We start from the raw sequence: 114,787 nt of genomic DNA on the forward strand, positions 1-114,787 counted from the left end.
CCAGCCCCATGAGCGACAGGAACGCCGCCAGGAACCAGCGATCGACGGTCCACCACCAGGTGGCGACAGGACTTTTGTCGAGACGGCTTTGCATCAACGTGGCCCTCCGATGGGTTTCACACCGTCAATAGCATTCGCAGCTTGCCTGAAGGCTTCGCCGCGAACTTCGAAATTCTTGAACTGGTCGAAACTGGCGCAGGCCGGCGAAAGCAGCACCACGGCTTCGCCGCCGGTGTCTTTTGCCGCGTCATGGGCGGCATGTTCCACCGCCGCCGCAAGCGTTCCCGATATCTCATAGGGCACGGCCTCGCCGAGCGTCGCCGCAAAGGCCGGCGCCGCCTCGCCGATCAGATAGGCCTTGGCGATGCGCGGGAAGAAACCGCGCAGCGGCTCGATGCCGCCTTCCTTCGGCAGGCCGCCGGCGATCCAGTAGATACGGTTGGCGAAGCTCGACAGCGCGGGCGCCGCCGCATCGGCATTGGTCGCCTTGGAATCGTTGACGAACAGCACATGATCCTTGCGGCCGACCTGCTCCATACGGTGCGCGAGCCCCGGGAAGCTTTCCAGCCCGGCCTGGATCTCGCCGAGCTCGAGCCCGACTTTCAGGCAGGCGACGACGGCGGCCAGCGCGTTCTGAGCGTTGTGCTGGCCGCGCAGCGAGCCGATGCCCTCGAGGAAGGCGACGCGGCTGTAGCGGCCATGCACCGCTTCCATCAGATTGGTGCCGTCGGCGAAATAGCCGTCGGTCAAAGGCAGGCGCTTGGAAATACGAACGACCGGCCTGCCGGCCCGCTCCAGCCGGTCGGCGATCTGGGCGCACCAGGAATCGTCGACGCCGATGATCGCGGTGTCGCTGCCGGCAACCAGCCGCTCCTTGATCGAGGCGTAATGCGCCATCGTGCCGTGCCGGTCGAGATGGTCGGGCGTGAGATTAAGCAGGATGCCGGCGGTCGGGTTGATCGAGGGTGCGAGGTCGATCTGGTAGGACGAGCACTCGACCACATAGTGCCGCCGGGGCTCGGGTGGATCGAGCGTCATGATGGCACGGCCGATATTGCCGCCCATCTGCGTGTCGCGTCCCGCCGATTTCAGGATATGCGCCGTCAGTGCCGTCGTCGTCGACTTGCCGTTGGTGCCGGTGATTGCAATGAAGGGCGCTGCCGGCGCGCGGCTGTTGCGCTCGCGGCAGAACAGCTCGATATCGCCGATCACCTCGACGCCGGCGCCGCGCGCGAGCTCCACCGTCCAATGCGGCTTCGGATGCGTTAATGGCACGCCGGGCGACAGCACGAAGGCGGCGAAGCGCGGCCAGTCGGCTCCGCGCAGGTCGCCGGTCGCAATGCCCGCAGCGGCCGCCTTGGCGACGCTGTCTGGATTGTCGTCCCAGGCCAGCACCTCGCCGCCCCCAGCGATCAGCGCATGCGCGGTGGCGATCCCCGAGCCGCCGAGCCCGAAGAGCGAAACGCGTTTGCCGGAAAAGGAAGCGGCGGGGATCAAGCGGGCGTCCTATCTGAGCTTGAGGGTGGAGAGGCCGACCAGCGCCAGGATGACGGCGATGATCCAGAAGCGGATCACCACCTGGCTTTCGGTCCAGCCGAGCTTTTCGAAATGGTGATGGATCGGCGCCATCAGGAAGACGCGCTTGCCGGTCATCTTGAAGTAGCCGACCTGGACGATGACCGACAGGATCTCGACCACGAACAGGCCGCCGACGATGACCAGAACGATCTCGTGCTTGGTAGCGACCGCGATGGTGCCGATCAGCCCGCCCATCGCCAGCGAGCCGGTATCGCCCATGAAGATCGCGGCCGGCGGCGCGTTGAACCACAGGAAGCCCAGCCCCGCGCCGATCACCGCGCCGAGCACGACGGCGAGCTCACCTGTGCCGGGCACGAAATGGATCTGCAGATATTCGGCGAACACCGCGTTGCCCGACAGATAGGCGATGACGCCGAAGGACGCCGCCGCGATCATGATCGGCACGATCGCCAGCCCGTCGAGGCCGTCCGTCAGGTTCACCGCATTGCCCGCGCCGACGATGACGAAGCAGGAGAACGGCACGAAGAACCAGCCGAGATTGATCAGGAATTCCTTGGCGAAGGGGAAAGTCAGCGACGACGAGAACGGCGCCTGGCCATTGTGCATGATCACCCACGCGGCGATCGCCGCGATGATGAACTCGATCGCCAGCCTCGCCTTGCCGGAGAAGCCCAGATGCGACTGCTTGGTGACCTTGAGATAGTCGTCGTAAAAGCCGATCGAGCCGAAGCCGACGGTGACCAGAAGCACCACCCAGACATAGATCGAGGAAAGGTTCGCCCATAGGAGCGACGAACCGATGATGCCGGACAGGATCATCAGCCCGCCCATGGTCGGCGTTCCCGCTTTCTTGAAATGCGTCTGCGGGCCGTCGGCGCGGATCGGCTGACCCTTGCCCTGCCGCAGGCGCAGCGAATTGATGATCGTCGGCCCGAAGATGAAGACGATGAGCGCAGAGGTGATCAGCGCGCCGCCGGTGCGGAAAGTGATGTAGCGGAAGACGTTGAACAGCGAGATCTTGTCCGCGAAGTCGACGAGCAGTGTGAACATGGTCCTTCCGTCCCCCGGGAACCCGACCTCAAGTCGGCTTAATGTTTGTGGCTTCCGCCGGAAATTTGCCGAGCAACGCCTCGACCAGCTTTGAAAACCCGATGCCCTTCGACGATTTGACCATCACCACGTCGCCGGGTCTGAGCGCGGAGATCACAATCGGCTTCAGCTCCTCGGCTCCCGCCCTATACTCCGTCTGGATGTCGGCGGGCAAAACTTCGGCCAGCGCTTGCATTTCCGGCCCGCCGAGAAAGACGTTGCGCGTGCCCGTGCCGACGATCAGCTCGGCAAGCGCCGCGTGGAGCTTGGCCGAATGGCTGCCGAGCTCCAGCATGTCGCCGAGCACCGCGATGCGCCGCCCCTCGCCCGAGACGGGCGTGGCGTTGAGCAGCGCCATGGCCGCCGCCATCGATGCCGGATTGGCGTTGTAGCTCTCGTCGATCAGCGTGATCGGCCCGTTGGGATGATGCAGGACGTGGCGCCGGCCGCGACCGCGTTCGGCCGAAAGGTCCGCAAGCGCGGCCGCGACCTTGTCGATATCGGCGCCAACCAATTGCGCGGCGCCAAGCACCGCCAGCACGTTCTGCACGATATGGCGGCCGGGCGCCCCGACACGGGCCGTCACGTCCTTGTTGCCGATCTTGACGGCGATGTCGGAATGGTCGGCATGAAGGTCGCAGCCGACAAGGCGGAAGGCCGAGCGGACATTTTCGCCGAAACCGAAAACATGCTCGACGCCTGCGTCTTTCGCCATTTTCCCGAGCAGTTTCCAGCGCGGATCGTCACGGTTGAGCAACGCCGCGCCGCCGGGCTCGATTCCCTCGAAAATCTCGGCCTTGGCCATAGCGATCTCGTCGAGATTCTTGAAGAAGCCGAGATGGGCGGCGGCAATGATCGTCACGATGGCGACATGCGGCCTGACCATCTTGACCAGCGGCCTGATCTCGCCCGGATGGTTCATGCCGATCTCGAAAACCGCGTAGTCGCAGTCCTGCGGCATGCGCGCCAGCGTCAGCGGCACGCCCCAATGGTTGTTGAACGACTGCGCCGAGGCATGCACCTTGCCGACCGCCGACAGCACATGGCGCAGCGCTTCCTTGGTGGTCGTCTTGCCGGCAGAGCCGGTGACGGCGATGATCCTGGCCTTCGAGCGGGCGCGGGCCGCGACGCCGAGCTTCTCGAGCGCCGCAAGCACGTCCTGCACGACGATCATCGGCGCCGTCAGCCGACCGAGCGAAGGCAGCTTGCCCTCGGCAACGACCAGCACGGCCGCTCCGGCCTTGACCGCCGCTGTCGCGAAATCATGGCCGTCCATCGCCTCGCCCTTGATGGCGAAGAAGGCGTCTCCAGGCTCCAGGCTGCGGCTGTCGATCGAAACGCCGGTGATGCCCTCCGGCAGCGAGCCGATCGGCCTGCCGCCCATCGCTTCGACCAGCGCTTCCGACGTCCACAGCAGGTTCATGCGGCGCGCTCCTTCAGCGCATCGCGCACTTCCTCATGGTCGGAGAAATGGAAGGTCTCGGCGCCGATGGTCTGGCCCTCCTCATGTCCCTTGCCGGCGACGATGAGCGTATCCCCGGCGCGCAGCATCGCCACCGCCTCGTGGATCGCCTTGCGGCGATCGCCGATCTCGATGGCGCCGGGCGCGGCGGCGAGGATCGCCGCGCGGATGGTTTCGGGCACCTCGGTGCGCGGATTGTCGTCGGTGACGATGACGATGTCGGCGAGCCGCGTCGCGATCTCGCCCATGATCGGCCTTTTCCCCCGGTCGCGGTCGCCGCCGCAGCCGAACACCACGACGACACGGCCGGTTGTGAAAGGCCGGACCGAGGTCAGCACATTCTCAAGCGCATCGGGCTTGTGGGCGTAGTCGACATAGACGGGAGCGCCGGCGGCGGTGGTGCCGACGAGGTCGAGCCGGCCCGGCGCGCCCTTCAATTTCTCCAACGCCGCCAAGGCGTTGGCCGCGGAGGTTCCTGTCGCGATGGCAAGGCCGGCTGAGACCAGCGCGTTGGCGATCTGGAAATCGCCGGCCAAAGGCAGGTCGACCTCATGCAGCACGCCGTCCGCCACGATTTCGGCGCGCTGGCGATGGCGCTCATGCTCGACGCGCTTGAGCGTCAGGAAATCGCCATGGCGGCCGACGGTCAGCACTTTCAGGCCCGCTGCCTTCGCGGCTTTGATGGTCGGCTCCGACCAAGCGTCGTCGGCAAAGACGATCGCTGGCGCGCCCTTCGGCAGCAGCGTGTCGAACAGGCGTAATTTGGCGCGGTGATAATCCTCCACCGTCGGATGGTAATCCATATGGTCGCGGCCGAGATTGGTGAAGGCGCCGGCCGCCAGCTTCACGCCGTCGAGGCGGCGCTGGTCGAGGCCGTGGCTCGATGCTTCCATCGAGGCGTGGGTGACGCCCGCATCCGCCAGTTCCTGGAGCAATCGGTGCAGCGCCACCGGATCGGGCGTTGTCAGTGAGCCATATTCGTTGCGGCCGGGCGCCACGACACCGGTCGTGCCGATCGAGGCGGCCACAAAACCCGCCTGCTCCCAGATCTGACGGGTGAAGGCGGCGACGGATGTCTTGCCGGCTGTGCCGGTGACGGCGACCATGGTCTCCGGCTGGCGGCCGAAGAAGCGCGCCGCGCTGAGCGCGAGCGCCAGGCGCGGATCGTCGACGGCGAGAACCGGGATCGACAGGCCGGAGACGCTCGTGCCCCTGCCGGTGATGATCGCCGCCGCGCCGCGGCTTGCGGCGTCGGCCGCATAGGCCGAGCCGTCGGCCTTGCTGCCGGCAAGCGCGAAGAAGACGACGCCGGTCTTGACCGCGCGGGAATTGGAGGAAAGTCCGGTCACCTCCAGATCGGGGGAAGCTATTCCCTCGACAGGCAGGATACCGGCTAGATCTTTTAGATGCATTGAGTCCCGTTCACCGCAACAAAATAGCGCGCAGTTGCCGGCGCGCCCGAAGAATCACTGATAGGAAACCAGCGTTGCACCATTTTCATGGCTGAAATCTGGCTTCACGCCAAGCATGGCCGCAGAACGCCTGATGATATTGCCGGCCATAACCCCCGCATTGTTGGCGGCAACGTCCGTCATCCCGGGCTTTTCCGGATGCGGAGCGTCAGCGATCGTGAACACCAGAAATTGCGGATCGTCCATCGGGAAGGCGGCGACGAAGGTGTTGAAATTCAGATCCTTGGAGTAGCGGCCATTGATGACCTTCTCGGCCGTTCCGGTCTTGCCGCCAACGCGGTAGCCGGGAACCCTGGCGTTCCTGGCCGAACCCTTCTCGGCATTCAGCGTGTAGAGATAGCGCATGCCTTCGACGGTCTTGTCGCTGACCACTCTCTTGGCCACCGCCATCGCCTCCTGCTCGCTGCGGACCAGGAAGGTCGGCTCGATCAGATAGCCCTGCATCAGCGCCGCGCAGCCGACAGCCGCCTGCAGCGGTGTCGTCGACACGCCATGGCCGAAGGCGATTGTGAACGAATTGACCTGTTTCCAGACCTTCGGTTCCGTCGGGCGCGCAACCTCGGGCAATTCGGTCTGCATCCTGTCCAGGATGCCAAGGCGGTGCAGGAACTCGCGGTGACCCTCGATGCCGACCAACTCGGCCTCCCTGGCCGACCCGATGTTGGACGAATAGAGGAACACTTCCGGCAGCGACAGCACGCGGTTCTTGCCGTGGAAATCGTGGATGGCCTGATGACCGACCCGGATCGGATGGGAAGCGTCGAAGCGGCTGTTCATCGTCGCCTTGCCGGAATCGAGCGCCATGGCCGAGGTGAAGCTCTTGAAGGTCGAGCCCATCTCGTAGAGGCCCGCCGACATGCGGTTCAGCCGGTCCTTTTCCTGCGCGTTATACGGATTGTTCGGATCGAAGTCCGGCACCGAGGCCATTGCCATCACTTCGCCCGTCTTGATGTTCAGCACGACGGCGCCGGCGCCCAACGCGCGATAGCGCTCCAGGCCGGCCGCGATTTCGTCGCGCACCACATGCTGGACGCGCAGATCGATCGAAAGCCTGACCGGCTTTAGGTCCTTGGCCACGGCGAGGCCCGACGCCTGCAGGTCGCTCAGCCCCTGCTCGTCGATATATTTCTCCATGCCGGAGATGCCCTGGTTGTCGATATTGGTCAGGCCGACGATATAGGACGAGGTCTCGCCGCTCGGATAGAAGCGACGCTTTTCGGTGCGAAAGCCGAGGCCGGGGATGCCCAACGCCAGGATGTCGGCCTGCTGCTTCGGCGTCAGCTGGCGCTGCAGCCAGACGAAGCCGGCGCCGCTCTTGAGCTTGCGATAGGTCTGCTCGTAATCGATCTCCGGCAGCACGGTCGACAATTTCTCGATCGCTTCGTCGGCGTCGACGATACGGCGCGGCTCGGCGAACAGGGACGCCGTCTTGATGTCGGTCGCCAGCACCTCGCCGTTACGGTCGACGATATCCGGACGCGATGCCGTAACCCGGCTCTCCGGGCCGCCCGAAAGATCCGGATTCTGCAGCCCGAGATAGACGAGCCGGCCGGCAATGGTCGAATAGATGGTGAAGAACACCGCCATGGTCATGACGATGCGCGTCCTTGCTTTGCCGCCCGTAGCCTTTCGGGCGGCATCGACGACGATCGAGCCGTCCTCAGCCTGCCTCTTTCGGCGCTTCAGCAGGTCACGGATCCTTGGAAGCCTGCTGATCATTGAACGGTGCTCCCGGTGACCACTGGATCCTTGCCGTCCGCCGGCTCCTTGCCCGAATTGTCGGCCATGCCGCCAAGGCGCTGCGAGGAGAGGTCCTCGATGGTCACGGGTTTCACGGGAATGTCGTCGAGGTTGCCGATCTGGTGCGCGTTTATCGGTTCGAGCCCGAGCTGGCTCTTATAGACATCGGCAAGCTTCTGCAGCCGCGAAGGCTGCGTGAGCAGGCTCCAGTCCGCCTTGAGGAGATCGATCGTTTCTTCCTCGTAGTGGATCTGCGCCTGGATCTTCTGTACCGTAGCCAGTTGCTCTTCGGCTTCCCGCTTCGTCTTGTAGGTCAGGGCCGCGGCCGAGACCATGACGGCGATCAGGACTATGTCGCTGGTACGAAACACGCTCACCTCTCCCCCGGCCGCTCGATGGCGGGAAGCTTTGGAAGGCCGAAAATCGAAAAATCGCCGGCGCGCGCCGGCGCATCGGTGCGTGTCGCGGCGCGCAGCCTTGCCGAGCGCGCGCGCGGATTGGCGCCCAGCTCGGCCTCTCCCGGCGTTACGCCGCCGCCGGCCTTGCGGAAGGTCGCGACGCGCGCCGGCGCATCGGGCATGTGCCGAGAGCCGCCGGCGGCTTCGGAGCGGTCGGCGATGAAGCGCTTGACGATGCGGTCCTCCAGGGAATGGAACGTCACCACCGCAAGTCGCCCACCGGGCTTCAGCACACGCTCGGCGGCGAGCAGCGCCCTGGCGAGCTCGCCAAGCTCGTCATTGACGAAGATGCGCAGCGCCTGGAACACACGCGTGGCCGGATGGATCTTGTCCTTCGGCCCGCGTCCGATATGCGTTTGGATGGCGTCGGCGAGATCGAGCGTGCGCTCGAAAGGCTTCTTCTCGCGCCGGCTCTCGATCATCCGCGCGATGCGGCCGGCATGGCGCTCCTCGCCGAGAAAGCCGAAGATGCGGGCAAGGTCGCCGGCCTTGAAGCTGTTGACGACATCGGCCGCGGAGAGGCCCGCCTGCGCCATCCGCATGTCGAGCGGCCCGTCGGCGCGAAAGGAAAAGCCGCGCTCGGCCTGGTCGAGCTGCATGGACGAGACGCCGATGTCGAGCACCACGCCATCGGCCCTTTCGACGTGCTCGTCCAATGTCGAGAACGGCGCCTGGACCAGTCTCAGCCGGCCGCCGGCCCGTTCCTCAAGCGCCCTGCCCGCCGCGATCGCGTCCGGGTCGCGGTCGATGGCGACGACCGAAGCGCCGCGATCGAGGACAGCGCTGGTGTAGCCACCGGCGCCGAATGTCCCGTCGATGATGGTATCGCCGGCTTTCGGCGCGAGCGCGTCGAGCACCTCGGCAAGGAGGACCGGAATGTGACGGGCCAGTCCGCCAACGGCGTGAGGGTCATCGCCGTGGCCAGCCATCATTCCGATCGCTCCCCGGGCTTCGTCCCCTGCCGAAGCTGCAAAAGCCTGGCCCGCGCCTGCGCCCCATAGGCGGCAAGCCGTCCCGGCTCCCAAACTTGAAAAAAATTGCCGCGGCCGACAAACGCCACCTCGTTCGAGATGCCCGTATGCTCGCGGATGAAATCGGTCATGGTGATACGGCCGTCCTGGTCGAGCTTGAGGAATGTCCCGTCGCCATGGCAGAAGAACGACATGTCGTCCGCCGTCTGCAGAAAGGGATCCTCCAGCGCAATCCGTTGCTCGTAACGGTCCAGCAGATCGAGCCCGCCCACATCCATGGCCGGCAGGTCCAGGCAGCGAAGCGCGTAGAGTTCCGAATAGCCGCGTTTCTGCACCACGGCGCGGAAATGCGCCGGAACGGATACCCGCCCCTTCGCATCGATCCTGTTCACCGCATTTGACAGAAATCGGTCCAATGAACGCTACAGCCGCTTCCGCCGCCGTACCCCTTCCCATGTTGTTCTCCGCGCCGCCGCGCTCGCGACAAATCGCTTCGTTCACCTGGGCGAAAACCGGCAAACGCGCAGCCGCCGCGGCTGCCCGATTGGCGTACGCTTCACCCTGACGCGGAACGAAAGCTTGATCGAGATGGGATATCATGGGGTACTATGGGCGTCAACGGGAACAGGCATCACAAACACACGCGCCACAACCAGAAAGCGCAGGCTGACGGCACGTCTCGTCTTTATCGTCCATTAAGCCTAACGAAGCGTTTAGAGCCCTCTGGCCCAAAAAGACGCAGCTTGCTGCGGACGGCGGGCGCGCATAGCGTCGGTCGAAGTTTTCTCCCTGACCGAGGATCGAGTTGATGTCCGAAACTGCGAAGTCACGCGCCGCGACACTTGCCCATCTGCGCAGCGCCGGTTTCGCCAAGGGCGATCCCATCCCCTTGCCGCTGACCATGGCCTCGATCTTCCACGCGCCCGGCGACGCGACTGGCTTCGATCAATATGGCCGCTTCAGCAACCCGACCTGGCATGCCGTCGAGCATGCGCTCGGCCATCTGGAAGACGCGCACTGTGTTGCCTTCCCGTCCGGAATGGCGGCGATTTCCGCGGCTTTCTTTGCGCTTGTCAAATCAGGCGACCGCATTCTTCTGCCGTCGGACGGCTATCACACGACGCGGGCTCTGGCCGAGCGTTTCTTGAAACCGCTCGGCGTAGCCTATGACGTGAGGCCGACGGCAAGCATGCTCGATGGCGGCTTCACCGGTTACCGGCTGGTTTTTGTCGAAAGTCCGTCAAACCCTCGGCTGGACATCTGCGACATCGCCGCCGTCGCCAAGGCCGTCCATGCGCAAGGGGGGATTCTGATCGTCGACAACACGACGATGACGCCCTTCGGCCAGCGTCCGCTCGATCTCGGCGCCGACATTGTGGTTTCGGCCGACACCAAGGCGATCAACGGCCATTCGGACGTTCTCTTCGGCCACGTCGCCAGCCGCGATACCGACATCGTCGCCAGAGTGAAGGATTGGCGCGAGACGGCCGGCGGCATCCCCGGTCCATTCGAGGCTTGGCTCGTGCATCGCGGCCTCGAGACGCTGGAAGTGCGCTTCGATCGCATGTGCTCGTCGGCCGAAACGATCGCGCGGCGGCTGAAAGACCACCGCGCGGTAAGCGGCCTGCGCTTTCCAGGGCTAGAAGGCGATGCCTCGCACAATCTGGCGCGTGCGCAGATGGAGCGCTTCGGCTTCCTGATTTCTTTCGAACTCGCCTCCGAAGAACAGGCCGAGGCGTTCATCGATGGTTGCGCACTGATTGAATCGGCAACGTCCTTCGGCGGCGTGCACACATCGGCCGAGCGGCGCTTGAAACGCGGCGACGCCGTGCCGCCGGGCTTCGTCCGCCTGGCGATCGGCTGCGAGCCGGTCGAGGAACTTTGGAAGGCGATCGAGGCGTCGCTGGACAAGATCGCCGGCTAGTCCCGCTATATCAGATCGTCAGCCTCGATTTTGCGCCGACCGTGCAGCACGCGCAGGATTTCGACCGCCTTTTCGTCAATCCGATAAAACGTAAGATACTCCCCGACAACGAGGTGGCGAACGCCTGGCAAGATGTCATCGCGCGGTGCACCCGATCGGGGATGAAGGGTCAGCAAATCCCATCGCCTCTGAAGAGTTTCCACAAAACGGACAGCGGCGTTCGGGTTGCGGGCGGCGATGTAGTCGCCGATAGTTTCGAGGTCGACCAATGCCTGTGGAAGCAGGCGGTACTTCACTCGTCAGCGCCTTTGGCTTCCGCCATCTTCGCATATTTAGCGCGCAATCGCTCCATTAAGGGGGGACCGTCCAGCGCCGGTCCGCTGTCGATGCCTTCCTGAACCAGTTCCCGCAATTCCTCGACAGTATAGCCGAGTAGGTCGCGCCGCTCCTTCCATTGCCTGAGCGCATCGCGGATCACTTCGCTGGCCGAGGCGTATTCGCCGGCGGCGACGACATCGTCGACCGCGGCTGCCAGTTCCGGGGAAAGCGTGATGCTGCGTTTGTCGACATGGCCCATGATGCACTCCTGCTCTTCCTCAAAGGTACGATTTAATCGCACCGGCTTCAAGCAACAGTCATCGCGTCCAGGGCGACTGCGCCCTGACGTGGAATCAAAAGGCACGCCTTCTGGCGTAACCTCCCGATCCCGTTCAGCTATCGCTACGAGAAAATGCCAGCTGGCCTGTAAGCCGGGTTCTGTATGGCCCTCGCCTTGTGACGAGAACGTGGCGGCCATTCATCTTGGGCGCATGTTGCCACGCACCTCACGCAACCTACCCGGACGGTGGGCCGGAAACAGCCCTCGAAGGTTTCCCCTCGCACCGCCCCTATTCGGTTTTGCTCCCGGTGGGGTTTGCCGTGCCGCTCCTGTTGCCAGTCGCGCGGTGGGCTCTTACCCCACCCTTTCACCCTTGCCGCGACAATGCCGCGGCGGTTTGCTTTCTGTGGCACTTTCCCTGGGGTCGCCCCCGCCGGCCGTTAGCCGGCACCGTGTCTCCATGGAGCCCGGACTTTCCTCGCCCGCAGCCTTTCGGCTCTCGCGAGCGCGGCCGCCCGGCCAGCTGGCAAGCGCGTATAAAGGGATTCTCACTTGAAAACGCAAACGAAAAAGCTCGCCCGAAGCGCCGTGGATCTGGACAACGACATGCATCAAACAGACACGCGTTGCCCAAATCCGCTTCGACGGGGGCTCAGGCCGGCGAACCCAGCGCGGCCATCTGCACCTTGACCTTGCTGCAATAGGCGGCCGAAATCGGATTCATCCGTGTCGCGCCATGACCGGCATTGTATTTCAGGATCGTGCCGCAGGTGGTGCCGCCACCGAGATCTCTCGCCATGGCGAGATACTTCATGCCGTATTTGATGTTGGTGTCGGGATCGAACAGCCCCTTGGCCGAACCGGTGTAGCCCATCATGCGCGCCGTGGCCGGCTTGATCTGCATCAGGCCGATCTCGCCGGCGCTGCCGACCATGTTCGGCCTGTAGTTGCTTTCGATCTTGATGACGGCACTGGCCAGCGACACCGGCACGCCATAGCTCGCGGCGTAGCGGGCAATGATCGCCGAATACTGGCCGCCCCCCGTGGCTGGCGACGACAAAGCCGGCTTCTCAGGGCGGATGGAAGCTGTCGCGGTCAAGTCGATCGTCTGCCTATTGCGCTTCGAATTGCGCCTTGCCGTTTTTTTCGCCGCTTTGGCCACAGCGACCTTCTCCACCTTGGTCGGGGCGGTTCTGTTGATCTTTGAACCCGTGGCGGTCGGGCTTGCCTTCGGTGCCGCGGGGGCGCCAGCAAAGCCATTGTCCGCCCGCGGGCTCAGAGGGGCGCTGTTCGCTTGATTGAAGGCAAGAGTCATCACTCCGGCAGCAACGGCTGCCGCTACAACGGTCAATCTTTGCATCTAGTCCTGTTCTGTTAGAGCCGCGCGAAGAACTTCGCGCAGTTAGGTGAACTCAACATCGGACATCTTTTGGGGGATAGACGCCCGACAACTTGCGGGAGAGGCATTTGGAGGCGGAATTGGCGGCAATGAAGGCAGCGCAATTCACTTTAAATGACAGATTGTAATTTACGGAACTTATCGCGACTTTTTGGCGGTGGCTGCTTCTACGGAAGCCAGGAGCCGTTCCAGCGTGCGAACCGTCGAATTGTCCGCCACACCATCGACCAGCCGCCGCCGAAAATGTCGCTGGAACGCCGCCACCACGATTTCCGTCTGCTTGTCGTATTCGCCCGATATCTCCACGCCATAGCCGTAGAGCGCCAGCATCGACTGAAGCGCTTCAACGTCGGAGCCGGTATCGCCGGCCTTCAGTTTAGCGCCGGGCTTTATCGCCGCCGCCGGCACAAGATGTCCGATACCGGCGGCGAACAGCGCCTTCCAGGGAAATTTTTCGCCAGGATCGACCTTGCGGCCTGGGGCCACGTCCGAATGCGCGAGCACCCTTGCCGCGGGGATCGAGTAACGGCCCACAATACCCGTGCACAAGGTGATCACGGCTTCGATCTGTCGCCTCGGGAAAGCCTTGTAGCCCAGCGAATGCCCGGGATTGACGATCTCGATGCCGACCGAACAGGAGTTGATGTCGGTACGCCCGAGCCAGGAACTCTTGCCGGCGTGCCAGGCGCGGTCGCTCTCGCGCACCATCTGCACGATGCGGCCGTCCTCGTGGACAAGATAATGCGAGGACACCTCGCTTGCCGGATCGCACAGCCAGGCCTCGGCGCCGGCGCCGCTTGCCATGCCGGTATAATGCAGCACGATCATATCGGGCCGGAGCGTCTCGCGGCGCGGGCCGAAATTGGGCGAAACCCGGACCTCGGCACCTGGCTGGTCGGGCAAAAAGCCGCTCATACGTGCCTGAGGCCCCGCTCGATCATTTCATAGGCGGCATTGATTGCCGCGACCCTGGTCGTGGCGATCTTGATGAATTCCTGCGGCAGACCCCGCGCGATCAACCTGTCCGGGTGATTGTCGGAGATCAGCTTGCGATAACGTTTCCTGACCTCCTCGAACGGCTTGCCGCGTTCGATGCCCAGAACGACGTAAGGATCGGCGGCGCCGAGATTGACGTGCCTGGACAGGATCGCCTCGTAATGCACCTCGTCGATCCGAAAGATCTCGGCAATCCGGTGCAGGAACTGCCCTTCCCGCTCATGGATGAGCCCGTCCGCCTTGGCGATATGGAACAGGCCGTCGAGTATGTCCTCCAGCATCATGCAGTTGGCATGGCCGGAACCGCAGAGTTGCGCCATGCGCTGGGCATAGGTCTCGAAGCCGGCAATGTCCCGCTTGGCGATATCGTAAAGCCGCGCCACGTTGCGTGTCTCGCTCGGCGGTACCTCGAAGATCTCCTGGAACGCGCGCACCTCGTCCTGCGTGACGATGCCGTCGGCCTTGGCCATCTTGGCTGAAAGCGCGATCATCGCCACCGAGAAGGCCACGCGCCGCCGCAGATCCGGATCGCCGGAAAAAACGGTGCGCACGGCCTCCACGACATCCGCGACACCCGAGGACGCCGAGGACGAAACACGAGCGATGAAGTCGCCAAGGCGGTCCCAAATCGACATGCCGGCTTCATAGTGCGAACCGGGCGGTTCTATCAAGCCGGGACGATGCCGCAGGCGGCCCGGCGCTGCGGATCGAGGGCGAAAAAGAAGGCCGGCAATGCCGGCCTTCTTCGATGCTGTCGGTCAGGCTCTTACTGCGCGGGCGCGGCAGGAGCCGGATTTGTTGCCGGAGCCGGTTCAGCAGGCTTCGAAGCGTCGGGCGAAGCCGGCTTCATGGGCTGCTCGTTGGCCGGGGGAGTGGTGCTCTGGGTTGTGGTCTTGTCGGTACCATTGTCGCTGCAAGCCGCGACCCCCAGCAGGGCGAGCGCCGAAACCGACGCCAGAATGAGCTTCTTCATGGTATCTCTCCTTCAGCAGACGCTCACATTTCGGTGAGCGGTCGCAGGGGAAATGCATCAGCAGACGCCCGGTTTCGTAACGTTGGATTTCCATATGTAACATCAACTTGCGATTGCTGGCGCCGAAATCCCAAACTAACAGAACATACGCTTCGAAGACATGAATGGGTAAGCAGGATGCCGGCAGCCGCGAGAACTGGGAAATGGGATTTCTGGATCGACCGCGGCGGCACCTTTACCGACATTATCGGCCGTGATCCGCAGGGCCGCCTGCACCCCCGAAAGCTCCTGTCCGAAAATCCCGAGGCCTATACGGACGCCGCTGTCCAGGGCATCCGCGACCTGTTGGGTATGAAAGCGGGCGCCGCCATTTCCAGCGACGCGATCGGCGATGTCAAAATGGGCACGACCGTTGCCACCAATGCGCTGCTCGAGCGCAAGGGCGACCGCGTGCTGCTGCTGATCACCAAGGGTTTTCGCGATGCATTGCGCATCGCCTATCAGGCGAGGCCGGACATCTTCGCCAAGGAGATCATCTTGCCGGAGCAGCTCTACGAGCGCGTCATCGAGGTTGACGAGCGCGTGCGCGCCGACGGCTGCGTCGAACGCCTGCTCGATATCGCGGCCTGCCGCCCGGCAATCGAACAGGCCAAGGCCGACGGCATCGACGCCGCGGTCGCCATCGTCTTCATGCATGCCTGGAAATATCCCGATCACGAGCTGGCCGTGGCCAAGGTCTGCCGCAAGATCGGCTTCAGCCAGATCTCGGTGTCCCACGAGGTCTCGCCGCTCATCAAGCTGGTTGGCCGCGGCGACACCACCGTGGTGGACGCCTATCTCTCGCCTATCCTGTCGCGCTACGTGCAGCGGGTGGCCGGCGAACTGGGTTCCGGCCCGCGCCTGATGTTCATGATGTCGTCGGGCGGACTGACCGCCGCCGACATGTTCCAGGGTAAGGACGCACTGCTTTCGGGGCCGGCAGGCGGGGTCGTCGGGATGGTCGAGACGGCGAAGCTCGCCGGCTTCGAAAAAGTCATCGGCTTCGATATGGGCGGCACCTCGACCGACGTCGCCCACTGCGACGGCGAATATGAGCGCGCCTTCGACACCGAGGTCGCCGGCGTGCGCATCCGCGCGCCGATGATGCGTATCCACACGGTCGCGGCCGGCGGCGGCTCAATCCTGCATTACGAGGCTGGCCGCTTCCGCGTCGGCCCGGATTCCGCCGGCGCCAATCCCGGCCCCGCCGCGTACCGGCGCGGCGGTCCGCTCGCCGTCACCGACGCCAACGTCATGCTGGGCAAATTGCAGCCCGATTTCTTTCCGGCGATTTTCGGCGCGGGCCAGGACCAGCCGCTCGACATCGGCACGGTTCGCGAAAAATTCACGGCACTTGCCGCTCAAATCGGTGACGGCCGGACGCCCGAGGCGGTGGCCGAGGGCTTTGTCACCATCGCCGTCGAGAACATGGCCAACGCCATCAAGAAGATCTCGGTGCAGCGCGGCTACGATGTCACGGAATATCTCCTGAACTGCTTCGGCGGCGCCGGCGGCCAGCACGCCTGTCTGGTCGCCGACGCGCTCGGCATGGAGGCCGTGCTCATCCACCCCTTTTCAGGGCTGCTTTCGGCTTACGGCATCGGCCTCTCGTCGGTTTTCGCCTCGCGCCAACAGGGGCTGCTGCAGCCGCTTGCCGAGGAATCCCGCGCGGCGATCGAGGCACTCATCGCAGCCTTGCGCGGCGACGTCATTGCCGAGCTTGGCAAGCAGGGCATTGCCGAGGACGCGGTTTCGACGAGACCTGTCCTGCACATCCGCTATGACGGCACCGACACGGCGCTGCCGGTGAATTTCGAGCATGGCTCGATCTTCCGCGCCAGGAATGACTTCGAGGCCGCGCACAAGGCGCAGTTCGGTTTCGTCTATGACGACAAGCCGATCGTCGTCGAGACCGTCGCCGTCGAAGGCATGGAAGCCGCTCGACAGGACAAAGCCGAAGCCTATGCCCCTGCCGGACCGGCAGGAGTTGAGATCAAACCTTCGGAAAGCCGGCCCATCTACACCGAGGGCCGCTGGCACGAGGCCGGCGTCTACCGCCGTGAAAACCTGCGCCCAGGCAACACGATCGAAGGACCTGCGCTGATCATCGAGCCGAACCAGACCATCGTCGTCGAGCCGGGCTGGCGCGCCGAAATCACCAGGCTCAATCATGTCGTGATCCGCCGCACGGAACGGAAGGCGCGCGCCGCGGCACTCGGCACCGAAGCCGATCCGGTGATGCTGGAAGTTTTCAACAATCTCTTCATGTCGATCGCCGAACAGATGGGCGTGACGCTGCAGAACACCGCCTATTCGGTCAACATCAAGGAACGGCTCGATTTTTCCTGCGCCGTGTTCGACCGCCATGGCGCGCTGGTCGCCAACGCGCCGCACATGCCGGTGCATCTGGGCTCCATGGACCGTTCCGTGGAGACCATCATCCGCCTGAATTCCGGCGACATCCATCCCGGCGACGTGTTTGCGCTTAACGCCCCTTACAATGGCGGCACGCATCTGCCCGACATCACCGTGGTGACGCCTGTCTTCGACGATACGCGGAACGAAATCCTGTTCTGGGCGGCCTCGCGCGGCCATCATGCCGACGTCGGCGGCACCGCGCCCGGCTCGATGACGCCTTTGGCCACAACGGTCGATGAGGAAGGCGTGCTGTTCGACAATTTCCGCATCGTCGATCGCGGCCGCTTCCGCGAGAAGGAGCTGGAGACGCTGCTTACCGACCATCCCTACCCCGCACGCAATCCCGCCCAGAACATCGCCGACCTCAAGGCGCAGATCGCCGCCAATGAAAAGGGCGTGGCGGAACTGCGCAAGATGGTCGCGCATTTCGGCCTCGATGTTGTCGAAGCCTATATGGGCCATGTCCAGGACAATGCCGCCGAGAGTGTGCGCCGCGTGATCGAGCGGCTTCCCGACAGCGCGGCTTACGAATACCCGACCGACACCGGCCAGGTGATCAAGGTGAAGATCACCGTCGACCGGCAAAAGCGCGAGGCGACCGTCGATTTCACCGGCACCTCGCCTGTCATGAAGAACAATTTCAACGCACCGGAGCCCGTCGCCCGCGCTGCCGTGCTCTATGCTTTCCGCGTCATGGTCGAGGACATGATCCCGATGAATGCCGGGTGCCTCAGGCCGATCAACATCATCATCCCCGACGGCTCGATGCTGAAGCCCGCCTACCCTGCCGCCGTCGTCGCCGGCAATGTCGAGACCTCGCAGCATGTCACCAACGCGCTGTTCGGCGCCATGGGCGCGATCGCCAACGCGCAGGGCACGATGAACAATCTCACCTTCGGCAACAGGAAATATCAGTATTACGAGACGATCTGCTCCGGCTCGCCGGCCGGCCGGATGAATTCGGGGCGCGGCTTCGCCGGCACGTCCGGCGTTCATACCCATATGACCAACTCGCGCCTCACCGATCCGGAGGTGCTGGAACTGCGCTTCCCCGTCGTGCTGGAAGACTTTCACATCCGCGAAGGCTCCGGCGGCAAGGGCAAGTGGAACGCCGGCGACGGCACCAGGCGCACCATCCGCTTCCTCGAAAAGATGGAATGCGCGATCCTCTCCTCCCACCGCAATCGCCCACCTCAGGGTCTCGAAGGCGGCGGCGACGGCGAGGCCGGCTCGACCAAGGTCAGGCGCAATGACGGATCGGTAGACGTCCTGAAGGCCTGCGACCAGACCACGCTCGACGCCGGCGAGGCCGTCATCGTCACCACGCCGACGCCTGGAGCATTCGGAAAATCGTAAGAATTCGTGACGGCCTGCCGTCAACAGGCTGTCACCTGCCTGTCATGACGCTGCGCTACCCGCTTGCGCCAACGCAAACGGGGAATCACCTTTCCATGTCGGACGTATCCGGAGAACTCGTTTACCGTCGAGGCAAGGAAGTAGGAAAGGCGGTCTACCAGAATCGCGCATTGTCGAAGGACGGCATTTCCGAGCGGCTCTTCGCCTTCCTGTTCTCCGGCCTCGTCTACCCGCAAATCTGGGAAGACCCCGATGTCGACATGGACGCCATGCAGCTTGGCACCGGTCATCGGGTGGTCACGATCGCCTCGGGCGGCTGCAACATCCTGGCCTACCTGACCCGCTCGCCGGCCAGGATCGACGCCGTCGATCTCAACGCCGCGCACATCGCGCTGAACCGCATGAAGCTGGAGGCGGTGCGCCACCTGCCGTCGCAGGGCGACCTGTTCCGCTTCTTCGGCGCCGCCGGCACCAGCCACAATTCGGATGCCTATGATCGCTTCATCGCGCCGTACCTCGATCCGGTCAGCCGCCATTATTGGGAGCGCCGCAACTGGCGCGGCCGCCGCCGCATCTCGGTCTTCGACCGCAACTTCTACCAGACCGGACTGCTCGGTCTCTTCATCGCCATGGGCCATCGCGTCGCCAAACTGTTCGGCGTCGATCCGGCCGGCATTATGAAGGCCGAGAACATCGGCGAGCAGCGCCGCTTCTTCAACGAGGAGCTGGCGCCGATCTTCGACAAGAAGCTCTTGCGCTGGGCGACCTCGCGCAAGGCTTCGCTGTTCGGCCTCGGCATACCCCCGGCGCAGTACGATTCGCTGATCACCTCCGGCGACGGCTCGATGGCGAGCGTCTTGAAGGCACGGTTGGAAAAGCTCGCCTGCGATTTCCCACTGAAGAACAATTACTTCGCCTGGCAGGCCTTTGCCCGCCGCTATCCGCAACCCGGCGAGGCGGCGCTGCCTGCCTACCTGGAACAGCGCAACTATAAGACGATCCGCGACAACATCGATCGCGTCGCCATCCACCACGCCAACCTGATCAAGTTCCTGGCCGCCAAGGATGCGGGCAGCGTCGACCGCTTCGTCCTGCTCGACGCGCAGGACTGGATGACGGACGACTTGCTCAACGCGCTGTGGACCGAGATCACCCGCACGGCTTCGTCGGGCGCCCGCGTCATCTTCCGCACCGCTGCCGAACCAAGCCTCCTGCCCGGCCGTGTCTCCAGTTCGCTGCTCGACCAATGGACCTACGAGGCCGACGCCTCGCGCGAATTCTCGGCAAAAGACCGCTCGGCGATCTATGGCGGCTTCCACCTCTATGTGAAGCGCGCCGCATGAGCACGACCGAGCTGCCGGCCAATCATGCCGAACTGATGGACGGCGTCTATCGCTGGCAGCGCCATATCTACGACCTGACCCGCAAATACTACCTGCTCGGCCGCGACCGGCTGATCGACGGGCTGGACGTGCCGCAAGGCGGCACCGTGCTCGAGCTCGGCTGCGGCACCGGCCGCAACATCGTGCTTGCCGCCCGCCGCTATCCGGAGGCCCGTTTCTTCGGGCTCGACATCTCGGCCGAGATGCTGGAGACGGCGAGCGCCGCCATCGCCCGCGAAGGTCTGTCCGGCAAGGTCAGCCTGGCGCGTGGCGACGCCACCGATTTCGACGCCAGGGCTCTCTTCGGCATCGAACGCTTCGACCGCGTCTTCGTCTCCTATTCGCTGTCGATGATACCCGGCTGGGGAAGGACCGTGTCGGCCGCCCTTGCCGCGCTCGCCCCTGGCGGTTCGCTGCATGTCGTCGATTTCGGCCAGCAGGAAGGCCTGCCGCGCTGGTTCCGCGCCCTGTTGCGCGGCTGGCTGCGGAAATTCCACGTCACACCGCGCGCCACGCTGCGTGACGTCCTTGAATCGGAATCGCAGCGCGCCGGCGCAACCTTCCGTTTCAGAACGCTTTATCGCGGCTATGCATATCTCGGCGTGATCGGATCTTCCAAATAGCAAGCGCTACTGGTGCAGCGCCTTCACCAGCGCGCCAACCATCCTCTGTGGCCGATAGCCGAACTTGCCCGGCGTCAGCCCAAGCCGCACCACCACCAACTGCTCCGACGGAATGATCGCCACCGTCTGGCCGTCATGGCCCTCCATCCAGTAGGTGTCCTTGGGCAGGCCTGCAGCGGCGCCCGCGCCGGGATTTTCCTCATCGCCCGGCCCTTCGATCCAGACCTGTCCCTTGCCGTAGACCTTCGAGGCCGGCGCCGGCTCGCGCATCCAGTCGACGAAACCGGCAGGCAGGATCTGGTTGCCGTTCCAGGTCCCGCCCTGCAGCAGGAACTGGCCGAAGCGCGCCCAGTCATGCGCCGTGGCGTAGAGATAGGACGAGCCGACGAAGGTGCCCCGCTCGTCGGTTTCGAGCACCGCGCTGTGCATGCCGAGCGGCTCGAACAGCGCCGTGCGCGGCCATGCCAGCGCCTTCGCCTTGTCGCCGATGGCGTCCTGCCACAGCCGCGACAGCATCACCGCCGTGCCGCTCGAATAGGAAAACACTTTTCCCACTTCGCCGGTCAGCGGTTGGCCCTCGGCAAACCTCGCCATGTCCGGCTCGAGATAGAGCATGCGCGTCACGTCGGCGACGTCGCCATAATCTTCGTTGAACGCCAGTCCGCTCGACATCGCCATCATGTCGGCAAGGCTGATGGCGGCGCGACCGTCGACCTTCCACGGCGCAAAAAGGCCCTTATTGTCGAGCGCCAGCTTGCCGTTCTTGACCAGCGTGCCGACGATCGCGGCATTCACCGTCTTGGTCATCGACCAGCCGAGCAGCGGCGTCCTGGCTGAAAAGCCCTCGCCATAGCGCTCCGCGACGACGCGGCCGTTCTTCACCACCACGATGGCGCGCATGCCAATGCCGGCCATGGCGGCATCGTCGACTATCTTTGCGACCTCGGGGTTCTGCGAAGCATCCACCCGCTCGCCTTCGGGCCAGAGCGCATCGGGCTGCGTCGCGGCCGACGGCGCGGCGTGCAGCGACGTCTGCCGCGCTTTGCCGGTGTCGCCATCCGGAACCGAGGCGCAACCGACGCCGTCGCGCTCCACCGCAACGCTCTTGCCGAAAACCCAGAGCAGGCCTGCCGAAACCAGTCCCCTCTCCTTGTCGACGGAAACCTTCATCAGCTTGAGCAACGGATGGCCGGGCGCCTGCACGTCGACGGCCAGGACTTCTTTGGCATCGCGGCCGGCGATGAAGACATTCGAGCAGACGATCTTGGCCGAATAACCGGAGCCGACGCGGATCAGCTCGGGCGGGGCGAAATAGAGCCAGGTGAAGAGTGCCGCCACCGCCAGCACCACAAGACCAAGCAGCCACTTGATGAACTTCACGACAGCCCGCATCTTTCCCCGCCTTTTGGATTCGCCGGCACGATCTATGTCATCGATTTGCCGCCATTGCTTCCGCAAAATCATCGGCGTTGTCGAGCGCCGTCAATGGATTATCAACCATGTTCGGCGATCTACTGAGCAGTTGGGGCGGTCCTGTGGGGCGGCCGTCCGGGGGGCCTGCGCAAGCAACGGCCATCTGCAACGACCCATCAGCGGCCGGCTGAACCCGGCTCGGGGAGTATCATGCGCCGTCTTGCGGCCATCCTGATGCTGACGCTACTGGGCGCCTGCTCGACTGTGGACGATATTTCACCGCTGTCGCCGTCCGCGCAGGCGGTCGTGCGCGCGCCCAAATTCGAGGACTCCAAGCCGCATGAATGGGACAGCGGCGCGCCATGGACCTACGCCATCCACGGCACGGATGTTTCGAAATATCAGACCTCGGTCGACTGGCCGACCGCCAGGGCCAGCGGCATCTCCTTCGCCTTTATCAAGGCGACGGAAGGCGGCGATCGTTTCGACGACTATTTCAACGAGCACTGGGCGCGCACCAAGGCTGCCGGAATTCCACGCGCCGCCTATCATTTCTTCTATTTCTGCACGCCTGCGGAAACTCAGGCGCGCTGGTTCATCGCCAATGTCCCGAACGACCCGTCGGCGATGCCGCCGGTGCTCGACATGGAATGGAATCCGAAGTCGCCGACCTGCAGGCTGCGCCCCGATCCGGCCACCGTGCGCAGCGAAATGAGCGTTTTCCTGCAAATGGTTGAGCGCCATTACGGCAAGAAGCCGATCATCTACACATCGGTCGACTTCTTCGACGACAACCAGCTGGCGAGCTTTCGCGGCTATCCCTATTGGCTGCGCTCGGTCGCCGGTCATCCGCGTGAAAAATACGGCAGCCATCCTTTCACCTTCTGGCAGTACACCGGAACCGGCATCGTGCCCGGCATGACCGGCAAGTCCGACATCAACGTCTTCAACGGCTCGGAAGCCGCCTGGAAGAAGTGGCTACGGCAGAACACCCGTTGACAACCGATCCCCCGCCTGCTTTTCGACACGGCGGGCGGCGGAACATGCAACCGCTGGTAATCCGGAGCGGCGCGCTCGTATAAGTGCCTGGCGCGGCTCCCGAACTTTGAAATCCTCGCATGCGCCTGTCCGATCCCGGTCCGGATCATGATGGGGTCATGCGCCGGTCTCGAAAGGAAAGCGATGCGATTGCGCGTTGAAATCCTGGCGGCGCTCTTCGTCGCATTGGCGCTACCCGCCGCGGCACAGGAATGCGGCGGCGATTTCGAGGCCTGGAAACAGGGCGTCGCGGCCGAAGCCAAGGCGGCCGGCGTCGGCGCTGTCGGACTTGATGCGCTGGAGGACGCCACCATCGACGGGCGGGCACTGGCGCGCGACCGCGCCCAGGGCGTCTTCACCCAGACCTTCACCGAATTCGCCAACCGCATGATCTCGGCCTATCGCCTGAAGCAGGGCGCGGCCAATCTGAAGAAATATGCCGATGTCTTCGCCCGGGCCGACAAGGAGTTCGGCGTCCAGCCGGCCATCATCGCCGCCTTCTGGGGGCTGGAGACCGATTTCGGCGCCGTGCAGGGCGATTTCCACACGCTGAATGCGCTGGTGACGCTTTCACATGATTGCCGCCGCCCCCAACTCTTCCGGCAGCAATTGATACCACTGCTCACCTTGATCGACCGTGGCGTGCTGCCGGCCGACGTCAAAGGCGCCTGGGCCGGCGAGATCGGCCAGACGCAAATCCTGCCGACCGACTATCTCGCCAAGGGCGTCGATGGGGATGGCGACGGCAAAGTGGATCTCAGGAACAGCGTGCCGGACGTCATCATGACGACGGCCAACAAGATCATGTCGCGCGGCTGGAAGCGCGACCAGCCCTGGGTCCAGGAAGTGCGCGTCCCCGACGAGATGCCATGGGACCAGACCGGCCGCACCAACAAGTTACCGCTGTCGCAATGGGCGCAATGGGGCGTTACCGAACCGAACGGCAATCCGCTTATCGACAATGGGTTGAAAGCCGGCCTGGCGCTGCCGATGGGCCGCAAGGGTCCGGCCTTCCTGACATACGACAATTTCGACGTCTATCTGGAATGGAACCAGTCCTTCACCTACGCGCTGACGGCGGCCGTGCTTGCCACGCGCCTTGCCGGCGCGCCGCAATTCGATCCGCGTACGCCCGAGCCCGGCCTCAACGGCGACCAAATGAAAGCCCTGCAGACCAAGCTCGAAGCCAAGGGCTACGACGTCGGCACGGTCGACGGCATCCTCGGCACCAACACGCGCGAGGCGGTCCGCAAGGAGCAAACGCGGCTCGGGTTGCCGGTGGATGGTTGGCCTACGCCGGAGTTGTTGGCGAAATTGTAGGCAGTAGGCAGTAGGCAGTAGGCAGTAGAGAAGATCGAGTTCGAACTACAGGCTGTAAATGCCCTTATGGCTAATGCCTAATCCCTACTGCCTAGTCCGCCATCGTCTCCAAACTCGCGAACCCCTGGGGCGCGTCGCCTTCGTCGAACGGCGTCGTCACCTCGACGAATGTGTCGGGGAAGAAGCCGTTGAAGCGGGTCCTGAGCGACAGCGAGTAGGCGCCGATATGGCCAATCTCGATCCAGTCGCCGGTGTCGACCGTTTCCGGCAGCCAGAACGGCCGGGACAGGATGTCGACGGAATCGCATGTCGCGCCGCAGACCTTGAACGGCACGATGGTCTTCTCGTCGCCGTTGCGCGTGCGGATCGCGGGATCGGGGATGAAGCGGGCCGGCAGCGTGATCTTGCCCGTCCATGAATCTGACAGCGAGGCCCAGATGCCGTCATTGATGTAGAGCCGCTTACCCTTGCGCAGCAGGACGCGAACGATCAGGGAAAGGCAGCGCGCCACGATCACGCGGCCGGGCTCGGCCACCAGCGGCATCTGGTCGAACTGGTATTCTTTCAGGTCGCCGGCAAGCCGCGACATAAGCTGGCCGAGTGACGGCATCTCGACCTGCTTGCGGTTGGGATCGTGGCCGTATTCGGCCGGAAAACCGCCGCCGACATCGAGCCCGGCAATATCGAAGGTCAGACGGTTGCGCACCCAGTCGGCCGAGGCCAGCGCCCGCTCGTAAGTGTCCGGATCCTCGATCTGGCTGCCTACATGAAAGCAGAGGCCGACTTTGTAGCCGGTGCGGTTCAGGCGCTCGGCAAGCTCGACCGCATTGGCCGGCCCGGCGCCGAATTTCTTCGACAATTCGTAAGCCGCATGGCCCTTGGTCTGGATGCGCACGAAGACGGTGACGGCACCCGGGTCGATATCGAGTGCACGCACCACCCGCGTCAGCTTGGTGATCTCGTCCTCGTGGTCGAGCGAGATCACCCGGATGCCGTATTTCTCAAGCGCCAGCTTGATATCGGACTGCGCCTTGACCGGGTGCATATAAAGCATCTCGGCATCCGCCGAGACCGCGCGTACGGCGGCGAACTCGCCGGGCGACGCGACGTCGAAGGTGCTGACGCCGGCTTCCACCAGCGTCTTCAGAACGATCTGCTCGCCATTGGTCTTCACAGCGTAGGCCGTCTTGCCGGGAAACATGCCCATGAACTGCAGGGCATCCGCCTTCAGCACCTGCGGGCGGAAACAATAGACCGGATCGTCGGGACGAAGCGCCAGTGCCGCATCACGGGCATTTTCGAATCGCTGCATGGACGAATCCTCGGGGCTGGAGCGCGCACAATTAATCCTAGCTAGCCGCCAAAGAAAACAGTTCTGTGTCTGGCGCCCCGGAGCGGTCGGCGGCACATTTTTCCGACGCTAAACCAGCAGTCAGGTTTCGGGTGGCCCTTGCCTGCGAACACGGTACCGGTTGGTGTGACGGCTAGGATTGCGATCGCCCCGGGGAGGAACAGGACATGTCCACCATAGCCGGCGCCGCGCCGACGCGCGGACCGATGACGCTCAAGGATTGGGCGCAGCTTCTCTTGCTCGGCGCGATCTGGGGCGGCTCGTTCTTCTTTGCGCGCATCGCCGTGTCGGAAATCCATCCGCTGGCGCTGGTGCTGTTTCGCGTCGCCATCGCCGCGATCGCACTCCAGCTCTATCTGGCGGTCCGCGGCCCCTCATTCCGGCTCGCCTTCCCGCATGCCGGCCTGTTCTTCCTGCTGGCGCTCACCAACAACGTCGTGCCCTTCTCGCTGATCTTCGCCGGCCAGACGCAACTCGGCGCGGGCGTCGCCTCGGTGCTCAACGCCACGACGCCGTTCTGGACACTGGTCCTGGCCAACGCGCTTACGACCGACGAGAAGCTATCCTGGAACAAGCTGGCCGGCATCGCGCTCGGCGTTGCCGGCACCGCCGTCATGATCGGCCCGGGCCTTATTGCCGGCCTCGGCGGCCCGGTCTGGGCCAAGTTCGCGCTGATCGGCGCCTCGGTGTCCTATGCGATCGCCTTGATGATCGCGCGCCGCTTCAAGGGCGTGCCCTCGCCGGTCGTCGCCACCGGGCAACTGACCGCTTCGACCATCATCATGATCCCCATCGTGCTCGTTGCCTATGGGCCGACGGGCCTGTTCTCGGCCTCGCCGCCGGTCTGGGCCGCGGTGCTGGGACTGGCGCTGCTTTCCACCGCCTTCGCCTACATCCTTTATTTCAACCTCGTCGCCTCGGCTGGCGCCACCAATGCCTCGCTGGTCACCTTGATCGTGCCGGTCAGCGCGGTGCTGCTCGGCTTTCTCTTCCTTGGCGAACGGCTGGCGCTGTTCGAGATCGGCGGCATGACGCTGATCGGACTCGGCCTGATCACCATCGACGGGCGATTGTTCGGCAAATGGTAGCGGTGTCATGCCACGCCGCCGCCACAATTTATTCACAACCGCGAAGCCGGCTTTTGCCGAAGAGTTTCAACGGCTAACGGCAGATTCCAGGTCGCAGATTTGACAATCGTGTCGCATTGCAGCACGTTTTCCGCTTGCCTGTGGCACAAATGACCCTAGACTCCGGCCATAGCTCTGAAGAGGAGGCTATGACATGGGACTGACGAGGCCGATCAACGCTTTGATGATTTGTGCCGCATTCGCATTCATCGGTGCCCTTATCATGGGTGTTCTTCCCTGACCCGCCAAAGCCGGGAAGACTAAGCACCGAGACTAGTCCAAAACAGTTCGAAAAGGCCGGGTTTCACCCGGCCTTTTCCTTTGCAGATTCTGACTTCCGTTAGCTTTAGCTCACGCGTTACAGTTTCGGCTCAAGCCGCGGCAGAGCCGGCCGCCTCCGCCTCGTGCGAGCGGATGCCGATCATGTGGCAGACCGCAAAGACGAGGTCGGCACGGTTCATCGTGTAGAAATGGAAATCGCCGACGCCGCGCTCGACAAGATCGAGCACCTGCTCGGCCGCTACGGCCGAGGCCACCAGCGCATGCGTCTGCGGATCGTTCTCCAGCCCCTCGAAGCGCTCGGCGAGCCATGCCGGCACCAGCGCGCCGCAGCGCGACGAGAAATTGGCGACCTGGGTGAAATTATGCACCGGCAGGATGCCCGGCACGATCGGGATATAGATGCCGGCGCGGCGCGCCCGCTCGACATAGCGCTCATAGAGATCGTTGTCGAAGAAGAACTGGGTGATCGCGCGCGTCGCGCCATTGTCGACCTTGCGCTTCAGCATGTCGATGTCGGTGGCGAAATCCGGGCTTTCCGGATGCTTTTCCGGATAGGCCGAGACCGAGATGTCGAAATCGCCGACGCTTTTCAGCGCCCCGACCAGTTCGGCGCCGTTGGCATAGCCGTCCGGATGCGGACGGTAGCTGGTGCCCACACCGGCAGCCGGATCGCCGCGCAAGGCGACGAAACGTTCGACGCCCATGTCGGCGAATTCGCGGATAACTGCGTCGACCTGATCCCTCGCGGCGTCGACGCAGGTCATATGCGCCGCCGGCGTCAGCGAGGTCTCGTTGAGGATGCGCTTGACCGTGCGCGCGGTGCGCTCGCGGGTCGAGCCGCCGGCACCGTAGGTCACCGAGACGAATTTCGGCTTGAGCGGCTCCAGCCTTGTCACCGTGTCCCAGAGCCTTGCTTCCATCTCGTCGGTCTTGGGCGGGAAGAATTCGAACGAGACCCGGACCTTGTCGCCGATGTCGGGGCGGCGGGAAAAGCGGAACTGGTTCATCAGGCTGTTTCCCTTGCTGGAAGTGCGTCGTTGGACGGATCGGCGATCAGCAGGCGGCGGTCGCGGCCGAGCCAAAGCTTGACGGTGAGCCTTGCCTCGTTGCCGCCGCGCGGCTCGAACTCCTGGCTGTCCTCGAGGTCGAGGCCTGCCTCCGCGAACCAGTCGGAAATCTGCCGGTCGGAAAAGCCCAGCCGCATATGGGCGTGCTGGTCGCGCAGGAATTCGAGATTATGCGGCGCGAAGTCGACGACGATCAGCCTGCCCGATGGCCTGAGCAGCCGCGCCGCTTCGGCGATGGCGCGGGCAGGATCGTCGAGATAGTGCAGCACCTGATGGATGGTGACGAGATCGAAGGCATTGCGCTCGACCGGCGGCGAGAAGATGTCGCCTTGGCGCACCTGCGCATTGGCGATGCCGGCCTTGTCGAGATTGGCGCGCGCCACGGTCAGCATCTCGCGCGACATGTCGATGCCGACGCCCCGGCGGTAGAGCGGCGCGAAGATTTCGAGCAGCCTGCCGGTGCCGGTGCCGAGATCGAGCATCGACTGGAACGGCCGCTTGCCGACGAGCCTGATGAGTGCCGCTTCCACCGCGCGATCCGGCACATGCAGGGAGCGGATACGATCCCAGCTCGCGGCGTTCTCGGAGAAATATTCGGCGGCCCGGTCCTGCCTTCTGCGCTTCACCGCCGCCAGCCGCTCGAGGTCGCGCACCACCTGCGGATCGGCCTCGCTTATGCCGGAGACCAGACGCTGCACGAAGTCGCGCGAATTATCCGTATCGGTCAGCCGGAAGAAGGCCCAGGACCCTTCCTGGTAGCGGCCGATCAGCCCGGCATCGAGCAGCAGCTTCAGATGCCGCGACACGCGCGGCTGCGACTGTCCAAGGATCTCGGTAAGGTCGGAGACGGTCAGATCGCCCCGCGAAAGCAGCACCAGGATGCGCAGCCGGCTGGATTCGGCCGCCGCCTTCAATGTATCTACCATTGTGTCGAGCGAGACATGCATGAGCGAGCTCTCGTTGAAAGATATAAAGATATGTTTATGTCGATTTTGAATCCCTGGCAAGCGCTATGTCGCTTCCGGACAAGAAAATGGCGCAGCCGTGATCCGCGCCTGGCAGACGGTTCTTGAGCGGGATGAACAAGATGTTCGAGACGCGCGAAGGTGAAACGCTTCTTGCAGCCGATCCGGCAAAGTTGCGGCCGGACGGCCATGTCGTCTTCATCGGCCGCATCGTTTCGCCGTGGGCCAGTCGCGAGGATTGCCCCAAGAACATGCGCGCCGCGCGGGAAGCCGGGAAAGGTGCGACGGTCCTGATCGACGAGCCCTATCGCCCGGGACTGCAAAGCCTGGAACGCGCCAGTCATGTCGTCATCTTGTCCTGGCTCCATCATGCGCCGCGGAATCTGATTGTACAGAAACCGCGCCATGCGGCTGAACCGAAAGGCGTTTTCTCGCTACGCTCCCCTGCCCGGCCGAACCCTGTCGGCCTGCATGCGGCGAAGCTCGTCGCCCTCGATATCGAGGCCGGCCGGATCGGGATCGACGCCATCGATGTGCTGGACGGCACACCGGTCATCGACATCAAGCCTTATTATGCTTCCACGGATGCCTTCCCCGGAGCGACGATTGCCGGGCGCGACGAGAAATGAGCGCCCCCACTGGCCGACGCCGCGCCATCGCCAAGGCGCTGACCGCCCTGTTGCCGCTCGCACCTTACGCTGACATGGAAAAGATCCGCGCCGACGCCGGCTCCGTGCACATGAAGACCCTGCCGCCGACCATCGCGGTGTGGCTGGCAACCATTGCCCATGTCCGCCACGCTCACACCGATTACGAAAAGCTCCTTGCCGAGGGCTATGACCGGGATTCGGCGCGCTTCTTCGTCATCGAGCAGACCAATGCGGTGCTGACCCGCTGGCGCGCTACACGCCTCCTTCAGGAGGACGACGAGGACGAGTGAGCGTCAGGCCCGATAGATCCACTGCTCGGGCACCCGCACGGAAATCTCTTCGCCGGCGCGAATGACGCCCGGCTTCTCGACCCAGGCGACAAGCCCGCGCAGCCGTTTCGCCTCCTTGGGAAAGAGCAGCGCGGTGGCGTCGAGATCCGCGGCGCCGACATGCTCGGCGATCGACTGTCCCGCAAAGCGGCACGGCTTGTTCTGGCCGTCGACCTTGAGCGTCACGCCACCCTTGAAAAACATCAGCGAGCCGGCCGGCAGCATTGACAGACGCGGCACGCCTTCGATTACAAGATTGGCGCCGATCCATTCCGGCTTGATTTCTTCGAGCCCCATGTGTTGAGCGACGATGGCGAGCTCGTCCGTCGCGACAAGCGATAATTGCCGCTCGTTGCGCATCTCGGTGCCGCGCGGATACCAGGGCTCGCGTCCGCCGGAACGCCGCGTTGTTCCGCCATGGAAGTCGCCGGCGATCCCGTCGAAGCCGAGCCGCAGTTCCTCGACCGCCCGCGTCTCGAAATGATCGTGTGGAGCGGCATAGAGCGCCGCTGCCTTTGCCGTCAGCTTGCGGCCCGGCACGATGTCGACCGTCGGTTCCGCTACGGGAAAAAGAGTCAGGTTCGTTTCCTGCATGCCGCTGGTCTAAAGGTGCGGAAGAATGCGGTCCAGTCGAAAGCGCTGATGATCCGATCACACCGTTTGATGGCGATCACGATCTTCTTACCGGAAATCCCTTTCGTCGGCCGCCGCAAGCCGCATTGCCGCCGTGCCGCCGACATAAACGGTGGCGCGCGAAATCGGGAGGAGGCTCGATCATGCAGGTTGGACACGCCGTCGCGGCGCTCTGGCTGTTTTGGGTGGTATCCTGGATGCTTGCCGCTGCCTGGGCCGACCCCGCGCAAAAGCGCGCCGATCTCAAATCGGAGGCGCGCTATCGCGTCCTCTGGCTGGCTGGCACGGTGTTGATGTTCGTGCCTGTGCACGGCTATGTCGGCCGGTTGCGTCTCTGGATGCCAACGCTTACCGAAGCGTGGATCTGCGTTGCCCTGATCGCCATCGGCATCGCCTTCGCCTGGTGGGCGCGCCTCCATCTTGGCCGGCTGTGGTCCGCCAACGTCACCGCCAAGGCCGATCATCGCGTGGTCGATACCGGCCCCTATGGCCTCGTCCGTCACCCGATCTACACCGGACTGCTGCTTTCCGTGCTCGCGACCATGGCGGTCAAGGGTACGGTCTGGGGCATCGCCGGCGCCGCCCTGCTTCTCGTCGGAGTGGTCGTCAAGGCGAGGCTGGAAGAGAGTTTCCTGCGCGGCGAGCTCGGCGCAGCGTATGACGACTACGCCAGATCCGTGCCGATGCTGGTGCCTTTCGCCCCAGTGTGATCGCCGACTACAGCATTCTCAGCAACGCGCCGCCGATCGAATAGCCGGCGCCGAAGGCGCAGATCAGGCCGAAATCGCCGGCCTTCATGTCGGCATGGTTCTCCGACAGCGCCACGATCGCGCCGGCGCCGGCGGTGTTGCCCAGCCGCTCGAGCACCATAGGGGCGCGGTCATGGTCGACGTCGTGGCCGAAGGACAGTTTCAGGATCATCGCATTCATACGCGCATTGGCCTGGTGCAGCCAGAAGCGGCGGATACCTTCCGGCGTCAGCCCGTGTTCGGCCAGGAATTCGACGATGAATTTCTGCCCGGCGACGGTGACTTCCTTGAACACCTTGTTGCCGACCTGCTTGATGAGATTGCCTTCCAGGTTGATCATATAGGGATCGTCCTGGGCCGTGCGCGTATGGTAGCCGAGATTGGTGCGGATGTTGTTCGACATCTGCGTCCAGATGCGCGTGTCGAGCACCTCGAAACGCCCCGGCCGCTTTTCCCCTTGCGCCAGTCCCTCGACGACCATCGCGACCGAGGCGTCGCCGAAGATGAAATGCGTCTGCCTGTCGCGGAAATTGAGGTGGCCGGTGATGATCTCCGGCGTCGACACCAGGATGCGCTTATGCGCCCCTGCCCTCACCAGGTTGACCGCAACATGCAGCGCCGCGGCGGCGGAAGAGCAGCCAAGCCCCATGTCGAAGCCGGCGCCCTTGGTGCCCAGCGCCTGCTGAATCTCGATGGCGATGGCCGGATAGGGCCGCTGGTGGTGCGAGGCCGAGCAGATCACCAGGTCGATGTCCGCCCCATCGACGCCGGCATGGGCAAGCGCCTTCCTGGCCGAGGCGATGCCGAACTCCGCCTCCAATGACAGCGCGTCGTCCGGCCGCGCCGGAATGCGTGGCGACATGCGGGTCGGGTCGAGGATGCCTTCGCGCTCGATGACATGGCGGCTCTTCACGCCCGAGGCGTGCACGATGAAGTCGCTGTCCGATTTCTGCAGCAGCGGCTCGCCGGTGTCGGCGCGGCGCGCATTCTCGGTGTCGACCCAGCTGTTGAAGCTTCCGACGAGCTCCTCATTGGTGATGACGGGTTCAGGGATTTCGGCGCCGATGCCGCTGATGATGACGCGATGCATGTCCAATCCGTCCGAGGGGCGGCAAGTTGTGCCGGGGCGAGGCGCTACACTTGTCGCATTTACCCGGTTTATTCCAGCTTAATTCGACAACCGCCGCTGCCATCCAGGTGGTGGGTGCTCAAGCGCGCTTGGCGACGATGAAGATGCGCGGAAAGCGCAGCAGCACCTTGCCGTTCGCCGTCTTCGGATAGGCCTTGGCGATCTTTGCCGTGTAATTGTCGAGGAACACCTTCTTCTCACCCGCGTCGAGCGGATCGAGGAAAGGCTTCAACCCCGTGGACTTGACCCATTCGACGATCGCTTCGGCATCGGCGAGCGGATGATTGTAGATGGTGTGCCAGATGTCGAGCCGGTCGGCGAGCGGCGACAACAGATCGTAGTAGAAGGACACCGGCGGCAGCGGCCCGCGCGCCGCACCCTTGAGCTTGGCCGCAAACGACACTTCCGCCGCGGTTTCGCGCATCAGCTGGTGCGAGGGCTCGCCGAGATTGTCGGGCATCTGCACGGCCAGGGCACCGCCCGGCGCTAAAAGCCCCATCAGCCGCTGGAAGACCGCCGGATGCTCCGGCAGCCACTGAAAGACCGCATTGGCGAAGATGACATCGACCTGTTTCTCCGGCTGCCATCTGGCGGCGTCCGCCAATTCGAAATTGACATTGGGCAGCCGCGCCCTCGCCTTCTCGATCATGTCGGGCGACGTGTCGAAGCCGCTGACCTCAGCATCCGGCCAGCGCTCCACCAGAAGCTCGGTCGAGTTGCCCGGACCGCAGCCGATATCGACGACGCGGCGCGGAAAATCGACCGGCACCTGCGCGACGAGATCGCGCGCGGGACGCGTGCGCTCGTCCTCGAACTTCAGATATTGGGCGGCGGACCAGTCAGCCATGTGAGAACCTCTCCCTGTTCGCCGCCCTTTCCGGACCGATGCTACCGCGTCAGCCGCTTATGCGTCATGCGGTGCGGGGTCGCCGCTTCGGCGCCCAGGCGCCGCAGCTTGTCCTTCTCATATTCCTCGAAATTGCCCTCGAACCATTCGACATGCGCGTCGCCTTCGAAGGCGAGCATGTGGGTGGCCATGCGATCGAGGAACATGCGGTCGTGGCTGATGATGACGGCGCAGCCGGCATAGGCTTCGAGCGCATCTTCCAGCGCGCCCAGCGTTTCGGTGTCGAGATCATTGGTCGGCTCGTCGAGCAGCAGCACATTGCCGCCGCCCTTCAGCATCTTGGCCAGGTGGACGCGGTTGCGCTGGCCGCCCGAAAGGTTGCCGACCTTCTGCTGCTGGTCGCCGCCGCGGAAGTTGAAGGACGAGCAATAGGCGCGGCTGTTGACCTCGTGCTTGCCGAGCTTGATGACCTCGGCGCCGCCGGAGATCTCTTCCCACACCGTCTTGTTCGGGTCGAGCGCGTCGCGGCTCTGGTCGACATAACCGAGCCGCACCGTCTCGCCCTTGCGGATCGAGCCGGCATCCGGCGTTTCCTGGCCTGTGATCATCTTGAACAGCGTCGTCTTGCCGGCGCCGTTCGGACCGATGACGCCGACGATGCCGCCTGGCGGCAGCTTGAACGACAGGTTCTCGATCAGAAGCTCATCGCCAAAGCCCTTGTTGAGGCCTTCGACCTCGATGACGACATTGCCGAGGCGCTCGCTCGACGGGATGACGATCTGCGTGTCGGTCGGCTTGCGGTTCTGTGACTGCTCGACCAGTTCCTCATAGGCCTTGATACGCGCCTTTGACTTGGTCTGGCGCGCCTTGGGCGAGGACTGGATCCACTCGCGCTCCCGCCAGATCGCCTTCTGGCGGGCGTCGTCCTCGCGCCCTTCCTGGATCAGGCGCTTGGCCTTGGCGTCGAGATATTTGGTGTAGTTGCCCTCGTAAGGAATGCCGCGGCCGCGATCGAGCTCGAGGATCCAGCCGGTGACATTGTCGAGGAAGTAGCGGTCGTGAGTGATGATCAGCACTGAGCCCGGATAGTCGCGCAGGTGCTTTTCCAACCACTGCGTGGTCTCGGCGTCGAGATGGTTGGTCGGTTCGTCGAGCAGCAAGAGGTCGGGCTGTTCGAGCAGGAGCCGGCACAGCGCCACGCGGCGGCGCTCGCCGCCCGACAGGTTGGTCACTTCGGAGTCGGGCGGCGGGCACTGCAGCGCGTCCATCGCCATCTCGACCTGCTGTTCGAGATCCCAAAGGTTGAGGCGGTCCATCTCGTCCTGGAGCTTGGCCGACTCGTCGGCCGTCTCGTCGGAATAATTCATCATCAGCTCGTTATAGCGTTCGATGATGGCCGTCTTCCTGGCGACGCCGTCCATGACGTTTTCGCGCACGGTCTTGCTCGCGTCGAGCTGCGGCTCCTGCGCCAGGTAACCGACGGTCGCGCCCTCCGCCAGCCACGCCTCGCCCTGGAACTCCTTGTCGAGCCCGGCCATGATGCGCAGGATGGTCGACTTGCCCGAGCCGTTGGGGCCGAGAATGCCGATCTTGGCATCCGGATAGAAGGACAGGTGAATGTTATCGAGCACCTTCTTGGTGCCGTAGGCCTTCGAAAGGCCGGACATGTGATAGATGAACTGGCGAGCCACGCGCGCTTTCCCTGGAAACTGAAGTGTCAAGGTTGATGGGGGTTTGCGCGCTATGTAGGCGATGAAGCGCCGAACGGCAATCGCTTTCGGCATGGGGCGATCATGTCCCGAAGCTTTCGCCGGGCCCGAGCAAGGTTGCCGGCCGCGATCTTTTCGCCACGCTGCCCTGACCGAGGAAAGCAGCGCTTAACCATTCGCCGTCAAAACGATGACAGGTAATGGCAAATCGCGTGAGGCGCGATTTCGGGAAAGATCGGATCGACGTGGTGCTGAACGCTGCCCTGCTCCTTGCCGAAGCAATTCTCTATTTCGGCGCTATGGCCGCGCTCTTCCGCTTCCGGCGCCGCATAGGGCTCGGCGTGTTTGTCTGCGCCGTCGGCGTCATGCACTTCCTCGAAACCTATCTCGCCAGCGTCTTCTACGTAGCGCTGCCGTTCGGCATGGTTTCCCCCGGCTCAGCTGTGCTGTTCTCCGGCAAATTGGTGTTGCTGCTCCTGCTTTACATGAAGGAGGACGCAGCGACCGTCCGCCAGCCGATCTACGGCCTGCTGCTTGGCAACGCCGTGATGATCGGGCTGGTGCTGGTCCTGCGCCTGCACGCGATCGCTCCGCTGCCAAGCGGCAAGGTTCCCGATATCGCCTTCATCGACGAGATGGGCTGGCTGATGGTCTGGGGCACCACCCTGCTCTTCGTGGACGCAATCCTGATCATCCTCCTCTACGAGAAGCTCGGCGCCTATCTGCGCGCGAGGCCGTTCATGCGCATCCTCATATCGGTCGCCTGCGTGCTCACCTTCGATCAAGCCGGCTTCTTCACCGCGCTGCATTTCGTTGCCGGCGCGCCGATCGAGGTTTTCTTCGGCGGCTGGTTCGCCAAGATGGGCGCCGCATTTGCCTACAGCGGAATGCTCGTCGCCTATCTGAAATGGGTCGAGGACAACGATGTCGCCGTGCCGCGCGGCCTCTCCGACATTTTCGAAACCCTCACCTATCGCGAGCGCTATGAAGCGCTGATCAAGCATGTCGGCCGCGATGGCCTCACCGGCCTGCTGCATCGCGGCAGTTTCGATGCCGATGGCGAGTCCTGGGTCTCAGCCGCCATCAGGAATGGCAAGCCGCTCAGCCTGCTCATCGTCGATGTCGACCATTTCAAGTCGATCAACGACCGCTTCGGCCATGCCGAGGGCGACAAGGTGTTGAAGTCGATGGCTGTCCTGCTGGCCGAGACGGTCGGCGGCGGCGATCAGGTGTTCCGGATCGGCGGAGAGGAATTCGCCGTATTGACGCAACAGCCTCACGCGCCAGCTAGGCTGCTCGGAGAGACCATCAGGAACGCTACCAAGACCTCGGCGCACACCAATCGCTTCAACATCACCGTCAGCGCCGGTGTCTCCACCGTCAGCGAGACGACGCGCTGCCTCGCCGACATTTTCGCGCTGGCCGACCAGCGCCTCTACAAAGCCAAGTTGAGCGGCCGCGATCGCGTGGTCGGCGAGCCCGGCAGCGAGGCCATCATCCTGCAGGCCCCCGGCCAGCCTGACAAAAGATCAGCCTGACAAAAGAGCGCCGGACCGAAGAACTCCCGCTTACTGGAAGCCGATCGCGTCCACCGTGCCCTTCGGGCAACCGGCCTTGGCTGTCGGCGCGGACGCCATCAGGAGATCGGCGAGCTTGCTGTCAGGGCCGATCGGGCCGGACAGGCCGAGCGTCAATTCGCCGATCATACGCCTGCCGCTCGACGGGTCGACCAGACAGGAAACGCGCACTCGGTCGCCCGCGCCGGCGCCGAAGGCCTGGTCGAAAGCGCTGCGGATCTGGTCCGAGGTCAATTGCTTGCCGATGTTCTTGTTGAAAAGATCGCGCACCGCCGAGCCGTTCACCGCGCGCATCAGGTTGAGCGCGTCTGAAAAATACTCCTGCTGGCTCTTGCCGTAGCAGGTACCGTGCTTGATCCATTCGTGACGATCGAGCTTGGAGGCCGTGCCCGGCATCACCTGGTCGAGCTCGGCGCGCGTGCTGGCATCGAGATCGACCGGCGGCAGGTCTCCCCAATGCGCCGGATTGTCATTGGCCTTGTCGCTCGCCGACACCTGGCAATAGAAATTGCCGTTCGGCTGCGGCCACAGTCCATGCAGCGTAAAATGCGAAGCGTCGAACTCGCTGGGGCTCTGCGCCTTGCATTCGGGCTTGCTTGCCTTGGTCTCGCAGAAAGCCGGCTGCCAGCTCAGCGCGAAGACATATTCGGGTTTTCCGGAGGCTGACGACGGCTTTGTCTGGCCGGAAAGCGCTGGGGCGGTAGCCGCGCTGCCGCCGCTGACATGGCCGCAGCTGATCTTCACCCAGCGCCGCTCCGGATCGGCTCCGGGCACCTGGATGAGATAATGGGTGGGCTCGTCCTTGTTGCCTGCAAGAAGGACGTAGCTCTTCCCGGCTTCGGTGGAGATGTTGCAGGGGTTCTTGCCGCTCTTGATGGCCTGCGTCGCCGGACAGGCACTGTCGGCCACAAAGGTTCCGCTCATCTTCACGTCGGCATGCGCCACCCCGGCACCGGCGAGAGCCAGCACCATCGAACCCCACAACGCCCAAACCCGCATCCCGCTCTCCCGGCGATCATTGAACCGTATTGGATTCGTCACACTAGAACAGCCGACGTGTCAGAATTGCGATCTCTTTCGCCGCGCGAAAAAAACAATCCCCAGCTGAACAGCCCATCGGCGTGTTCGCAAGCTGCCGATCGCCGTGCAGAGGCGACGGACTGTCGGCATGGCATATCGGCAAGCGCGCTCCTCCACTTGACGCCGGCAGAACCCTCGCCCAACAGTCGCCGAGGGAGCGAGACATGCCATTCGACAGAAAGATCAGCCTGGCTTCACCGACCGGAGCCGAGCTCAACCTCTATGTGAAACAAGCCGCCGGAAATCCCCGCGCCGTGGTCCAGATCAATCATGGCCTGGCCGAGCATGCGGCGCGCTATGCCCGCTTTGCCGATTTCCTCAGCCAAAGAGATTTCCACGTTTACGCCCACGATCATCGCGGCCACGGTGCAACGAAGGCGCCCGGCGCGCCGCTCGGCAAATTCGCCGACAGCGACGGCATCGCCAAGGTGATCGCCGATGTCGATGCGGTCCTCGACCTGATCGCGATGGAGCATCCGGGACTGCCGGTCATCGCTTTTGGACATTCGCTCGGCGCCTCGGTAGCGCTCAACTTCGTGCTGCGACATTCCGAACGCGTTCATGCCGCCGCGATCTGGAACGGCAATTTCTCGCAAGGCCTGCTCGGCCAGTTGGCGCTGCTCATCCTCGGCTGGGAGAGGATGCGGCTGGGCTCCGACGTGCCGTCGCGCCTTCTGCCCAGGCTCACTTTCCAGGCCTGGGGCAAGGCGGTGCCCAATCACCGCACCCTGTTCGACTGGCTGTCGCGCGACCCCGTCGAGGTCGATAAATATGTCGCGGATCCGCTTTGTGGCTGGGATGCCTCCATCTCGATGTGGCGCGATGTCGTCAATATGGCGCAGCACGCCGGCAAGGATTCCAGTTTCGCCGGCGTCAGGCGCGATCTCCCCCTCAACCTTGTCGGCGGCGAGAAGGATCCCGCGTCGGACTACGGCAAGGCCGTCCATCACCTCGCCAAACGCATGCGGGCGATGGGCTTTTCGAATCTGGTTTCAAAGGTTTACGCCGACACGCGCCACGAAAGCCTGAACGAGATCAACCGCGACACCGTCATGAACGATTTTGCCGCATGGGCTGACGGCGTGCTCAAATCTGACCCTGGCGTGGCCCACTGCAAGGGCCGTGACAGGGGCGGCTGCTGTTGATAGAGGCTGCGCTTCCGACCCCATTACGGTGATCCATGGCCGAACCTCCGCTGAAAGGCATCCGCGTTATCGAACTCGCCCGCATCCTGGCCGGCCCCTGGGCCGGGCAGTTGCTCGCCGATCTCGGCGCCGATGTCATCAAGGTCGAGAGCCCTGACGGCGGCGACGATACCCGCAAATGGGGTCCGCCCTTCGTCATGAGCCATGACGGCGAGAACCTCTCGGCCGCCTATTACCATTCCTGCAATCGCGGCAAACGCTCGATCGCCGTCGACTTTTCCAAGCCCGAGGGTGCCGAGACGCTGCGCAAGCTGGTCGCCACCGCCGACGTGCTGATCGAGAACTTCAAGCTCGGCGGCCTGAAGAAATACGGCCTCGACTACGAAAGCCTGAAGGCGATCAATCCGCGCCTCGTCTATTGCTCGATCACCGGCTTCGGCCAGGACGGTCCCTATGCGCCGCGCGCGGGTTATGATTTCATCATCCAGGCCATGGCCGGCATGATGTCGATCACCGGCGAGCCGGGCCGCGAGCCGCAGAAGGCCGGCGTCGCCATCTCCGATCTCTTCACCGGTCTCTATTCGGTGATCGCCATCCAGGCCGCACTTCGCTATGCCGAAAAAACCGGCGAAGGCCAGCACATCGACATGGCGCTGTTCGACAGCCAGATCGCCGCGCTCGGCAACCAGAACCTCAACTATCTGGTTTCCGGCAAGTCGCCGGTGCAGATGGGCAATGCGCATATGAACATCGCCCCTTACGAGGTGCTGCCGGTGCGGGACGGCCATATCATCCTGGCGGTCGGCAATGACGGGCAGTTCGGCAAGTTCTGCGCGGTGGTCGGCCTCACCGATCTTCCCGCCAATCCGGATTTCGCCACCAACCCGGCGCGTGTCGCGAACCGTGTGAAGCTGCGCGAGACGATCGTCGAAATCCTCGCCACTTGGGATCGCGATCTGCTTTTGGCGAAACTCGAGGCAGCGGGCGTTCCGGCGAGCCCGATCAACACGATCGGCCAGATGTTCGCCGACCCGCAGACCATCGCGCGCGGCATGCGGCTCGACCTCGACGATGGCCATGGCAATCGCCTGCCTTCGGTGCGCGCCCCGATGGTGATGTCGGGCACGCCGCTCGTCTACGAGCGCCCCTCGCCGCGTCTCGGCGAGCACACGCAAGAAATCCTTGCCGAACTGGAGAGATCAAAATGAAGACCGGCGGACAACTGATCGTCGAGGCGCTCGAAGCGAACGGCACCGACCGCATCTTCTGCGTGCCGGGCGAATCCTATCTCGCGGTGCTCGACGCGCTGCATGACTCTCCGATCCGCACCATCGTCTGCCGCCAGGAAGGCGGTGCCGCGATGATGGCCGACTGCCAGGGGAGGCTCACCGGCAAGCCCGGCATCTGCTTCGTCACGCGCGGCCCCGGCGCCACCAACGCTTCGGCCGGCATCCACATCGCCATGCAGGATTCGGTGCCGATGATCCTGTTCATCGGCCAGGTCGCCAGCCACGCCAAGGAGCGTGAGGCCTTCCAGGAGGTCGACTACAAGCGCTTCTTCGGCGACATCGCCAAATGGGTGGTCGAGATCGACGATGCCGCGCGCATCCCCGAATTCGTCACCCGCGCCTTCGCTGTGGCAACCTCCGGCCGCCCGGGCCCGGTGGTCATCTCGTTGCCGGAGGACATGCTGACCAGCGAGGTCGAGGCTCCGGAAGCGTTGCCGCACACGCCGGTCGAGACGCGGCCGGGCGAGGCCGAACTCGATGCGCTAGAGATGTTGCTGAGCAACGCCAAGCGTCCTTTCGTCATCCTCGGCGGCACGCGGTGGAACGAGGAAGCGGTAGCGTATATGCGCACGATCGCCGAGGGCTGGTCACTGCCGGTCGGCTGCTCCTTCCGCCGCCAGATGCTGTTCGATCATCTTCATCCGAATTATGCCGGCGATGTCGGCATCGGCATCAATCCGAAGCTGGCGGAGCGGATCAAGCAGGCCGACGTCGTGCTTTTGATCGGCGGCCGCCTGGGCGAGATGCCGTCTTCGGACTACACGCTGCTGAAAAGCCCCTATCCCGACCAGGCGCTGGTGCATGTCCATGCCGATGCCGGCGAGCTCGGCCGCGTGTACCGGCCGACGATAGCCATCAACGCCTCGCCCGCCGCCTTTGTCGAGGCTTTCGCCAGGCGCAAGCCTGCGGCCCAGCCTTCCTGGGCGGCCGAGACGGAAAAGGCGCATGCCGCCTATCTCGAATGGTCGACGCCGCCGCAGACCGGCCCGGGGGCCGTCCAGATGGGCCCGATCATCGAACATCTGGGGAAGGTCCTGCCAGAGGACGCCATCCTGACCAATGGCGCCGGCAACTACGCCACCTGGGTGCATCGCTTCTACCGCAACCGCCGCTACGGCACGCAGGCGGCGCCCACCTCCGGTTCGATGGGCTACGGCACGCCGGCCGCGGTCGCCGCCAAATCATTGTTCCCGGACCGCACCGTGGTTGCCTTCGCCGGCGACGGCTGCTTCCTGATGAACGGCCAGGAATTCGCGACGGCTGTCCAGTATGACCTGCCAATCATCGTGATCGTCGTCAACAACGGCATTTACGGCACGATCCGCATGCATCAGGAGCGGGAATATCCGAGCCGCGTCGTCGCCACCGACCTCAAGAACCCTGACTTTGCAGCACTTGCCCGCGCCTATGGCGGCCATGGCGAGACGGTGGAAAAAACCGCCGATTTCGCGCCGGCCTTCGAACGCGCGCGCGCCAGCGGCAAGCCGGCGATCGTCGAGATCAAGCTCGATCCCGAAGCGATCACGCCGACCCGCACGCTGACGCAGATCCGCAACAAGGCCTAAGGCGGTTTTCCGCCAGCTGCACGACAAAAGGGGCGGTGAAGCGCCCTTTTTATCGAGAGAAAAGGGCGGCTTGACGCCCCTCGTTTACATCGCCTTCTCGATCTGGCCGCGGATCTCGCCGTCCTTGTTCTTGGCGGTGTGGACGTTGACGTAGTATTTGCCGGCTTCCAGATCGGCCGCCTGCGCGTCGGTCAGCGTCGCCGATCCCTTGATCGGGCTCTTCAGCTTCTTGAACGGGATGACCGGGTCCGCGTTCGCGCCCATATCCGCCGGCCCATGGATGTGGGCGGCGACGGCCGGCCCGCTGAGACCGGAATATTTGACGTTCCAGCTGAGCTTCTTGCTGGTGGTGTCGAAGGTGAATGTGGCGGTTCCCTTGCCCTTGGTGGTGACGGGTGGGCTCTGCTGGCTGCCGTCGAGCGTCGCCTTGAACTTCATCGTCTCGGCCATGGCCGGCGGTGCGAGAAGGAAGGCGGTCGAAACGGCCAAAGCCGAAAGCATCGGTACGGATAGGATGCGCATGAAGACCTCCGTTGATTGCAGCATCCCTGGCGGCTCCCCGGCGCACGGATGCGCCAATTAACGGCCGGGTCGCAGGAAGTATCCCGGCACACGCACATTTTACCGCAGGTCACGAAAAAGGGGGCGTCGCCCGCCCCCCTTCCGCTTTCCGCATCGAGAGCGGAGCTTACTTGATCGCCTTGTCGGTGATGGCGGTCGTGTAGGCGCCGCTCGCCTCCTTGCTGATGATCTTCTGATCGAGCAGCGCTTTGGCGGTGCGCTCGTAAGCGGCCGGGATCAGCTTGCCGTCGGCATTGTCGATCAGCTTGGCCACTTCCTTCATCATGAACTTCTGGTGGTTCTCGTCCTGGCCGCCGGCGTCCACGACGATCTCGGCTGCCTCATCGGTGTTCTCCGTGGCGTATTTCCAGCCCTTCATCGAGGCGCGCACGAAGCGCACCATCTTGTCCTCGAAAGCCGGATCCTTGAGCTTGTCCTCAAGCGTGTAGAGCCCGTCCTCCAACAGGTCGTTGCCCATGGCGGAGTAGTTGAAGACGATCAGGTCCTCCGGCTTGTAACCGGCGTCCAGCACCTGACCGTATTCGTTATAGGTCATCACCGAGATGCAGTCTGCCTGCTTCTGGATCAGCGGCTGCACGTCAAAGCTCTGCTTGAGCACGGTCACGCCGTCCGGGCCGCCATCGGTCTTGAGGCCGATCTTGTTCATCCAGGCGTAGAACGGATATTCGTTGCCGAAGAACCAGACGCCGAGCGTGTGGCCCTTGAAGTCGGCTTCCGTCTTGATCGGGCCGTTCTTGGGGCAAACCAGTTCCATGCCGGCCTTCTTGAACGGCTGGGCGATGTTGACGAGCATCACGCCCTTGTCGCGGGCCGCGAGCGCGCCACCCATCCAGTCGACGATGACGTCGGCGCCGCCGCCGGCGATCACCTGCTCGGGCGCGATGTCCGGGCCGCCCGGCTTGATCTCGACATCGAGGCCTTCGGCATCATAGAAGCCCTTGGCCTTGGCGACATAATAGCCGGCGAACTGGGCCTGCGTGACCCATTTCAATTGCAGTGTCACCTTGTCGGCGGCCATCGCCTGGAAGGCGGCCAGCGACATCGCCCCGGCTAATGCGGAAATCAGCAGTCTTTTCATGTTTTTACCCTCTGAAGTTAGCATCCAAACCCACCGCCCCTATCCACCACGGACAGAGGGATGCCAAAACGTGACGGCTCTCTCGATGAGAGCGACCACGCCATAAAAGACCGAACCCGCAAGTGCTGCAACTGCGATTTCGGCCCACACCATGTCGATGTTCATCCGCCCGACTTCCGTCGATATGCGGAATCCCATGCCGACCACAGGCGTGCCGAAGAACTCCGCGACGATGGCGCCGATCAGCGCCAGCGTCGAGTTGATCTTCAGCGCATTGAAGATGAAAGGCATTGCCGCCGGCAGCCTGAGCTTCAGCAAGGTCGGCCAATAGCCGGACGCATAAGTGCGCATCAGGTCGCGTTCCATATGCCCGGAGGCGGCGAGGCCTGCCACCGTGTTCACCAGCATCGGGAAGAAGGTCATGATGATGACGACCGCGGCCTTGGACGGCCAATCAAAGCCGAACCACATGACCATGATCGGTGCCACGCCGATGATCGGCAGCGCCGAAACCATGTTACCGATCGGCAGCAGCCCGCGCCTCAGGAACGGCACGCGGTCGGCAAGAATGGCGACGGCGAAGCCGGCGAGATTGCCGACGACATAGCCGACCAGCACCGCCTTGAAGATCGTCTGCCGCACATCTGAACCCAGGATCGGCAGGGAGTTGGCGATGCGCGCGCCGATGGCGCTCGGCGGCGGCAAAAGGATGAAGGGGATGCCGGCGCCGCGCGTCACAGCTTCCCAGAGGATCAGGATCCAGGCGCCGAAGATCGCCGGGATGATCAGACGCAAGGCGTTCCTTGAGACATTTTCGCTCGGACGCAACGACGAAAGCAAGGCAACGCAGCGCCAGGCAAGCAGCCAGGCGGCGGCAAGCAGCAGGAAATATGACGCCAGCGCCGTGCCTTCGAAACCGGCTATGCCCTTTATCAGAAGCCAGGCGGCGGCATGGGCGCCGACGAACAGCACGATGGCCTCGACAATCGGGGCGAGCTTCACCGTTGAGACCAGTGCCGCGATCAGCAGCAACCCGATGATCAAGCCTTTTGCGCCCATGTAGGGATAGGCAATTGCCGCCGTCGGCTGCGCCAAAGCCGCGGCTTCCGGTTTCGACATCGCGCCGAGTGCGAGCGCGACCAGGCAAAGAAGGATGGCAAGCGCTGCCTGCCATGACGGCTTCAGCCAATTCATGCCGGCCTCCCGCCCATGGCGCGGTCGACCAGGCGTCCGGCGATGCCCACCACCATCACCAGCAGCGCCGCGACGACGGACCCCGCGACCAGCGCCGACCAGATGTCGATGGTCTGGCTGTAATAGGCTCCCGCAAGCAGCTTCGCGCCGATGCCGGCGACGGCGCCTGTCGGCAATTCGCCGACGATCGCGCCAACCAGACTTGCCGCCACCGCCACCTTCATAGAGGTGAACAGGAACGGCACCGAGGCGGGCACCCTGAGTTTCCAGAAGGTCTGCGAGGCGCTGGCGTTATAGGTGTGCATCAGGTCGAGATGCATGAGCTCGGGCGAGCGCAGGCCCTTCACCATGCCGACCGCGACCGGAAAGAACGACAGATAGGTCGAGATCAGCGCCTTGGGGATCAGGCCTGTGATGCCGATCGCCGCCAGCACCACGATGATCATCGGCGCCACGGCGAGGATCGGAATGGTCTGCGAAGCAATGATCCACGGCATCAGGCTGCGGTCGAGCGTCGTCACATGCACGATGCCGACCGCAATGATGATGCCGAGCGCGGTGCCGAAGGCAAAGCCGAGCAGCGTCGAGGACAGCGTCACCCAGGCGTTGTAGACGAGGCTGCGGCTCGAGGTGACGGACCGCAGGAAAGTGTTTTGGAAGAAGTTCACCGCCACCTGATGCGGCGCCGGCAGCGTCGGCTTCGGCTGCGACAGCGTCTTGCCGATGAACTCGACCGTGCCAGGGGTCTCGTTGCCTCGTTGATCGAGATCGCGCTGGAACGGCGCGTTCAGGATGACGGCGAAGACGTACCAGAGCACCACCACGCCGGCTAGGATGGTGGTGACGGGGATGATTTTGGAGCGGAAGGAGTCCATCTAGCGCGGCTCCCCTCCTCTCCCCATCGGGGAGAGGGTGGCCGGAGCGAAGCGAAGGCCGGGTGAGGGTGAGTGTATCCGCCCCTCGAGTACGGTCAGGATCGTATCCAGCACCGCCCTCCGCTCGGCCAGAACCTCCTGGTTCCAGAATCGAAGAACGGAGTACCCGTGGCGATTCAGCCAAGCGGTTCTCGTTGTGTCGGTCGGAGAATCTGCGTGCTGGCTACCGTCGATTTCGACGATCAACACTTTCTCACGGCAGACAAAGTCCGCGAAGAATGGACCAAGCGGCACTTGCCTCACAAATTTGTAGCCATCGAGGCGCCGCGCCCGTAACTCGCCCCAAAGCCTGTATTCGGCTTCAGTCTCCTCAGTCCGGAGTTCCCGGGCTCGGGCGGTCGCCCCGGCTTTTCTTTTGGTCGGGTCCGTTGACGTCCCCTCGCCCGGCCGCTGTGCGGCCACCCTCTCCCCGGTGGGGAGAGGAGGGAGCACATCTCCCGCACGCTCAATCATCATAGCTGTGCCCTGCCCTCAAGCCGTCCCGGACCCGCGCGGCGATCGCCAGGAATTCCGGCGTCTCGCGGATGTCGAGCGGCCGCTTCCTCGGCAGCGTCGATTCGATGATGTCGGTGACACGGCCCGGCCGCGGCGACATCACCACGATGCGGGTCGAGAGATACACAGCCTCTGGGATCGAATGGGTGACGAAGCAGATCGTCTTGTTGGTCCGGTCCCAGAGATCGAGAAGCTGCTCGTTCAGATGGTCGCGCACGATCTCGTCCAGCGCGCCGAACGGCTCGTCCATAAGCAGCAGATCCGCATCGAAGGCGAGAGCGCGTGCGATCGAGGCGCGCTGCTGCATGCCGCCGGAAAGCTGCCAGGGATATTTCTTCTCGAAGCCCGACAGGTTGACGAGTTCCAGCGTGCGCTTGATGCGCTCCGCCTGTTCGGCCTGGCTCAAGCCCATGACCTCAAGCGGCAGCGCCACGTTGCGCTCGATGGTGCGCCACGGGAACAGGGCGGCGGCCTGGAAAACATAGCCGTAGGCGCGTTTCTCGCGCGCCTGCTCCGGCGTCATCCCGTTGACGGAGATCGTCCCGGACGTCGCTTTCTCGAGATCGGCGATGACGCGCAGCAAGGTCGTCTTGCCGCAGCCGGACGGACCGATGAAGGAAACGAATTCGCCCTTGCCGATGGTCAGATCGACATTGGAGAGCGCCTGCACCGGACCGTCATTGGTCTGGAAGGTGAGGCCGAGCTTGCTTGCCGAAACGACGGCTGGCGGCTGTTCGGTCATTGGCTGCAGCCTGCCTTTCGCGGCCGCTGCTGCACTGTCCGCAATCCGGTTGATTTTATGATAGCGTTGCTTTCCACTCGTCCTGTCCTACCCGATCGATGCCGCCCGGAGCCTTGCCGATGTCGCCTAGACCCACCTGTCATCTCGTTCGCCCCGAAAGCACCTATCAAGGCAAGCAGGGGCTGAGCTATTTCGCCGGCATCGCCGCCGAGACCGTCGGTTCGTCCGGCATCTGCATGCATCTTCTCACCATGCCGCCCGGCGCGCGCGCCAAGGCGCATATGCATGAAAGCCATGAGACGGCCATCTACGTGTTGTCCGGCGAAGTCCACACCTGGTACGGCGACCGGCTCGAGCACCACATCGTCGTCAAGGCGGGCGACCTGTTCTACATTCCGGCCGGCGTGCCGCATCTGCCCGCCAATCTGAGCGACGCACCCTCCTCGGCGGTGATTGCCCGCACCGATCCCAATGAACAGGAAAGCGTCGTCCTGCTGCCGGAACTGGATGGCCTTGTCGCTTAGAGTAATTCCAGGAAAAGTGCGTAGCGGCTTTCCGTCCGGAATTGCGTAGAAACAAAGACTTAGAGCGGTTCGGCGATTCTGTGAAACGCTGACCCGCTCTAGGGCATTTTGCAGCCAAGCGGCATCGCTTGGCGTCGCATAAATGCGGCCGGAATGAATACGTCTCTCAGGAACCGACGGGATCGCCGTCATTTGCATCGCGCGACTTCGCCCATGACATTGCCGCCTTCGTCGGCAACCACCAGTTTCTTCGCATTCTTCGCGCTGCGCTTGATGGTGAACTTGGCCGGCGCCTGTCCCTCTTCGCCCTCTGCCTCGCACTTTGCCGTCACCACCAGCGACCCATCGGCCTGCACCTGCTTGTAGCCGAAGGTGCAGGCGCTGGCGGCCGTGATCAGTTCCTTGTCGGTCAGAAGCAGCATCTTATCGGCGGCCACTTGCTGGCCGTTCCGGTTGATGCAGCCATATTTGTCGCCATAGGGCTTGCTGAGGTCGATGCCGGCGGCTAGCGCCTGGCTGGCAGCCAGCATCGCGGCCGCCGCGATCGCAAGATGAAGAGCCCGCATGGTCAGACCCCGGTGGCCGGGATGCCGGTGCGTTCCACCTTGCGCGGCGCGGAAATCTCCTTCCACGTCGACAGCGCCCGGTTGACCGCGCCGTTCGGCTCGCGGGCGACGAACTCGCCATGGCCGGCCTTGGCCTTGACGTCCGCCTCCTCGATCGAGAGCTCGCCGCGCGAAAACACGAAGCGCGGCAGGCCGGTCACCTCGAAGCCTTCGAAGACGTTGTAGTCGATCACCGACTGCTGGTTCTTGGCCGAGATCGTCTTCTTGCGCTTCGGATCCCAGACGACAATGTCGGCATCCGCACCTTCGACGATCGCGCCCTTCTTCGGATACATGTTGAGGATCTTGGCGATGTTGGTCGAGGTCACCGCGACGAACTCGTTCATCGTCAGCCGGCCGGTGTTGACGCCGGTCGTCCACAGGACCGGCAGGCGGTCCTCGAGCCCGCCCGTGCCGTTCGGGATCTTTGTGAAGTCGCCGATGCCGTTGCGCTTCTGCTTGGTGGTGAAGGAGCAATGGTCGGTCGCCACCACCTGCAGCGAGCCGGCCTGCAGGCCGGCCCACAGCGAATCCTGGTGCCATTTGCTGCGGAAGGGCGGGCTCATGACGCGGCGCGCCGCGTGGTCCCAGTCCTTGTTGAAATATTCGCTCTCGTCGAGCGTCAGGTGCTGGATCAGCGGCTCGCCATAAACGCGCATGCCTTTCTGGCGGGCGCGGCGGATGGCTTCATGGCTCTGCTCGCAGGAGACATGCACGACATAGAGCGGCACGCCGGCCATGTCGGCGATCATGATGGCGCGATTTGTCGCCTCGCCCTCCACCTCGGGCGGGCGTGAATAAGCATGGCCTTCCGGGCCGTTGTTGCCGGCGGCTAAAAGTTTTTGCGACAGGGCCGCGACGACGTCGCCGTTCTCGGCATGGACGAGCGGCAGCGCGCCGAGATCGGCGCAGCGCTGGAACGACGAATACATCTCGTCGTCGTCGACCATCAGCGCGCCCTTATAGGCCATGAAGTGCTTGAACGAGGTGATACCCCGGTCGACGACTTGAGCCATCTCGTCGAACACCTGCTTACCCCACCAGGTGATCGCCATGTGGAAGGAATAGTCGCAGGACGCCTTCGACGTCTTGTTGTCCCACATCTGCAGCGCTTCCAAGAGCGACTGCTGCGGCGCCGGCAGGCAGAAATCGACCACCATAGTGGTGCCGCCGGAGAGTGCCGCGCGCGTGCCGGATTCGAAATCGTCTGCGGAATAGGTGCCCATGAAAGGCATTTCGAGATGGGTGTGCGGATCGATGCCGCCCGGCATGACATAGCAGCCGGTCGCGTCAAACTCATGGTCGCCGTGCAGATTCGAGCCGATGGTGACGATCTTGCCGTGCTGCATCAGCACGTCCGCCTTCCACGTGCGATCGGCGGTGACGATAGTGCCGTTCCGGATGACTTTGGTCATATCTGTTCCCCTGTTCTTTCGCGCTTCTTTGCGAGCGGCGTTGCGAGGTGATTTGGTTTAGTCGGTCATTCGACGATTCCCGCCGTCTCGACGACCGCGTGGAACAGCACGTCGGCACCGGCCGCCGCCCATTCCTTGGAGATGTCCTCGGCCTCGTTGTGGCTGAGGCCGCCGACGCAGGGGCACATGACCATGGTCGCCGGTGCCACCTTGGCCGCCCAGCAGGCGTCGTGGCCGGCGCCGGAGATGATGTTCATGTGGCTGTAGCCGAGCTTCTCTGCAGCCGTGCGCACGCGGCCGACCAGTGTCGGATCGAAGGTCACCGGATCGAAATGGCCGACCGCCTCGACCGAGCATTTCACGCCGAGCGCCTCGCAGATCTTCGGCGCTTCCTTTTCGATGCGGGCGCGCATGCCGTCGAGCTTGGCCTGGTCCGGCGAGCGGATGTCGACGGTGAAGACCACCGTGCCCGGCAGCACGTTGCGGGAATTGGGCGAGAACTTCACCTGGCCTACCCCGCCGACGGCGCCCGGCTGGTTCTCCATGGCGACCGTCTGCACCATCTCCAGGATGCGCGCCATGGCAAGGCCCGCATTGACGCGCATGTTCATCGGCGTCGAGCCGGTATGCGCTTCCCTGCCGGTCAGCGTGAACTCCAGCCACCACAGGCCCTGGCAGTGGGTCACCACGCCGATCTGCTTGTTCTCGGCTTCAAGGATCGGCCCCTGCTCGATATGGTATTCGAAATAGGCGTGCATCTTGCGCGCCCCGACCTTCTCGTCGCCCACCCAGCCGATCCGCTTCAGCTCGTCGCCGAAGGTAAGGCCGTCGAGGTCCTTGCGGGCATAGGCGTATTCCTGGGTGTGCACGCCTGCGAACACGCCCGAGGCGAGCATCGCCGGCGCGAAACGAGCGCCCTCCTCGTTGGTCCAGTTGGTGACGACGATCGGATGCCTGGTCTTGATGCCGAGATCGTTGAGCGAGCGCACCACCTCCAGGCCCGAAAGCACGCCCAGCACGCCGTCATATTTGCCGCCGGTCGGCTGGGTGTCGAGATGGGAGCCGACATAGACCGGCAGGGCGTCCGGATCGGTGCCGGCGCGCGTCATGAACATGGTGCCCATCTGGTCCACACCCATGGTGAGCCCAGCCTCGTCGCACCAGGACTTGAACAGCTCGCGGCCCTGCTTGTCGGAATCGGTCAGTGTCTGGCGATTGTTGCCGCCGGCGATACCGGGGCCGATCTTCGCCATCTCCATGATGGAATCCCACAAACGGTCTGAATTGATTCGCAGATTCTCGCCGGGTGCGGCCATTTGCGGTTCCCATTTTCACCAGGGGTCTTGTCGCCCCTTGAGTGGTTTGCATCCTGACCGTATGGTCAGCTTTCAGACTACACAAGCTGACCAAGCGGTCAACGAGAATCTTGGGGGAGACATGACCGAACCCACCCGTCCCATGCGGCGACAGGACATAAGGCGGGAGAATGAGAAAGCCATTCTGCTCGCTGCCGAAAAAGTGTTCGCGGAAGCCGGGTTCGGCGGTGCCACGATGCAGTTGATCGCCGATCTGGCGGGACTGCCCAAGGCTAATCTCCACTATTATTTCGCCACCAAGGAAGAGCTCTACCGGTCCGTCGTCCAGAACATTTTCGAGATCTGGCTGCAGGCGGCCAATTGCTTCGATGCGGCGCGCGGCCCGGTGGACGGCATCAGCGCCTATATCGACGCCAAGATGGAAATATCGCGCCGCCACCCGGACGGGTCGAAGGTCTGGGCCTCGGAAGTGATGCACGGCGCGCCGGTGCTTCAGGACTATATGGAATCGACTTTGCGCGAATGGACCGACGGCCGCGTCGAGATCATCAGGCGCTGGATCGAGGAGGGCAAGATGGACCCGGTGGACCCGCGGCATCTGCTCTATATGCTGTGGGCCACGACCCAGCATTACGCCGATTTCGGGCACCAGATCGAGACGCTGAACGGCGGCAAGTCGCTCTCCGACCAGCAATGGCGGGAGGCCAAGGAAAACATCAAGCGGGTGATCCTGACAGGCATCGGCGCGCAGCCCGCCTGAATCGCCCTCCCTCGAGATCGACGCGTCGAGCCGACCTCGCCTGGCCGCTTCGCGGACACCCTCCCCTCAACGGGAAGGGTGTCCGCGGCGGCTTGTCAGTCGATCGACCTCAGCACATCGCGAACATGGTCGATCAGTTCGTTGATCTGGCCCTTGGTGATGATCAGCGGCGGCGACAGCGCAATGATGTCGCCGGTGGTGCGGATCAGCGCGCCGCGCTCGAACGCCTTCACGAAAGCCGAGAACGCCCGCTTGGTCGGGCTGCCGGCGATCGGCGCCAGCTCGATCGCGCCGATCAGGCCGATATTGCGGATGTCGATGACATGCGGCTCGCCCTTGAGCGAATGCAGCGCGTCTTCCCAGTAAGGCGCCAGCTCCTCGCCGCGCGTCAAAAGGCCCTCTTCCTTGTAGGTGTCCAGCGTGCCGAGCGCCGCGGCGCAGGCGATCGGATTGCCCGAATAGGTGTAGCCGTGGAAGAACTCGATCATGTGTTCCGGACCGGTCATGAAGGCGTCGTGGATCTCCTTCTTGACGAACACCGCGCCCATCGGGATGACACCGTTGGAGACGCCCTTGGCGGTGGTCATGATATCAGGCGTGACGCCGAAATAATCCGCCGCGAACGGCGTGCCGAGGCGGCCGAAGCCGGTGATCACTTCATCGAAAATCAACAATATGCCGTGCTTCGTGCAGATTTCCCGAAGCTTCTGCAGATAGCCCTTCGGCGGCAGGATGACGCCCGTGGAGCCGGCGACCGGCTCGACGATGACGGCCGCGATGGTCGAGGCATCATGTAACGTGACGAGGCGCTCGAGCTCGTTCGCGAGCTCCGCGCCATGCTCCGGCACGCCCTTCGAGAAGGCGTTCTTCTCCGGCAGATGCGTGTGCGGCAGATGGTCGACGCCGCCGAGCAGCGTGCCGAACATCTTGCGGTTGGCGACGATGCCGCCGACGGAGATGCCGCCGAAATTGACGCCGTGATAGCCGCGTTCGCGGCCGATCAGGCGGGTGCGCGAGCCCTCGCCGCGAACGCGGTGATAGGCGATCGCCATCTTGAGCGCGGTCTCGACCGATTCCGATCCGGAATTGGTGAAGAAGACATGGTCCATGCCCTTGGGCGCGATATCGACCAGGCGGTTCGCCAGCTCGAACACGACCGGGTGGCCCATCTGGAAAGCGGGCGCATAGTCGAGCTCGGCGGCCTGTTGCTGGATCGCTTCGGTGATCTTCGGCCGGCAGTGGCCGGCGTTCACGCACCACAGGCCCGCGGTGCCGTCGAGCACCTTACGGCCGTCGCTGGTGGTGTAATGCATGTCCTTCGCGGACACGAACATGCGTGGCGCCTGCTTGAACTGGCGGTTTGCCGTGAACGGCATCCAGAATGCGCTGAGATCGTTCGGCGTGACTTTCAGCCGGTTGGACATGACCAAGACTTCCCCTTGTAACCTGTTTCGGTGCCGCCAACGGTTGGTCTTTGCTGCCTTTTCGTGCTACGCAAAATTTTTGACCGGTTGGACAAACGTTAGCGCCGCCCGTCGGCGGTCAAAGGATTACTAGCGGAAATGCGGCATAAAAAGCGCGCTCCACAGTCCAGGGAAAAACTGGTCCAGACAATTGGTCCAGAGAACCTGCGTTCTGACGGCCGGCAAGGATGACGGCGGCAATGGATGGCTCCGCTCCCCGCCGCACCCGCATCCAGCAGGAAAAGCGCGAGCTCATCCTCGAAGCCGCGCTCGAAGTCTTCTCCGCCAACGGGTTTCGCGGTTCGACCATCGACCAGATCGCCGAAGCCGCCGGCATGTCGAAGCCCAACCTCCTTTATTATTTCCGCCGCAAGGAAGACATTCACGAGACGTTGATGCAGCGCCTGCTCGACACCTGGCTGGCGCCATTGCGCGAGCTTGACGACATCGGCGACCCGCTGACCGAGCTCAGAAGCTATATCCGCAGGAAGCTGGAGATGGCGCGCGATTTTCCGCGCGAAAGCCGGCTCTTCGCCAACGAGATCCTGCAGGGCGCGCCGCGCATCAAGCCGATGCTGGAGGGCGAGCTGAAGACCCTGGTCGACGAGAAAGCCGCCGTCATCAAGGGCTGGATGCGCGCCGGCAAGATCGCCCGCACCGATCCCTGGCACCTGATCTTCTCGATCTGGGCGACGACGCAGCATTATGCCGATTTCGACGTCCAGGTGCGCGCCGTGCTCGGCGCCGACCGCGGCGGCGACGGCCGCTTCGAGGACGCGGCAAGGTTTCTGGAGCAGTTGTTTCTCGATGGGCTAAAGCCGAAGGGTTGACCTTACTCTGGTCGTTCAGGCGCTGCGCCGTTCGGATGGAAGCCCCTCGAGCAGCTTCTTCAGCTTGGCGACTGAGTTATGCTCGGCAAGCGGCGTGTAGACGATCAGCCGCATATCCGAGCCGTCGTCGATCGACAGGCTCATATGCTCGAACGTCATCGCGCCGGCGATCGGATGCCGCAGATGCTTCAGGCCGGAGAGCCGGTGGACGACATCGCGCTGCGGCCACCATTCGCGAAACTCCGGACTCGAGCGCATCATCAGCGCGATCAGCCGTTCGAAGTCTGGATCGCCGGTGTATTTCGCGCTCTCGGCGCGGAAGGCGGCCAGGGTCGCGCGCGCCAGTTGCTCCCAGTCCACCAGTAGATGCCGCCGGTGCGGGTCGGTGAAGACGCCGTGGATGATGTTGCGGGCATCGCCCTCTAATTGGCCGTAGTCGCCGAAAATGGCCACCGCCGCGTCATTCCATGCCAGCACGTCCCAGCGCGGGCCGACGACATACGCCGGCTGCAGCACCAGGCTCTGCAACATGTGCAGCAAAGGCCCTTCGACCTTCGCCGGCACGATGCGCCGCCGCTCGGGCTGCTGGCGGCCAGCGAGCGTGAACAGATGGCGCTGCTCGGCGGCGTCGAGCCGCAGCGCCTGGCAGAGCGCCGACAGCACCTCGACCGAAGGCCGCACATCCCTGCCCTGCTCCAGCCAGGTGTACCAGGTCGTGCCGACGCCGGCGATCATCGCCACCTCCTCGCGCCGCAGCCCGGGCGTGCGCCGCCGCGCGCCGCAAGCGATGCCGGCGGCATCTGGCGAAAGCCTCTCGCGGCGGGAACGCAAGAAGGCGCCCAGCTCGCGCCGGCGATGATCTTCGGGGGAATGGGCGATGGCATCCATCCAGTTAATATAGCAGTACCGATACCAGGATAAAGTTTGAACTGTTTGGCTTGAGCGCCGTGCCCCATCTTTCCGTTCAGAGCAGCGCAAGGAGGCTCTGAACATGGAAGTCAAGGACAAAACAATTCTCGTCACCGGCTCGACTGACGGTGTCGGCCGCGTGGTGGCGGAAAGGCTCGGCGCCGCCGGCGCCCGTGTGCTGGTGCATGGCCGCGACGAAAGCCGCGGCAAGGCGACCGTGGCCGCCATCGAGGCAAAGGGCGGCAGGGCGGAATTCCTCGCCGCCGATCTCGCTACGCTGGCCGAAGTACGCCGCCTTGCCGAAGCGGTGCGCACCCGAACCGATCGGCTCGACATCCTGATTAACAATGCCGGCGTCGGCACCGCCGGCCAGGGCGCGAAAAGGCAGGTCAGTGCGGACGGTTATGAGCTGCGTTTCGCCGTCAACTATCTTGCCGGTTTCCTGCTGACCTCAGAGCTTCTGCCTTTGCTCAAGGCGAGCGCGCCGGCACGCATCGTCAATGTCGCCTCGGCCGGGCAGCAGGCGATCGACTTCGACGACGTCATGCTGACGCATGGCTATAGCGGCGTGCGGGCCTACTGCCAGAGCAAGCTGGCGCAGATCCTGTTCACCGTCGATCTGGCTGAACAGCTCGAGAGTACCGGTGTAACCGTTAATGCGCTCCATCCGGCAAGCTATATGGACACCACCATGGTCCGGCAGGCGGGCATCACGCCGTGGAGCTCGGTCGAGACCGGCGCCGACGCCATCCTCAACCTGGCAACCTCGCCGGCGCTCGAACGCCGCAGCGGGCTGTATTTCGACGGCCAGCGGGAATCGCGCGCCGACGCCCAGGCTTATGACGAAAAGGCCCGCCGCCAATTGCGGGCACTGAGCCTCGAATTTACCAGAGAAGCTTCTACGACATCCAAGGAATAACATTCATGAACGAGACCATCGAACATTGCGTCATCATCGGCGGCTCATCCGGCATCGGTCTCGCGACGGCCAAAAAGCTGGTCAGCCCCGCAATGAAAGTGACGATCACCGGACGCAACGAGGAGAAGCTGAAGAGCGCCTGGAAGAGCCTGGGCGGCACCGTCGGCAAGGCCGCTTTCGACGCCACCAAGCCGGACGAGGTCCGGAATTTCTTCGAGCGCCTTGGGCCGTTCGATCACCTGGTTCTCGCCGCAAGCGGCGGCAAAGGTCTGGGACCATTCGCGACGCTTGATCTTGCCGATATCGGCAGCGGCGTCGACGAGAAGATCCGGCCGCAACTGTCCTGCTTGCAGGCGGCCCTGCCGACCTTGAACAAGGCCGGATCGGTCACTTTCATCTCGGCCGTCTCGGCGCAGATTGCAGCGCCCGGCGTCGCCGGCATCGGCGCCATCAACGGCATGCTTTTGACCGTCGCGCCGATCCTGGCTGTCGAGCTGAAGCCGCTGCGCGTCAACGTCGTGGCGCCCGGCGTCATCGACACACCCTGGTGGGATTTTCTCCCCGAGGATCAGCGGCAGGCGGTGTTTGCCGAATATGCCGGCAAGACGCCGGTCGGCCGCATCGGCCGCGCCGAGGACGTCGCCGAAGCGATCGCCTTCCTGGTCTCCAACGGTTTCATGACCGGTCAGGTGCTGACCTGTGACGGCGGCCTCCGCTTCGCGGCATAGAGGAGGCGCGCGGATTTCCATCCGCGCGCCCCGACGAATCAGGCGGCCTTGGCGGCCGGCATCGGATGGATGGCGTGGAAGGATACGCAGAGCCGGTTCCAGGTGTTGATCATGCCGATCACCACCGTCAGCTTGACCAGTTCCTCCTCGGAGAACTGCTCCAGCGTGCTGGCGTAGAGATCGTCTGGGACGCCGTTCTCCGAAATGTTCGTCACCTTCTCGGTCCAGGCGAGCGCGGCGCGCTCGCGTTCGGAAAACAGCGGCGATTCCTTCCAGGCGGCGACCAGATAAAGGCGGGTCTCCGTCTCGCCGTCTCGCCTTGCCTCGCGGCTGTGCATCTCCACGCAGTAAGAGCAGCCATTGATCTGCGAAGCCCTGAGCTTGACGAGATGCATCAGGCTTGCCTCCAGCCCACACTCCTCGACGGCCTTGTTGAGAGCCGTAACCGCCTTCATGATTTCCGGCGCTTTGGCGAAGAACTGCAGCCTCTGTTTCATCATTTTACCTTTCACGCTTTGCCTGGTTGATTTGAGCTTGGTTGAACTTTCTGAGACCGCTGGTGGCGCTCGACGAAAGCGCAGCTTGCAGCGACCGTGCGGGGATCGGCGTCGTTCATAAAATCGGCGACGATGTCGGACAGCTTCACTTCGGCGAGCGCTGCCCGATAGGCGCGCTCCGCCTTGAGCATCGCGACATTGATGCCGCAGGGTTTGACGTAGGCCGACGCGTCGATCTTGACCGGACCACGCTGGCGAATTTCGCCGCAACGAAAAGCAGGCTCACGCCCCTCGACCGCCAGCACGATATCGAGCAGCGTGATTTGTTCCGCCGCACGCGCCAGGCGGTAGCCGCCCGCTGGCCCGGGCACCGATTCCAGGATGCGCGCTGCCGTGAGCTGATTGAGATGTTTCAGCAGATAGCTCGGCGACAGTCCAAAACACTCCGCAAGGGCCGCGCCTGGCATGGTACTGTTGCCGTCTACGCTGGCCAGCGTCGCCGCGCAGTGGATGGCCGCTTCGACGCCATCGCCCAGTTTCATGGTGTTACCTCCAATTCATGGATATCTTTTATCTTGGATAAAGATTATCTGCAATAGAGAAATGAAAATTGCCCCGTCAATTCGCAATGGCAGGATGAGAGAGAACGGCACTTTGCAGGGCTTGGGTTTCTCGCACCCCGCAAAGCGGGGGAGAGGTGGCCCGGCGAAGCCGGGACAGACAGGGGACACCCTCTGCGAAGTCAGAACCGTGCCAAGGACGAGGCGCAAGAAAAGTAAAAGGAAATCAGGGCCTCGGCGGCGCCCAGCCACCCCGAAGGCCCCTCTCCGTCCCGGCTTCGCCGGGCCACCTCTCCCCACTTCGTGGGGCGAGGAACCCTACTCCGCGGCCACCTTGGCCATCGGATTGTTGGGATGCGTCGTCCAGTTGGCGTAGATCGGCGACACCGGCAAGCCGGTGCGCTGGTCGAGTACGCCGGCGGCCAGCGGCTGCATCGTGATGCAGCCCTCCACCGGGCAGACATTGACGCAGAGATTGCAGCCGACGCATTCAGCCTCGATCACCTCGAAATGCCTGACACCGTCGACCATGCTGGTGATCGCCTGGTGCGAAGTGTCCTCGCAGGCGATGTGGCAGCGGCCGCATTTGATACAGGCATCCTGATCGATATGCGCCTTGGCGACATAGTTAAGATTGAGATACTGCCAGTCGGTGACATTGGGCGTGGCGCGGCCGATGATGTCGGAGAGCGAGGCATGGCCCTTCTCGTCCATCCAGTTCTCCAGCCCCGCGATCATCTCCTGCACGATCTTGAAGCCATAGGTCATCGCCGCCGTGCAGACCTGCACATTGCCGGCGCCGAGCGCCATGAATTCGGCAGCGTCGCGCCAGGTGGTGATGCCGCCGATGCCGGAAATCGGCAGGCCGTGCGTCTCCGGATCGCGCGCGATCTCGGCCACCATGTTCATGGCGATCGGCTTCACCGCCGGACCGCAATAGCCGCCATGCGAGCCCTTGCCGTCGATGGTCGGCATCGGCGCGAAATTGTCGAGATCGACGCCGGTGATCGAGTTGATCGTGTTGATCAGCGACACCGCGTCGGTGCCACCGGCCTTGGCCGCCCGCGCCGGCTTGCGGATGTCGGTGATGTTGGGCGTGAGCTTGGTGATGACGGGCATGCGCGTATACTGCTTGCACCAGCGCACGACCATCTCGATATATTCCGGCACCTGGCCGACGGCCGACCCCATGCCGCGTTCGCTCATGCCGTGCGGGCAGCCGAAATTGAGCTCGATGCCGTCTGCTCCGGTCTCCTCGACCAGCGGCAGGATCGCCTTCCAGCTTTCCTCGACGCAAGGCACCATGATCGAGGCGACCAGCGCCCGATCCGGCCAGTTCATCTTCACCTGCTTCATCTCGCGCAGGTTGGTCTGCAGGTCGCGGTCGGTGATCAGCTCGATATTGTTGAGGCCGAGCAGGCGGCGGTCGGCGCCCCAGATCGCACCGTAGCGCGGACCGTTGACGTTGACGACCGGCGGGCCTTCTTCGCCCAGCGTCTTCCAGACCACGCCGCCCCAGCCCGCCTTGAAGGCGCGCTCGACATTATAGGCCTTGTCGGTCGGCGGCGCCGAGGCCAGCCAGAATGGATTGGGCGACTTGATGCCGATGAAGGTGTTGCGGATGTCTGCCATGCTCATGCCCTCCCATTAGAGGTCAGTGCCCGGTGGATAGACTCGGCCGCGTCGCGCCCTTGCGCCACAGCCGAAACTGTCAGATCGTCGCCGCCGAAGATGCAGTCGCCGCCGGCCCAGACCTTGGCCAGCGAGGTGCGCCCTTCCGCATCGACCTTGATGCGGCCGCCTTCGAGCTCGATCTGTTCCGCGCTGCCGTTGAGATGCGCCGGCACGAAGCTCTGGCCGATCGCCTTGAACACCTGGTCGGCATTGAGCCGCAGCGTTTCCCCGGTGCCGATAAGCTTGTCGCCGCTCATCGCGGTGTATTCGAGCTCGATCGCCGACACCTTGCCGTTCTCGGCAATGACACGCTTCGGCTGCAGCCAGTGGCGGATGGTGACGCCGTTGGCGGCGGCCAGATCCTGCTCGAAGCCGGAAGCATTCATGTGCTCCTGGCCACGGCGATAGCAGATCGTCACTTCCTCGGCGCCGAGCAGCTTCGACTGCACAGCGGCATCGATCGCCGTCATGCCGCCGCCGATGACGACGACGCGCCGGCCGACCGGCAGGCTGGAGAGGTCGCTTGCCTGGCGCAATTCGGAGATGAATTCTACCGCATTGGCGACGCCGTCCGCGTGCTCGCCTTCGGCACGCAGCGCATTGACGCCGCCGAGCCCGAGTCCGAGAAAGACCGCGTCGTAGTTGCGGATCAGGTCGGCAAGCTGGAAGTCGCGGCCAAGCGCCTTGCCGTTCTGGATGTCGATGCCGCCGATCGAAGTCACATAGTCGACCTCGGCCTGGGCGAAATCGTCGACGCTCTTATAGGCGGCGATGCCATACTCGTTGAGGCCGCCGGCCTTCGGCCGCGCCTCCAGGATCGTCACGTCATGGCCGTGGCGGGCAAGGCGATGCGCCGCCGCCAGCCCGGCCGGTCCGGCGCCGACCACGGCAATGCTCTTGCCAGTCGCTTCGGCGCGTTTGTAGAACTGCTTGCCCTCGCCCATCGCCACATCGGTGGCGTAGCGTTGCAGCCGGCCGATCTGCACCGGCTTGCCTTCGGCCACCTCGCGCACGCAGGCCTCTTCGCAAAGCGTCTCGGTCGGGCAGACGCGGGCGCACATGCCGCCAAGGATGTTCTGGTCGAAGATCGTCTTGGCCGAACCCAGCGGGTTACCGGTCGCGATCTGACGGATGAACAGCGGGATGTCGATCGAGGTCGGGCATGCGTTCATGCACGGCGCGTCGTAGCAGAAATAGCAGCGATCGGATTCGACCAGCGCCTCATGGTGATCGAGCGGCGGATGCAGGTCGGAAAAATTGTCGGCATATTGCTCGGAAGACAGCCGGCCGCCGGCAATGCCCTCGATGAAATGACCAGTCGCCATTCCAGTTCCCCTTGTTGTCGTTTTGGGGGGAGGCTAGCACGTTTTATTTTTTTATCAATTGGTCAATTTTCGGCCAAGTGCCTGTATTGCTTGAACAAAAACATGATAATTACAGTCATATTATAGCCATTGCCTGCCCATCAGACGGCTCCGCATTTTCCAACCTCGCGGAATGAATCGACCGGATCTCATCCGCCACCAGTTTCTGCAGCCGCCACAGATTGCGATCGTGGATGCCGAAGGTCTCGAGATGGCTGACGGTGTTGTAGAGATATTCGGCGCCGGAGCCGACATGGCCGCAGGCGCGTGCCAGCACCCATGCCACCTTCTCCAGCGGCTGTCCGAGAGACGTCCCCCTGCCGGTCACGCCAACCCAAAAGCCCAGCGCCCGCACCCTGCCTTGCGCCGTGCGCACCGGAACCCACCTGACGGAGGCAACGGCTTCGTGGTCGTCGATCTCGCGTCGCAACAGCCTTTCGATCTGGGTGGCCTTGTCACCCTCCGGCAGGCGGTAGTCACGCCGTCGCAGCGTCCGCCGCGTTCAAGCGCCATCATCAATCCGGGCTGCTCGGCGCTGCCTCTCCAGCGCACAAGATCCAGGCAGAAGGAACGATGCCAGCCATGGGCCGAAGCGCGCCGCTGCTCGACGGACTCGAAGGCCGGCTTCCAGATAAGCGAGCCATAGGCGAACACCCAAAGCGGTCCCGCGTCGGCTTCGACGGCGAGACGCGTGGCGAGCGCGCGGAAATCGTCGACGCTGAGTTGCGTCCATTCCCCGCTCGGACCGGGATCGGTCTCGTCGCGATGGCAAAGAGCGACAAGCTCGGGCGTGAGCGACATCTGGCGCATGGAAAAACGCGAACCCCTCTTTGACGGCAGCAAAGTCGAAACGCGCGGGCTATGCAAGATCGGGGCGGAGCGCCTTGCCGTCCGGGATTTTCGGCCCATGTCGGATTTCTGCCGCCAGGATCGTCCTGGGATGGATCGAACCGCGATCGCGGCCTGAACCGGTGAGGAGACCGACCATGCCGAAATCCCCGCAACCTTTCTTCTGGTACGAACTGATGACCACCGACCTCGACGCGGCCGAGGCTTTCTATACCGCCGTTGTCGGCTGGAAGGCCGAGCCCTTCGACAAGGCGCCCGGCATGCCCCGCTACATCGTCGTGAACTCCGCCATGCGCGGCGTCGGCGGGCTGATGACGATGCCGGAAGAGCCCGCCAAGAGGGGCATGCCGCCGGCCTGGCTGGGCTATATCTACACCAAGGATGTCGACGCCTCGACGCAAGCGCTCAAGGATGCCGGCGGCGCGGTCCATCGCGCGCCCGACGACATTCCGGGTGTCGGCCGCTTCGCCGTTGTTGCCGACCCCCAAGGGGCGGCCTTCATGTTCCTTCAGCCCAACCAGCCTGACCAGCCGCCGGTGCCGGCGACCACGCCCGGCCATGTCGGCTGGCACGAGCTCTACACCTCGGACTGGAAAGCCGCCTTCGACTTCTATTCCAGCCAGTTCGGCTGGGAGAGTGCCGGCGAGTTCGACATGGGCGAGATGGGTATCTATAAAACCTTCGGTGCCGGCCCCGAATCCGGCGGGGGCATGATGAACAAGCCGCCGCAGATCCCGGTTCCCGTCTGGCAGTTTTATTTCAACGTCGACGCCATCGACGCCGCGGCCAAACGCGTCACCGACAATGGCGGCAAGGTCATCATGGGGCCGATGGAGGTGCCGAGCGGCCAGTGGATCATCCAGTGCCAGGACCCGCAAGGCGCGCATTTCGCGCTGCTGGCGCCTGTGCGGTAGAGCGCCTACTCGCCGGCTGGCGCCGGTCACTCCGGCGTCAGCACCGCCAGCTTCAGATCGGCCTTTTTCGCACCGCTGAGCTGAATGATCGCCGCGCCGCCCGCAAGCTTGAAGCGCACGCTCTTGCGGATCCCAGGGCAGGTCTTCACGCCGCTGAAGGCCGCCGATTTGACGGTGCGGCCGTCCTGTACAACATCGATCCAGGCCTCGTCGGACATGCTGAGCTGCAGCTCGCCCATCAGGCGGCACGGTCACGCTGGCCGTCGCGCCGAACGTGCCGGCTTTCGGCGCGCGCTCCGGCGGCACTTCAAAGCTGACAGTGTCGACAGCCGCGAGCGAGAAATGCACCGCTTGCCCGACCGTCAAGGCGGCGCCGGACTGCGCCGCGGGCGCCGCCGGAAACAGGGCTTGCTCGCGTGCGACCGGCCATTTGAAGGCGTCACAGCCGTTGCCGGCAGCCATGGCGAAGCCGGTGCATGCAAGCAAAGCAGACAAGGTGAGGATGACTTTTCTCATGGCATCGGCCTCTCGTGGTGTTGATACGCATCCACTAGGAGATACAACTATAAGGATAAATATGCAACCATAACGAGAAGAAATAAGGGAGCCATTTCCACTCACCGATTGTTGATCCCAGGCCATGGGAAGTGAGTGGTCCGTTGGCGGGCGATAATTTATGGCCGAACGGGGGGTAAATGGAGTTTTAGATGAAGCTTTTCGAGGGCCTTGCCCAGTACCGTCCGCAAGCGCTGGGCGTGTTGCGCATCATGACCGCCTTGCAGTTCATCGAACATGGCTCGCAGAAGCTGTTCAACTTCCCGGCCGGCGCCCAGCCACACGCCCTCACCGGGCTGACGGCGACCGCCGGCATCCTCGAATTCGCCGGCGGCATCCTGCTTGCGCTCGGGCTATTCACCCGTCCGGTCGCCTTCCTTCTCGCCGGCGAAATGGCGGTCGCCTATTTCATGGCGCACTTCCCGCGCGGCTTCTTCCCCGTCGACAATGGCGGCGACTTGGCGATCTCCTTCTGCTTCATCTTCCTCTATCTGATCTTCGCCGGCTCCGGCGCCTTCGCAGTGGACAACCGTCGCAGCGCCTGAAGCGTCGAAGGCTGCGCGCCTGGAGGCTTTTTGCTTTGAGGCAATTCAGGACGGAAAACCGCTTCGCACTTTTCTTGGAATCGCTCTAGCCGCGCATCCGCTCGAAATTGGCATCGAACAGCGGCGCCGCCTGGACGCGCGCCGCTTGGCGCTTGCCGAGGATCTCGATCTCGAAACCATCCGATCTGTCGGCGATCTCCTTCGGCACATAGCCCATGGCGACCGACTTCTTGGAATGGTGCGCATAGCCGCCGGAGGTGACCCAGCCGCGCACGGCGCCGTCATGCCAGATCGCCTCGTCGCCGATCACGTCGGCATCGGCGGCCTCGACGATGAAGGCACGCAGCCTGAGCTTGCCGCCCTCTCTGCGCTCAGCCAGCGCTGCCTCCTTGCCGATGAAATCGGCGTCCTTGCCATAAGCGACGAACCGGTCGAGCCCGGCCTCGAGCGGACCATAGATCGGCCGGTATTCGCGCGCCCATGAGCCGTAATTCTTTTCCAGCCTCAGCGCGTTGAGCGCCCGTGAGCCGAACAGCCCGATGCCGAATTCCTCTCCCGCAGCCAGCAGCGCCTGGTAAGCTGCACGCTGGTATTCCGGCGCCACCCAGATCTCGTAGCCGAGATCGCCGGTGTAGCTGACGCGGCCGACCAGGCACGGCGCCATGCCAACATCCATCCGCGCAACCGCCATGAAGGGGAAGGCGGTGTTGGAGACATCGGCGTGGGTGGCCTTGGCGAGCACTTCCCTCGCCTTCGGCCCCGCAATCGCAAGGCCGGTGAGCTTCTGGCCCAGCGCCTCGATCCGCACCGAGCCGTCCTTGGGCAGATGCGCCTCGAACCAGCGCATATGATACTGCTCGGCAACGCCGGATCCGGCGATGAACCACTCGCTGTCGTCGATGTTGGCCAAAGTGAAATCGCCGATCAGCTTGCCGTCGTCCTTCAGCATCGGCGCCAGAGTCATGCGGCCGCGCCTGGGCAGCTTGCAGGCGAATATGCGGTCGAGCCAGGCGGAAGCACCCTTTCCCGTCACCTTGTATTTGGCGAAGTTCGAAATCTCCGACAGGCCAACGCCGTTGCGCACCGCCGCGACCTCCTTGGCGACATGCTCGAAGTCGGTGGAACGCCGCCAGGAAAACTCGTCGGTAACGCCTTCGGGCGCATACCAGAGCGGCACTTCGAGCCCATAGGACACGCCCCATTGCGCGCCCTTAGCGGCAAGCGTGTCGTAGAGAGGCGTCGTCTTCAGCGGACGCCCGGCCGGCAGTTCCTCGTTGGGAAAGCGGATCGAGAAGCGGCGCGAATAATTCTCGCGCACCTTGGCGTTGGTGTAGGCCATCGTCGCCCAGTCGCCATAGCGCGCCACGTCCATCGCCCAGATGTCGGCGCCCGGGTCGCCCTCGATCATCCAGTTGGAGAGTGCGAGCCCAACCCCGCCGCCTTGGCTGAAGCCGGCCATCACGCCGCAGGCGACCCAGAAGCCCGGCAGGCCGCGCACCGGACCGACCAGCGGATTGCCGTCCGGCGCGAAGGTGAAGGGGCCGTTGATGATCTGCTTGATGCCGGTCTTCTGGAAAGCGGGGAAGTGACGGAAACCGACTTCCAGCGACGGCGCGATGCGGTCGATGTCCGGCTCCAGCAGCTCGTGGCCGAAATTCCACGGCGTCTGGAATTCCGACCAGACCTTGTTGGCCTTCTCATAAGTGCCCATCAGCATGCCGCCGCGCTCCTGGCGCAGATATAGCTCGCCGTCGAAATCGACCGCGTGGATGATCTCGGTGCCGGTCCTCTTGTTCCAGTCGGCGACCTCCGGCATGTCCTCGGTGATCAGGTACATGTGCTCCATGGCCAGCACCGGCAGTTCGAGCCCGACCATGCGGCCGACCTCGCGCGCCCACAGCCCGCCGGCATTGACGACATGCTCGGCGATGATATCGCCCTTGTTGGTGATGACGCGCCATAGGCCGTCGGGGCGGCGTACGATGTCCTCGACCTTGGTGAAGCGCTCGACCTCGGCCCCCAGTTTCCGCGCCGCCTTGGCATAGGCGTGCGTCACACCGGACGGGTCGAGATGGCCGTCTTCCTTGTTGCGGACCGCGCCGACAAATTGGCTGGGCTCGATGAGCGGCATCAGCTCCGCGGCTTCCTTCGCCGAGATCACCTCAAGGTCGATGCCGAGATAGCGGCCTTTCGACACCACGCCGCGCAGCCAGTCGAGTCGCGCCTCGGTCGCCGCCAGAAGCACGCCGCCTGTGAGGTGCACGCCGGTGGCCTGTCCCGAAAGCTCCTCGATCTCCTTGTAGAGCGAGATCGTGTATTTCTGCAGCTTGGCGACGTTGGGATCGCCATTGATGGTGTGCATGCCGCCGGCCGCATGCCAGGTCGAACCGGAAGTCAGCTCGTCGCGCTCCAGCAGCACGACATCGGTCCAGCCATAGCGGGCAAGATGGAACAGCACCGAACATCCAACGACACCGCCGCCGATGACCACGACCTTTGCATGCGACTTCATGGTTTTTTCTCGTTGGTTCAGTGATTTGAGAGATTGAAATGAATCAGGATGGGAAGCTGTTCCTTTAGGGCTCACCCTGCCCGATCGCTTCCTTTCGGCGCGCCACATAGGCCTCGAGCGCTTCGCGGACGGCAGGGTCCATGGCCGGCTGGACATATTCCTCCAGCGCTTTCTTCCAAAGCCTGGTCGCGCGCGCTGTCGTGTCGAGCGCCCCCGCCTCCTGCCAGGCCTCGTAATTCTGCCAGTTGGAAAGCATCGGCTGGTAGAAGGCGGTGGCGTAGCGCTCCAGCGTGTGCGGCTCGCCGAAGAAATGGCCGCCGGTCGGCACCGCGCCCAGCGCCTCGACTGCGAGTTCCGCCTCGTCGACCACGATCGGCCGCAGGAATTCCATCATGTGCTGGATCATCTCGACATCGATGATGAGTTTTTCGAACGACGCCGTCAGCCCGCCCTCCTGCCAGCCGGCGGCATGATAGACGAGATTGCCGTGGCCCAGCACCGCGCCCCACAGCGCCATCATCGTCTCATAGGCGCCTTGCGCATCGGCGGCGTTGGAGGCCGAGCCCGGCGTCGTGCGGTAAGGTAGTTTGTAGCGCCGTGCCAATTGTCCCGAAGCGATGTTGGCCTTGGTGTTTTCCGGCGTGCCGAAGGCCGGCGCGCCCGACTTCATGTCGACATTGGAGGTGAAGGCGCCATACATCACCGGCGCGCCGGGGCGAACCAACTGCGTCAGCACGATGCCGAACAGCGCCTCGGCGTTCTGCTGGGCCAGCGCGCCGGCCAGCGTTACCGGGCTCATCGCGGCCATCAGCGTGAACGGCGTCACCGCCACCGACTGGCCGTATTCGGCCATGGTCATCAGCCCTTCCGCCATCATCTCGTCGAAGCGGCGCGGCGAGTTGACCGAAATGATGGTGGTGATGCCGGGGTCCTCAGCCATCTGCTCGAGCGTCAGCCCGCGCGCAATCGCCATCATCTCGATGCCGTCAAGCGCCCTGCCCCGACCGATCGCCGAGACATGGAAGCATTTGTCGGTCAGCGTCAGATTGGCGAAATAGGTGTCCATGTGCCGTGTGTTCGCCGGCAGCTCGATCGGGGCGCAGACCTGGTTGCCGAGCATGTGGATGCAGTTGAAATGCTGCGCCAGCCGGATGAGATCCGAGTAGTCGGCAAGGTTGCCGGCGCGGCGGCCGCGTTCCATGTCGTGCACATTGGGCGGGCCGGCGACGAGGGTGAAATTGATGGTGCTGCCGCCGAGATGGATCGCGTGCGCGGGATTGCGCGGAGTAAGCGTGTAGCTGCTGCGCGTCGACCTCAGCGCCTCCTCGACCATGCCTCGATCGACGCGCACATTCATCGAGCCTCGGTCAACCTTGGCGCCGGCGCGCTCGAACAGCGACAGCGCCCGCGGGCTCATCACCTCGATGCCGAAATTCTCCAAAATATGCATCGATGCCTGGTGGATGGCCTCGATCTGGTCGGCCGATAGCAGCGCCATTGGGGGATACGGGTTCTCCACCCGCCGCGGCGGCAGTTGCGGGATGGCGGCAGGTCCCCGGTTGCTGGTGCGCTCGGCGCCGCGCTTGCGTCTTGGTTCGCTCATGCGCGCATCAGAGCGCCGGCATCACATGCGAGCTGTCAGGAATTCGCCATTTGCCGGCGTGATTTTAGCCAAGGCGGCATTTTTCAAAATCGAGGAAAAGAATAGCGACACAAACAGTCGTAATATCGGCACTCGGCTTTTTCGCACCTCCCGCGTCCGCGTTAAGGAAGCGAGCAAGACTCCTTTTATGATTTCGGCCTATTCGTCTTCCAATGCGTAGGTCGAGTTTTAGTAAAATTGTCGCTGTCTCCGTGCTGCTGGCGCTTTCGGCCTGCGCGACGGCGCCCAGCCACATCAACAATGTCTGCGCCGTCTTCGACCAGAATGACGGCTGGTTCGACAACTGGCAGTCCGCCGCCGAGCGAACCGAACAGAAATACGGGGTTCCCGTTCCCGTGCTGATGGCGACTGTGCGCAAGGAATCCGGCTTCAAGAGCAATGCCCGCCCGCCGCGCACCAAGCTGCTCGGCTTCATCCCGTGGAAGCATGTCTCGAGCGCCACCGGCTACTCGCAGGCGCTCGACGGCACATGGTCGCAATATCAAAGCGAGACCGGCAACTGGGCCGCGCGCCGGACACGCTTTGCCGACGCCATCGATTTCGTCGGCTGGTATCACTCCAAGACCGCCGACACTTTCGGTGTCGCCCGCAACGACACCTACAGCCTCTACCTGGCCTATTATCTCGGCTGGACCGCCTATGGCCGTGGCAACCGCGGCGACGCCGGCGTTCAAAGCTACGCGCGCGCCACCGACCAGATGGCGCGCGACTATGCAGCGCAGCTACGGCAATGCGGCAGTTGACACCCGTCCCGGGTTAGTGCCGCCTTGTCGTGTCCTTCGGCCTTGAGACACCGGTTTCCGAATCCTCGTCGCGCACTTCGTGGCGACGGGCCTTGAGCACGGCGTCGTTCTCCTCGGCACCCTCTTTGATCGCGTCGGCTTCCGCACTGGCGTTTTTGCCGTCCGGACGCTGCGGCGGCGTACCGGCAAAGCCCGGCCCCTCGCCGTGCGGCGCATCATCCGGCACGCCCTCACGCGCGGCATGTTCCTTGTCGAACTTGATGACCGGCTCCATCTTGGCCAGCACGTCGTCCGAAAGCCAGCACAGGCTCGTATGGCCGCCGCCGAGATTCCTCACCGGCGGCACCTGCGTCTCGCACAGATTGTCCGGCACCAGCTTCTTGTAGCCGCATCGCGTCTGGAACGGGCAGCCGGTCGGCGGGTTCATGGCCGAGGGAATGTCGCCTTCGAGCACGATGTGCTTCTTGACCACGCTTGTGTCGGCGATGGGGATCGCCGACAGCAGCGCCTCGGTATAGGGATGGTAGGGCGGCGAGAAGATCTGGTCGGTCGTGCCCTGCTCGACGATGTAGCCGAGATACATGACGACGACGCGGTCGGCGATGTAGCGCACCACCGACAGATCGTGGCTGATGAACAGCATCGTCGTTTTGTTCTTGCGCTGGATGTCCATCAGCAGTTCGGTCACCGCCGCCTGCACCGAGACGTCGAGCGCCGAGACCGGCTCGTCGGCCACCACCACCTTGGCATCGCCGGCGAAGGCGCGCGCAACGCCGATACGCTGCTTCTGGCCGCCCGAAAGCTGGCGCGGCTTGCGGGTCTCGAAGGCCCTGGGCAGCTTCACCAGGTCGAGCAGCTCCAGCATGCGCTGGCGCCGCTCGGCGACCGTCTTGCCGACATTGAACTTCTCCAGCGTGCGGATGATCTGCGAGCCGACGCTGTGGCTGGGGTTCAGCGTGTCGAACGGATTCTGGAACACCATCTGGATCGACGAGACGGTATCGACGCCGCGGCGCTCGATGCCCGTCGACTGGATCTCCTTATTGGCCAAAGTCACCGTGCCGGAGCTCGCGGTCTCGAGGCCGAGCAGCACCTTGGCGAGCGTCGACTTTCCGCAGCCGGACTCGCCAACGATCGCGACCGTCTCGGATTCGCGCGCGGTGAACGAGATCGTCTCGTTGGCCTTGACGACGCGGCCTTCGCTTGATCCGAACACCTCGCTGCCGCCGACCTTGTAGTATTTCTTGAGGTCCTGGATCTTCAGCACGGGCGCGCCGGGCTCGACCTTCTCGTTGACCTTCTTGGCGCCGGGCGGCAGCGCCTCCCAGTCGATCTCGTTGAACCGCACGCAGCGGGAGAAATGCCCCTCATGGCCCTCCACCGGGATCATCGGGATTTCCGCCGCGTTGCAGACACCCTCGACGAAATGGTGGCAGCGCGGCCCGAAATTGCAGCCCTTCGGCCGCTCATGCGGCAGCGGCAACTGTCCGGGAATGGAGATCAGCGGCCGCGAATTCTTGTCGGCGCCAGGCAGCGGGATCGAACGGAACAGCCCTTGCGTATAGGGATGGCGCATCCGATCGAAGACGTCCTCGATCTTGCCGGTCTCGACCGCCTCGCCGGAATACATCACCGTGATCTTGTCGCAGGTCTCGAGGATGAGGCCGAGATTGTGCGACACGAAAATCATCGAGGTGCCGAACTTCTCGCCGAGCCCTTTGACCAGCTCGACGATGCCGGCCTCGACCGTGACGTCGAGCGCGGTGGTCGGCTCGTCGAGCAGGAGCAGCGCCGGCTTGGACAGCAGCGCCATGGCGATGACGATGCGCTGTTGCTGGCCGCCGGAAAGCTGGTGCGGATAGGAGCGCATCATGCGCTCCGGGTCGGGCAGCTTCACCGCCCGCACCATCTCCAGGGCGCGGTTATACGCCTCTTCCTTCGACACCTTGTCGTGGATCAGCGGCACTTCCATCAATTGCTGGCCGATCTTCATCGCCGGATTGAGGCTCGCCATCGGCTCCTGGTAGATCATGGCGATCTTGTTGCCGCGGATGGCGCGCAGCTCCTCCTCGGACATCTCGCCCATGTCACGGCCCTGGAACTTGATGCGGCCGCCGACGATCTTCCCGATGTTGGAAAGATCGCGCATGATGCCGAGCGACACGGTCGACTTGCCGCAGCCGGACTCGCCGACGATGCCCATCGCCTCGCCGGGCATGACCGTGCAGGAAAAATCCATTACGGCCGGAATCTCGCCCTTGCGGGTAAAGAAGGAGATCGAGAGGTTCTCGATCTCGATGATTGGTTGAGCCGGATTTCGAACTGCCTCGTTCATGGGTCGCTCCAATCCTAAATTGTTCCAGCAGGTAGGGCCTAGGCCCCCGCCATCAATCCTTCATCGACTGTTCGCGCAGCGAATCCGCCAAAAGGTTCAGCCCCAGCACGAACGACATCAGGGCGATCGTCGGCGGCAGCGCGGGGTGGATGAAGGAACGCAACAGCCGACTGGCGTCCTTGATCGCGGTGCCCCAGTCGGGACTTTCCGGCGCGAGGCCCAGGCCGAAATAGCCGAGCGTTCCGAGCAGGATCGTCGTATAGCCGATGCGCAAACAGGCATCGACGATCAGCGGACCGCGCGCATTGGGCAGGATCTCCCACAGCATGATGTACCACGGCGATTCACCGCGTGTCTGCGCCGCCGCCACATAGTCGCGCGTCTTGATGTCCATGGTCAGCCCGCGCACGATGCGGAACACGCCGGGGCTGGAGGCGAACACCACCGCCACGAAGATGTTGAGCTGGTTGGGATCGATGTGGACGATATGCAGCGGATCCTTGTCGAAGACCAGGCCCGCATAGATCCAGCCGCCGACAACCAGCGTGATGCCAAGCATGATATAGAGCCGGTCCGGCCGGTTCTTGTAGCGGGTCCAGAACAGGACGCAGAAGAAGATGATGGGGAACAGGAAGAACAGTCCCGCCATCGCATAGGGGATCGGCGTGTCCATGATGCCCGGCGTCACCAGCAGATAGAACAACAGGATCACCGGAAAGGCCAGCACCAGATTGGCGAGGAACGACAGCAGCGTGTCGATCTTGCCGCCATAATAGCCGGCCGGCAGGCCGAGCGTGATTCCCACCATCAGCGCGAAGCCGGTGGCGGCCGGCGCGATGATCAGAACGATCTGGCTGCCATAGACCATGCGCGAGAACACGTCGCGCGCAAGCTTGTCGCCGCCGAAATAGTAGATGAGCTTCGACGCCGGTTCGATCGCGCCGGGCAGCGTGTCCTTCATCACCGAGACCTGCGCCAGCGGGTCGAAGGGCGAGATGGTGGAGGCGAAGATCGCCGTGAACAGCCAGAACAGGCAGATGAAGACACCGGCAATGCCGACGCCGCTGTCGAAGAGCTGGCCGTAGAGCCCGAGCTTCCTCCGGTAGCTAAAGCTCCCGCCCATCACCAGGATGAGCGCGACCCAGACCGGCCAGAAGCGCCAGAGCACGCCGATAACCACATCGAAGGCGCTGATATATTCCGTTTGCATCGGCCCTGCCCCTACTGAACCCTGATACGCGGATTGAGAAACGCGTAGCCGACATCCGAGATGAGCTGTGTGATCAGCACGATGAACACCGAGACCAGCGAGCAGCCGAGCAGCAGGTCGATATCGTTGTTGCCGGCGGCTTCGACCAGCGTGTATCCGAAGCCCTGGTAGCGGAACATCACCTCGACGATGACGACGCCGGTGAGCAGCCACGGGAACTGCAGCATGATGACGGTGAACGGCGCGATCAGCGCGTTGCGCAACGCGTGCTTGATGACCACGCTGCTGAAGGACAGGCCCTTCAGCCGGGCGGTGCGGATGTATTGCTGCGTCATCACTTCGACCATCGAGGCGCGCGTCATGCGCGCGATGTAGCCTGTGCCGTAGATCGCCAGCGTGATCACCGGCAGGGTGAAATTGTAGAAGGTGATGCCCTGGCTGGCGGACGCCGCCGAGCCGTTCAGCCAGCCGAGCCACGAGGCGAAGATGACGGTGAAGATGACGCCCGACACATATTCAGGCGTCGCCGTCGAGGCGATCGATGCGACCGACAGCACGCGGTCGGTGCGCGAGCCTTCGCGCATGCCGGCGAGAATCCCGATCAGCAGCGAGATCGGCACCATCACCGCCAGCACCCAGAACATCAGCAATCCGGTGGCGCCAAGCGCCGGGAAAAGCTTGGCGGCGACCGTCGTCTTGAACTTGGTCGAGCAGCCGAAATCGCCCTGCAGCACGCCGGAGAATTGCGGCTCCGTGGGGTCGTTGCAGAAGGAGAAGCGCTGCGTGGTCTTGCCGGTCGCCGGATCGGTGATTGGATGCTTCGGCAGGACGCCCAGCCACTGGCCGTAACGCAGGAAGAAATTCTGCCGATAGCCGTGATTGACCAGCCAGCTTTCAAGCTGGTCGGCGGGCGTGTGCATCTCGGTCTGGCTGATCGCCAGCTTCTTCAGATTGGGCTCGAGATTGACGAGGAAGAAGACGACCAGCGTCAGGCACAGCATCGTGAGCAGGATCGTGCCGATGCGTCTGGCGATGAATGAGAACATGTGTGCCCCCCTGCCGGCCGGGTTGGGGTCAGATGCGTTCAACCCTGTTTCGTAATGCGGATGGCGCCCCGCCGCCGCTGCAGGTCATGCAGCGGCAACGAGGCTGCAAATACGAGGGGCGGCTGCCCCTCGTATTCATCCCGCCATGGATCACGCCTGGTCGAGCCAGACCTTGCCGAAGTCGTGCTCGTAGGTGGGGTGCATCGAGTGGTTCTTCACCTCGGGCTTGATGTTGATGTAGAGCTTGCGCCAGTAAGGCTGAATGATGATGCCGGAATCCTGCAGGATCTGCTCGATATCCTTCATCACAACCTTGCGCTTCTCCGCATCGGCGATGCCGAGCGCCTCGTTGACCTTCTTGTCGAATTCCGGATTGGAATAGGCCGTCTCGTTCCACGCTTCGCCGGTGCGATACGCGATGGCGATCACCTGGATGCCCAGCGGACGCATGTTCCAGTTGGTTTCCGAGAACGGATACTTCGTCCAGTCGTTCCAGAAGGTCGAGCTCGGCAGCACGGTGCGCTTCACCTTGATGCCGGCTTCGCGCAACTGCGCCGCGATCGCGTCCGTGGTGTTCTTGTGGTAGTCCTCGTCATTGCTGATCAGCTCGTGCTCGAAATCGATCGCGCCGGCTTCCGTCAGCATCTGCTTGGCCTTGGCGATGTCGCGCTTGACCTCCGGAAGCTTGACATATTCCGGATGGATCGGCGCGACATGGTGGTTTTCGGCAGGCGTCCCGGCATTGCCGTAGCCGAGTTGCAAGACGGTTGCGTTGTCGACGGCAAGCAGCATCGCCTGACGAACCTTCTGGTTGTCATAGGGCTTGTGGGTGACGTTGAAGCGCGACACCACGGTGGCCGCCGTCACGACTTCCGATACCGGAGCGCCGACATCCGCGATGATCTTGATATAGTCGGCGGTCGTTTCGTGGTTGGTCTGGACTTCGCCCGATTCGAAAGCCGAGACGGTCGCGGCCGGATCAGTGCCGTAGTCGATGAACTCGACGCCATCGAGGAAGGCTTCGCCCTGCCACCACTTGCCGGTCGTGCGGCGCTTGTAGACCACCTTCTGGCCAACATCGTAGGAGACCAGCTCGAACGGACCGGTGCCGATCGGGCAGTTCTTGAAGTTGGCGCCCTTCTCGTCGAAGGTCTTGTGCACGACCAGCGCCGGATAGTCGCACAGGTTCGGGATGATGGCGATGTCGGGCTTGGTCAGCTTGAGCTTGATCGTCATGTCGTCGACCTTGACGACGGAGCCTTCGCGCAGCTTCTTGGTCGTGTCGTCGACGAGGCTGCCGAGGCGGCCAGGCATCGAGTTGCCTTCCGCCGCCTTGTCGGCCCAGCGGGTGAAATTGTAGATCACGTCGTCGGCGGTGAACTTGTCGCCGTTGTTCCATTCGACGCCCGGCCGCACATGCAGCGTGTATTCGGTGGCGTCGTCATTGATGTCCCAGCTCTCCAGGAGGTAGGGCGCGAAGGTATATTCCTTCGTGTATTTCACCAGCGGCTCGAGCGCCTGACGCTCGGCATTGGCGATTTCGGACCAGTCTGCGGTGCGCGGATCCTTCGGATCCTTGATCGACATCGCGACCTTGATCACTCCGCCCTTCTTGCCCTGCACGTCCTCGGCCCGGGCCGTGGTCGGCGCGGCGAGGCCGAGCATGCCGTAGGCCATTGCCGTCGATGCGCCGAAGACGCTGGCCAAAGCCAGAAATTCGCGCCGGTCCACATTACCCGTCTTGGCTTCTTCGGCCATTTTCAGGATGTGATCCGGAACACGATCACCATTGCTTTTGTAGATTGCCATGACTTGCTCCCATTGTTGGCTTTCCGCCTTTTAACATTCCGCATCCAGACCGCGTTGTCAAAAGACGGTGTGGAGCAGGAACATGCCAGGGAATGTGCATCTTTGGCCGCAACCCGGTTCGCGCGATAGCGACAGTCTTGACGCAAATTTGTTATCGCGACGCGGATTTCCCAAAAAATCGTCGCGGCGATTAAATCAATACATTTTACACGGATGGCGAGTTCACTACGCGGGCGGACGGCCCGCTGGTTCGCAGAGGAACGCCGGCGCGGCCTCAATATTCGCGTTCGTAGAAGACGCCGCCCTTGGCTTCTCCCGCGTCGTTGGCCTCGCCGCGCAGCTTCACGCCGCGCCCGACATCGAGGTCGATCGTAGCCTTGCCGGAACCTGGCTTGTCGCCCTTCTGTATAGTCACATAGGTGCGGTCGTTGAGGTATTTGCCGGCCGAAACCGCAGTGCCGCCCTTCTCGTCCGTCGTCACGTCAAGGTCGTCGATGCCGATCGCGTTGCGCAGGTTGTCGAGCAGCGACGTCGTGCCGCCGGCGCCTGCCAATTGCGCGGCAGCGTCGGCGAGTTGGGCGATCTGCAGCGGCGAAAGATTCGACATCGAGCGGCCGAAGATAAGCTGTGCCAGCACCTCATCCTCGGGCAGCGCCGGAACAGAGGAGAAGTTGAATTTCGGGTTGGTCGCCTCGCCGGAAACCACGATCGTCACGGTGGCGCTGCTTGTCGTCGTGGTCGCCGTGAGATTGAGGTAAGGCACCAGCGATCCCTGGAACCCGACCGTACCCTCCGTGAATGTCAGCCGCTTGGCGAGGATACTTAGCCGCCCGCGCTGCAAGGTGAAGGTGCCCACGGCCTGCGGTGACGACGCCGGGCCGGTAAGTTTGAGCGATCCGCCCAGTTCGGCGTCGACGCCCCTGCCCTGGATGAAAATCTGGTTGGGCGCGTTCACTGTCAGATCGAGGGTGAGCCCGCTGCCGCTATTGCCGCCGCTGGATGTGGCCGGGTGCAACGCCTTGTCCTGTGCCCGCACGGCGCGAGGCGCATTCCTATGTTTGACGTTGAGTTCCGAAAGCGACCCCGGCAGTTTGTCCGGAACGGTGATGACCGTTCTCGCCAGGTTGATCGTGCCGGCGATCACCGGCGCGGAGACCAGCGGCCCCTTGATGGTCAGGTCGCCGCCGAGATTGGCGGTCACCACTCGCCCGTCGGTGTAGCGGCCATCGGTGAGCTTGATCGACAGATCGGCCGGGAAGCCTTGCGCCGGCGTGATGCTCACCGTGCCGCTCGCCGAGAGATTGCCGCGCGTCGAAAGCGTGCCGCTCAGCCGGTTGATCCTGGCGACGCTGCTGGCGATCGAGACGTCCGCCGCGATGTCGTTCACCGCCAGGCCGGAGCGCGCATCGATGAGGCGCGCGCCGGATGTCGTGACTTTGCCGCTGATCACCGGCGCGGATGCAGGACCACGCACCTGCACATCGACATTGGCGGTGCCGTTGAGCGCCAGACCTTGCGCGGCGAGCTTGGCGGCAAGGAAGGAAAACGGCACCTTGCCCTTGAAGTCGAGCGCCAAGGTGGGCGTGCCTGCCGTGCTCACGGTGCCGCCGCCCTTGAGGCCGAGGCCGGCGCCGTCGCTGATGTTGGCGTCGAAGGCGAGCTTGTTGCCGACAAAGGTTCCCGAGGACGACACATTCATGCCGCCCAGGCCGGCGCCGCGCGTCTGCGAGGTCTGCACGCCGGCGGCATCGATGTTGAAGGCGACCGAGGGGGTCGCCGGCGCGCCGGTGACCTTGACCGTGCCCGAGACCGAGCCGGCCGCGTCGAGACCCGGCGAGAAGCTGTTGGCGAGCGAGATCGGCACCCTCGCCAGATTGGCGTTGATGTCGAGCGCCTGCGCGACCTTTCCCGTCACCGTCGCCGTGCCGCCGCCGAGGTTGAGCACCAGCCGGTCGAGCGTCGTCACACCCGTGGCGACGGTGATCGTCGAGGCCTGCGCGATCGCGGCCTTGATGCCCTGCACGGTCGCCTGCCCAGATGCGAGCTCGACGGTCGTCGTGCCGTTGGCGACCTTCACGCGGCCGGCGGCCTTGGCCGGAATGTTCTTGACGGTAGCGCCGCCAGAAAAACCGGTCCAGTCGCCGTCGCGCTTGAGATCGACGTCGATGCCGGTGATGGCGGTGCCTCCGGAAGTCACGTTATCGGCCCGCACCGTGCCGGCGATCACTGGCGCTGCCATGTAATTCGCGACCTGCGCGTCGATCGCGACATTCCTGGCCGAGAGATCGCCGCGCTTGATCTCCGAGGTGTTCGCCTTGACCACGACATTCGGCCCGTTGGCGGTCTTGGAGAAGGCGATCGTGCCGCGCACATTGCCCTCGGCCTTTTCCAATGCCAGCGCGGCCAGCGGCCCGATATCGGGCAGGTCGAGCGAAACGGTGCCGACCGGCACGAAGGCGTCGTCGAGGGCGAGATCGCCCGATATCTTGTTCGGGCCGAGCGAGAGAAGAAGCCCGTTGATCGCGCGGCTGCCATTGGTCGTGGCGAGCACCGCACTGCCTTGCAAATTTTCCCCGGCAACATTGCCGGTGAGCTCAACATTGGCCGCCGGATTGGCGGCATCGGCCTTGCCGCTGGCCGTGAGCTTCAGCCCCGTGATCTCGCGCGCCGCCACCGAAAGCCGGTCGCTGCTCACCGTCATCGACAGGTCGGGCGCGGTGACCGGGCCTTGCGCATTCAGGGCAAAGGCGATGGCGCCCTTGGCGTCCTTCGACAGCCCTGAAACGTCGCTCAGCGCACCCCTGATGTCGGCGGCAAGCTTGCTGTCGGCAAGGCTCGCCTGCCCGTCGGCGCTGAGTGCTCCCGAATTCAGCCTCAGGCTGTCGACATTGACATTGCCATTGGCATCGCGCTTCAGCGCGGCGCTCAACTCAGCGCGCTCGCTAAGCATGCCGCGCACCGCGGCCGGCAAGGCGGAAGAAGCGACATCGGCCTTTACGTTGAGATCGACCGCGCCGTCGCCAAGCGATATCCGGCCGGCGACCTGGCTGTTGAGCGCATCGCTCTTGAAGGAGCCGCTGTTGACGGCGACGGAATCGGGTGCCAATCGACCATTGACCTTCGCCGTGACCTTGCCGGCGATCAGCGGCGCGAGCATGGGATTGTCGAGGCCGATCCTGTCCACCGACACCGTGCCCGAGACCGGACCCGCCCGAGCCTTGAGGTCGAAGGCATCCGAATGCAGCATCAGGGTGAGACCGTCCACCTTAGCCTGGCTGGCGGCAATGGACGGCAGGATGGCGGACACATCGAGCCGCGCTTGCGTGCTCTCGCCCGCCATCTTTGCCGACAAGGACTGGACCGCGATCTTGATTGGGCTTTCAGCACCGCCGACCGTCAACGGCAGGCTGGGTCCGGACGATGTGAGGTCGAGGGAGAAATCGCTGGCGCCATTCGGGTTGAGGGTGCCGGCGGCCTTGCCGGAAATCCCTTCGCCCGACAACGTGGCGTGGTCGAGGGCTACGCCGCCGGCCAGCGTGTAGATGCCGGCAGCGTCCAGATCCAGTGGCCCGAGCCCAGCCTGCCGGGTCTGGCTGGTCTCGGCGCCCGCCACTTTCACGTTGAACTGCACGTCGGGATTAGACGACGGACCCGTGACATGTGCCGTGCCTTCCACCGTTCCGGCCCCATCGAGGCCAGGCACGAAATCGTTGGCGAGCGCCACCGGGAGATTGGCGAGGTTGGCCGTGAGGTCCAAGGTCTGGCCGGCGCTGCCGGAAACCGTCGCCGAGCCGCCGCCGAGATTGAGCGCGAGCTTCTCGATGGAAGTTACGCCATTGGCGATCGAGAGGCTGGAAGGCTCGGCGATGGCCGCCTTGATGCCGCGCACCGTCGCTTCGCCGGACGTGATTTCCACGCTCGTCGTGCCGTTGGCTATCTTCACCCGCCCGGTGGCGGTCGCCGGAATCCCGGACGCTGTTGCGCCGCCGGTAAAATTGGTCCAGTCGCCGTCGCGCTTCAAATCGATGCCGATGCCGCTGATGACCGTGCTGCCGGAGGTCACGCTGTCGGCCTTGATCGTGCCTGAGATGGCCGGCCCTTTCAGGTAGTTGGCGATCAGCGCGTTGACGGTGATGGCTTTCGCCGCCAGATCGCCGCGCGCGATCGACGTGCTGGCCGCGTTGATGGTGACGGTCGGCGCCTCGCCGTCCTTGGCAAAGGCGATCGTGCCGTTGATGTCCCCGGTGGCGGCCTGATCCGCGAGTGCTGCGAGCGGTCCGATGTCGGGCACGGCGAGCGTGAGCGTGCCGAGCGGCAGCAATTTGTCGTCGAGCACGAGATCGCCCGACACCTTGTTGTCGCCGAGCGCCAGGCTGAGGCCTTTGATCGAGCGCTTGCCGTCGGCGGTCACCAGCGAGGCATCGATGTCGAGCGCCTGCCCCTCGGCATTGCCGGTCAGCGAGATTTCGGCGGTCGGATTGGCGACATCGGCCTTGCCCTTGGCCGAGAGCTTGATGTCCTTCACCGTGCGGCCGGCCGCCGTCAGGCTGGCGCTGTCGGCCGACACCGTAAAATCCGGCGCCAAGCGCGGACCGCTTGCGCTCAGCGCGAAATTGACCCTGCCCGCGAGCGGCGTGCCAGCGAGCGACGACAGCGGCGAGACGTCGCCTAATGTGCCCCTGACGCTGGCCTGGATATCCATTCCTTGCATGCTGCCTGTGCCGCTGGCGCTGAGCGAGCCGGAGCTGATCTCCAGCGAGTTGGCGGCGAACGCGCCTTGCGGATCGCGCGTGGCGGTGGCCGAGAATTTCACCCGCTCGCCAAGCAGCGAGCTGATCTGCGGCGGCAATGCCTTCGAGACGGCGTCGGCATTCATTTTCAGCGTCATCGACAGGTCGGCCAACGCCACATTTGCTGTCAGCCCGGCATTGAGCGCATCGCTGCGCAAGGTGCCTTTGTCGATGATCACGGTCTCGCGGCTGATCGTGCCGGAAAGATCCGCCGCGAGCTTGCCGGTCACCAGCGGCGCCAGCGTCGCCACATCGGTCTTCAGACCGGCGGCCGCGAGCTTGATGCTGACGGGGCCGCTAAGGGTCTCGACATCGAAGCCGTCGGAATGGATGTCGCCTGTAATATTGTTGAGCTGGGTGCCGCCGACGGCGACCGAAGTAAGCGACGTGCCGATATCGACCATCGGCGCCTTGCCGTCGCCGAAGGCACGCACCGTGGCCTTTTCGACCGCGACCAGGATCGGAACCGCGCTGTTGCCGACATCGACGGTGACGGGTTTGTCCTTGGCGGAGAGCTCGACCGCCAGGTCGCTGGCGCCCTTCGGATCGACATTGCCGGTCGCGGCGCCGTGCACGGAATCGCTCTCTATGGTGGCCTGCTCGATATCAATCCCACCCGATGCGGTCGCCGTTCCGGCCAGGTCGAAGCGCGTCTTGCCGGCAAACAGCGCCTTTATCTTCTCCGGCAGGAATCCTTCGAACTCGCCGTCTCCCTTGGCCTCGACGCGGTGGCCCTTGTCGGTGAGCTGGTGCCGGCCGGTCAGCTGGCTGACGATCCGGCCATCGACCATGAAGGTGCCGACGCCGCTCCAATTGGCCAAGGGCCCGCTGCCGGAAACGACGATGTTGACGGGCGGCGCATCCGGCAGCTTGAGCAGATTGGCGATGATGCCGCCGGCCGGCTCCGACGCCTTGAGATCGAGGTCGAGCTTGTTGTCAGCCGGCGCAAAGTGGATCTTGGCGTCGACGTTGCCTTGCTTGCCGTCATGGCGGGAAACATTGAGCACGCTTTCGAACGCCAGAGGCGACGGATCGGCCTTGAGCGAGCCCTTGGCGGCCAGCTCGGCGATGCCGCTGCCGGCAAGCTCCTGTCCCAGCGCGATCTCCGGCAGATCGATCCGCTTCACGTCGATCGACACCGGCAGGCTCGTCGAGCCGCCTTGCGATGGCTGCTGGCTCGGCTGCGGCAACCGCGCCAGCTCGATGCGCTCGGCGGCAAAACGATCGGCACTGAAATTCCTGGACAGCAGCGCCGTCGGCGACCAGTCGAGCGCCACCTTGCGCGCCACCATCCAGGGGCCGGCGCGGTCTTCCAGCACGACGTGGTCCACCCTAAGCGCACCCGACCAGATGCCTTCGATGCCGGCGACCGTGATCTTGCGGTCCTCGTTGGAGGCCATCTTCGAAATCAGGCTGGCAAGATTCTGGCGGCCGCCTTCGGTGCCGGTCAAAACGACCAGTGCGCCGATCGCCACCACCAGCGGCAGAAGCAGCGTGTAGATTAAGATGCGAAGGACGCGCCAGAAAATCTTCATTGTCAGAACGCCTGACCGATGCCGGCATAAATGCCCACATGCGGATCGCCCGGATCGCGGTTGAGCGGCACGGCCGCGTCAATGCGCAGCGGTCCGAACGGCGTAATATAGCGCAGGCCGACGCCGGCGCCGACCTTCACATTCGAGAAATCGGGAAAGGATTTGGTCGAGACCGTGCCGGCATCGACGAAGGGCACGATGCCGATCGTGTCGGTAACGCCGATGCGCATCTCGACCGAAGTTTCGAAGAAGGAGAGGCCGCCGATCGGCTGGCCGTCAATGTTCTTCGGGCCGATGCCCTGGTAGGAATAGCCGCGCACCGAGCCGCCGCCGCCGGAATAGAAGCGCCGGTCGGCCGGCACGTTCTGCAGCCCGGTGCCGACGATCGAGCCCAGCGTGGCGCGCTCGGCGAGCACGAACCGGCTTGCCGTGTCGAGCGACTGGTAGGTGTAGCCCTCGCCCTTCAGCTTCAGGAAGGTGGCGCCGTTCAATATGTCGTAGCTCGGCTCGGCATAGGCGAGGAAGCGGAACCCCCTGGTCGGGTTCAGCTTGTCGTCCCGGCTGTCGTAGACATATTGCAGCGGCACGCTGGCGATCAGATAGGTGTGCTTGCCGAAGGCGTCGGTGATCCGCGAATAATCGAGGTCGAACTCGGCCGAGACCCGCTGCTTTTTGTCGAGGTCGTAGGAGACGCCCACGTCGCCCTTGACCGAGAAATGGTCGTAGGCGTCGGGATGTTCGAAGACCGTCTTGATGCCGGTGAAGAATTTCGATGTCGGCCCGAGCACGCCCGGCTTTTCGAACATGACGCCGGCATTGTAATTGAGCGCCGAAATGCTGTTGCTGCCGATGCCGCTGATCGAGCCGTCGAAACGCAGCTTCTCGGCTTGTCCGAACAGGTTGCGATGGCCCCAATAGCCTTCGAGCCCCAGGCCTTCCGTGTTGGAGAAGGTGCCGCCCACGCCGAAGAAGCGCGGCTTGCGCTCGCTGACCTGGACATCGATCGGAATATTGCCGTTGGCGTCAAGCTTTTCGCCTTCCTTGATGGTCACGCTGTTGAAGACCTCGAGGCCGAGCAGCCTGTCGCGGGCATCGTCGATCTCCTGCGGCGAATATTGCTGGCCCCGTTTCAGCCCGGTCATGTATTCGGTGAAGTCGCGATCGACCTTTTCCGTGCCCACTACCGTCGTGTCGCCATAGCCGGCGACCGGGCCGGCGGCCACCGTCAGCGTCACGTCCAGCGTCGAGCTGGTGTGTTCGGCGACGATCTCGCGGTCGGTCACCTTGGCAAGCGGCCTGCCCTCTTCCTTCAGCGCCCGCACGATCAGCGCTTCGGCCTTGAGCACCGCGCCCGAGCCGGCGTCGCCGCCGGCGATCAGGCCGAAATCGGCTGCCGCCAACCCCGCCGCATCACCCTTCAGCCGGATGTTGCCCAACGTGAATTTCGCTCCGGGAGAAACCGTAATGACCACCGGAATGGGCTGCGGCCCCTTGAACTCGGCATCCGGCGGCAATTCGTCGATCGACTTGCCCTCGATCGTGATAGTCACCACGCCCTCGTAGCGGGCATCGGCGTAGAGGGCGGCGACGAGTTGCTCGCGGTCGCCGCGTGCCTTGGCCATCAGGCCGAGCGACCCCGACACCGGATGCTCCTCGTCGTTTTTCAGCGCCGAGGCGTTTTCCAGCCTCTTGATCAGATCCTTGTCGGCGTCAGGCGCATTGATCGTCACCGAATAGCGCAGCGGATCGACGATGTCGGCATCCTCGTCCTTGGACGAGCCCCAAAGCTTGATGCCGAAAATCTCGAAAGCCGCCGCCTGCCGCACCTCAGCGGCCAGCACCGTCGAGCAGACGAGCGCGAAAAGCAGGGCGCGCGGAAGCCCGCGCCCTGGCGCGAACCCTCCTGACATCTGCACTTCACGCGCCGGCATTAAGACAACCTAGTCGACAAAACTAAAATTGGAATGAAGTTCCGCAACGTTCGTAAAGGGGCCACAATCCAATTGTCTGAAATAGAATGGGCTTGGAATTCACACCTTTTGCGATTCCGCAAGAAAGTGTGATCCGTCTCACAGAGGTTCTGTCGAAATACCGGCCTTTGGCCGGCATGGAAACCGTTCGCGGGTGATAAACCTGCGGCGTTCCGGCGTTGACAAGCCTGCACGAAGCTTGATCATGCCCGGACGCTGGCGATGTCTGGAGGGTGGTATGGCAATGCGCGCGGCTCGTGGTCTCTCTTTCCTTCTTCTCATCTTTTTCGCCTTGGGCGGGGCGGCTTTTGCGGCCGAAGCCCGGCGAATCGTGACGACCGACAATTCCGATTATTTCGGTTTCGACCTCAGGTCGGAGCAGAATGTCAGCCTCGACCAATGCAAGACAAGCTGCCTCGGCGACCCCGCGTGCCGCGCTTTCACCTACAACACCAAGGCCAAATGGTGTTTTCTCAAATCCGACTATAACCAGTTGAAATCCTTCACCGGTGCCGTCGCCGGCAAGGTCGCGAATGTCGATGGCGACCCCGATATCGGCGCTCCGCCGGCTCTGGCCTTTTTCCCGAACTGGATGGCCGACCAGGCCCAGCAGTTCCGCAACAAGCTGACCGACCCGGCCTATGACAAGCCGACCGAGGGCCTTGCCGCCCTGCAGGCCGCCGCCGAGCAGGCATCGCTTACCGGCGACCATCGCCTCGCCATGCAGAAATACCAGGCCGCGATCTCCGTTCTGCCCGACGACGGCGCGCTCTGGCTGGCGCTGGCGCGCGAAATACTCGCCGTGGAGCCGGCGTCGAACACCACCGAACCCGCGACTTTGCCGATGAACGCCACCTCGGCAGCTTTCAACGCCTACAAGCTGGCGCGCACGGCAAAGACCCGCGCCGAGGCGTTGGCGCTGCTTGCCGCCGGCCTCGACAAGCGCGATCTCTACCGGCCTTCGCTGCAGGCCTATGAGGCGAGCCTTGCGCTGGTGAGCTCGCCCGCCGTCCAGGCCGACTATGCCGACCTCAAGGCGCGCAAGGGCTTTCGCGTCGTCGAGCACACCGTCGATGCCGATTCCTCCTCGCCGCGCATCTGCGCTCAGTTCTCCGAGGAGCTGGTCAAGACCGGCGTCGACTATTCGCAGTTCGTCACCGTCGACAACGCCGCGCCCAAGGCCGTTGAGGCCAAGGACAAGCAGATTTGCGTCGAGGGTCTTGAACACGGCCAGCATTATGACGTGACCTTCCGCGCCGGCCTGCCAGCGGCGATCGGCGAAACGATCGCCGCGCCCGTCGTGCTGTCGATCTATGTCCAGGATCGCGCCCCGTCCGCCCGCTTCACCGGCGACAGCTTCGTGCTGCCGGCAGGCGCCCGCCGCGGCATTCCGGTCGTCACCGTCAACATGAACGCCGCCAAGATGACGCTCTACCGCATCGGCGATCGTTCGCTGGCGCAGCTTCTGTCCGGCTATCAGTTCCTGCATCAGCTCGATGGCTATGACGTCTCCACCATTTCGGACCAGATGGGCGCCCCCGTCTGGTCGGGCACGCTCGATATCGCCAATGATCTCAATAAGGAGGTTACCACTTCATTCCCGGTGGATGAGGCGATCCCGCAGCGCAAGCCCGGCGTCTATGTGCTGACCGCGCAACCGGTCGACGACAAGAGCGACGATTATGGTTCGCGCGCCACGCAGTGGTTCGTCGTCTCCGACATCGGCCTTTCCACCTATACCGGCCAGGACGGCCTCAACGTTTTTGCCCGTTCGCTGGGATCGGCCAAGCCGATTTCCGGCGCCGAACTGACGCTGCTTGCCAAGAACAACGAAATCCTCGGCACCGCGACCACCGATGCCGAGGGCCACGCTGTGTTCAATCCAGGCCTGACGCGCGGCGAAAACGGCATGGTGCCGGCGGTGCTGATGGCCAAGCAGGGTGACAACGACTTCGTCTTCCTCGACATGGGCAAGGCCGGTTTCGACCTGTCGGATCGCGGCGTCGCGGGGCGTGCCTCGCCAGGCGCGCTCGACGTCTATGCCTGGACCGAGCGCGGCATCTACCGCGCCGGCGAGGATGTGCAGGTCGCCGCCCTTGCCCGCGACGGCGCGGCAAAAGCGGTCGAGAACTTGCCGCTCACCTTCATCTTCACCCGTCCCGACGGCGTCGAGAACCGTCGCATCGTCAGCAATGGCGAGTCCGCCGGCGGGCATGCCGTCGATCTGCCGCTCGAGGCAAACGCCATGCGCGGCACCTGGACGGTGTCGATCTACACCGATCCCAAGCAGGCGCCGGTCGCCAGCCAGATGTTCCTGGTCGAGGATTTCGTGCCGGATCGCATCGAATTCGATCTGACCGCCGACAAGAAGGAGATCGCCCAGGGCGGGACCGCCAACGCCACCGTCGACGGCCGCTTCCTCTATGGCGCGCCGGCCGCGGGCCTCGCCCTTGAAGGCGAGATGACACTGTCGATCACCAGTAGCTGGGACAGCTTCAAGGACTTCACTTTCGGTCTGGCCGACGAGCAGTCGAGCGAGCCGACCGTGACGCCTCTCGCCAATCTTCCGGTCGTCGGCGACGACGGCAAGGCGACCTTCCCGATCACCATCGACCAGTTGCCGGCGACCACCAAGCTGGTCAACGCCAAGGTCACCGTGCGCATGCGCGAGGCCGGCGGCCGCGCCGTCGAGCGCTCGCTCGACATCGGCGTTCGCCCGCAGCGCGACGTCATCGGCATCCGGCCGGATTTCGAAGGCGATGAGGTGCCGCAAGGCGGAACCGCCAAATTCAGCATCATCGCCGTCGACCCGAACGGCAAGCGCGAGGACCTGAAAGGCGCCCAGTGGTCGCTGGTCAAGGTCGAGCGGAATTATCAGTGGTACCGTTCAAACAATTCCTGGAACTACGAGGCGGTGAACCTCACCAAGGCGGTCGCCAATGGCGCGGTCGACCTGAAGGCCGATGGCGAGGCGACCGTGTCCCTTCCCGTCGACTGGGGCCGTTACCGGCTCGAGGTCGAGACCGCAGATCCAGATGGTCCGGCGACCAGTTATGAGTTCGACGCCGGCTGGTACGTCGCCTCGACCACAACCGAGACGCCCGACGGCCTGGAGATCGCGCTCGACAAGGACACTTACGCTGCCGGCGAGGTCGCCAGGCTGAAGGTCTCGCCGCATTTTGCCGGCGAATTGCTGGTCACCATCGGCGCCGAGAAGCTGTTGAAGACGGTTACCGCTTCCGTGCCCGCCGGCGGCGGCACCGTCGACATCCCTGTCGGCGACGACTGGGGCGCCGGCGCCTATGTCACGGCGACTTTGTTCCGGCCCGGCGACGCGCAGGAATCGCGCATGCCGGCCCGCGCCATCGGCGTCAAATGGCTGTCGGTCGATCCGGGCTCGAAGAAGCTGGCGGTCACGCTGACACCGCCGGAAAAGACCGTGCCGCGCCAGCAGCTCTCGATCCCCGTTGCGGTGAACGGCGCTCAGGCTGGCACCAACGCCTATGTGATGGTGGCGGCCGTCGATGTCGGCATCCTCAACCTCACCAATTACAAGGCGCCGGATCCGGAGGACTGGTTCTTCGGCCAGCGCATGCTGGGGCTTGAGATCCGCGACCTCTATGGCCGTCTGATCGACGGCTCGCTCGGCACCATGGGCAAGATACGCACCGGCGGTGACGGGGCGAACATGCAGGCGCAGGGCAGCCCACCGACCGAAAAGCTGGTCGCCTTCTTCTCCGGCCCGGTCGAGCTCGATGCCAATGCCAAGGCCCGCATTGACTTCGACATCCCGCAGTTCAACGGCACCGTGCGCGTCATGGCGGTCGCCTGGACCAAGGATGCCGTCGGCCATGCTGAGACCGACGTCATCGTGCGCGATCCGGTGGTGATTACCGCCGGCCTGCCGCGCTTCCTGGCGCCGGGCGATGCCGCGACCATGCGCCTCGATATCGCCGATACCGATGGCCCGGCCGGCGATTACGCCCTGTCTGTCACCACGACCGGCGATCTTTCGACCGGCGACAAGCCCCTGCCCGAGAAGCTGACGCTCGCCCAGGGCAAGCGCCAGTCGCTCAGCTTCCCGCTGGTCGCGAAGACCGCGGGCGACGCCTCGGTCACGGTCAAGCTCGCGCATACCGACGGTACGGAGGTCGAGCAGACGCTCCATCTGCCGGTGCGTCCGGCCCAGCTTCCGGTCACCAACCGCATGGTTGTCGACCTGAAGCCCCATGGCGGCTCGCTGCGGGTCGATAAGGAGCTGCTGGCCGCCAGCGTGCTCGACGGCGCTTCGGTCAGTGTCGGCGTTTCGCAGTCCTCCGCACTCGACGTGCCGTCGCTCCTGATGTCGCTCGACCGCTATCCCTATGGCTGCGCCGAGCAGACGACAAGCCGCGCCATGCCGCTGCTCTATGTCAACGACATGGCCAAGAGCATCGGCATGGAGAACGACCCCGACCTGCATGGCCGCATCCAGGATGCGATCTACAAGGTGCTGTCCTACCAGTCGTCAAGCGGCAGTTTCGGCCTCTGGGGGCCGGGCTCCGGCGATCTGTGGCTCGACGCCTACGTCACCGAGTTCCTGACCCGGGCGCGCGAGGAGAAATACGATGTGCCGGCGCTGGCGATGAACCAGGCGCTCAACAACCTGCAGAACTCGCTCGGCTACGACCAGGACGTCCAGGATAAGGGCAGCGAGATCGCCTATGCGCTCTACGTGCTTGCCCGCAACAAGAAGGCTTCGATCGGCGACCTGCGTTATTACGCGGATACGCAGCTCGAAGCTTTCTCCAGCCCGATGGCCGTCGCTCAGTTGGCGGCGAGCTTGGCACTCTACGGCGACACGCAGCGTTCGGAAGCCACCTTCCAGACGGCGCTCAGGCTGGCGCAGTCGCAGACCGACTACGACTACTTCCGCTCGGACTATGGCTCGCGGCTGCGTGACGGCGCGGCGATGCTGGCGCTGGCGGCGGAATCGAAGCCGGTGCCCAGCATCATGCCGCAGCTGATCAAGCTCGTGGGCGTGGCACGCGCCGATGCCCGCTGGACGAGCACGCAGGACGAATCCTGGATGCTGCTTGCCGCGCGGGCGCTGAAGGAAGGCAATGATTCCATCACGCTTTCCGTCAACGGCGCGCCGCATTCGGGCGGCTATTCCGACCAGATCGCCGGCAGCAGCCTCGTCGACAGCCCGCTCACCATCGCCAACACCGGCGCGACGCCGCTGCAGGCGGTGGTCACGGCGGTCGCCGCGCCGGTCGAGCCGTTGCCCGCCGGCGGCGACGGCTTCACCATCGATCGCACCTACTACAAGCTCGACGGCACCGAGGCCAACGTCACCGAAGCCAAGCAGAACGAGCGCTATGTGGTCGTGCTCAAGGTCTATGAGCAAAACAAATGGCCGTCGCGGCTCCTGATCACCGATCTGTTGCCGGCCGGCTTCGAGATCGACAATCCGAGCCTGGTTTCCAGTGCGCAATTGTCGAACTTCTCCTGGCTGGCGCAGACCGACGCCGCGCATCTGGAGTTCCGCGACGACCGCTTCGTCGCCGCCTTCAACCCCAATGAAGGCGACGGCGACCGCAACATCACGCTGGCCTATGTCGTTCGCGCTGTAACCCCGGGCACCTACGCCCATCCGGCGGCGACGGTGGAGGACATGTACCGGCCGCAATACTCGGCCCGCACCGCCACCGGCGTGATGGAGGTGAAGTCGGAATAATTTCGCCGATGGCAGGAAAATGAAGATGGCGACGGCGCTGCCCCTCATCCGCCTACCGGCACCTTCTCCCCGTATAATGACGGGGAGAAGGGGATTGTTGCGATCGTCGGCACCTATTCTGCAGGGTTGGAAATTGGCGAAAGCCTCTGCGCAGGCCCCTTTCTCCCCGTCACTATACGGGGAGAAATGCCCGGCAGGGCAATGAGGGGCAGCGCCATGCTCTCCAGAAAATTCCTCAGACGCACCGCGATTGCAGGCATCTCGCTTGCTTGCGTTGCGGCCGCATCGATCGCCGCGCTCTGGGAACTCGACCGCGCCTTCCCGCCGCCGCTGCCGGCAAAGCTGACGGTCTCCACCGAGGTCCAGGACCGCGACGGCCAGTTGCTGCGCGCCTTCGCCACCCCGGACGGCTACTGGCGGCTCGATACCCGGCTCGACCAGGTCGACAGGCAGTTCGTCGACATGCTGGTCGCTTATGAAGACAAGCGCTTCTGGGACCATCGCGGCGTCGACGTCCTGGCGCTGTGCCGCGCCGCCGGCCAGCTCGTCACCAGCGGTCACATCGTCTCCGGCGGCTCAACCTTGTCGATGCAGCTTGCCCGGCTGATCGAGCCGCGTGATAGCCGCAGTATCGGCTCCAAGCTCAAGCAGATGCTGCGCGCCATCCAGATCGAGCGGCGTCTGTCCAAGCAGGAAATCCTTGAGCGCTACCTGACGCTGGCGCCCTATGGCGGCAATCTCGAAGGCGTACGCGCCGCGTCGCTCGCCTATTTCGGCAAGGAGCCGAAGCGGCTGACTGTCTCGGAGGCAGCCCTTCTGGTCGCGCTGCCGCAATTGCCGGAAAGGCGCCGGCCCGACCGCAATCTCGGCATCGCCCATAGCGCGCGCGACCGCGTGCTCACCCGCATGGTCTCGGCCGGCCTGCTCGGCGAACGCGAAGCCGCGCGCGCCGCGCTGGACGATGTTTCCGGCCTGCGCAGAAAATTGCCGGCACTGGCCGCGCATGCCTCCTATGCCATGCTGCCCAAAGCCGTGCCCGGCAAGCCGCTGCAGCTCACCATTCGCAAAAGCGTGCAGCAAGGGCTGGAACAGGTGGCAAAGGATGCCGCCAGGAAGCTCGGGCCGAAACTTTCCGTCGCCATGGTCATGGCCGATGCGCGCACCGGCGACATTCTCGGCGAGGTCGGCTCCGCCAATTTCTTCGACGCCAGCCGCTCCGGCTGGATCGATATGACCAAGGTGGTGCGCTCACCCGGCTCGACGCTGAAGCCTTTCATCTACGGGCTTGCCTTCGAGCAGGGACTGGTGGCGCAGGAAACCATTATCGAGGACAGTCCTGCCGATTTCGGCGGCTACCGTCCGAAGAATTTCGACATGGGCTACCAGGGCGATGTCTCGATCCGCCAGGCGCTGCAATTGTCGCTCAACGTGCCGGCGATCCGCGTGCTCGACGCGGTCGGCCCGGCACGGCTGACGGCGCGTTTCCGCCAGGCCGGCGTCAACCCGATCCTGCCGGTCAACGAGGCGCCCGGCCTGGCGATCGGACTAGGCGGCGTCGGCGTGACCTTGCGCGACCTGGTGCAGCTCTATACGGGGCTCGCCAATGGCGGCAAGACGCACACGCTGCATGACGGCACCGAGCCGGCCAATGCGGAGCGCACCACCGCCACCATCCTCGATGACCAGGCGGCTTGGCAGATCAACGACATCCTGTCCGGCGTGAAGCCGCCTGAAGGCGCCATGCAGCGCGGCATCGCCTACAAGACCGGCACGTCCTACGGCTATCGCGATGCCTGGTCCGTCGGCTTCGACGGCCGCTACGTGCTGGGTGTGTGGGTCGGCCGCGCCGATGCCAGCCCCGTCCCCGGCCTGTCGGGCTATGTCTCGGCGGCGCCCATTCTGTTCGAAGGCTTCGTCCGTTCCGGCCTTGCCAGCGTGCCGCTGCCCAGCCGGCCGCCGGGTGTCTTCAACCCCAAGCGCGAGGAATTGCCGGTAACGCTTGCCCGCTTCGGCGCCGGATCGGACGGGCTGGTGCAGGCGATCGCCACCGAGCCCGCGCCGACCATCATCTTCCCGCCCAATGGCGCGCGCGTGGATCTCGGCACCAATTCGGCCGAGGCCACGCCGCTGGTGCTGAAGCTGCAGGGCGGCCGGGCGCCGTTCCGCTGGCTCGCCAACGGCAAGCCGCTCGCAGGCATCGACCGCCGCCGCACGGCCACCTGGCAACCGGACGGCACCGGCTATTCGACGCTGACCGTGATCGACGCCGCCGGCCGCGCGGCAAGCGTGAAGGTGTTCGTTGAGTAGAACGCGGCAAGCGATTCAGAAGATTGCGTTTTGCGCGTTGCTTTCGATCGCCGGCACCCTCGCAGCCGGGGCCGATCCCCTGCCCGCCGGCTTCGTCAGGCTGGCCGATATCGACCCGACCATCCGCCAGGATATCCGCTACGCCGGCCGCGAAAACTTCCTGCACCGCAAGGTCGATGGTTATGACGCGCCGGTCTGCATCCTGACCGCGCAGGCGGCGAAGGCACTCTCCGGCGCGCAGAGAGCGATGGCCGCCAAGGGCCTGACGCTGGTCGTCTTCGACTGCTACCGCCCGGCGCGCGCGGTTGCCGACATGGGCAGATGGACAGGAGAGGGCGGCCAGCCGGATTCGCAATGGTACCCGACGGTCGAACGCGGAGATCTGATCGCCAAGGGCTATGTCGGTGAGTTGTCCAGTCATTCGCGCGGCTCGACGGTCGACCTCGCCATCGCCGAGGCCGCCAGGAAAAGCCCGGTTCATCAGGCTTGCGGCGCGCCCGATGGCGGCACGCTAGACTTCGGCACCGGTTTCGACTGCTTCGATCCGATGAGCGAGACGGCGCATCGCCCGCTTCCCGCCGAGGCGGCTGCGAACCGCAAGATGCTGCTTGCCGCCATGCGTGCCGCCGGCTTCCGCAACTATGCGCGCGAATGGTGGCACTTCACCCTGGCCAAAGAGCCTTTTCCAAAACAGCGCTTCGATTTTCCGGTCACCGCGGATTGAACCGCCCAGGCTTGCCCTGACCTCGATGGTTTCTAATTAGCTCGGCTGATGAGGAGCCAAGGGTCAGCGCTGAGGACGTTATTTCCTCTCTCAGCCCAATCACGGCGAAAAATTGCTTCGAGGAGGTGAAAAAGGCAACATTCAATGCATCTAAATTCTATAAACTCGCTAGAGTTCGTGCAGTTCAACGGAGGCGGGAATGACCAAACCTCATTTCAGGAAACTGCTCGGCGCGCTGGTCGCCACATCAGTCCAGTTCGGCACGCTCGGTTTCGCGTTTGCCGATACGACCATTCTGAATGTGTCCTACGACCCGACACGTGAACTCTATAAAGCCTATGACGAGGCCTTTGCCGCGCACTGGAAGGAGGAGACCGGCGAAACCGTGACCATCCAACAGTCGCATGGCGGATCCGGCGCACAGGCTCGGGCAGTGATCGACGGCCTGGATGCCGACGTCGTGACGCTGGCGCTCGAAGGCGACATCAACGCCATCGTCTCGAAGACGAAGAAGATCAACCCGGACTGGCGCACGAAATTCGAGAACAACTCAGCACCTTACACCTCGACTATCATCTTCCTGGTGCGCAAGGGCAATCCCAAGGGCATCCACGACTGGAGCGACCTGGTCAAGGACGGCGTCCAGGTCATCACCCCGAACCCGAAGACGTCCGGCGGCGCGCGTTGGAACTATCTTGCCGCCTGGGCCTATGCGAACGCCAATGACGGCAACGACGAAGCCAAGACCAAGGAGTTCGTCGGCAAGCTTTATGCGAACGTCCCGGTCCTCGATACCGGCGCGCGCGGCTCGACGGTGACCTTCGCGCAGAAGGGCCTGGGCGATGTGCTGATCGCCTGGGAGAATGAAGCCTATCTCGCGCTCGACGAATTCGGCGCGGACAATTTCGACATTGTCTATCCGCCGACGTCGATCCTGGCGGAGCCGCCGGTCGCGGTCGTCGACGCCAATGTCGATGCCAAGGGCACGCGCAAGGTCGCGGAGGCCTATCTGAGCTGGCTCTATTCCAAGGAAGCCCAGACCATCATCGCCAAGAACCACTATCGCCCGGCCAAGCCCGACCTGGTGCCGGCCGAGGACCTTGCCAAACTCCCGGCAATCAAGCTGGTCACCATCGACGACCCGCAATTCGGCGGCTGGAAGAAAGCCCAGCCTTACCATTTCGGCGACGGTGGTATATTCGACCAGATCTACAAGCCGGCGCAGTGAGGCCGGACGGCCGGTGAGCCTCGGGCATGCCGGCCGAATGCGACTGGCAAAGCCATTCCGGTTTGAATAGAAGGACGATCCAGAACAGCATGACCACAGCACCCGCCAAGGCGGGGTGGCGATTCAGGCAGCCGAGTGTCATTCCGGGCTTCGGATTGACGCTCGGCTTCTCGCTTGCCTACCTCACGCTCATCATCCTCATCCCGCTTTCCGGGCTGGTCTGGCGTTCGGCCGCGCTCGGGTGGGCCGATTTCTGGGCGATCGCAGTCGACCGGCGCACCCTCAACGCGCTGAAGATAAGCTTCGGCACCGCCTTCCTGGCGGCGGCCGTCAACGTCGTGTTCGGCACTGTCGTCGCCTGGGTGCTGGTCCGCTACCGTTTCCCCGGCCGCCGCATCGCCGACGCGATGGTCGACCTGCCTTTCGCCCTGCCCACGGCCGTCGCCGGCATCGCGCTCACCACGCTCTATGCGCCGAATGGCTGGATCGGCCAGTTGCTGATGCCGCTCGGCATCAAGGTCGCCTACACGCCGCTCGGCATCGTCATCGCGCTGGTGTTCATCGGCCTGCCCTTCGTCGTGCGCACCGTCCAGCCTATCATGGAAGAGCTCGACAAGGAGGTTGAGGAAGCAGCCGCCACGCTCGGCGCCAGCCGTTTCCAGATCATCACCCGCGTGCTTTTCCCGGGCCTGGCGCCGGCGATCATCACCGGTTTCTCGCTCGCCTTCGCGCGCGGCGTCGGCGAATACGGCTCGGTTATCTTCATCGCCGGCAACCTGCCCTTCAAGTCGGAGATCGCGCCGCTTCTGATCGTGATCCGGCTCGAGGAATACAATTACGAGGCGGCGACCGCGATCGCCGCGATCATGCTGGCGCTGTCCTTCCTGATGCTTCTGGTCGTCAATCTCGTCCAGACATGGAGCCGCAAGCGCTATGGCTGATCCCGAGATCAAATCCTACGAGCCGCTCCACGAGAGCCAGTCGGCCGCGGTGACCGAAAGCCGGCCCGTCAAGGCCGTGCTGATGGCAATCGCCCTTGCCTTCCTCGCCGTCTTCCTGCTTCTGCCGCTGATCGTCGTCTTCCACGAAGCGCTTGCCAAAGGCATCGGCGCCTATACCGAAGCCCTTTCCAGCCCCGACACGCGCTCCGCCATCCGCCTGACCCTGCTTGTGGCGGCGATCTCGGTGCCGCTCAACGTCATCTTCGGCATCTCGGCCGCCTGGGCGATCGCCAAGTTCGAGTTCAAGGGCAAGGCGTTTCTGATGACGCTCATCGACCTGCCCTTCTCGGTCTCGCCGGTCATTTCCGGCCTGGTCTATGTGCTGCTCTTCGGCGCGCAGGGATTGCTCGGCGCCTGGCTGAAGGCGCATGGCATCGTCATCCTCTTCGCCGTGCCCGGCATCGTGCTGGCTACCATTTTCGTCACCTTCCCCTTCGTCGCGCGCGAGTTGATCCCGCTGATGCAGGAACAGGGCAATGGTGACGAAGAGGCGGCACTGTCGCTGGGCGCCAGCGGCTGGCAGGCCTTCTGGTATGTGACGCTGCCCAACGTCAAATGGGGACTGCTCTACGGCGTGCTTCTGTGCAATGCGCGAGCCATGGGCGAATTCGGCGCGGTATCGGTGGTGTCGGGCCACATACGCGGCCTCACCAACACCATGCCGCTGCATGTCGAGATCCTCTACAACGAGTACAACGCCGTCGGCGCCTTTGCCGTCGCTTCGCTGCTTGCCGGCCTGGCGCTGGTGACGCTGGTCTTGAAAACGCTTCTCGAGATGCGCTACGGCGCCGAGATCGCCGCGACACGCGGACACTAGGTGCATGTCACCCAAAAGTGCGTATCGGTTTTGGGATAATGATATGGATCAAAGAACTGAGGGATCTGTATGGAAGTTCGCGTCGTCAATGTGCGCAAGGAGTTCGAGCGGTTTCCGGCGCTCCATGACGTGTCGCTCGACATCAGGTCCGGCGAGCTGATCGCGCTGCTCGGGCCGTCCGGCTCCGGCAAGACGACGCTGCTTCGCCTGATCGCCGGGCTCGAGCGGCCGACCAAGGGCGCGATCTTCTTTGGCGACGAGGACGCTTCGCAGAAGTCGATCCAGGAGCGCAATGTCGGCTTCGTCTTCCAGCATTACGCGCTGTTCCGCCACATGACCGTTGCCGACAATATCGGCTTCGGCCTGAAGGTCCGGCACGGCGCGGCAAGACCATCGGGACAGGAAATCCGCCGCCGGGCGCTCGAATTGCTCGACCTCGTCCAACTGTCGGGCCTGGAAAAGCGCTATCCGGCGCAGCTTTCCGGCGGCCAGCGCCAGCGCGTGGCTCTGGCGCGAGCCATGGCGATCGAGCCCAAGGTGCTTCTGCTCGACGAGCCCTTCGGCGCGCTCGACGCCCAGGTTCGCCGTGAGCTGCGCCGCTGGCTGCGCGAGATCCATGACCGCACCGGCCATACGACCGTTTTCGTCACGCATGACCAGGAGGAAGCGCTGGAGCTCGCCGACCGCGTCGTCGTCATGAGCCAGGGCCGCATCGAGCAGGTCGGCACCGCTGACGATATCTACGACACGCCGAACTCGCCCTTCGTCTACTCCTTCATCGGCGAGTCGAGCTCGCTGCCGGTCAAGGTCGAGAACGGTGAGGTCTGGATCGCCGACCGGCCGATCGGCCTGCACGCGCCGCATGCGCCGTCCGGCGAGGCGGTTCTCTATTTCCGTCCGCACGATGTCGACCTGCTCGACGGCTGCAGCGGCTGCATCGCCGGCACGGTTGCCGCCAGCCGCCGCGTCGCCGGCACCAGGCGCGTCGAGCTCGAGGTCGGCGGCGAGCGCCAGCGCGTCGAGATCGAGCTGCCCGTCGACCATCCCGCCGCGCAGAAGAGCCGCGTGGCTTTCAGGCCGCGACGCTGGAAGCTTTTTCCCAAATCCTGAATTATCTTCATGCCCTCCAGCGCCCCGGCCTGGCGTTATTCACGAATCTGCTTGGAAGAAAATCCTAGCAAATAGCTGTTTCGGCGAGATATTTTCCAAACCCTCGCTCGCCGCTCTGAGCGCGTGCCTCGTCGCGCCAGCCTTTTCCGACTATCGTCGCGCCATAGCTTCGATCCATTTCCAAGGAGCCTGTTTTCATGAAGGGTCTATTGCTCGGCATCGCGGCTGTTGCCGGTCTCGTCCTCGCGTCCTCCCAAGCCTGGTCGGCCGACAAGCTCTTGAATGCATCCTATGACGTCGGCCGCGAGCTGTTCGTCGACATAAACAAGGCCTTCATTGCCAAGCACCCCGGCATCACGATCGATCAGTCGCATGCCGGCACCTCGGCGCAGGCGCGCGCCATCGCCGAAGGTCTTGGCGCCGATGTCGTCACCTTCAACCAGGTCACCGACGTCGACTTCCTGGTCAAGAAGGGCCTTGTCTCAGCCGACTGGCAGAAGGATTTCCCTGACAACGCCTCGCCCTTCTATTCCTTGCCTTCGTTCCTTGTCCGCGCGGGCAATCCCAAGCACATCAAGGACTGGAACGATCTGGTGCGTGACGACGTGCAGGTGATCTTCCCGAATCCGAAGACGTCGGGCAATGCGCGCTATACCTATCTCGCCGCAACCGCCTACGCCAAGGAAGCCTTCAAGGGCGACGACGCCAAGGTGAAGGAGTTCATCACCAAGCTCTTCAACAACGTGCCGATTTTCGACACCGGCGGGCGAGCCGCCACCACGACTTTCGTCCAGCGCGAAATCGGCGACGTGCTGATCACCTTCGAGTCGGAGACGCGCGGCATCCGCAAGGAGTATGGCGACGACAAATTCGAGCAGGTCACGCCTTCGGTCAGTCTGCTCGCCGAGTTCCCGGTGGCGATCGTCGACAAGGTAGCCGACGAGCATGGCAGCCGCGATCTCGCCAAAACCTATCTCGACTTCCTCTACACGCCGGACGGCCAGGAGATCGCCGCCGAGAACGGCTTGCGGGTTCGCGACGCCACGGTGGCCGCCAAGCACAAGGCCGATTTCCCGGACGTCCGGCTGCTGACCGTCGAGGAAATCTTCGGTGGCTGGGACAAGGTGCAGAAGGAGCATTTCGCCGCCGGCGGACTGCTCGATCAGGCCTACGGCAGCCGCTGAGCCGCCATACAATCAGGAAGCGCAGGAAAGCCGGCTTTTGCCGGCTTCCTCATTTCGGCCGGCCGGCACTTCGCAGGGGAAATCCGGCATCCAACGTGAAAAACGCTACGAAGAATCAACGCGTTTGTGCCTAAGTTGCCGGGCAAATTGTTAGGCCAGGCGGTCAACTGTCATGATTTGCACACAAACAACCGCCAGATGCAGGCGCATTGGGGTTTGATGAATTGAATCGGGCATGCTGACCAAAAAAGGCAAATACGGCCTCAAGGCCCTTGTGCATCTTTCCGGCCTGCCGGCTGGCCAGCTTGCATTTGTCAACGACATTGCGGTGGCCAACAACATCCCGAAGAAATTCCTTGATGCGATCCTGGGCGAGCTGCGTAATGCCGGTTTCGTCCAGAGCCGCAAGGGCAAGGAAGGCGGTTACCGCCTCGCCCGCCCCGCTTCCGAGATCAAGATCGGCCATGTCGTGCGCGTGCTCGACGGCCCGCTGGCGCCGATCCCTTGCGCCAGCCGCACGCAATACCAGCGCTGCGAGGATTGCGACGAGGCCACCTGCCAAGTCCGCCACATGATGCTGGAAGTGCGCCAAGCGATCGCCGAGGTACTGGACAACCGCAGCCTCGCCGCTATGCGCGACGCCGATAACGACGATTTCCCGGCGGAGCTCACGTCTCAGATTTGAGGCAGATCGTGGAAAAGCGCGGCGGCCAAGCTCGACCGCTTCGCCAAGCTTCCGCTCCCAATGCGCCAAACGATAAGCCCCGGCCACGGCTTGCCGCCCTCGGTTGCCAGTCAACTGCGGACGCAGTAAAGCGGCAGAGCATGATCCCCAAAAGTGGGAACCGGTTTTCGGGCAAGATCATGCTCCATTAAAAGAGTGGAACAGGGCTCTGACGCATGAGGCTGCCTTGGCTTGGCAATTCCCGCAGGGTCAGCCGGCAGCCAACGTCGAACGACATCTATCACACCGAGATTACCGCCGACGTGCCGGTGCCGGAGCGCGACGAGTCCGTTCGCTTCTTCACTCGCAAGGTTATCCGCCCCGGAAAACTGCGCCGTTTCACCAATCGGGACCTGCGGGAGAGCCTGCTGTCCTGTTTCTATCTCGGCGTCGCGGCGATCCTGCCGGTCTCCTGGTGGAGCCCCATCTGCGGCTGGGTGTCCAGGCTTCGGCGCAAGCGCCACTTTCGCAAGGACTTCGCCCGCTACGACGTCGCGGTCAGGGCCGTGCTCGGCAATGCCGTCGACACGCGAGAGATGTTCAAGGCGCAGCTCGCCGCCATTCACCGCCGGCGGCTGACGCTTGCGGCGCATCTCGTCGCCGACTGGCGCTGGTCGCCGGCGATCCGGCTCGAAGGCATCGAGGCCCTGAGACAAGCCCTGCGCAACGGGCGCGGCGCCATCATATGGTGCGATCAGTTCACGGCGCAGACGATCATGGGCAAGCGCGCCTTTCACGAGGCCGGCGTCGATACCCATCAGGTGAGCGCGCAGTATCACGGCTTCACCCCGAGCCAATTCGGCTTCCGCGTGATCAACCCGCCGCTGGTCAAGGTCGAGAACCGGTTCCTGAAGAGCCGGATCGTCTTTGAGCGCACCGACGCCTATCAGGTCACCACGCGCATCCAGAAGGTGCTGAAAGCAAACGGCGTGGTGCTGATGACCAACACCATCTATGCCGGCTCCGCCTTTACCGAGGCCGCTATGGGCGAGCGCGGCTGGACCCACCTCGCCTCGGCGCCGGCAAACTTCGCCGCGCGCGCGGGTGCGGCGCTGTTTCATATGGCGACGATCGAGACGGTCCCTTTTCGCCAGTATCGGGCGATCCTTAGCGAGTTGAGCGCGAGTGCGGAGGCGCCCATACCGCCTGCTAAAGACACGACAGGGAAGAACCTCGTCCTTCAGGCGGGATTTATCCTATCGAAGCGTGACCAGATGCTGGAAACGCTCAAACTCTGTCCGGAGCAGATGATGGCCTGGTCGAGCGCCGTGCGGCTGACCGAGCGGCCAACCGAGGCCGCGATCGGCAATGAGGGCGCCTGAAGCCCCTGTCCGGTGCGTATGGCGGAAATCACTGACCCCGGTCGACAACTTCTTTCACGATCCCGGCGACACTTCGCGTTCCGTCGACCATCACCATCTGTTCGTCCGCGGAAGGCTCTTCTAGCGTGGCGAACTGGCTGTCGACGAGGCTTGCGGGCATGAAATGGCCCTTGCGGTTGGCGACCCGCCGCCAGGCGGTCTCGCGATCGACCTTGAGATAGAGGAAAACCATACCGGGACAAAAGCGGCTCAGCCGGTCACGATAGGCTCGCTTGAGCGCCGAGCAAGCCGCCACTGCCTTTCGTCCATCGGCAACGGAGGTTGCGATGCGCTCGCCTATGGCGTCGAGCCAGCCCTCGCGCAGCGCATCGGTCAGCGGCTCGCCACGTGACATGCGTGACACGTTCTCCGGCGGATGCAGCCGGTCTCCTTCGATGAAGCCGGCGCCAAGCGCCGTGGCGAGCGCCTCGCCGACGGCCGTTTTGCCGCAACCGGCGACACCCATCACGACGATGGCCGGCGCCGTCCGAAGATCGTTCATGCGGAGCTCCGGGATCTGCGGTCTTGCGCTCGCCTCATCCACGGTCAGCGGCTCGCCGGCGCGCGTCCATAGAGCAGAAGCATGGCGACGATCACGACGCCGTAAATGATCTGCCGCCCCGCCTCCGGCATCTGCATGACCGAGAGGATGGACTGTAAGAGCGTGATCAGGATCACGCCGGCCACCGTGCCGAGATAAGAGCCGCGCCCGCCGAGGATCGAAGTGCCGCCAAGCACCACCGCGGCGATCGACGGCAGGAGATAAGCATCCCCCATGGATTGGGCCGCCTTCGACGCATAGCCCGCCAGAAGCACGCCGCCAAAGGCCGACAGCCCGCCGGAGACGGCGAAGGCGATCATTACGACGCGGCGCGTGTCGATGCCGGAAAGATAGGCGGCGCGCTCACGGTTGCCGATGCCGTAGACGGCCCGGCCGAAGCTGGTGCGGGTCAAAACGAAGACCATCGCGGCGCCGATCAGCGCCCAGATGATGACGGCGTTGGGAACGCCCGGAACGGTGAAGCCGGTCGCCAGGTATCGCATCGCGGCGGTCGCCGAATCCTGCGGCGAGAAGCCGCCCGTATAGACCACCATCAACCCTTGCGCGACGGCATTGGTGGCCAAAGTGATGATCATCGAGGGGATGCGCAGATAGGCGACGCCGATGCCGTTGACGATGCCGATCGCCACGCCGCACAGCACCCCGAAAGGGATGGCCGCGGCAACGCCGGCCGGGCCATAGGCGGCGGCCGCGCAGGCCATCATGGCGCCTGTAGCCACTGACCATGGCACGGACAGATCGATCTGGCCGAGCAGGATGACCAGCATCATGCCGGTGGCGATGACGCCGAGGAAGGACGCGACCTTCAGCTGCTGCAGCAGATATTCCGGCGAAAGAAAGCTGCGCGAATAGAGGCTGCCGAGCAAAAGCAGGATGACGATGCAGGCAAATGCCGTGAGCACCGCCGGATCAGCGCGTCGCAGAAACTTGGGCATGCGGTTGGCGATGCCGCCAAGCGTCGTCTCGCTCACAGGAACCACTCCAACCGGTTGCGCACCCGAAACAGCGCGAAAGCGCCGAGGCTGACCGCGATCAGCAGGATAACGCCCTGGAACAGCGGCTGCCAGAGCGGATCGAAGTCGAAGACGAACAACAGATCGCCGATGGTGCGGAAGGCGAGCGCGCCGAAGATCGCGCCGATGGCGCTGCCCTTGCCGCCGAACAGCGAAACGCCGCCGAGCACGACCGCCGCGATCGAGAACAGCGTGTAGGAATTGCCGCTCGCATAGGCCGCCTCGCCGGTATAGGTGAAGAAGGTGAGGAACAGGCCGCCGATGGCCGCAAGCAGGCCGGCAAGCGTGTATGCCAGAAACTTGCCCCTGCGGATCGGCACGCCCGACATGTAAGCCGCCGTCTCTGAAGAGCCCGCCGCATAAGCGGCGCGCCCGAGTTCGGAACGACTGAACGGCACCCAGACGACGAGCACGACGACGAGCAGCGCCACGAGGCTCGCCGGCACCAAGCCGAAGAAACGTCCGGTCAGGAAATCCGCCAGGTCCTCGTTGACCGAGCCGCCGGGAACCGGACGCAAAAGCAGCGCCAGACCGAAAAAGACGGCGCCCGTGGCGATGGTGGCGACGATCGGCTGCAGCCTGCCATAGATAACGATGGCGCCGTTGACCGCCCCGCAGAGCAGCCCGGTGCCAAGCACCACCAACACCCCAAACGCCGTCTCCAGGCCGGTGCCGATCACCAGCCATGAAGCCATGCAGTTGGTGAGCGTAAAGATCATGCCGACCGACAGATCGATGCCGGCGGTGATCACCACCAATGTCTGTGCCATGGCGACGAAGGCAAGCAGCACGCCCTTGTTGGCGGCCGTCTGCACGACATTGGGGGTGAAGCCCGCCGGATGGTTCGCGCTGTAGATGGCGAACATGACGATGAAGATGCCGAAGGCCAAAAGCGTTCCGCGCTGCTCGGCCAACAAGTAGCGCCAGTCCTTCACACCTTCGCTCCTAAGTCGATGCGGGAGTTGTCCCCATGGATGTTGAGCGCGCTGGCAATCAGTGCGTGCTCGGTGATCCCATCGCCGACCAGCTCGCGCTTGACCGCGCCGTCATAGAGCACCAGCACGCGGTCGCAGCAGCCGATCAACTCGTCGTAGTCGGTCGAATAAAACAGGATCGCGGCGCCCGCATCCGCCAGCTTGCGCATCAGCTGATAGAGCTCCTGCTTGGTGCCGACATCGATGCCGCGGGTCGGATCGTTGAGCAGGATGATGCGCGGTTGCCGCATCAGCCATTTGGCGATGACCACCTTCTGCTGGTTTCCGCCCGAGAGCGCGCCGACGGGAATGTCGAGCCCCGCCGTCTTGATCGCCAGCAGCCCGACCATGTCGTCGATCAGGCGCTGCTCCGCGGCACGGTCTATGATGCCGCCCTTGGCCAGCCGGTCGAGGGCTGCGAAGGAGAGGTTTTCGCGCACCGTCATCGGCAGCATCAGCCCCTCGGTCTTGCGATCCTCGGGGATCAGCGCCATTCCGATGCGACCGTGGCTGGCTGCGGTCGGGCTGGCGATCGAAACCGGCTTGCCGTCGATCAGCACCTCGCCGCGCAGACCGCGCAGCACGCCGAAAAAGGCCAGCAGCAATTCGCGCTGACCCTGCCCGTCGAGACCGCCCAGGCCGACGACTTCGCCGGCCCTGACGGTCAGCGAAATATTGTCCAGCCGGTCGGCCCAGGAGAGATTACGCGCTTCGAGCACCGGCGTGGCGGCCGAGACACCAACGGGTTTCGGCGGGAAGATGTGGCTGTATTCGCGGCCGATCATCAGCTCGACCACCTCATTGTCGCTCTTCGAGCCCGCCGGGTAGCTCGCGACATTGCGGCCGTTGCGGAACACTGTGCAATGGTCGGCAAGTTCGGCGATCTCGTTCATGCGGTGCGAGATATAGAGCAGCGCCAGTCCTTCCGAGCGCAGCCGCTTCAACACCTCGAAGACCTTGGCGACGTCCGCCGCCGTCAGCGCCGAAGTCGCTTCGTCGAGGATCAAAATGCGCGGCTTGCGAGCCAGCGCCTTGGCGATTTCCACCATCTGCCGGCGCGACAGCGGCAGGTCCTTGACGAGCGCGCGAGGGTGGATGTCGGAGGCGCCGGCACGTGCCAGCGCTTCTTCCGCGATGCGCCGTTGCGCCTTTCGGTCGATCATGCCGAAGCGCTTCGGTGGATCGGAAATGACGATGTTGTCGGCGACGCTCAATTCCGGGATGAGGGACAATTCCTGGAAGATGCAGACAATTCCGGCCTGGTTGGCCGCAGCCGGCGAGGCGAAGCTCACTTCGCGGCCGTCGAGCGTCATCGTGCCTTCGTCGGGCGCCACGACGCCGGCCATAATCTTGATCAGCGTCGATTTGCCGGCGCCGTTCTCGCCCAGAATGGCGTGGATGCCGCCCGCGGTGACCGTCAGGTCGGCCTTTTCAAGGGCCCGCACGCCGCCATAACGCTTGGAGATGCCTTCCATGCGGAAGAGCGGAGCCGCGCCGTCCATTGGCCCTCCCCGGCCGTTTCGAGTTGATAACAGGAGGACGGTACCGCGAGCTCGCCGCGGCACCGTCCGGTCAGACTATTTGTTTTCCTTGGTCTGGCCCATGATTTCCTGAGCGGTGAAATTGATGCCGCAGGTCGGGAAGGAATTGCCGACGAAGAAATTGTCGGACTGGTCGGGGAAGAAGTCCTGCCCTGCCTTGAAGTTCGGATCCTCGACGATAGCCAAAGGCAGCTTTATCGACTGTGGCACGACATTGCCTTCGAGCGCGGCAATCGCCGTCTTGATGGCGACCGCAACTTGGGCCGGGCCGGTACCGGCGGACGAGCATTTCAGCCCGTCGGCCGCATGCGCGGCACAGAATTTGCGGAAGCCGTTTTCCGTCTCGCCACCGAACGGCACGAACGGATGCTTGGCGTCGATCATCGCCTGCACGATCCCGGTGTCGCCGCCCTGCCCGGTGATACCGTCAAATGGCCCGCTGGTGGCGATCGCATCGGCCGTGGCCTTCTGCGCCACACCGTCATCCCACTTGCCGACCACCTCGGTGACATTCCACTTCTTGCCGGAAGCATCCAGCACCTCATGGATACCGTTGTGGCGATCGGTGTCGACCGAGGTCCCGGCAACGCCGCGTACCTCCAGCACTTTGCCGCCATTCGGCACATGCGAGACCAGCCACTTGCCCCAGAGCTCGCCAAGCCCTTTCTGGTCGACATTGACGTTGATGGCATCCTTGGTGTCGAGGATGTTGTCGAATGCGACGAGCACGACGCCGGCTTCCTTGGCGCGCTTGATGACCGGCCCGAACGCTGTCGGATTCTGTGCGTTGACCACGATCGCGTCAAAGCCGGAATCGATGAAGTTGTTGATCGCCGAAATCTGCGCCGGCACGTCCTCGCCGGTCGACACGACCTTGAATTCCTTGAGCTTCTTGGCGACATCCGGTTGCGCCGCATAGGCCTTGGCCGTCTGGATCATCTGAATGCGCCAGGTGTTGGCGATGTAGCCGTTGGCAAGCGCGATGCGGTAAGGACCCTCTTTCTTCGGATATTTGAAAAACTGCGTGTCGGCTGTCCAGGGGACAAAGCAGTCCGGTTCTGCCGCGGGTCCCTTGACCACTTCAGGTCCGGCGATCGCCGATGAACCCAGCATGACGAATGCAGTGGCGGCAATGACGCCGCCAACCAGTGACTTGATCATCGATATTCCTCCCAGTTGCAGTTTCTGCTTGTAATCACTCCTGGCGCTGCCGGTCGGCACCCTCTGCCCAACCGCACACGCCCACCGGGGAGCCGCGTCGCCCCGATCCTCCTCCCTCACCTCCTCGGCAGTTTAGAAAACTATCATATTATACATAATAAACAAGCAAGGGCTGTTGCTTATGTATAATAAACAGCCTCGGATCTCCGCCGAATGTTGATTTTACAGACAAATGGTAGCGCTACCATGATTGGGTGTAAAGCGCCGGCGTAGACATTTTTGCGGGGCTCTTCAACGCGCGGTGCTCTCGCGCGGCATGAGCTCAAAACCGAGGTCGACGATCCGCTGTTCCGGCCGGTTTCCGGCGATTGCCGCAAGCGCCATGGCGACGGCGCGCGTGCCGATCTCGTAGCGATGCGTCCGCACGCTGGTGATCGAAGGAAACGACACCTGCATCATGTCGAGATCGTTGAAGCCGGCAATGCCGATCTGCTTGGGCACGTCGATGGAAGCGCGATGGCATTCGAACAGAACGCCGAGCGCGATATCGTCATTGTTGCAGAACACGCCGTCCAGCGTCGGCATCTTGGCCAGCGCGTCGCGAAACAGCTCACGACCGAGGCTCACGCTTGACGGCACCGGCGTTGTGGTGATCAGTCGCGGATCGAACAGGCCGGCGGCCTCCATGGCGGCGCGATAGCCGGCAAGGCGCCGCTGCGAGCGCGGATCCATCCTGGCGCCGATGAAGCCGATCTTGCGGTATCCGGCTTCAAGGAGGTGCTCGGCGGCCGTCCTGCCGCCATCGAAATGCGAAAAGCCGACCATCATGTCGACCGGATCCGGCCCGGTCTCCATCACCTGCACCACCGGGCAGCCGGCATTCTCCAGCAGTCGTCGCGCGCTGGGCGTTTGGTCGATGCCGGCCACGATGAGCGCCGCCGGGCGTTGCGATCCGAAGACCTGCAGCAGCCGCTCTTCTTCGAGGCCCGAATAGTGGGTATTGCCGATCTGGATGCGGAATGGACTGTCGGAAAGGCTGTCATAGATGCCGCGCACCACTTCGGCGAAGACGTTGTTGGTGAGCGACGGAACCAGCACGCCGAACACTTCGGCGCGCGCCGAAGCAAGCGCGCGGGCGTTCGGGTCGGGCACGTAGCCGAGTTCGTCGACGGCGGCCAGTATCTGCCGGCGAAGGTCCTCCGACACCCGCCCGGGCTCGCGCAGCGCGCGCGACACGGTGATCGCGCCGACACCGGCCTTGCGCGCCACATCGGCAATGGTCGGACGCCCGCCGCCGCGGCGGGAGCGCGGCCTGGTCAACGCCTTGTCCCCCCGCCCTCGACACACGACCGCAACGTCCGGATCGGCATCCGTGTCATCGCGCCACCAAGTCAGCTCACCAAGTCAGCATTGCCGACTGGCGTCGCGCATGCGTCAGCCGTTGTCAAGCAAGCCGATGTCGGCGCCCAAGGCCCGTCAGGCGATCGCGGCGGCGCTGCGGTTGGCTTTCCACATCAAGAGCATGATGGCCGCGAGGTTGACGAGGTTCCAGCCGATTCCGTTCAGGAACGCGGCGGCATAGGAACCGGTGAGGTCGTAGATCCAGCCCGACATCCAGCCGCCCACCGCCATGCCGAAGATCGTCGCCATCAGGACGATGCCGACGCGCTGGCCGGCTTCCCTCGCCGGCATATAATCGCGCACGATGATGGCATAGCAGGGCACGATGCCGCCTTGCGACAGGCCGAACACCAGCGAAACGATGTAGAGCGAGGCAAGCCCGTCGAAGGGAATGTAGAAGAGCAGCGACAGGCACTGCAGCGCCGAACCGATCAGCAGCGTCTTCACCGCGCCGATGCGGTCGGCGAGGAAGCCGGAGCCTATCCGGCTGACGACGCCGGCCGCCAGCATGATCGACAGCATGTCGGCGCCGCGCGCGACGCCGTAGCCGAGATCCATGCAATAGGCGACGATATGCACTTGCGGCATCGACATAGCCATGCAGCAGCCAAAGCCCGCGATCACCAGCAGGACCTGCAATTGCGAGGGCGACAGCGAGATCGGCTGCACCGGCCGCGCGCGAGGCGCGCCGGAAATCCCCTCATGCGGCGCGCGCCGGCGCAACAACAGGACCAGCGGCACCATGGTGACGATGCAGACGACCCCGATCAGCGCATAGGTGAAACGCCAGCCATGGCCTTCCATCACATAAGGCATGATCGTCGGCCAGATCGCTCCGGCAATGTAATTGCCCGATGCCGCCACCGTCACCGCGACCCCACGGCGGCGATCGAACCAGTGCGAGACGTCTGCGATCAGCGGCCCGAAGATCGCCGAACAGCCGACGCCGATCAGCAAGCCTTGAGCAAGCGTGACGCCCAGGATCGAATTGGCGCGCGATGCCAGCAGAAACCCCGCGCCAAGCGCGAGCGAAGCGGCGAGCGCCGGTATCCAGTATCCAAAACGATCTATGGCGCGTCCGATCAGCGCATTGCCGGCGGCGAAGCCTACCATGGTCGCCGTATAGGGCATGGAGGCGGCGGCGCGATCGATGCCGAATTCGGCCTGCACGGCAGGCAGGACCACGACCACCGCCCAGGTGCCGACGCCGCCGATCGTCGCCAGCAGCAAGGAGATGCCGAGCCGCATCCATGCATAGAAACTGTCTATGCCGGCTTTGCTTGCCGCGTTTCCTGGAAGTGTCGTCACGGCGTCTCCTGTCCGCGATTTCTTCGAGATCGCGTGTTTGAACGCACTATCGGTCCATTTTCCGAGCCGAGCAGCGCCACGACGGGCAAATCCGTGGCTCCAGAACCGGAACCCGCCTCACCGCTTGGAGTTTGCCTCAGAGCAATTCCAGGAAAAGTGTCCGTCCGGAATTGCGTGAAACAAGCGATAGAGCGGTTCGGCCTTTTCCGTGAAACGCTGAAGCGCTCCAGGAAGGAGTTCACCATGACCGCCAAAAAGAAATGGTCGGCCGACGTGACCGAGCACAGCGATGCGCTCGATCTTGAGGAGCACGTCTTCGAATCCGACGACGCCAAGAAGATAGCCGCCTCGCTGAAGCGGTCGGCCGAGCACAGCGACCGTCGCAAGGCCGAGCCGTTTCAATCCGCTATGTCGATGTTGAATTTCTACATCAACCGCGCCGGCAAGAACCTGCCCGAAGAGCGCAAGAAAGTGCTGGAAAAGGCGAAGGACGAGCTGCGCGTCGCCTTCGGCCGCGAGAAGCAGGACTAGGTCTGCCAGGCAGGCCCTAACGCGATTGAATGACTTCGTCGGTATTGGCCAGCAATTTGCGGACCGCGTTGCGCGCCGCATCCGGCCTCTTGAGGCGGATGTTTCTCTCGATCGCCTCGTGCAGCTTCTGGGCATGCTGCAGATCGTCCAGCTCGCGCGTCGTATAGGTGAAGAGATGATCGAAGGCGGATTCGATCAGCACGCCAAGCGGCACCAGGAGGTCGTTGCCCGAGGCCCTGAGGATGGCGAGGTGGAAGCGCGTGTCGGCGCGGGTCCGCTCCTGCAGGTTGGTGGCCTCGCCCATCTCGCGGCAGGCCTGGCTGATCTCGGCCATCTGTTCGTCGGTGCGCCGCATCGCCGCGAAGGCCGTTGCCTCCGGCTCGATGATATGGCGGAACTCCTGCACCGTCTTCAGGAAAACCTCGCGGTCCGGCGACGTCGCGTACCAGGACAGCACGTCGCGGTCGAGCAGGTTCCAGCGTTCCTTCGGTTCGACCCAACTGCCGATCTTCGGCCGTGACGCCAGCAGGCTCTTGGCCATCAGCATCTTGATCGCCTCGCGCACCGCGGAGCGGCTGACGTCGAAAGTCTCCGACCATTTCGCTTCATTGGGCAGAATGGTGCCTGGCGGATAGTCGCCGCGCACGATGCGCAACCCGATCTCGCTGGCCAAGGAGGTATGCACGCTGGCGCCGGGGATGCGAGGCGCGTCGGACCGGCGGACGCCGGCCGGACGCTCCGCGGCCGCCGTCTTCGTCGGCCTTTTTTCGTTGTTCGGCTTCGCGTCCCGCATAGGTTCACAAAATCCCGTTTTCAGAGCCTGTCAAGCACGGCAAGCCCGCTTTGCCGCAACCTGCCGAGATGTGCACAGCTCAACCGGCATTTGGCGTCGCCTCAGGCGTTTTTGACGTATTTGCGCCAGCTGTGCTCGGGCCGGAAGCCGAGCACCTCGCGCGCCTTGCGGTTCGAAAGCAGCGTCTCATATTCGCCGAGCTCGGCCTTGACCGGCACGTCCGGATAAAAGCGCTTCAACAGCTCCGCTGTCGGCAGGTCCGACGAGGTATCGTCGTTGGCCGCGTTGAACACCTGGTAGCCCAGGCCGTCCTTCTCGATGGCGCGCAGGGTGATCTGGCCCAGATCGCGCGCGTCGATGTAGCTCCAGGCGATGCGCTTGCGGAAGCCGGGATCGGCGAACCATTTCGGAAACAGCGAATATTCGTGCGGCTCGATGACGTTGCCGATGCGCAGCGCATAGATGTCGAAACCACTGCGCAGCGCGAAGGCTCGCGCCGTCTTCTCGTTGACGATCTTCGACAGCGCGTAGGAGTCCATCGGATCGACGTCATAGTCCTCGTCGAGCGGGAAATGCGTCGGATTGCGCGGCTCGTTGGCGAAAACCAGACCGTAGGTCGTCTCGCTGGAAGCGATGATCACCTTGCGGATGCCGAGCTTCACCGCCGCCTCGATGACATTGTAGGTGCCCATCGCGTTGATGCGGAACACTTCGTTGTCCGGCGTGATCATGATGCGCGGGATGGCGGCGAAATGCACCACGGCATCGACCGGCTGTGCCCTCAGCGACGGGTCGAACTCGTGCAGACCCATATAGCTCGACAGCGCGTTGAACACCTGCCCGCTGTCGGTGATGTCGGTGATCAGCGTGCGCACCTTCGGATTGTCGAGCGGCTTAGTGTCGATGTTGAGCACCTGGCAGCCATGTTCGACCAGATACTGAACGACATGCCGGCCGGCCTTGCCGCTGCCGCCGGTGAACATGATCCGCTTCGTCATTTTGCTCTCCACAAGGCTCGGGAATTATGTGTATTGTCAGACAATATGGTATTCCGCAATCGCCCGCCACCTGCGATCCGCGGAAACTTTCTCGACAATTGCCCGCCGCGCGGGCGCCCATCACCACGAAAGACAGGGAAGAGACGACATGAGCACCACCGCTGCCCGCGAGAACATCGGTTTCATCGGCCTAGGCCTGATGGGGCACGGCATCGCCAAGAACATCGTCGACAAGGGTTATCCGCTCACTTTCCTTGGCCGCAAGAACCGCAAGCCGGCGGAAGACCTCTTGGGACGCGGCGCCAGGGAAGCGGCCACGTCCAGGGAGGTGGCGGCGGCATCCGACATCGTCTTCATCTGCGTCACCGGCTCGCGCGAGGTGGAAGCGATCATCCGCGGCCCAGGCGGGCTGAAGGAGGGCTTGAAGCAAGGCTCGGTCGTCGTCGACTGCTCGACCTCCGATCCGGTCTCCACGGTGGCCCTGGCCGCCGAACTCAGGCCTCTCGGCGTCGACTATGTCGACGCCCCGCTCAGCCGCACGCCGAAGGAGGCCTGGGAAGGCACGCTGGACGCCATGGTCGGCGCGCCGGACGCGGTGTTCGCCAGGCTGAAACCGGTGCTCGAGACCTGGGCCGGCCGCATCGTCCATATCGGCGACACCGGCGACGGCCATCGCATGAAGCTGCTCAACAACTTCGTCTCGCTCGGCTACGCGGCGATCTATTCTGAGGCTCTGGCGCTGGCTGAGAAGGTCGGCATTTCACCGCAGCGCTTCGACAGCGTCATCCGCAACGGCCGCATGGATTGCGGCTTCTACCAGACCTTCATGCGCTGGACGCTGGAGGGCGACCGCGACGCGCACAAGTTCACCATCGCCAATGCCTTCAAGGACCTGACCTATCTGGAATCGATGGCGGGCGCCGCCGGCATCGCCAACCCTCTGGGCAACGCCACCAAGAATTCCTTCGCCACGGCCTTTGCCACCGGTCCCGCGGAACAGTATGTGCCGATGCTCGCCACTCACATCGGCAAGCTCAACGGCGTCGACCTGATGCCTTCGAAAGATGGCGTGAAGCAGAAGATTTGACGAGCAATTCCAGGAAAAGCACGCAGCGATTGGGCTCGGCGCCTTCGCCGTGGCCTTCCGTCCGGATTGCGTAAACAAAGGAGCGGCAAACGCCTCTGCTCTGTACAACAAGGAAAGTCGGCAGCGAAAGAAAAAGGGGCGCCTTGCGGGCGCCCCCTCCTTTTTCGATGGTCCTGGATGCAGCCGGCGCCTACTTCTGGATGCAGGTGTCGGCCGTTTCCTTGGTGCATTCGTCGAGGCCGGTGAAGACCGGATCGTCGACCTTCTTGCCGGCGATGAGGTCGAGCATGACCGAGGGTGCCTTATAGCCCATTTCGAACGGCCGCTGGCCGACCAGTGCGGTCACCAGGCCTTCCTTGGCGATCGCCACCTCGTCACCGATCGTGTCTGCGGCGCCGATGACGAACTCGTTCTTGGCGATCTTGTCGGCCATCGGCTTGAACAGGTCGCGATAGGGCTGCGGTGCGCCGAACAGCGGCCAGCCGCCCATGATGCCGAAGGCGTCGAGCTTTGGATTGGCGGCAAGGATGTCGGTCATCGCCTGCACGCCCTTGGCGCCGTCGTCATTGGTGAACACCGGGCAGCCGGCGACTTCGGTCCAGCCGCCTTCACCCTTCAGCGCCGCGAGGCCTTCCTTGCCCGACAGCGCATCGCGCATGCCTTGCGCGCGGCGCAGGATGTTGTCCGCCGCCGGATTGCCTTCGATGGTGCAGATCGTGCCGCCATTCGGCTTGGCCTTCTTGATGTATTCGCCGATCTTCTTGCCCATCAGATAGTTGTCGGTGCCGAGATAGGTCTTGCGAAGGGCTGCGTCTTCCTTGGCAAGATCGGCGTCGACCGTCATGATCGGGATCGACGGATTGGCGCTCTTGATCGTCTGCGCGATCAGCGGCGCGTTGGACGGCGAGATCGCCATCGCCGCCGTGTCGGGCTTGCTCAGCATGTCCTGCACGATCTGCGCTTCGCCGGCTTCGTCCGAAGTCGATGCCGGGCCGGTGTAGAAGCATTCATATTCCGAGCTGGCGTTTTCCTTGTTCCACTTCTCGCAGCCCTGATGGATGGCTTCGAAGAACGGATTGTCGAGACCTTTCACAACGATGACGAGCTGTTTCTTGGCCAAAGCCGGCCCGGCGCCCAACGCCATGGCGGCGACGGCGGCAAGCAAAAGTGTTTTCCTCATATCAGTCCTCCCTTGAAACAGACGGACACTGCGTGCCCGCCACACTGATCAGCCCGGATGCACAGACCATGACGAGCATCTATGATGTTCGCGTCCTGCACCGGGCTGACAAGCATTTCCCGATCCGTTTGCCCAAATATTGCGCAGCCGGATCATCAAACCATTCGCCCGCCCTCCGCCGGACAGGCGGACGTGGAGCAAAGTCTTCCTCCGAGACTTAGCTAATATCGGCTTTTCGCCAGCGTCAATTCCTATTTGTCCTACAAAACAGATTTTTTGTCGAGTCTCGAAATTAATCGTCAGACAATTGATTGACGCCTTTGCCGGCTTTTGCCTAAATGCGTCTACCGCGCCGTTCGTGAGGAGATGGACGGGCGGGACGTAAGTGGCGCCGGCGGGTCCGGCGGAAGGCTGCGTCAACAAATGGGGAGGCCTAAGGCTGGTGTCGGTTCTCGAACTCGCCAATATCTCGAAGCATTTCGGCGCCATCCAGGCGGTCAACGACGTCTCGTTCTCGCTGGAGGCTGGCGAGGTCGTCGGCCTGATGGGCGACAACGGCGCCGGCAAGTCGACGCTGGTGAAGATGATCGCCGGCAATTTCCGCCCGAGCCACGGCACCATGCATCTGGAGGGCAAGGAGCTTGTCATGCACAAGCCGGCGGACGCTCGCCAGCACGGCATCGAGATCGTCCACCAGGACCTCGCCCTCTGCAACAATCTGACGGCCGCGGCGAACGTCTATCTCGGCCGCGAACTGCGCCGCGGCGTCGGCCCGTTCCGCATCCTCGACTACGCCGCAATGTACAAGCGCGCCGGCCAGCTCTTTGCCGAGCTGAAATCCGAGACGCGTCCGCGCGATCTGGTCAAGCAGATGTCGGGCGGCCAGCGCCAGGCGGTGGCGATTGCCCGCACCATGCTGTCGCAGGCCAAGATCGTGCTGATGGACGAGCCGACGGCGGCGATCTCGGTCAGGCAGGTCGCCGAAGTGCTGAACCTCATCCGCCATCTGCGCGACCAGGGCATCGCCGTGGTGCTGATCAGCCACCGCATGCCCGACGTGTTCGACGTCGCCGACCGCGTCATCGTCATGCGGCGCGGCCGCAAAGTCGCCGACAAGAAGATCGCCTCGAGCTCGCCCGAGGAAGTCACCGGGCTGATCACCGGCGCCATCGAACAGGTGGCATGACTCACGGATTTGAACGGGTGGCGTGACGCAAAGGGTTCCGCGTCCCACCTCTCAGGAAAGGTCGATAATGGCAGTCACCCTTGACCAGACGATCGCGCAGAAGCAGCACACTTTCCTGTCGCGGCTCTTTGCCAACCAGACTTTCTGGGTGGTGATCGCGGTCATCCTCGCCTGCCTGTTCCTGTCCTTCGCCACCGATTCCTTCGCCACCTCGAAGAACCTCTTCAACATCACCCGCAACGTCACCTTCGTCGCCATCGTCGCGCTGGGCATGACCTTCGTCATCATCACCGGCGGCATCGACCTCTCGGTCGGCTCGGTGCTTTGCCTGTGCTCCATGGTGCTCGCCGTCACCATGCATGCCGGCTATTCGATCGAGATCGGCATCCTGGCCACGATCGCCACCGCGCTGGCCATCGGCGCCTTCAACGGCGTGCTCATCGCCTATCTCGGCTTCCCGCCCTTCGTGGTGACGCTCGGCATGCTGTCGGTGGCGCGCAGCCTTGCCATGGTCGCTTCGAACAACACCGTGGTCTTCCAGTTCGGGCCGGACCACCAGAAGCTTCTGGCGTTGGGCGGCGGCGCCTGGGTCTTCGGCATCGCCAATCCGGTGCTCTACATGATCATCCTGGCGCTGATCACCGGCTTCATCCTGCGCTGGACCAAGTTCGGCCGGCACATTTTCGCCATCGGCGGCAATGAGCACGCGGCGACGCTGACCGGCGTTCCCGTCAAGCAGATCAAGGTCGCCGTCTACATGATCTCGGCACTATCGGCGGGGCTCGCCGGCATCATCCAGACCGGCTGGCTCGGCGCCGTCACCACCAATCTCGGCACCGGCATGGAGCTGCAGGTCATCGCCGCCACCGTCATCGGCGGCGCCAATCTCGCCGGCGGCGTCGGCACCGCGCTCGGCGCCGTCGTCGGCGCCGCCCTCATCGAGGTGATCCGCAACAGCCTGGGCCTGCTTGGCATTAACGCCTTCTGGCAAGGCACCTTCATCGGCGGCGCTATCATCCTGGCGGTGCTCTTCGACCGCATCCGCAATTTCCGCCGCAGCGATTAGGCTCCTCCTTCCCCCCCTTGTGGGGGAAAGTGTCGCCGAAGGCGACGGATGAGGGGGGCTCCAGGGAAGGCCAACGTCTCACTCCGCCGGAACACCCCCTCATCCGTCTCGGTGCTATCGCGCCGATCCACCTTCTCCCGCAAGGGGAGAAGGAGAAACCGCCCCCTATCGCTCAGTCTGAAAATCCATCCAGGCGCTTTCAACGCAAGTTCCGCCGCGCCTGCCCGCCTTGACGCGGCCGCACCCCGGCCGCACTATTCAGAAGCAGGCGAAGGGAGGCCAGTCGCCTGCGGGAGGAACGATACCCATGACGGACGCGATCAGGCTCTACTGGGGCCGGTTCGGACATGTTTCCGTGCTGAATGTCGCCAACGACTTCGTCACCCATGCCCATGGCGAGGCACATCTCATCATCTGGCTGGAAGGCACCGCAGGCGAAATGACCATCGGCCGCGAAACGGTGCGGCTTGGACCGGACACCGCGGCCGGCATCAATTCGTTCCAGCCGCACAGCCACGCCCTTTCCCGCGACGGCAGGCCCGGCCTGTTCCTGGCCTTCTACATCGACCCGGACTGGGCGCGCCGGCGCCGCGACCTGCCTTCGTCGGCGCCGCTGTTCACGCAAGCCGCAATCACGCTGGAGCCCTGGCTGCACCAGGCGGCGGCGAACCTGCTCGATCACCTGATCGACAATGAGAGCATCGACGACGTCGCCAACTACGAGATCGAGCGCTTCATCGACAGCGTGCTCGACGCGGCGGATGCTTCGGCGCCGCAGGTAGCCCGCGCGCGCATCAACACGATGCTCGACTTCCGTGTCCGCAAGGCGATACAGCTGATGAAGGCCCATGTCTGCGAGCGCATCTCCTTCGACGATGTCGCCCGTTCCGTCGGTCTGTCGCGGCCGCATTTCTTCGCGCTGTTCAAGGAACAGACCAACCTGACGCCGAACGTCTACTGGAACACGCTGCGCATGGAGGAAGCCGTGCGCCAGCTGCAGTGGTCGCAGGAACCGCTGATCTCGGTCGCCTGCAATCTCGG

The 114,787-nt window shown here is 63.8% G+C and carries 96 protein-coding genes, 1 other RNA gene and 1 pseudogene (2 of these 98 only partly in view); 38 read left to right on the forward strand and 60 right to left on the reverse strand.

Going from position 1 to position 114,787, the window contains the following annotated elements:
- The 9 genes in view from ftsW to mraZ are tightly spaced (at most 54 nt apart) and all read right to left on the reverse strand, a layout consistent with a single transcriptional unit that may run on beyond the window.
- Window positions 1–94: the 5' end (the start) of a putative lipid II flippase FtsW gene (gene ftsW / locus ACVMIM_RS26140; RefSeq protein WP_476115399.1), read on the reverse strand. Its footprint begins 1,058 nt before the window's first position; 94 of the gene's 1,152 nt are visible here — the first part of the coding sequence; its start codon is at window positions 92–94; its stop codon lies off the left edge, out of view.
- Window positions 94–1,497 carry a UDP-N-acetylmuramoyl-L-alanine--D-glutamate ligase gene (gene murD, locus ACVMIM_RS26145; protein WP_476115400.1) on the reverse strand — a complete coding sequence of 468 codons (1,404 nt, stop codon included), beginning with the start codon at window positions 1,495–1,497 and terminating at the stop codon, window positions 94–96. The genes ftsW and murD overlap by 1 nt, the downstream gene beginning before the upstream one ends.
- Before the next feature lie 9 nt (window positions 1,498–1,506).
- A complete protein-coding gene (gene mraY / locus ACVMIM_RS26150; RefSeq protein ID WP_040995810.1) occupies window positions 1,507–2,589 on the reverse strand; it encodes a phospho-N-acetylmuramoyl-pentapeptide-transferase in 1,083 nt (360 codons plus the stop codon).
- A 28-nt stretch (window positions 2,590–2,617) separates the two neighbouring features.
- On the reverse strand, window positions 2,618–4,051 hold the full coding sequence (locus ACVMIM_RS26155; RefSeq protein WP_476115402.1) for a UDP-N-acetylmuramoylalanyl-D-glutamyl-2,6-diaminopimelate--D-alanyl-D-alanine ligase: 1,434 nt from the start codon (window positions 4,049–4,051) through the stop codon (window positions 2,618–2,620).
- Window positions 4,048–5,502: a UDP-N-acetylmuramoyl-L-alanyl-D-glutamate--2,6-diaminopimelate ligase gene (locus ACVMIM_RS26160; RefSeq protein ID WP_476115404.1), complete on the reverse strand. Its 1,455-nt coding sequence runs from the start codon at window positions 5,500–5,502 to the stop codon at window positions 4,048–4,050. Before ACVMIM_RS26160 ends, ACVMIM_RS26155 begins: the two co-directional genes overlap by 4 nt.
- Window positions 5,503–5,556: 54 nt before the next feature.
- Entirely contained in the window at window positions 5,557–7,281 is a 1,725-nt protein-coding gene (locus ACVMIM_RS26165) for a peptidoglycan D,D-transpeptidase FtsI family protein (RefSeq protein ID WP_476115406.1), read from the reverse strand.
- The gene (ftsL, locus tag ACVMIM_RS26170) at window positions 7,278–7,673 is read right to left on the reverse strand and encodes a cell division protein FtsL (RefSeq protein ID WP_476115407.1); all 396 of its coding nucleotides are present in this window, start codon (window positions 7,671–7,673) and stop codon (window positions 7,278–7,280) included. Before ftsL ends, ACVMIM_RS26165 begins: the two co-directional genes overlap by 4 nt.
- Window positions 7,674–7,675: 2 nt before the next feature.
- Window positions 7,676–8,692 carry a 16S rRNA (cytosine(1402)-N(4))-methyltransferase RsmH gene (gene rsmH, locus ACVMIM_RS26175; RefSeq protein ID WP_476115409.1) on the reverse strand — a complete coding sequence of 339 codons (1,017 nt, stop codon included), beginning with the start codon at window positions 8,690–8,692 and terminating at the stop codon, window positions 7,676–7,678.
- A complete protein-coding gene (mraZ, locus tag ACVMIM_RS26180) occupies window positions 8,689–9,147 on the reverse strand; it encodes a division/cell wall cluster transcriptional repressor MraZ (RefSeq protein ID WP_040982276.1) in 459 nt (152 codons plus the stop codon). The genes rsmH and mraZ overlap by 4 nt, the downstream gene beginning before the upstream one ends.
- Before the next feature lie 392 nt (window positions 9,148–9,539).
- On the opposite strand from mraZ, the gene ACVMIM_RS26185 reads away from it, so the two are divergent.
- Window positions 9,540–10,655 carry a cystathionine gamma-lyase gene (locus ACVMIM_RS26185; protein WP_476115410.1) on the forward strand — a complete coding sequence of 372 codons (1,116 nt, stop codon included), beginning with the start codon at window positions 9,540–9,542 and terminating at the stop codon, window positions 10,653–10,655.
- Window positions 10,656–10,660: 5 nt separating this feature from the next.
- On the opposite strand, the gene ACVMIM_RS26190 is transcribed toward ACVMIM_RS26185, so the two are convergent.
- The 7 genes from ACVMIM_RS26190 to ACVMIM_RS26220 all read right to left on the reverse strand — a co-directional run bounded on the left by ACVMIM_RS26190 (window position 10,661) and on the right by ACVMIM_RS26220 (window position 14,621).
- On the reverse strand, window positions 10,661–10,951 hold the full coding sequence (locus ACVMIM_RS26190; protein WP_476115411.1) for a type II toxin-antitoxin system RelE/ParE family toxin: 291 nt from the start codon (window positions 10,949–10,951) through the stop codon (window positions 10,661–10,663).
- Window positions 10,948–11,232, reverse strand: coding sequence for a type II toxin-antitoxin system ParD family antitoxin (locus ACVMIM_RS26195; RefSeq protein ID WP_278048183.1), 285 nt, complete (start codon window positions 11,230–11,232; stop codon window positions 10,948–10,950). Before ACVMIM_RS26195 ends, ACVMIM_RS26190 begins: the two co-directional genes overlap by 4 nt.
- Window positions 11,233–11,384: 152 nt before the next feature.
- An RNA gene (rnpB, locus tag ACVMIM_RS26200) (RNase P RNA component class A) lies at window positions 11,385–11,780 on the reverse strand.
- A 125-nt stretch (window positions 11,781–11,905) separates the two neighbouring features.
- Window positions 11,906–12,613, reverse strand: coding sequence for a lytic transglycosylase domain-containing protein (locus tag ACVMIM_RS26205; protein WP_476115413.1), 708 nt, complete (start codon window positions 12,611–12,613; stop codon window positions 11,906–11,908).
- A gap of 177 nt (window positions 12,614–12,790) precedes the next feature.
- The gene (locus ACVMIM_RS26210; protein ID WP_476115414.1) at window positions 12,791–13,567 is read right to left on the reverse strand and encodes an N-acetylmuramoyl-L-alanine amidase; all 777 of its coding nucleotides are present in this window, start codon (window positions 13,565–13,567) and stop codon (window positions 12,791–12,793) included.
- The gene (locus ACVMIM_RS26215) at window positions 13,564–14,283 is read right to left on the reverse strand and encodes a TerB family tellurite resistance protein (RefSeq protein WP_476115416.1); all 720 of its coding nucleotides are present in this window, start codon (window positions 14,281–14,283) and stop codon (window positions 13,564–13,566) included. The genes ACVMIM_RS26210 and ACVMIM_RS26215 overlap by 4 nt, the downstream gene beginning before the upstream one ends.
- A gap of 131 nt (window positions 14,284–14,414) precedes the next feature.
- Window positions 14,415–14,621 (reverse strand): hypothetical protein, encoded by a 207-nt coding sequence (locus ACVMIM_RS26220; protein ID WP_040995830.1) that lies wholly within the window; start codon window positions 14,619–14,621, stop codon window positions 14,415–14,417.
- Window positions 14,622–14,798: 177 nt separating this feature from the next.
- Here ACVMIM_RS26220 and ACVMIM_RS26225 point away from each other — a divergent pair, with 177 nt between their 5' ends.
- Genes ACVMIM_RS26225 through ACVMIM_RS26235 form a run of 3 tightly spaced genes read left to right on the forward strand, consistent with a single transcriptional unit; the run spans window position 14,799 to window position 20,439 of the window.
- Complete coding sequence (locus ACVMIM_RS26225) at window positions 14,799–18,434, forward strand: hydantoinase B/oxoprolinase family protein (protein WP_476115418.1); 3,636 nt, start codon at window positions 14,799–14,801, stop codon at window positions 18,432–18,434.
- A gap of 44 nt (window positions 18,435–18,478) precedes the next feature.
- Window positions 18,479–19,777 carry a BtaA family protein gene (locus ACVMIM_RS26230; protein ID WP_476115419.1) on the forward strand — a complete coding sequence of 433 codons (1,299 nt, stop codon included), beginning with the start codon at window positions 18,479–18,481 and terminating at the stop codon, window positions 19,775–19,777.
- A complete protein-coding gene (locus tag ACVMIM_RS26235; RefSeq protein WP_476115421.1) occupies window positions 19,774–20,439 on the forward strand; it encodes a class I SAM-dependent methyltransferase in 666 nt (221 codons plus the stop codon). The genes ACVMIM_RS26230 and ACVMIM_RS26235 overlap by 4 nt, the downstream gene beginning before the upstream one ends.
- Window positions 20,440–20,445: 6 nt before the next feature.
- Here ACVMIM_RS26235 and ACVMIM_RS26240 read toward each other — a convergent pair whose 3' ends face one another.
- Entirely contained in the window at window positions 20,446–21,831 is a 1,386-nt protein-coding gene (locus ACVMIM_RS26240; RefSeq protein ID WP_476115422.1) for a serine hydrolase domain-containing protein, read from the reverse strand.
- Window positions 21,832–22,062: 231 nt separating this feature from the next.
- Here ACVMIM_RS26240 and ACVMIM_RS26245 point away from each other — a divergent pair, with 231 nt between their 5' ends.
- A complete protein-coding gene (locus tag ACVMIM_RS26245; protein WP_476115424.1) occupies window positions 22,063–22,851 on the forward strand; it encodes a glycoside hydrolase family 25 protein in 789 nt (262 codons plus the stop codon).
- Window positions 22,852–23,034: 183 nt separating this feature from the next.
- A complete protein-coding gene (locus ACVMIM_RS26250; RefSeq protein WP_476115426.1) occupies window positions 23,035–24,210 on the forward strand; it encodes a lytic murein transglycosylase in 1,176 nt (391 codons plus the stop codon).
- 91 nt (window positions 24,211–24,301) lie between these two features.
- Here ACVMIM_RS26250 and ACVMIM_RS26255 read toward each other — a convergent pair whose 3' ends face one another.
- Window positions 24,302–25,522, reverse strand: a complete 1,221-nt coding sequence (locus ACVMIM_RS26255; protein WP_476115427.1) for an alanine racemase — start codon at window positions 25,520–25,522, stop codon at window positions 24,302–24,304.
- A gap of 206 nt (window positions 25,523–25,728) precedes the next feature.
- Between ACVMIM_RS26255 and ACVMIM_RS26260 the strand changes: the two genes are divergently transcribed.
- Window positions 25,729–26,649, forward strand: a complete 921-nt coding sequence (locus tag ACVMIM_RS26260; RefSeq protein WP_476115429.1) for a DMT family transporter — start codon at window positions 25,729–25,731, stop codon at window positions 26,647–26,649.
- Between the two features lie 410 nt (window positions 26,650–27,059).
- Here the strand turns inward: ACVMIM_RS26260 and metF are convergent, their stop codons facing one another.
- Window positions 27,060–27,977, reverse strand: coding sequence for a methylenetetrahydrofolate reductase [NAD(P)H] (gene metF, locus ACVMIM_RS26265; RefSeq protein WP_476115430.1), 918 nt, complete (start codon window positions 27,975–27,977; stop codon window positions 27,060–27,062).
- A complete protein-coding gene (locus ACVMIM_RS26270; RefSeq protein WP_040995848.1) occupies window positions 27,977–28,984 on the reverse strand; it encodes an ArsR/SmtB family transcription factor in 1,008 nt (335 codons plus the stop codon). The genes metF and ACVMIM_RS26270 overlap by 1 nt, the downstream gene beginning before the upstream one ends.
- A gap of 140 nt (window positions 28,985–29,124) precedes the next feature.
- On the opposite strand from ACVMIM_RS26270, the gene tsaA reads away from it, so the two are divergent.
- Together tsaA and ACVMIM_RS26280 are read left to right on the forward strand one after the other, a co-directional pair.
- Window positions 29,125–29,631, forward strand: coding sequence for a tRNA (N6-threonylcarbamoyladenosine(37)-N6)-methyltransferase TrmO (gene tsaA, locus ACVMIM_RS26275; protein WP_476115432.1), 507 nt, complete (start codon window positions 29,125–29,127; stop codon window positions 29,629–29,631).
- Window positions 29,628–29,942 (forward strand): DUF2293 domain-containing protein, encoded by a 315-nt coding sequence (locus tag ACVMIM_RS26280; protein ID WP_040995850.1) that lies wholly within the window; start codon window positions 29,628–29,630, stop codon window positions 29,940–29,942. The genes tsaA and ACVMIM_RS26280 overlap by 4 nt, the downstream gene beginning before the upstream one ends.
- A gap of 3 nt (window positions 29,943–29,945) precedes the next feature.
- Here the strand turns inward: ACVMIM_RS26280 and ACVMIM_RS26285 are convergent, their stop codons facing one another.
- On the reverse strand, window positions 29,946–30,575 hold the full coding sequence (locus ACVMIM_RS26285; protein WP_476115433.1) for an MOSC domain-containing protein: 630 nt from the start codon (window positions 30,573–30,575) through the stop codon (window positions 29,946–29,948).
- A gap of 182 nt (window positions 30,576–30,757) precedes the next feature.
- On the opposite strand from ACVMIM_RS26285, the gene ACVMIM_RS26290 reads away from it, so the two are divergent.
- Window positions 30,758–31,324, forward strand: a complete 567-nt coding sequence (locus ACVMIM_RS26290) for a methyltransferase family protein (protein WP_476115435.1) — start codon at window positions 30,758–30,760, stop codon at window positions 31,322–31,324.
- Between the two features lie 7 nt (window positions 31,325–31,331).
- Here ACVMIM_RS26290 and ACVMIM_RS26295 read toward each other — a convergent pair whose 3' ends face one another.
- From ACVMIM_RS26295 to ettA, 3 genes are all read right to left on the reverse strand, one after another.
- The gene (locus ACVMIM_RS26295; protein WP_476115437.1) at window positions 31,332–32,453 is read right to left on the reverse strand and encodes a beta-ketoacyl-ACP synthase III; all 1,122 of its coding nucleotides are present in this window, start codon (window positions 32,451–32,453) and stop codon (window positions 31,332–31,334) included.
- A 118-nt stretch (window positions 32,454–32,571) separates the two neighbouring features.
- Window positions 32,572–33,339 (reverse strand): trans-aconitate 2-methyltransferase, encoded by a 768-nt coding sequence (gene tam / locus ACVMIM_RS26300; protein ID WP_476115439.1) that lies wholly within the window; start codon window positions 33,337–33,339, stop codon window positions 32,572–32,574.
- Between the two features lie 41 nt (window positions 33,340–33,380).
- Entirely contained in the window at window positions 33,381–35,030 is a 1,650-nt protein-coding gene (ettA, locus tag ACVMIM_RS26305) for an energy-dependent translational throttle protein EttA (RefSeq protein ID WP_040995858.1), read from the reverse strand.
- A 218-nt stretch (window positions 35,031–35,248) separates the two neighbouring features.
- Here ettA and ACVMIM_RS26310 point away from each other — a divergent pair, with 218 nt between their 5' ends.
- A complete protein-coding gene (locus ACVMIM_RS26310; protein WP_476115441.1) occupies window positions 35,249–36,586 on the forward strand; it encodes a GGDEF domain-containing protein in 1,338 nt (445 codons plus the stop codon).
- 30 nt (window positions 36,587–36,616) lie between these two features.
- Here ACVMIM_RS26310 and ACVMIM_RS26315 read toward each other — a convergent pair whose 3' ends face one another.
- A complete protein-coding gene (locus ACVMIM_RS26315) occupies window positions 36,617–37,624 on the reverse strand; it encodes a ribonuclease T2 family protein (RefSeq protein WP_476115442.1) in 1,008 nt (335 codons plus the stop codon).
- A 245-nt stretch (window positions 37,625–37,869) separates the two neighbouring features.
- Here ACVMIM_RS26315 and ACVMIM_RS26320 point away from each other — a divergent pair, with 245 nt between their 5' ends.
- The 3 genes from ACVMIM_RS26320 to ACVMIM_RS26330 are packed head-to-tail and all read left to right on the forward strand — an operon-like array spanning window position 37,870 to window position 41,704.
- The gene (locus tag ACVMIM_RS26320; protein ID WP_476115443.1) at window positions 37,870–38,850 is read left to right on the forward strand and encodes an alpha/beta fold hydrolase; all 981 of its coding nucleotides are present in this window, start codon (window positions 37,870–37,872) and stop codon (window positions 38,848–38,850) included.
- Between the two features lie 35 nt (window positions 38,851–38,885).
- Window positions 38,886–40,058: a CaiB/BaiF CoA transferase family protein gene (locus ACVMIM_RS26325; RefSeq protein ID WP_476115445.1), complete on the forward strand. Its 1,173-nt coding sequence runs from the start codon at window positions 38,886–38,888 to the stop codon at window positions 40,056–40,058.
- Window positions 40,055–41,704, forward strand: a complete 1,650-nt coding sequence (locus ACVMIM_RS26330; RefSeq protein WP_476115446.1) for a thiamine pyrophosphate-binding protein — start codon at window positions 40,055–40,057, stop codon at window positions 41,702–41,704. The genes ACVMIM_RS26325 and ACVMIM_RS26330 overlap by 4 nt, the downstream gene beginning before the upstream one ends.
- Before the next feature lie 84 nt (window positions 41,705–41,788).
- Here the strand turns inward: ACVMIM_RS26330 and ACVMIM_RS26335 are convergent, their stop codons facing one another.
- The 6 genes from ACVMIM_RS26335 to ACVMIM_RS26360 form a co-directional block, all read right to left on the reverse strand.
- Window positions 41,789–42,250: a CHRD domain-containing protein gene (locus ACVMIM_RS26335; RefSeq protein ID WP_476115448.1), complete on the reverse strand. Its 462-nt coding sequence runs from the start codon at window positions 42,248–42,250 to the stop codon at window positions 41,789–41,791.
- Between the two features lie 142 nt (window positions 42,251–42,392).
- Entirely contained in the window at window positions 42,393–43,364 is a 972-nt protein-coding gene (locus ACVMIM_RS26340; RefSeq protein ID WP_278048206.1) for an ABC transporter substrate-binding protein, read from the reverse strand.
- Window positions 43,365–43,403: 39 nt separating this feature from the next.
- Entirely contained in the window at window positions 43,404–44,558 is a 1,155-nt protein-coding gene (locus tag ACVMIM_RS26345; protein WP_278048207.1) for an ABC transporter permease, read from the reverse strand.
- Window positions 44,555–45,433 carry an ABC transporter permease gene (locus tag ACVMIM_RS26350; RefSeq protein WP_476115450.1) on the reverse strand — a complete coding sequence of 293 codons (879 nt, stop codon included), beginning with the start codon at window positions 45,431–45,433 and terminating at the stop codon, window positions 44,555–44,557. The genes ACVMIM_RS26345 and ACVMIM_RS26350 overlap by 4 nt, the downstream gene beginning before the upstream one ends.
- The gene (locus ACVMIM_RS26355; protein ID WP_476115451.1) at window positions 45,434–45,949 is read right to left on the reverse strand and encodes an endonuclease domain-containing protein; all 516 of its coding nucleotides are present in this window, start codon (window positions 45,947–45,949) and stop codon (window positions 45,434–45,436) included. It lies immediately after the preceding gene.
- Window positions 45,939–46,730 carry an ABC transporter ATP-binding protein gene (locus ACVMIM_RS26360; RefSeq protein ID WP_476115453.1) on the reverse strand — a complete coding sequence of 264 codons (792 nt, stop codon included), beginning with the start codon at window positions 46,728–46,730 and terminating at the stop codon, window positions 45,939–45,941. The genes ACVMIM_RS26355 and ACVMIM_RS26360 overlap by 11 nt, the downstream gene beginning before the upstream one ends.
- 119 nt (window positions 46,731–46,849) lie before the next feature.
- On the opposite strand from ACVMIM_RS26360, the gene ACVMIM_RS26365 reads away from it, so the two are divergent.
- Window positions 46,850–47,254 (forward strand): cupin domain-containing protein, encoded by a 405-nt coding sequence (locus ACVMIM_RS26365; protein ID WP_040995879.1) that lies wholly within the window; start codon window positions 46,850–46,852, stop codon window positions 47,252–47,254.
- A 188-nt stretch (window positions 47,255–47,442) separates the two neighbouring features.
- Here the strand turns inward: ACVMIM_RS26365 and ACVMIM_RS26370 are convergent, their stop codons facing one another.
- The 3 genes from ACVMIM_RS26370 to ACVMIM_RS26380 all read right to left on the reverse strand — a co-directional run bounded on the left by ACVMIM_RS26370 (window position 47,443) and on the right by ACVMIM_RS26380 (window position 50,590).
- Entirely contained in the window at window positions 47,443–47,820 is a 378-nt protein-coding gene (locus tag ACVMIM_RS26370; RefSeq protein WP_476115455.1) for a hypothetical protein, read from the reverse strand.
- A gap of 2 nt (window positions 47,821–47,822) precedes the next feature.
- Window positions 47,823–49,274, reverse strand: a complete 1,452-nt coding sequence (hydA, locus tag ACVMIM_RS26375; protein ID WP_476115456.1) for a dihydropyrimidinase — start codon at window positions 49,272–49,274, stop codon at window positions 47,823–47,825.
- A gap of 65 nt (window positions 49,275–49,339) precedes the next feature.
- A complete protein-coding gene (locus ACVMIM_RS26380) occupies window positions 49,340–50,590 on the reverse strand; it encodes a Zn-dependent hydrolase (RefSeq protein ID WP_040995885.1) in 1,251 nt (416 codons plus the stop codon).
- A 121-nt stretch (window positions 50,591–50,711) separates the two neighbouring features.
- Here ACVMIM_RS26380 and ACVMIM_RS26385 point away from each other — a divergent pair, with 121 nt between their 5' ends.
- Complete coding sequence (locus ACVMIM_RS26385; protein ID WP_476115458.1) at window positions 50,712–51,350, forward strand: TetR family transcriptional regulator C-terminal domain-containing protein; 639 nt, start codon at window positions 50,712–50,714, stop codon at window positions 51,348–51,350.
- Window positions 51,351–51,445: 95 nt separating this feature from the next.
- Here the strand turns inward: ACVMIM_RS26385 and aptA are convergent, their stop codons facing one another.
- Complete coding sequence (gene aptA, locus ACVMIM_RS26390) at window positions 51,446–52,774, reverse strand: omega-aminotransferase AptA (protein WP_040996225.1); 1,329 nt, start codon at window positions 52,772–52,774, stop codon at window positions 51,446–51,448.
- 239 nt (window positions 52,775–53,013) lie between these two features.
- On the opposite strand from aptA, the gene ACVMIM_RS26395 reads away from it, so the two are divergent.
- Entirely contained in the window at window positions 53,014–53,643 is a 630-nt protein-coding gene (locus tag ACVMIM_RS26395; protein ID WP_476115460.1) for a TetR family transcriptional regulator C-terminal domain-containing protein, read from the forward strand.
- A gap of 15 nt (window positions 53,644–53,658) precedes the next feature.
- Here ACVMIM_RS26395 and ACVMIM_RS26400 read toward each other — a convergent pair whose 3' ends face one another.
- On the reverse strand, window positions 53,659–54,531 hold the full coding sequence (locus ACVMIM_RS26400) for a helix-turn-helix transcriptional regulator (RefSeq protein WP_476115462.1): 873 nt from the start codon (window positions 54,529–54,531) through the stop codon (window positions 53,659–53,661).
- A 103-nt stretch (window positions 54,532–54,634) separates the two neighbouring features.
- Here ACVMIM_RS26400 and ACVMIM_RS26405 point away from each other — a divergent pair, with 103 nt between their 5' ends.
- Both ACVMIM_RS26405 and ACVMIM_RS26410 read left to right on the forward strand, forming a co-directional pair.
- Window positions 54,635–55,471, forward strand: a complete 837-nt coding sequence (locus ACVMIM_RS26405) for an SDR family oxidoreductase (protein WP_476115464.1) — start codon at window positions 54,635–54,637, stop codon at window positions 55,469–55,471.
- 5 nt (window positions 55,472–55,476) lie between these two features.
- Complete coding sequence (locus ACVMIM_RS26410; RefSeq protein ID WP_476115465.1) at window positions 55,477–56,199, forward strand: SDR family oxidoreductase; 723 nt, start codon at window positions 55,477–55,479, stop codon at window positions 56,197–56,199.
- A gap of 38 nt (window positions 56,200–56,237) precedes the next feature.
- On the opposite strand, the gene ACVMIM_RS26415 is transcribed toward ACVMIM_RS26410, so the two are convergent.
- The 5 genes and pseudogenes from ACVMIM_RS26415 to ACVMIM_RS26435 all read right to left on the reverse strand — a co-directional run bounded on the left by ACVMIM_RS26415 (window position 56,238) and on the right by ACVMIM_RS26435 (window position 61,104).
- Window positions 56,238–56,696 carry a carboxymuconolactone decarboxylase family protein gene (locus ACVMIM_RS26415; RefSeq protein ID WP_278048391.1) on the reverse strand — a complete coding sequence of 153 codons (459 nt, stop codon included), beginning with the start codon at window positions 56,694–56,696 and terminating at the stop codon, window positions 56,238–56,240.
- An 11-nt stretch (window positions 56,697–56,707) separates the two neighbouring features.
- A complete protein-coding gene (locus ACVMIM_RS26420) occupies window positions 56,708–57,238 on the reverse strand; it encodes an RrF2 family transcriptional regulator (RefSeq protein ID WP_040995896.1) in 531 nt (176 codons plus the stop codon).
- A gap of 336 nt (window positions 57,239–57,574) precedes the next feature.
- Window positions 57,575–58,888 carry an NAD-dependent dihydropyrimidine dehydrogenase subunit PreA gene (gene preA / locus ACVMIM_RS26425; protein WP_040995898.1) on the reverse strand — a complete coding sequence of 438 codons (1,314 nt, stop codon included), beginning with the start codon at window positions 58,886–58,888 and terminating at the stop codon, window positions 57,575–57,577.
- A 2-nt stretch (window positions 58,889–58,890) separates the two neighbouring features.
- Window positions 58,891–60,255, reverse strand: a complete 1,365-nt coding sequence (locus tag ACVMIM_RS26430; protein WP_476115467.1) for an NAD(P)-dependent oxidoreductase — start codon at window positions 60,253–60,255, stop codon at window positions 58,891–58,893.
- A gap of 115 nt (window positions 60,256–60,370) precedes the next feature.
- Window positions 60,371–61,104 (reverse strand): annotated as a pseudogene (locus ACVMIM_RS26435) (gamma-glutamylcyclotransferase).
- On the opposite strand from ACVMIM_RS26435, the gene ACVMIM_RS26440 reads away from it, so the two are divergent.
- Both ACVMIM_RS26440 and ACVMIM_RS26445 read left to right on the forward strand, forming a co-directional pair.
- Complete coding sequence (locus ACVMIM_RS26440; RefSeq protein ID WP_476117479.1) at window positions 61,085–61,261, forward strand: hypothetical protein; 177 nt, start codon at window positions 61,085–61,087, stop codon at window positions 61,259–61,261. The pseudogene ACVMIM_RS26435 and the gene ACVMIM_RS26440 overlap by 20 nt on opposite strands.
- A 19-nt stretch (window positions 61,262–61,280) precedes the next feature.
- Window positions 61,281–62,057 (forward strand): VOC family protein, encoded by a 777-nt coding sequence (locus ACVMIM_RS26445; protein ID WP_476115469.1) that lies wholly within the window; start codon window positions 61,281–61,283, stop codon window positions 62,055–62,057.
- Between the two features lie 26 nt (window positions 62,058–62,083).
- Here the strand turns inward: ACVMIM_RS26445 and ACVMIM_RS26450 are convergent, their stop codons facing one another.
- Window positions 62,084–62,296 carry a hypothetical protein gene (locus ACVMIM_RS26450; protein ID WP_476115471.1) on the reverse strand — a complete coding sequence of 71 codons (213 nt, stop codon included), beginning with the start codon at window positions 62,294–62,296 and terminating at the stop codon, window positions 62,084–62,086.
- A gap of 468 nt (window positions 62,297–62,764) precedes the next feature.
- On the opposite strand from ACVMIM_RS26450, the gene ACVMIM_RS26455 reads away from it, so the two are divergent.
- Complete coding sequence (locus tag ACVMIM_RS26455; protein WP_040995908.1) at window positions 62,765–63,157, forward strand: DoxX family protein; 393 nt, start codon at window positions 62,765–62,767, stop codon at window positions 63,155–63,157.
- 85 nt (window positions 63,158–63,242) lie between these two features.
- Here the strand turns inward: ACVMIM_RS26455 and ACVMIM_RS26460 are convergent, their stop codons facing one another.
- Entirely contained in the window at window positions 63,243–65,669 is a 2,427-nt protein-coding gene (locus ACVMIM_RS26460; RefSeq protein WP_476115473.1) for a GcvT family protein, read from the reverse strand.
- Window positions 65,670–65,733: 64 nt separating this feature from the next.
- Window positions 65,734–67,272 carry a trimethylamine methyltransferase family protein gene (locus tag ACVMIM_RS26465; RefSeq protein WP_476115474.1) on the reverse strand — a complete coding sequence of 513 codons (1,539 nt, stop codon included), beginning with the start codon at window positions 67,270–67,272 and terminating at the stop codon, window positions 65,734–65,736.
- Window positions 67,273–67,484: 212 nt separating this feature from the next.
- On the opposite strand from ACVMIM_RS26465, the gene ACVMIM_RS26470 reads away from it, so the two are divergent.
- Entirely contained in the window at window positions 67,485–68,075 is a 591-nt protein-coding gene (locus ACVMIM_RS26470) for a transglycosylase SLT domain-containing protein (protein ID WP_476115475.1), read from the forward strand.
- A gap of 13 nt (window positions 68,076–68,088) precedes the next feature.
- On the opposite strand, the gene ACVMIM_RS26475 is transcribed toward ACVMIM_RS26470, so the two are convergent.
- From ACVMIM_RS26475 to ACVMIM_RS26500, 6 genes are all read right to left on the reverse strand, one after another.
- Complete coding sequence (locus ACVMIM_RS26475; protein WP_476115477.1) at window positions 68,089–70,410, reverse strand: dipeptide ABC transporter ATP-binding protein; 2,322 nt, start codon at window positions 70,408–70,410, stop codon at window positions 68,089–68,091.
- Between the two features lie 52 nt (window positions 70,411–70,462).
- Window positions 70,463–71,620, reverse strand: a complete 1,158-nt coding sequence (locus ACVMIM_RS26480; protein WP_476115479.1) for an ABC transporter permease — start codon at window positions 71,618–71,620, stop codon at window positions 70,463–70,465.
- Window positions 71,621–71,631: 11 nt separating this feature from the next.
- Complete coding sequence (locus ACVMIM_RS26485) at window positions 71,632–72,666, reverse strand: ABC transporter permease (protein WP_040995920.1); 1,035 nt, start codon at window positions 72,664–72,666, stop codon at window positions 71,632–71,634.
- Between the two features lie 150 nt (window positions 72,667–72,816).
- Entirely contained in the window at window positions 72,817–74,475 is a 1,659-nt protein-coding gene (locus ACVMIM_RS26490; RefSeq protein ID WP_040995922.1) for an ABC transporter substrate-binding protein, read from the reverse strand.
- Window positions 74,476–74,749: 274 nt separating this feature from the next.
- On the reverse strand, window positions 74,750–80,800 hold the full coding sequence (locus ACVMIM_RS26495; protein ID WP_476115481.1) for a translocation/assembly module TamB domain-containing protein: 6,051 nt from the start codon (window positions 80,798–80,800) through the stop codon (window positions 74,750–74,752).
- 2 nt (window positions 80,801–80,802) lie between these two features.
- A complete protein-coding gene (locus tag ACVMIM_RS26500) occupies window positions 80,803–82,731 on the reverse strand; it encodes an autotransporter assembly complex protein TamA (RefSeq protein ID WP_476115483.1) in 1,929 nt (642 codons plus the stop codon).
- 277 nt (window positions 82,732–83,008) lie between these two features.
- Here ACVMIM_RS26500 and ACVMIM_RS26505 point away from each other — a divergent pair, with 277 nt between their 5' ends.
- The 10 genes from ACVMIM_RS26505 (at window position 83,009) to ACVMIM_RS26550 (ending at window position 98,906) form a co-directional block, all read left to right on the forward strand.
- Window positions 83,009–88,489 (forward strand): alpha-2-macroglobulin family protein, encoded by a 5,481-nt coding sequence (locus ACVMIM_RS26505; RefSeq protein ID WP_476115485.1) that lies wholly within the window; start codon window positions 83,009–83,011, stop codon window positions 88,487–88,489.
- Between the two features lie 216 nt (window positions 88,490–88,705).
- On the forward strand, window positions 88,706–90,796 hold the full coding sequence (gene pbpC, locus ACVMIM_RS26510) for a penicillin-binding protein 1C (protein WP_476115487.1): 2,091 nt from the start codon (window positions 88,706–88,708) through the stop codon (window positions 90,794–90,796).
- 37 nt (window positions 90,797–90,833) lie between these two features.
- Window positions 90,834–91,520 carry a M15 family metallopeptidase gene (locus tag ACVMIM_RS26515; protein ID WP_476115488.1) on the forward strand — a complete coding sequence of 229 codons (687 nt, stop codon included), beginning with the start codon at window positions 90,834–90,836 and terminating at the stop codon, window positions 91,518–91,520.
- Between the two features lie 199 nt (window positions 91,521–91,719).
- The gene (locus ACVMIM_RS26520; protein ID WP_476115489.1) at window positions 91,720–92,748 is read left to right on the forward strand and encodes a sulfate ABC transporter substrate-binding protein; all 1,029 of its coding nucleotides are present in this window, start codon (window positions 91,720–91,722) and stop codon (window positions 92,746–92,748) included.
- Window positions 92,749–92,837: 89 nt separating this feature from the next.
- Window positions 92,838–93,689 carry a sulfate ABC transporter permease subunit CysT gene (gene cysT / locus ACVMIM_RS26525; RefSeq protein WP_278048233.1) on the forward strand — a complete coding sequence of 284 codons (852 nt, stop codon included), beginning with the start codon at window positions 92,838–92,840 and terminating at the stop codon, window positions 93,687–93,689.
- Window positions 93,682–94,566 (forward strand): sulfate ABC transporter permease subunit CysW, encoded by an 885-nt coding sequence (gene cysW, locus ACVMIM_RS26530; RefSeq protein ID WP_476115491.1) that lies wholly within the window; start codon window positions 93,682–93,684, stop codon window positions 94,564–94,566. Before cysT ends, cysW begins: the two co-directional genes overlap by 8 nt.
- 69 nt (window positions 94,567–94,635) lie before the next feature.
- Entirely contained in the window at window positions 94,636–95,676 is a 1,041-nt protein-coding gene (locus ACVMIM_RS26535; protein ID WP_278048235.1) for a sulfate/molybdate ABC transporter ATP-binding protein, read from the forward strand.
- Window positions 95,677–95,873: 197 nt separating this feature from the next.
- On the forward strand, window positions 95,874–96,860 hold the full coding sequence (locus ACVMIM_RS26540) for a sulfate ABC transporter substrate-binding protein (protein ID WP_476115493.1): 987 nt from the start codon (window positions 95,874–95,876) through the stop codon (window positions 96,858–96,860).
- Between the two features lie 235 nt (window positions 96,861–97,095).
- Complete coding sequence (locus tag ACVMIM_RS26545; protein ID WP_040984137.1) at window positions 97,096–97,545, forward strand: RrF2 family transcriptional regulator; 450 nt, start codon at window positions 97,096–97,098, stop codon at window positions 97,543–97,545.
- A 215-nt stretch (window positions 97,546–97,760) separates the two neighbouring features.
- Window positions 97,761–98,906: a hypothetical protein gene (locus tag ACVMIM_RS26550; protein WP_476115495.1), complete on the forward strand. Its 1,146-nt coding sequence runs from the start codon at window positions 97,761–97,763 to the stop codon at window positions 98,904–98,906.
- A 28-nt stretch (window positions 98,907–98,934) separates the two neighbouring features.
- On the opposite strand, the gene ACVMIM_RS26555 is transcribed toward ACVMIM_RS26550, so the two are convergent.
- The 7 genes from ACVMIM_RS26555 to ACVMIM_RS26585 form a co-directional block, all read right to left on the reverse strand.
- Window positions 98,935–99,447 (reverse strand): gluconokinase, encoded by a 513-nt coding sequence (locus tag ACVMIM_RS26555; protein WP_476115497.1) that lies wholly within the window; start codon window positions 99,445–99,447, stop codon window positions 98,935–98,937.
- 44 nt (window positions 99,448–99,491) lie between these two features.
- Entirely contained in the window at window positions 99,492–100,478 is a 987-nt protein-coding gene (locus tag ACVMIM_RS26560; RefSeq protein WP_476115498.1) for an ABC transporter permease, read from the reverse strand.
- A complete protein-coding gene (locus ACVMIM_RS26565) occupies window positions 100,475–101,455 on the reverse strand; it encodes an ABC transporter permease (RefSeq protein WP_476115500.1) in 981 nt (326 codons plus the stop codon). Before ACVMIM_RS26565 ends, ACVMIM_RS26560 begins: the two co-directional genes overlap by 4 nt.
- Window positions 101,452–102,996, reverse strand: a complete 1,545-nt coding sequence (locus tag ACVMIM_RS26570) for a sugar ABC transporter ATP-binding protein (protein ID WP_476115502.1) — start codon at window positions 102,994–102,996, stop codon at window positions 101,452–101,454. Before ACVMIM_RS26570 ends, ACVMIM_RS26565 begins: the two co-directional genes overlap by 4 nt.
- Window positions 102,997–103,071: 75 nt before the next feature.
- Window positions 103,072–104,196 carry a sugar ABC transporter substrate-binding protein gene (locus ACVMIM_RS26575; protein ID WP_040995953.1) on the reverse strand — a complete coding sequence of 375 codons (1,125 nt, stop codon included), beginning with the start codon at window positions 104,194–104,196 and terminating at the stop codon, window positions 103,072–103,074.
- 291 nt (window positions 104,197–104,487) lie between these two features.
- Window positions 104,488–105,516, reverse strand: coding sequence for an HTH-type transcriptional regulator GntR (gene gntR / locus ACVMIM_RS26580; RefSeq protein ID WP_040995955.1), 1,029 nt, complete (start codon window positions 105,514–105,516; stop codon window positions 104,488–104,490).
- 156 nt (window positions 105,517–105,672) lie between these two features.
- On the reverse strand, window positions 105,673–106,845 hold the full coding sequence (locus tag ACVMIM_RS26585; protein ID WP_476117368.1) for an MFS transporter: 1,173 nt from the start codon (window positions 106,843–106,845) through the stop codon (window positions 105,673–105,675).
- Between the two features lie 303 nt (window positions 106,846–107,148).
- Between ACVMIM_RS26585 and ACVMIM_RS26590 the strand changes: the two genes are divergently transcribed.
- Entirely contained in the window at window positions 107,149–107,436 is a 288-nt protein-coding gene (locus ACVMIM_RS26590) for a DUF3175 domain-containing protein (RefSeq protein ID WP_040996231.1), read from the forward strand.
- A 16-nt stretch (window positions 107,437–107,452) separates the two neighbouring features.
- On the opposite strand, the gene ACVMIM_RS26595 is transcribed toward ACVMIM_RS26590, so the two are convergent.
- Together ACVMIM_RS26595 and ACVMIM_RS26600 are read right to left on the reverse strand one after the other, a co-directional pair.
- Window positions 107,453–108,229 (reverse strand): FadR/GntR family transcriptional regulator, encoded by a 777-nt coding sequence (locus ACVMIM_RS26595; RefSeq protein ID WP_040995960.1) that lies wholly within the window; start codon window positions 108,227–108,229, stop codon window positions 107,453–107,455.
- Window positions 108,230–108,330: 101 nt separating this feature from the next.
- Window positions 108,331–109,227 carry an NAD-dependent epimerase/dehydratase family protein gene (locus ACVMIM_RS26600; protein ID WP_476115505.1) on the reverse strand — a complete coding sequence of 299 codons (897 nt, stop codon included), beginning with the start codon at window positions 109,225–109,227 and terminating at the stop codon, window positions 108,331–108,333.
- On the opposite strand from ACVMIM_RS26600, the gene ACVMIM_RS26605 reads away from it, so the two are divergent.
- Complete coding sequence (locus tag ACVMIM_RS26605) at window positions 109,211–110,314, forward strand: NAD(P)-dependent oxidoreductase (protein ID WP_476115507.1); 1,104 nt, start codon at window positions 109,211–109,213, stop codon at window positions 110,312–110,314. The genes ACVMIM_RS26600 and ACVMIM_RS26605 overlap by 17 nt on opposite strands.
- 190 nt (window positions 110,315–110,504) lie before the next feature.
- On the opposite strand, the gene ACVMIM_RS26610 is transcribed toward ACVMIM_RS26605, so the two are convergent.
- Window positions 110,505–111,494: a sugar-binding protein gene (locus ACVMIM_RS26610; protein WP_040995967.1), complete on the reverse strand. Its 990-nt coding sequence runs from the start codon at window positions 111,492–111,494 to the stop codon at window positions 110,505–110,507.
- 442 nt (window positions 111,495–111,936) lie between these two features.
- Between ACVMIM_RS26610 and ACVMIM_RS26615 the strand changes: the two genes are divergently transcribed.
- The 3 genes from ACVMIM_RS26615 to ACVMIM_RS26625 form a co-directional block, all read left to right on the forward strand.
- On the forward strand, window positions 111,937–112,680 hold the full coding sequence (locus ACVMIM_RS26615) for an ATP-binding cassette domain-containing protein (protein WP_040996233.1): 744 nt from the start codon (window positions 111,937–111,939) through the stop codon (window positions 112,678–112,680).
- 67 nt (window positions 112,681–112,747) lie between these two features.
- A complete protein-coding gene (locus ACVMIM_RS26620) occupies window positions 112,748–113,746 on the forward strand; it encodes an ABC transporter permease (RefSeq protein ID WP_476115509.1) in 999 nt (332 codons plus the stop codon).
- A 307-nt stretch (window positions 113,747–114,053) separates the two neighbouring features.
- Window positions 114,054–114,787, forward strand: the 5' portion of a protein-coding gene (locus ACVMIM_RS26625; RefSeq protein WP_476115511.1) for a helix-turn-helix domain-containing protein. It continues 94 nt past the right edge of the window; only the first 734 of its 828 coding nucleotides appear in the window; the start codon lies at window positions 114,054–114,056; its stop codon lies off the right edge, out of view.

The sequence above is a fragment of the Mesorhizobium sp. USDA 4413 genome (genome assembly GCF_056280365.1).

Bases quoted from the DNA above. Each gene is read 5' to 3' on its own strand.
- mraY (WP_040995810.1), bottom strand. From the start codon at position 2,589: ATGTTCACACTGCTCGTCGACTTCGCGGACAAGATCTCGCTGTTCAAC.
- ACVMIM_RS26155 (WP_476115402.1), bottom strand. From the start codon at position 4,051: ATGAACCTGCTGTGGACGTCGGAAGCGCTGGTCGAAGCGATGGGCGGC.
- ACVMIM_RS26160 (WP_476115404.1), bottom strand. From the start codon at position 5,502: ATGCATCTAAAAGATCTAGCCGGTATCCTGCCTGTCGAGGGAATAGCT.
- ACVMIM_RS26165 (WP_476115406.1), bottom strand. From the start codon at position 7,281: ATGATCAGCAGGCTTCCAAGGATCCGTGACCTGCTGAAGCGCCGAAAG.
- rsmH (WP_476115409.1), bottom strand. From the start codon at position 8,692: ATGATGGCTGGCCACGGCGATGACCCTCACGCCGTTGGCGGACTGGCC.
- ACVMIM_RS26185 (WP_476115410.1), top strand. From the start codon at position 9,540: ATGTCCGAAACTGCGAAGTCACGCGCCGCGACACTTGCCCATCTGCGC.
- ACVMIM_RS26195 (WP_278048183.1), bottom strand. From the start codon at position 11,232: ATGGGCCATGTCGACAAACGCAGCATCACGCTTTCCCCGGAACTGGCA.
- ACVMIM_RS26205 (WP_476115413.1), bottom strand. From the start codon at position 12,613: ATGCAAAGATTGACCGTTGTAGCGGCAGCCGTTGCTGCCGGAGTGATG.
- ACVMIM_RS26210 (WP_476115414.1), bottom strand. From the start codon at position 13,567: ATGAGCGGCTTTTTGCCCGACCAGCCAGGTGCCGAGGTCCGGGTTTCG.
- ACVMIM_RS26215 (WP_476115416.1), bottom strand. From the start codon at position 14,283: ATGTCGATTTGGGACCGCCTTGGCGACTTCATCGCTCGTGTTTCGTCC.
- ACVMIM_RS26220 (WP_040995830.1), bottom strand. From the start codon at position 14,621: ATGAAGAAGCTCATTCTGGCGTCGGTTTCGGCGCTCGCCCTGCTGGGG.
- ACVMIM_RS26225 (WP_476115418.1), top strand. From the start codon at position 14,799: ATGCCGGCAGCCGCGAGAACTGGGAAATGGGATTTCTGGATCGACCGC.
- ACVMIM_RS26230 (WP_476115419.1), top strand. From the start codon at position 18,479: ATGACGCTGCGCTACCCGCTTGCGCCAACGCAAACGGGGAATCACCTT.
- ACVMIM_RS26235 (WP_476115421.1), top strand. From the start codon at position 19,774: ATGAGCACGACCGAGCTGCCGGCCAATCATGCCGAACTGATGGACGGC.
- ACVMIM_RS26240 (WP_476115422.1), bottom strand. From the start codon at position 21,831: ATGCGGGCTGTCGTGAAGTTCATCAAGTGGCTGCTTGGTCTTGTGGTG.
- ACVMIM_RS26245 (WP_476115424.1), top strand. From the start codon at position 22,063: ATGCGCCGTCTTGCGGCCATCCTGATGCTGACGCTACTGGGCGCCTGC.
- ACVMIM_RS26250 (WP_476115426.1), top strand. From the start codon at position 23,035: ATGCGATTGCGCGTTGAAATCCTGGCGGCGCTCTTCGTCGCATTGGCG.
- ACVMIM_RS26255 (WP_476115427.1), bottom strand. From the start codon at position 25,522: ATGCAGCGATTCGAAAATGCCCGTGATGCGGCACTGGCGCTTCGTCCC.
- ACVMIM_RS26260 (WP_476115429.1), top strand. From the start codon at position 25,729: ATGTCCACCATAGCCGGCGCCGCGCCGACGCGCGGACCGATGACGCTC.
- metF (WP_476115430.1), bottom strand. From the start codon at position 27,977: ATGAACCAGTTCCGCTTTTCCCGCCGCCCCGACATCGGCGACAAGGTC.
- ACVMIM_RS26270 (WP_040995848.1), bottom strand. From the start codon at position 28,984: ATGCATGTCTCGCTCGACACAATGGTAGATACATTGAAGGCGGCGGCC.
- tsaA (WP_476115432.1), top strand. From the start codon at position 29,125: ATGTTCGAGACGCGCGAAGGTGAAACGCTTCTTGCAGCCGATCCGGCA.
- ACVMIM_RS26280 (WP_040995850.1), top strand. From the start codon at position 29,628: ATGAGCGCCCCCACTGGCCGACGCCGCGCCATCGCCAAGGCGCTGACC.
- ACVMIM_RS26285 (WP_476115433.1), bottom strand. From the start codon at position 30,575: ATGCAGGAAACGAACCTGACTCTTTTTCCCGTAGCGGAACCGACGGTC.
- ACVMIM_RS26290 (WP_476115435.1), top strand. From the start codon at position 30,758: ATGCAGGTTGGACACGCCGTCGCGGCGCTCTGGCTGTTTTGGGTGGTA.
- ACVMIM_RS26295 (WP_476115437.1), bottom strand. From the start codon at position 32,453: ATGCATCGCGTCATCATCAGCGGCATCGGCGCCGAAATCCCTGAACCC.
- tam (WP_476115439.1), bottom strand. From the start codon at position 33,339: ATGGCTGACTGGTCCGCCGCCCAATATCTGAAGTTCGAGGACGAGCGC.
- ACVMIM_RS26310 (WP_476115441.1), top strand. From the start codon at position 35,249: ATGGCAAATCGCGTGAGGCGCGATTTCGGGAAAGATCGGATCGACGTG.
- ACVMIM_RS26315 (WP_476115442.1), bottom strand. From the start codon at position 37,624: ATGCGGGTTTGGGCGTTGTGGGGTTCGATGGTGCTGGCTCTCGCCGGT.
- ACVMIM_RS26320 (WP_476115443.1), top strand. From the start codon at position 37,870: ATGCCATTCGACAGAAAGATCAGCCTGGCTTCACCGACCGGAGCCGAG.
- ACVMIM_RS26325 (WP_476115445.1), top strand. From the start codon at position 38,886: ATGGCCGAACCTCCGCTGAAAGGCATCCGCGTTATCGAACTCGCCCGC.
- ACVMIM_RS26330 (WP_476115446.1), top strand. From the start codon at position 40,055: ATGAAGACCGGCGGACAACTGATCGTCGAGGCGCTCGAAGCGAACGGC.
- ACVMIM_RS26335 (WP_476115448.1), bottom strand. From the start codon at position 42,250: ATGCTGCAATCAACGGAGGTCTTCATGCGCATCCTATCCGTACCGATG.
- ACVMIM_RS26340 (WP_278048206.1), bottom strand. From the start codon at position 43,364: ATGAAAAGACTGCTGATTTCCGCATTAGCCGGGGCGATGTCGCTGGCC.
- ACVMIM_RS26345 (WP_278048207.1), bottom strand. From the start codon at position 44,558: ATGAATTGGCTGAAGCCGTCATGGCAGGCAGCGCTTGCCATCCTTCTT.
- ACVMIM_RS26350 (WP_476115450.1), bottom strand. From the start codon at position 45,433: ATGGACTCCTTCCGCTCCAAAATCATCCCCGTCACCACCATCCTAGCC.
- ACVMIM_RS26355 (WP_476115451.1), bottom strand. From the start codon at position 45,949: ATGATGATTGAGCGTGCGGGAGATGTGCTCCCTCCTCTCCCCACCGGG.
- ACVMIM_RS26360 (WP_476115453.1), bottom strand. From the start codon at position 46,730: ATGACCGAACAGCCGCCAGCCGTCGTTTCGGCAAGCAAGCTCGGCCTC.
- ACVMIM_RS26365 (WP_040995879.1), top strand. From the start codon at position 46,850: ATGTCGCCTAGACCCACCTGTCATCTCGTTCGCCCCGAAAGCACCTAT.
- ACVMIM_RS26370 (WP_476115455.1), bottom strand. From the start codon at position 47,820: ATGCGGGCTCTTCATCTTGCGATCGCGGCGGCCGCGATGCTGGCTGCC.
- hydA (WP_476115456.1), bottom strand. From the start codon at position 49,274: ATGACCAAAGTCATCCGGAACGGCACTATCGTCACCGCCGATCGCACG.
- ACVMIM_RS26380 (WP_040995885.1), bottom strand. From the start codon at position 50,590: ATGGCCGCACCCGGCGAGAATCTGCGAATCAATTCAGACCGTTTGTGG.
- ACVMIM_RS26385 (WP_476115458.1), top strand. From the start codon at position 50,712: ATGACCGAACCCACCCGTCCCATGCGGCGACAGGACATAAGGCGGGAG.
- aptA (WP_040996225.1), bottom strand. From the start codon at position 52,774: ATGTCCAACCGGCTGAAAGTCACGCCGAACGATCTCAGCGCATTCTGG.
- ACVMIM_RS26395 (WP_476115460.1), top strand. From the start codon at position 53,014: ATGGATGGCTCCGCTCCCCGCCGCACCCGCATCCAGCAGGAAAAGCGC.
- ACVMIM_RS26400 (WP_476115462.1), bottom strand. From the start codon at position 54,531: ATGGATGCCATCGCCCATTCCCCCGAAGATCATCGCCGGCGCGAGCTG.
- ACVMIM_RS26405 (WP_476115464.1), top strand. From the start codon at position 54,635: ATGGAAGTCAAGGACAAAACAATTCTCGTCACCGGCTCGACTGACGGT.
- ACVMIM_RS26410 (WP_476115465.1), top strand. From the start codon at position 55,477: ATGAACGAGACCATCGAACATTGCGTCATCATCGGCGGCTCATCCGGC.
- ACVMIM_RS26415 (WP_278048391.1), bottom strand. From the start codon at position 56,696: ATGAAACAGAGGCTGCAGTTCTTCGCCAAAGCGCCGGAAATCATGAAG.
- ACVMIM_RS26420 (WP_040995896.1), bottom strand. From the start codon at position 57,238: ATGAAACTGGGCGATGGCGTCGAAGCGGCCATCCACTGCGCGGCGACG.
- preA (WP_040995898.1), bottom strand. From the start codon at position 58,888: ATGGCAGACATCCGCAACACCTTCATCGGCATCAAGTCGCCCAATCCA.
- ACVMIM_RS26430 (WP_476115467.1), bottom strand. From the start codon at position 60,255: ATGGCGACTGGTCATTTCATCGAGGGCATTGCCGGCGGCCGGCTGTCT.
- ACVMIM_RS26445 (WP_476115469.1), top strand. From the start codon at position 61,281: ATGCCGAAATCCCCGCAACCTTTCTTCTGGTACGAACTGATGACCACC.
- ACVMIM_RS26450 (WP_476115471.1), bottom strand. From the start codon at position 62,296: ATGGGCGAGCTGCAGCTCAGCATGTCCGACGAGGCCTGGATCGATGTT.
- ACVMIM_RS26455 (WP_040995908.1), top strand. From the start codon at position 62,765: ATGAAGCTTTTCGAGGGCCTTGCCCAGTACCGTCCGCAAGCGCTGGGC.
- ACVMIM_RS26460 (WP_476115473.1), bottom strand. From the start codon at position 65,669: ATGAAGTCGCATGCAAAGGTCGTGGTCATCGGCGGCGGTGTCGTTGGA.
- ACVMIM_RS26465 (WP_476115474.1), bottom strand. From the start codon at position 67,272: ATGAGCGAACCAAGACGCAAGCGCGGCGCCGAGCGCACCAGCAACCGG.
- ACVMIM_RS26470 (WP_476115475.1), top strand. From the start codon at position 67,485: ATGCGTAGGTCGAGTTTTAGTAAAATTGTCGCTGTCTCCGTGCTGCTG.
- ACVMIM_RS26475 (WP_476115477.1), bottom strand. From the start codon at position 70,410: ATGAACGAGGCAGTTCGAAATCCGGCTCAACCAATCATCGAGATCGAG.
- ACVMIM_RS26480 (WP_476115479.1), bottom strand. From the start codon at position 71,620: ATGCAAACGGAATATATCAGCGCCTTCGATGTGGTTATCGGCGTGCTC.
- ACVMIM_RS26485 (WP_040995920.1), bottom strand. From the start codon at position 72,666: ATGTTCTCATTCATCGCCAGACGCATCGGCACGATCCTGCTCACGATG.
- ACVMIM_RS26490 (WP_040995922.1), bottom strand. From the start codon at position 74,475: ATGGCAATCTACAAAAGCAATGGTGATCGTGTTCCGGATCACATCCTG.
- ACVMIM_RS26495 (WP_476115481.1), bottom strand. From the start codon at position 80,800: ATGAAGATTTTCTGGCGCGTCCTTCGCATCTTAATCTACACGCTGCTT.
- ACVMIM_RS26500 (WP_476115483.1), bottom strand. From the start codon at position 82,731: ATGCCGGCGCGTGAAGTGCAGATGTCAGGAGGGTTCGCGCCAGGGCGC.
- ACVMIM_RS26505 (WP_476115485.1), top strand. From the start codon at position 83,009: ATGGCAATGCGCGCGGCTCGTGGTCTCTCTTTCCTTCTTCTCATCTTT.
- pbpC (WP_476115487.1), top strand. From the start codon at position 88,706: ATGCTCTCCAGAAAATTCCTCAGACGCACCGCGATTGCAGGCATCTCG.
- ACVMIM_RS26520 (WP_476115489.1), top strand. From the start codon at position 91,720: ATGACCAAACCTCATTTCAGGAAACTGCTCGGCGCGCTGGTCGCCACA.
- cysT (WP_278048233.1), top strand. From the start codon at position 92,838: ATGACCACAGCACCCGCCAAGGCGGGGTGGCGATTCAGGCAGCCGAGT.
- cysW (WP_476115491.1), top strand. From the start codon at position 93,682: ATGGCTGATCCCGAGATCAAATCCTACGAGCCGCTCCACGAGAGCCAG.
- ACVMIM_RS26535 (WP_278048235.1), top strand. From the start codon at position 94,636: ATGGAAGTTCGCGTCGTCAATGTGCGCAAGGAGTTCGAGCGGTTTCCG.
- ACVMIM_RS26540 (WP_476115493.1), top strand. From the start codon at position 95,874: ATGAAGGGTCTATTGCTCGGCATCGCGGCTGTTGCCGGTCTCGTCCTC.
- ACVMIM_RS26545 (WP_040984137.1), top strand. From the start codon at position 97,096: ATGCTGACCAAAAAAGGCAAATACGGCCTCAAGGCCCTTGTGCATCTT.
- ACVMIM_RS26550 (WP_476115495.1), top strand. From the start codon at position 97,761: ATGAGGCTGCCTTGGCTTGGCAATTCCCGCAGGGTCAGCCGGCAGCCA.
- ACVMIM_RS26555 (WP_476115497.1), bottom strand. From the start codon at position 99,447: ATGAACGATCTTCGGACGGCGCCGGCCATCGTCGTGATGGGTGTCGCC.
- ACVMIM_RS26570 (WP_476115502.1), bottom strand. From the start codon at position 102,996: ATGGACGGCGCGGCTCCGCTCTTCCGCATGGAAGGCATCTCCAAGCGT.
- ACVMIM_RS26575 (WP_040995953.1), bottom strand. From the start codon at position 104,196: ATGATCAAGTCACTGGTTGGCGGCGTCATTGCCGCCACTGCATTCGTC.
- ACVMIM_RS26585 (WP_476117368.1), bottom strand. From the start codon at position 106,845: ATGCGGCTCGGCATCTCCTTGCTGCTGGCGACGATCGGCGGCGTCGGC.
- ACVMIM_RS26590 (WP_040996231.1), top strand. From the start codon at position 107,149: ATGACCGCCAAAAAGAAATGGTCGGCCGACGTGACCGAGCACAGCGAT.
- ACVMIM_RS26595 (WP_040995960.1), bottom strand. From the start codon at position 108,229: ATGCGGGACGCGAAGCCGAACAACGAAAAAAGGCCGACGAAGACGGCG.
- ACVMIM_RS26605 (WP_476115507.1), top strand. From the start codon at position 109,211: ATGATCCGCTTCGTCATTTTGCTCTCCACAAGGCTCGGGAATTATGTG.
- ACVMIM_RS26600 (WP_476115505.1), bottom strand. From the start codon at position 109,227: ATGACGAAGCGGATCATGTTCACCGGCGGCAGCGGCAAGGCCGGCCGG.
- ACVMIM_RS26610 (WP_040995967.1), bottom strand. From the start codon at position 111,494: ATGAGGAAAACACTTTTGCTTGCCGCCGTCGCCGCCATGGCGTTGGGC.
- ACVMIM_RS26620 (WP_476115509.1), top strand. From the start codon at position 112,748: ATGGCAGTCACCCTTGACCAGACGATCGCGCAGAAGCAGCACACTTTC.